Origin of the sequence: Secundilactobacillus mixtipabuli, from assembly GCF_002217925.1 — a bacterium.
Lineage (GTDB): Bacteria > Bacillota > Bacilli > Lactobacillales > Lactobacillaceae > Secundilactobacillus > Secundilactobacillus mixtipabuli.
Genome location: NZ_BCMF01000002.1, coordinates 1 through 115,343 on the forward strand (window position 1 = coordinate 1; position 115,343 = coordinate 115,343).

Sequence of the window (115,343 nt, forward strand, 5' to 3'; positions counted from 1 at the left end):
GTGGTTGATTTTAATGAATGGGCGGGAATGCCCGTTTTTTATTAAATAGTAGTGTAACAAAAAATCTGTTATCAGTAATAGATAAAATCTATTACCAACAACAGATATTGTAGAACCTTTTTTTCGTTCTATTTTAGCAATAGATCTCATAGATGATCGTTTATTTTTTTACTGATTAAATTACTATAATAACAATATATTGTATCATACAATTAATATTTTAAAGGCCATCTGCTATCCCCATCCAACTACCTGTACACCCAAACTTTTTGAACAAAAATGCTTGCAAATTCAATGTCACAAAACCATAATGTAGATGTAACGTAATTGAAATCTTATTTTATGGGGGGATTGCGATGATTTTCATCTCATTTATTATCGGCTTGTTCGTATTTGCAAGCGCATGGGAAATGTATCTCAGCGCAAGCCGTCAGCGTGCGCAGTCAAAGCACCTGCTTACCACACCGAAGCGCGCTTACGTGCAATTATTTTTCAAATTACTTCACATCTAGTTACTCGTTTTTGGACCAATAAAAGGAGCTACTCATCAAACTAAATTGATGGGTAGCTCTTTTTATGACTCACCTTGATTTAAATAAGCCGTTTGAATCTGATCATCCGTTAAACCTAAATCAACAAAACCCAATTTCAAAATCAAATGCCATGCATGTTGAAAGGCCATTTGCTGACGGTCAAAGTACGATTGATCGATGAAATGCAAAATTGACAAATACTGCTGGCTCAAACTTTTTGCTGGCCGTTTGTTTTTCAAGTTATCCAAATCACTCGGCTTCATCACGATTAAGTGAGACCAAGTCTGCTTAGCAGCAACCTGAAAAGCATGATCAAGAACGCCAATATAGGCCTTTAGCAGTTCCTCAGATCTGGCCGCTGGTTTGGCTTCGCCTAATTTGAACCAGCCCATTAAATCTGCTAACTGTGCCAGTGACACGTTCAGGCCGACGTAAGCAATTCGCAGCCCTTCTTCAGGTCTCACTGCTACTTGATGTTCATAATTAAACTGATTTCGCTTTTGGATCGACGTTTGTAATAAGTTTGCTAAGTCTAATGTCACTATGTCACCCCTAGAAGACTAAACTATCCGACCGGATTTGTAAGTCATCAATATTTTCCAGATACCACTTGCGCAGAAATGGATATTCCAGCAGAACCTTAAACCAGGAAACCGCCTGATCATGATCTGAAACATAGAGTCCCCAGGCTGCACCACCTGTCGCATTGTGACTGGCAATTTTGAGCTTTAAATCAGGTGCTAATTCCAAAACAGCACCATCCTGATCGTGCTCCAGCATATAATTCTCTTCAGCTGCGGTGACGAATAATTTATCAACGATCTCACCAGATAAGTTGCTCGTTTGAAAAGCGTAAAATTCATTGTTGTTTGTATCTAGCAAGTTGAAGTCGACATCGAAACCAAAGTCAGTTTTGAGAGCCTGCCCAAATGTAATCAGCAAATCAGTTGCTTTGAGTAATTGTTCTTTTTCTATTTTATCAACGTAGGTTTCAATAAATAATTTGGTAATGGCACTGCTATTAAATCGCATCGTACGACGTTGAAGATTCAAATAAAAGAGAATTTCTCCAGTTACACGATCCTGATAGTAGACACCACCAGTCGTATCATTTGCTGAAATAAACGCGAAGACACCAAGGTCATCCAACGCCGTAATTTGCTGTGTGAGATGCTGATTATCTTCATGGGATTCCAGCGTAATGGCCTCACCCTCATCATGTAATTCCAGTAACCGGCTCATAAAGATGAGGTAGTAATCCGTATTATTATACTGATGTGGGAAAGTTACGTAGTCGCTATCGAGTTCAAATACAGATAATTCTTGCGCGGCATCCACCAATTCTTTGGGATCCTTGGTGTTAATCAGCTGATCCATTAATGCCGTGAATTGCTGACCCGTTTTCAATCCTTCTTTAACTGCATTATTATAAGATAATAATCTGCCACTAGTACTCAGTGTCGATGGATCATTCTCATTAATCATCAGCGTTCACCTGCCCTTTACCGATCAAACTTGTCAGGTAATCCGTGTAAAGACTTTGGTTATGAGATTCAAAGTGTGAAAAGTCCTCAAATTTTTGTTGAATGCTTTGTTTCTCATAAGTCAAAATGGTATCTTCTTTTGACAGACTCAAAATCTTTTCGTCATTTGCTTTGATCTTCTTATTTGCATTAATTGCTTCCTCGTCGTCATCAGCTAACTTAGACAGCTGATCAACGATTCCCTGACGTTCTTCCTTAACTTTTCCAGAATCCCAAGGCAACGTGCTCTTTTGACTCACTTCTTTAAGCTGCTCACGAAGCGTTTCTTTTTCATGATCACGTTCGTCCTGACCATCGATCAACTTCTGTAATTCGGCACTATTGCTAGAAATTTCAGCAATATTCTCCGTGTTATAACGTTGATTAAGGGCATCCAGTTCGAAAGCCCGCTTCAGCTTGGCATACTCGGTTTCATCAAATTCAAAAGCCACGTTTAAAACGTCCAGCTTACCGAACTTACGCCGATCCCACCAGTTACCAAAGTAAATATCAAACTCACCATTTTGAACTTCGTCGTAGTAGAAAAATGGATACGTCTTTCCAAGATAGTCAATTAAGTTCTCACTTAGATAGTGGCTCAACTGTTCGTGGTCATCCGCCACTAAATCAGCTAGATTTTGTGTCTTGGTTGTAGAACGAGATTTTTTAACTTCGCGATCATAACGTGGTTTATCGATCAGTTCGTAAATTTGACGATCGTCATGATTCTGAAGTGCAGATTGTAAGGTCTGCAGATAGTTGATTTTTTGTGAAATAGACGAGTCAAGTTGAGCTTGACCCGGTGTTACTTCTTGATTTAGTTCTTCTTCATTATTCGGCATACGCTTATCCCTCGATTGTTATTTCTCACTGTGCATACTTTCATCTTAAATGAAAATTTATGATTAATAAAGCGGTTTTATTGAAAAATTGAGATTTAACGGTAAACTTTTCCTTTAGCAAAGGGGGAAAAAAACATTCAACGCAAAAAATAGCTGTTTATTAGCGCCAACACAGATTGTTGGGTTAATAAACAACTATTAATAACGCGAACTATAATTGATCACCATCAGCCGCACGTGCTAACAGCGCCAGGGCAACCTGTTCGTGTAGCTTAGCAGCGTATTTCAGCGCTTCTGGATTGGCAATAAAATCGGAATGATGTAAATTTGACTGACCATGACTGCCCATAAAAACATAGCAACCAGGAACCTGCTCCTCAAAGCTTGCAAAATCATCATCAGCATTAGTTAATTCGGGATCAATAACCGTCATGAACTGCTTTGCTTGGCGGGCAACCAACTTTGTCACGATTGGTTCATTGTTAACCGGTGACGGACCCTGATCCCACTCAATCGTAGCCGTTTGACCATAGGCCTGAGCAGTATGGGCGACCACCTCATTAAACCGCTGTTTGGCCAATGTTCGGCTCTCTTTAGAAAATGCCCGAATGGTCCCTCTAAAACAACAATTATCTGGGATAACATTATTAGCATGTCCGCCAGCAATTTGGCCAACCGTCACAACGACGCGATCAGCTGGATCAATATTGCGACTCACGATGGTTTGCAGATTTAAGACAATTGCTGAGGTGGCAACCAATGGGTCACGACCGGTGTGCGGCATGGCGGCATGCGAACCTGCGCCATTAATGGTGACCTGGAAATTATCATTTGACGCCATCAATTTACCTACCTTCACGCCAACCTGACCAACGGGGATCTGTGGCATATTGTGCATCCCAAAAATCGCAGCTACGCCATTTAAAACCCCCGCCTTTATCATGGCTTTGGCACCGGTATGCCGTTCTTCACCGGGTTCAAATAGCAGGCGAATCGTTCCAGGCAATTGATCTCGTTTGGCCTGCAATAACCTAGCTGCACCCAACAAGGCTGCCGTGTGAAAATCGTGACCGCAAGCATGGTCAACACCCTCAACTGTCGATTTGTAAGACAGCTTGGTTTCCTCTGATAAGGGTAACGCGTCAATATCGGCGCGTAATGCGATAATGGGGCCATCCGCCTTACCCGTTATTTCAGCGACTACACCGGTCTTCAACCCGTATTCTTTAATTGGAATGTTTAGGGCCGTCAATTCCCGTTTAATTTGTTCACTTGTCCACTGTTCATTGTTGGACAATTCAGGATGCTGATGCAGCGTGATAAAAATTCGCTGCATCGCTTCTTCAACGGCTGGTTCTAATTGTAACTGTGCGACCAAAGTCATCACCCTTTCTCATGCCCGATTAAATATTGATGTGAAACGAATTAAACCAATTATTGATGTTTTATTGAATAGTGCTGAATAAACACTATAATAGTTGGTAATAATTATTTTTTAATCTTGTTCTCATATTCTAATTGTTTTCATTTAATTGTCAACATTGTCTTCGTTGACAGCCATGCTTGATGAGCCCATACTCGGACCAAATTTGAACATTATTTCTTCAGTTTACCTAGAAACTTTTAAATCATTTAAGTGAAAGCTCGTGAAAAATATGGATCAAACAGCACACCGAGAGTTAGTATCGCAATTAATTAAATTAGACACTGTTGGCGGCCATGAAGAATCATTGGCCCGTTTTTTAAAAGCATATTTGAACAACTATCAAATTGATAGCCAGCTGATTGAAGTCGAACCTGACCGCTATAATTTAGTTGCGGAAATTGGGGACCCCCGTAAACCCGTTTTAGCTCTGGAAGGTCACCAGGATGTTGTGGCACTTGGTGACGTTTCTAAATGGCAGCATCAACCGCTGGGCGCCGAAATTGAAGGGACCCGGATGTACGGTCGTGGCACCAGCGATATGAAAGCTGGCCTGGCTGCTGAAATCATTGCAATGGTTGAATTGGCACATACAGATTATTTTCAAGGACATGTCCGCCTATTAGCGACCATTGGTGAAGAATCCAGCGAAGTTAACCACATGCAAGGCGCACAGTATTTTGCCCAACACGGCTATGTTAACAACGTTGCCGGTGTCATAGTCGCCGAACCAAGCGGCGTTCCAAATAACTGGTTACAGCAGGAACCGCCCACTAATCCGTTCCTGTTTTCAGAATCTCAAATCAAACAATTGCTAGCTAATAATCAAACAACTGAACAATTTGTCTTGGATTATGCACACAAAGGTTCCATTACCTATTCAATTGTTTCAAATGGGAAAACCGCCCATAGCTCAACACCAGAATTGGGTATTGATGCGATTGCGCCACTAATCAAGATGTACCAGCAACAAGCAACTTACTTTAACCACTTATCAGCAATCAACCCCGTATTAGGTAAATGTATTGCCGTCGTCACCAAATTCAGTGGTGGTGACCAGTTAAATTCCGTTCCCGCTCACGCCGAAATGTTCGTTAAGGTGCGAACCATTCCTGAAATTTCAAATGATGTGATTATTGCACACCTCAAAACGATGATTGGAAACCTAAACAATGCTGGTCAAGCCCAGCTGACCTTCAATTTATTAGGCAACAAATACCCTGTCCAAAGCAACCCTGACAACAAACTTATTTCGCTACTCCATCAAATTGGCGAAGAAGAACTCCATGAACAACTACCAGTCGGTGGCTCAAGCGCGGGTACGGACGCTTCAGAATTAATCCGGGCTAACCCCAATATGACAGTAGCGGTATTTGGTCCTGGCAACATGACTGCTCACCAAATCGACGAATACGTGGATCTAACCAATTTCGAACATTTTATTACGATTTACAAACGCGTGATTCAAGCGTATTTCAAGTAAGTTATTATCACTACCTTCACAATAAAAGAGTCTGCCTACTAATGTACACGACATTGGTAGGCAGACTCTTTGTTATTTGGATTTATCCTAAAAGGTCAATTTAGTAAAGTTCAAGGTATTGATCGCGTTCCCACTTTGAAACCTGAGTACGATAAGCATCGTATTCCAAATTCTTAGCTTCAATGAAGCTAGCGTACAAATGCGGACCCATGGCCTTGCGCATGACATCGTCAGCTGACAAGTCCTTAAGTGCGTTATGCAACGTATCAGGCAAGTTAGTGATGTGGCTTTCAGTACGTTCCTTATCATCCATCCGATAAATGTTACGATCAACACTCTTTTCGGGTACGATCTTGTTCTTCAAACCGTCTAACCCTGCCTCCAATACAGCAGCGATTGCTAAGTATGGGTTAGCAGTAGGATCAACGCTCCGAAGTTCAAGACGGGTTGACAAGCCACGTGAGCTTGGTACTCGAATCAAAGGTGAACGGTTAGAACCTGACCAAGCAACGTAAACCGGTGCTTCATAGCCTGGTACTAAACGCTTGTACGAGTTAACGGTTGGGTTGCAAATTGCAGTGAAGCTGCGTGCATGCTTCAACAAGCCGCCCAAGAAGTAGTAAGCATCCTGAGATAATTGAAGCTCACCCTTTTCATCGTAAAAGGCATTGCCCTTTTCGTGGAAAAGCGACATGTTCAAATGCATCCCAGAGCCGTTAATCCCAGCTAAAGGCTTTGGCATGAAGGTTGCGTATAAGCCAAACTTGCGGGCAACGGTTTTAACAACCAGTTTAAAGGTTTGGATGTTATCAGCGGCGTGTAAAGCATCAGCATACTTGAAATCAATTTCGTGTTGACCTGGTGCCACTTCATGGTGAGCTGCTTCGACATCAAAGCCCATGTCTTCAAGCGTTAACACAATTTCACGACGGCAGTTTTCACCGAGATCCATTGGTGCCATATCGAAGTATGACCCTTGATCGTTTAAGTCCATGGTTGGCTTACCATTATCATCCATCTTAAATAGGAAGAATTCTGGTTCTGGTCCAATATTAAAATCAGTAAAACCAGCTTTACGCATGTCGTCTAACACGCGAATCAAGTTGTTTCGAGGGTCGCCTTCAAATGGCTTCTTATCTGGCGTGTAAACTTCACAGATAACCCGCGCGATTTTACCACGATCACTACTCCAAGGAAAAATCATCCAAGTTGATAAGTCAGGGTACAAGTACATATCGCTTTCTTCAATGCGAACAAAACCATCGATTGAAGAACCATCAAACATTAACTTGTTATCAAGTAACTTTTCTAATTGGGAAATGGGTACTTCAACATTTTTAATTGTCCCAAACAAATCAGTGAACATTAACCGTAAAAATTGAACATCTTCGTCTTTGGCCATTTGACGAATATCGTCTTTGGTGTAATCGTGTTTTGGCATAAAATCGCTCCTTGATTGATAGATTGTGTTAACAGTCAGCAATTGTCATTTATTTCAGAGGTCGTTGTGAATGCAAGGGAGAACCAGAATTAGGTTCTAGACCGCTGATATTCAGAAATTCATCGTGTAAAATCCGACGCACATCATTATCAGTCAACGATTCATTTTGTAAATCTTCAGCTCGTTTCTTCTGCTGGGCATAGATTGCCTTGATACCTGCCATATTGATGCCCTCATTCAAATAATCCTTAATTTCGAGCAACTTATCAATATCGTTCAAAGAATACATCCGCCGATTTCCGTCCGTTCGCTGCGGAATCACTAATTGCTGTTCCTCATAATAACGAATTTGCCGGGCAGTCAAATCGGTTAACTTCATAACTGTACCAATTGGTAAAACTGACTTGGATCGCTGTAATTCTTTTTCTGCCATTGCACTCACCTCCCTCTAATATGATTAATCATACCACTATTCGTTTGCCTGTCAACACTTCATGTTATGTTTTATTACATCATTTTTCTAACCATTCAGAAACCGCTATGCCAATGTCGTTTTTCACACTAAAATCAGCAATAATATCATACCAATGTACCGGTAATTGGTGCCTAAACCAGGTCAATTGCCGCTTGGCGTAATGCCTGGTATCCTGTTTGATTTTTTCCACAGCAGTATTTTTAGAAATTTGGCCTTTAAAGAATGGAAACAGTTCTCGATAACCAATTCCTTTTCCAGACTGCCATTGATCACCACCAGCTTCATATAACCGACGAGCCTCGTCTACCAAACCCATCGATAACATTTGATCTACCCGTTGGTTGATGCGTTCGTAGACTTTTCCCCGATCAGTGTTGAGCCCGACAACAAAGGCATCATACCTTGGTTTAAGGGTGATTTGCTGTTGAGAAAATAAGGTTCCGGTCCGCTCATAGACCTCCAGAGCACGAACCACACGTCGTTCATTAGCTACCGGTATTTTTTGTGCAGCAGCCGGATCAATTGCATTCAGCTGGTTCCAGAGTGCTTGCTGTCCGTGGAACAAAGCATACTCATGCCACTTATTTCTGACCCGCTCAGACTGCTCAAAGTGGTCGCCGCCTAAATTCATATCATATAATAGTGCCTTGAGGTAAAAACCGGTACCCCCGACAATCATTGGTAACCCACGTTCGGAAATTTGATCGATCAACTGGCGGCTTTCTTTAACAAAGTCAGCTACTGAATAGCGCTCATCAATATTTCGAATATCAATAAGGTAATGGGGAATATTCTCCCGCTCTGCTGGCATGATTTTCGCGGTGCCGATATCTAAGCTACGATAAACTTGCATTGAATCGCCCGAAATAATTTCACCGTGGAATTTTTTTGCTAATTCCAACGATAAGGCGGTTTTACCGACCGCTGTTGGTCCAATAATGGCCAATACTTTTTTCAAACTGATCACTCCACTATAATTTTGTTAATTACTGGAAATTTAGCCATAAAACCTGCATAATATAGGTAACAAATCATATTTTAACCTGTTAAGGGGGCTTTAACAATGAAGCATTTTATCAAGGGATTCTTATTTGGTACTGTGGCCACCATTGGTGCAGTTGCCGGCGCCGCTTTATCTTTCAAGAAAAAAGTTGTTGAACCAATTGAAGATGAAGAAGAACGCTTCGAAGAAAACCGTAAGCGGGCTGCTCGTAAAAGCCGTTCAGCTCACCACTAAGCCGTTCATTAATCAAATTTTTATAACCAAAACAAAGTTCCCCCATGATTGGACGCTCGTTTAATCATGAGGGAACTTTTATTTTGTACTTCAGTTAGCCGTTACTTAATAATAATATCTCCAGGTTTAACTTCTTTACCGAAAAATGGTTTCAATTGAGAATTGTAGTCTTTTTCAAAGAAACCTTGACCATTTAACGATTTAATTTCTTTGTTGGTCCAGTTTAAAAGTGACTGATTACCTTTTTTGACGGCTGGCGCAATGTATTGCTTAGGGCCAATAGACTTGATGCCAACTGTGAACGTCGGCTGATTCTTAACCCAGGCATAGAGGTATGAATTATCATCAGCTAAAGCCACCCCACGATTATTCTTCAACGCATTAAATTGCTGTGTTTTTGAGTCGAACTTCAGTAATTTAACGTTTGGTTGCTTAGAGGTAAAGTAATTTTCTGCGGTAGTCCCCTTCGTGACAATGAGGTTTTTACCCTGCAGCTGGCTAACATTGGTAATTGGGTTCGTTTTTGGCGAAACAACCCCAACGGATACTTTCATATAAGGTGAAGCAAAATCAACGACTTGTTTCCGTTCAGGTGTCACCGTAAAGTTAGCTAAAACCAGATCCACCTTATTAGAATTTAATGCATCCACCCGGTTATTGGCATTAACCTGAATGAATTTGGGTTTTACTTTCAAATCTTTAGCAATCTGCCGAGCTAAGGTCAAATCATAACCCACTCGCTGACCCTGTTTATTGACCCAGCCATATGGCGGCAAGTCGCCAAAAACCGCAATCCGGATCGTGCCGCGTTTCTTAATTTGCTGAACGGTGCTTGTCCTGTTACTTGACGACGTACTTGACTGGCTGCTCTTACTGCCGCAAGCACTTAGAACCAACGTTAAACTGGCAGCAATCCCTAAAAACAACATCAGTTTCTTTAAGCTGTATTTCTTCATGTAGATGTCCTCCTAAAACAAAAAGTATTGGTTTTATAAAGTCTGGTTGATCAGTTAATGGTGGGTGATAATTGTTGACCGCAATTTGTGCGATGGCCCTCATTCGTTTAAAAGTCCATACTCTCCAAAAATTCTTTTGCGCGATCAGTTTGCGGATTAACGAAGAATTTCGTGCCGTCGGTCTGCTCCAAGATATGGCCATCTTCCAAAAATAACACCCGATCAGCAATTTGTTGAGCAAAATTCATTTCGTGCGTGACTACGATCATCGTCATGTTGGAATCCTGCGCAAGTTTTGAAATAATGTTGAGCACTCCTCGGACCATTTCTGGATCAAGTGATGCCGTTACTTCATCGAATAACATCAATTCTGGATTTAGCGCCAACGCCCGTACAATAGCAATGCGTTGTTTTTGACCACCTGATAATTGGCGGGGATACACGTTTTCATATTCTCGAAGGCCAACTTGGTCTAGCAACTTTTCGGCAGTAGCTTTCGCCGCCTCCCGAGATTGATGCTGCACTTTAACCGGGCCAAGTAAAATGTTGTCTAACACGGTCAAGTTCGGAAAGAGATCGTAACTCTGAAAAACCATCCCAATCTGTTGACGGAGTTTCTGCCAGTTTTTTTCAGTTGGAACAACTGGTTTACCGTTAAAAATCACATTGCCTTTTTGATAGGGTTCTAGACCGTTCAGGCAACGAATGAGCGTACTCTTTCCTGACCCCGAAGGTCCCAGCAATGCCACAACTTCACCTTCATCAATTGAAAAATTAATATCATGAAGAATATGATTTTCTCGATAGGATTTCTCCAAATGTTCAACCTTCAAAATTTGCTTAGCCATTTGCCCGCTCCAATCTCTTCTTGTCCATCCGCTTTGCCCACCAGGATAATGGATAATCGATCACAAAATACATGATGAAAATAATCCCATAAACCCAGAACACACCGGTTGGATATTTTTGATTATTGGCTTCAACTACCTGTTGGCCAACGTTGATCACATCCATGACGCTGATCAGCATCAATAGCGACGTCGTTTTGATCACCCGAGTGACTAAATTGATCGTCGCTGGCAGCTCTAATGAAACTGCTTGCGGAATCAGCACGTACCGATAAAGTTGCCAACGATTGAGTCCAATTGCTAAACCCGATTCACGTTGATGTTTCGGTACGGATATCAAGGCGCCACGAACGATATCACTCATTTCAGCCGCCGTCCATAACGCAAATACCAGTGTTGCCACTTCGTTAGCTGGCATATTAACACCTAGCTGGCGAGGTAAAATGTAGTAAAACAAAAACAGTAGGACAACAGTTGGCACAATTCGGAAAAATTCTAGATATAACCGTAGCAGCAACCGTAATAAGCGATTGGGAAACGTCCGCAAAACACCTAACACAATTCCTAAAATGAGCCCCAACACTAGTGCCACAGCTGCAATTTCAATCGTTGTCCCAAGCCCGCCGAATAGCCGAACGAGGTTTCGCCCTTCGAATAAAACATTAATTCCCGAATGTGCCATAGCGAACCCTCTTTTCTAAAATAGTCAGTATGATTGACAACGGAATCAAAATAATCGCATAACCGATCACTAGCATCAGCAGATATTCATTAGAACGATAGTACATCCCAATCAAATCCAAAGCAGTATTAGTCAACTCCGGAATTGCGATAACAGTAAAGATGGACGTTTCCTTAATCAAGAAAATCATGTTTGCCGCCAATGCAGGAACACTCAGAGTAAACCCCTGAGGAAACACAACGTAACGCGCTAATTGCAGCCTTGACAGGCCAATCGCTTTACCCGTTTCAACCTGGGTTTTACTGACGCCGTCGAAGCCCCCGTTAAATCCCTCGGCCATATAACTGCCACCCAGGAAAATCAGGCCAACGATTCCGCACAACTCCGCGTTTAACTTAAATCCAAAAACTGGGAAAGCGTAATATAAAAAGAATAACTGGACTAGCAACGGCGTATTCCTGGAAATTTCAATATAGATTGACGCTAACCTACTCAATACGGGGATTTGAAAATACTGTAACAGGCTACAGATCAGCCCGACAATAATTGAACCAATAATACCAACGAATGATAGCCAAAGCGTCAGTCCAAATCCCTTCTCAAAAAGTGGTAACCCTTGCTGGATAACTTGCCAGCTGCTCATGTAAATGTGCCCCCTTGTGTTCATCAGTCTTATCCTAAATAAATCTGTCTTGGGTAAATAAAAAGTCCCTATCAGTCTATTGCTAAACTGATAGGGACGATTGAATTCGCTATTCCACCCTGTACATCTTTTCTAACGGCTCGTTTTCAAGCCTGGGACGATAACGTGTCCTGACGATCTACGATTAAGCAGATAGGTACTTAGCAAGCGCACTTCGTTGGCTCGTTAGGATCCCTTCTCATCGACTGGGACTTGCTGTACCTAACAGGATCAATTACTCTTCTTGCTTATAACCTCTAGGATAAGATTAAAATATAATTAAAATCAGGCTTAGGGTATCTCAATCACCCGAAACAAATTACCTTAAGCCGGGTTCGAATTGAGTTAAGCCTTCAACAGAACCTATACTACCACAACATTTAAAAATGGCAAAGGGTTTGCTTACTAAAGTTTAGGGAAATTTCAATCTGAGAAAACAATTAGTATCCGATCGCGTACCACCTAAAAATGACTTAAGCACTGTAAACAACAGTGGTTAAGTCATTTTTATGAATGGTTCATTTTACCAAATTATTGCCAATAAAAATTAACACTTATTTTGATAAAAGGATTTATCAGTCAAATGGTTATGACTTTTTGGTTTTACCATCCCAACGTGCATAGCCGGTTTTCAGAATATAAATATCCTGATAGCCATGTTTCTTAAGTAAAACGGCTGCACGAGAGCTCATTGCTTTACCCTGATCATAAAGGTAAACGGGCAGGTCTTTACGAATCCCAGTGTAATAGGCTCGCATGGTTGAGTAGGGAATATTTCTAGAGCCCAGAATATGACCAGCGTCAAATTCCTTTTTTTCTCTGACATCAATAACCTGTGCTTTGCGCATACCTTCTTTAAAGGTTTCTTCATCAATCAAAGTTGCTGCCTGATTGCGTTGATAAACACCGTAAAGATGCCAAATCAAATAAGCGACCAGTAAAACCACCATGATGATGGTATAAAGTGTCGATGTTGTCATTGCTGCAATTGCCATGTATCTCGTCCTTCCAAACTAATTATGCGCCAGTATTACCAAATCGAAGTGCTAATGATGATGCACCGATTGCACCTGCATCATTACCAAGCTGAGCAAGTTTGATCCGCGTTGAATCACGCACAGCTGGGAATGTGTTTTCTTGGAAGTAACGTGTAGTTGGTTGTAACAAAGTGTTACCAGCTGCTGAAACGCCACCACCAATAATGATGTTTGCTGGGTTCAAAATATTAGCACAGTTTGCTAATGCTAAACCAAGATAAAATGAAACGCGGTCAACGATGCGACTTGCTAAAATATCGCCGTTGTCAGCCAAATAAACCACCATCTTGGAAGTGACTTCTTCGTTGTTATCGAAGAGTTCTTTCAATCGTGATTTACCGGTAAATTCAGCAGCCATATCCTTAGCAACATGGACAATCCCAGTTGCTGACGAGTACTGTTCAAGACAGCCGCGTTTGCCACAAGTACATAGGTAACCATTAGGCTGAACAGTAATGTGACCGATTTCACCAGCGCCACCATTGACACCATGGAGTAATTGGCCACCAGCGATAACACCGCCACCAACACCAGTACCCAAAGTGACAAAAATCACGTCAGAGTCCTTTTCACCAGCACCCTTCCAGAATTCACCAAGGGCTGCCACGTTAGCGTCGTTTTCCAAAACGAGTTGTAAACCAACGCCTTCTTGAATTTGGTCACGAACACGTTGTGTTGTTTTCCAGTTTAAATTGAAGGCACCAATGACGGTACCGTTTTCAATATCAACAGCGCCTGGAGTACCCATCCCGATACCCATGAACTGATCTTTAGTATAACCGGAATCGGTCATTGTTTTCTTCAGTGAAGTGATAATGTTTGGCACAATGTGCTTCCCGTTTTCACTCACATCAGTAGGGATGCTCCATTTTTGCATAATCTCGCCGTCTTGAGAGACGAACGCAATTTTAGTGGTTGTCCCACCTAAATCAATACCAATCAAACTCTTTGCCATGAACTTGTTTCCTCCAGACTTATTTCGTGTTCTCATGTGCTTCTTCGAGACGGTGCTCGTGCGTTAAAACTAATTTGGCGTGGGCAAATGTTTTATGGTCGATCACGTTAGCATCATGCAGATGATCTAACTCCAGTGCCATAACTTCAATATCCCATAATCGCTTACCGACGTAAACATATATACCAAACTGTTTTAGCAGCTGTTGTACATCATAGAGCGTTTTCATTTCGTCATCCTCCGAAATTCCACACGATTACTTTTTCTATTTTACAACGTTATGCCATAATAGTATAGCCCAATAATGATAAGAATGGTAACGATTACAGCTAATATTCTTTTAATTTGACTAATCTGTCCCAATTTTGGTACACCAACGATGTATCCGGTCAAAAAACCAACGACTAAACCGCCAATATGACCTTGAATATCGGTACCAACACTAAATAGACCAAAAACCAGGTTAAGCACAATAAACAATAGAAAAGTTTTTGTCATTTGACGAATATAAGGGTTCTCCCAGAAGGATTCCCCCAACATCAGAAAAGCGCCAAAGAGGCCAAAAATTGCGGTACTGGCACCCGCAGAAATCGCGTTTGGATTAAACGCAAAGCTAGCCAGATTACCGCCGATCCCTGACAACAAGAAAATGGTCAGGTAACGCCAGTGACCGAAAATAGCTTCAATTTGGATTCCAATAAAATAGAGTGTCACCATGTTAAATAAAATATGCTCGAATCCCATGTGCAGGAAAATGGGGGTAATCAAGCGCCACCATTGTCCTGCAAGAATCAGGGGATTATATTTGGCACCAAAATTTACGAGTACTTGAGCATTTTGACTGCCACCGGCTAAGGTCATCGCACCATACACGATAAACATCACAATGATCAATCCGATTGTGATATATGGGCCAGTTAACCAGCGCTTAAGTTGCTGCTGCATTCTTTGCCCCCTTAGTGGCTTGTAATAACGTGTTGGACAAGAATATCTGTATCAATGACTTTCCAAGTTGGTTCCTTAAACATTTGCGCTTCAAACGCCAACGTCACTGTCCGTCCTTGGTAATCAGCCAAAAAGCGATCGTAATACCCACCGCCAAAGCCGAGTCGGACACCTTTCTTAGTGAACCCAAGACCTGGAACAATCACCAAGTCGATTTGATCTTTTGTCACTGCAATACCGTTCTCTGGTTCCAAGATGCCAAATTCCGATTCCTTAAGAACCGTCTCTGGGGTCAATGGAATAAACTGCATACTGCGATCTGCATTATACGTTCGGGGAACGACAATCTGTTTTCGAGCTCTTTTAGCGGCATCAATGATTGGCTGTGTGTCCAACTCAAAGCCAGTTGATAACGTCACAGCTACCGTTTGACTTCGGTTCCACTCTTGTGACTCAAATAACCGTTCGTACAACGTCGTAGCTTGAAAATGCCGAATATCTGCCGGCATGGAAATCAAGGCTGAAATAATCTGTTCCCGGACTGCTTTTTTTGTTGCCATCATGTCGTTCCTCCTGTGATTTAAATAAAAAAGGCGCAGGCTCATCGCCTATGCCTTTATTTTGTTTCTTTGTGTAACGTCACCTTGTGTTGACGTGGGCAATACTTCTTAAGCTCTACCCGGTCAGGATTGTTACGACGGTTTTTACTTGATAAGTAGTTTTGTTCGTGACATTCGGTACATTCCAATGTAATGTGTACGCGCATGGCTTGTGACCTCCCTACGTTTTTATGATTTGGTAAATAGCCTTAACTCGTAGTATTTTATCATTTATTCAAACTAATTACCAGTCTAAATGTTAGATTTGTTAAGTAAATTTACTTTACAGCTAATATTCAACTGAAGTAGTTCAGCTAACGCATAGAAAACCAGTTAGTTACTGAACAACGTGAGTACTTGCGCTATTCGTACTTGATTTCAGTGTTGAAGTGGATTGAACCGTATCCCAATAGGCTTGATAGATTGACTTAGCCAGTTTCATGTTGTTATCTTCAGCATTGTAGTCCAAGTTAGGCATTGCTAAAGCAACCACCACTTGAGGGTGTGTTGAAGGCGCATAAGAAGCCAAACTTAAAGTAACGGTTTCAGTACCCTTATAAAAAGTTTGTGCAGTCCCAGTCTTAGCAGAGATTTCTGGTTTGATGGTGTCAAGCTCGCCACCAGTCTTCCAAGTATTGGTCCCATGAACAACATCGTAGAGGCCTTCAGTCACTAGCTTTCGCTGTGCAGGGGTCATATCAATATAATTAAGGACTTTCGGTGTAACCGTGGCTTTCACCGTGCCTAGGCCACCATTCTTGTTGGTGCCACGAATGGACGACAGAATGTGTGGCTGAATCCGATAACCGCCGTTAGCAATCGTTGACATGTACTGAGCGACTTGAATCGTCGTGTAGGCATCATAGTTCCCAAATGCTTCATCCAAGGCGTTACCTAAATGTTTTTTAGTCGTTGCACCTTGAAGCCCGGTGGTTTCACCAGGAAGATCAATACCCGTTTTAACGCCCAAACCAAATTGGTTAAAGTAACCACGCATAATATTGAAGATATTTGGATTCATCGTTAAAGCAGCACCTTCAGAATACTTAAAGCCAGCTTCTTTCATGGCGAGTTGCATCATGTATGAGTTAGAGGAAACTTCCAGCGCTGTAGACGCATTGACGGCCATGTTTTGACCACCGTTTTTGTTAAACCAAGAAGCTTTCTTAGTTCCGCCAACAGTGATCGGCATATCAGTCAGTGTATTATTGGATGGCGTAATCACCCCATCCATCAGTGCACCTGAAACCATGGCACCTTTTACAACTGACCCCATCGTGATGGAGTTATTAATGGCACCTAAAGCGTTATTTGTAATCTTTTGGTTACTTGGATTACGATCAACCCCGGCCATCCCAATGATGGCACCATTATTAGGATTCATCACAACCGCGTATGTCCCAGTTGAAACACCACCGGCACCGCCTTCAGCTTGACGAACTAAGGATTGCAATTTCTTTTGGAAGCCGGCATTGATGGTCAATTGCAGGTTATCACCCTTTTGACCACCGTAACGCTTCACTTCTTTCATGATCTTAGTCCCAGAAACTTCAACGTCCGTTTGTGATTTACTGCCTCGCAGCACGGGTTCATACTGCTCTTCAAGGTAACTTTGACCGACAGAATCATTGCGGGAATAACCCTGTGCCAGATACTGATTGACCTTATTGTCAGGCAAACCAATTTTCTCCGAAGAAACCGTTCCTAAGATACTCTTTAATGAGCTGCCGTATGGATAGTCACGCGTCCAACTCGTGCCGACTTTAACACCCGGCATTTCACCTAAGTGCTCACCAACTTCTGCTAATTCTCGGCTAGTGACACCCGTTTCCTTAATATAAGTCGTAGATAGTGAATAAGCACCACTCATTCTAGCGTAGATCATGGCATTATTCTTCTGCTGATGACTTAATTTAAACTCAGAAGGATGGGCATACAGGTATTGCAATTCCTTATCATAGGCGTCCGATTGGGCAACGTTGTTGATGCCCGGAATATTCGCCTTGACTTGTTTTGCCCTAGCCGCGGAAGCTAAGAAGTAATCGGCACGGTTACGGCGCGTTAACGAACCCGTTGGAACAGTCAGGTATTCACCCAACCGATTAGCCGTCCGGTACATATCCGGTGCCATTACGTTGACACCTTTCGTATAGCTGATAGCTTGATGGGTTTTGTTTCCAACCAAGACTCGGCCAGTAGAATCAAAAATCATGCCCCGTTGAACGTTGTTCGTTTCAACGGTACTATCAGTCCGGCTGACCTCGGCTTTAAGTTGCGTGCCATGAAGAATTTGTAAATATGCTAATTGTGCAATTAACGCCGCAAATAAAAGCCCCACAATAATGAACAAAAAATTCATTCTGAACGGAATTTGAGCCGTCGTTGAGGTCTTATTGCGAGACGTTTGGTGTTGAGTAACTCGACTAAAGAAATTTTTCACTGTCTTAAACGCTCCTTATCTAACTTCATTATTCTACCAGAATTTTAGTAATGAAACCATTAACACTGAACGGTTTTAACACTTTTTATGAACTTTTATGCTATGCTAAATATTTAGAATTAGACTCATCGTTCACTGCTGATTGATGAGTTCTCGGAGGTATTATTTTTGAAATCATTCATTCACCGGATTCGTCAACATGAAAAAATGTCACTGCTGATCTTAAGCTTTATCATCCCCGCTACTGTCATGGCAGCTTATTTTTGTTATCGAGGAATGGGACCCTTCGGCAGTTCGACTTTATTGACAGTTGATCTTGGGCAGCAGTACGTCGACTTCTTTGCCTACTTTCGGCACACTTTGCTGAGTCATCCCAGTGGCTTGTTCTACACGTTTCAAAAAGCTTTGGGCGGGGAAATGTTTGGTGTTTGGACTTACTACTTAATGAGCCCGTTTAACTTACTCTTGCTGCTCTTCCCTGACCGTGCGTTGCCAAGCGCCATTTTTTGGATCACGATTTTTAAGTATGGCGCTGCTGGTCTGAGTTTTGCCTGGTTATTAATGAAGACTAGAGTTCAAAATCATTTACCAGTCTTAGCATTTTCAACCAGCTACGCTTTAATGGGCTGGATGGTTGCCAATCAGCTTAACCTGATGTGGCTGGATGCCGTTATCATTTTGCCACTAATCATCTGGGGGATCATCCAGCTAGTTGATACGGGCAAAATGAGAACCTATGTTGGTTGGCTCGCAGCCTTGCTCATCATTAACTATTACATGGCCTACATGGTTTGTTTATTTGCCGGTTTGTTCTTCCTCTGGTACTGGCTGTCACAAACTCATTCAGGTCAAAGAATTTGGGCCACCCTGTACCGCTTTGTCGGCGGATCACTGCTAGCCGCTGGCCTTGCGGCGGTTACGTTGCTGCCAACCTGGTATTCGCTGGGCATCAGTAAAAATCAGTATACGCAAACAGATTGGTCCGCCAAGTTAGAGTACTTTCCACCGAAAATGCTGGCGAAATTTTTCATTGGTTCTTTCAATTTTAACCAGATGCCCAAGGGAACGCCCAATTTGTTTATTGGCAGCATCATGGTTTTGGGTGCCCTCTTTTACTTTTTACAACAAAATCATTCCCGTCGTAATAAGTGGTTAACCTTCCTGATTACCGCGTTTTTAGCCCTATCATTATGTTTCGAACCACTGGATTTATTGTGGCATGGCATGCAGTTTCCAATTTGGTATCCTTATCGGTTTTCATTTGTTGTGAGCTTTTGGCTAATCTGGCTTGCTGCTAACGCGCTTCAACCGGAATTTACTCCCACGTTAAAACAGCTTGTCATACCCGTTTTAATTTGTTTATCAACTGTCATCTATGTTTGGGTTAATGTCTCGCACTTTTCGTTTTTGAGCCAGAACCAGGTTTTAATCGGCAGTCTACTACTGATCGCGGCGTTCTGTTTGATTGCTTTACCGAATAAACAGCCGTGGTTTTATCAGGTGGCTTTTGTTTTATTTGCCGTGATTGAAATGTCAAGTAGCGCAGCCACCAGCCTAAATCGCATCAGTTACGTCACCAAACCCGAATTTCAAAATTATCAGCAGGTCCTATCAACACAAACAGCCAACGTGACCGATCATGATCACAGCTGGTACCGGATGACACCCACTTTTATGCGAACCAAAAACGATCCCTTATCAGGTCAATATAATGGTGGCTCGGTTTTTTCTTCCACTTTGGAAAAAGACATGCCAACCTTCATGGGTAATCTGGGTGAACCAGATGGGGACGGGTTTGTGACTTATACCAATGGCACCTTGCTGACCGATTCATTACTGAATATGAAGTATATCATTGATCGGCAAAGTAAATCCGGTACCATTCCCGCCAATATCGTTAACCCAGTTTCCACCCGTACTGACCTCCTTGATTACCAGAAAATTCGCAAAGATGGCCTGATCTCAACTTATCAAAATCCGTATGCGTTACCACTGGGATTTCTTTCCAGCAGCCACATTTTAAGCTTAGATAACCCTACGAAAGATCCCACACAATACCAGGCGAACCTGTGGGCTAGTTTAACCGGCAACCCTAAGGACACGCACCTATACAGTGCCCAAAACTTTGATCACGTCATTTTTCAAAATGTTAAACAGCAAACGAAATTGACTGGCGCTATTCTCCAAAAGGCAAATCTGTTTAAACCAGGCGAAATCACCTTTAATTTCACGCCTAAAACAGACAATGCCTACTACCTGACTTTAGGGTCAAATCTGAATGACGATAACGTCACAATTAAACTCAATAATCACCCGCTGGCGCAATATCCAACTTACCGGAACACAATCGTTGTCAATATTGCCGATCATCAAAAGAATAAACCCGTCAAACTGCAGCTTACTTTAAAGAAAAGTACCCTGTGGCTGCAAAACTTCACCCTTTATCAATTTAATAACCAGCAATTCTTAACCGGCCAGAAGAAGCTGGCCGCTCACCCATTAAAAGTAACGCAGCACAATCAAAGCAGTTTAGCCGGCACAGTTAGCGTTCAATCCAAAAAAGCAACGCTAATGACCACGATCCCATACAGTAAAGGCTGGCACGTGACAGTGGATGGCCACACAGTTAAACCCGTTAAAGTAGCGGGAATTTTTACGGCTGTGAAATTGCAACGAGGCCAGCACATCGTTCACTTTACCTATTGGCCACCGATGTTAAACGTGGGTATCATCATTACCTTAATCAGTTTAGTTATTTGTGCGTTCGTCAGTTATAAAAAGCGCAGGTCCCGTTTGTTTTAAATTTAAATCAAGATAGCCGAGTGATTGCAAAAATGTAATCACTCGGCTATTTTACTTTAACTTTCATACTGAAAATAAGTTTGAAACTAACGCTTATAGTTCACTATTCTCAACGTAGTTATACTTAGGCCCGTCCTGGCTTGGATCATAATCAACGATCAAGTCATAGCCCTTGAAGAACCAGCGGTCATCTTCGGGCACATAGTAGTTAACCCCATCCTTCTTAGTAATCGCATAGGGATTCTCAGGATGATCATCTGGTGTCATTGCAAGTGAGAAGCCTTCATGAACGGGGGTATTCCCATAAACCTTACCGTAGAACCTTAATCCTCGACCATCTGACAAACCCATTTCACTATGAAACCATTCACTCGCTTGATCGGTAATAATTATTTTCATAACGACGTGTCTCCTTCGTTTGCAAAAAATGTTTGCGCTTTCATTTACCTCATTTATACCCTAGAATTCACAAAAGTGCAAGCTTTCGGCTTTTAGCAGTGGCATCATCTTCACTCAAAATGGCCATAAACCGAACAAAAGGACCACTCTTATACAGAGTGATCCTTTTGATTAATCTGGTAAATGTTTGTGAAATCCCTAAGCCGTTTCAACGCTCAGAATTTTAACTTTCATATCGCCAGCTGGAATGGCAATCGTCACTTCTTCATTAACTTTGTGTCCTAATAAAGCTTGTGCAATTGGCGAATCGTTAGAGATCTTGCCTGCCATTGGATCCGCTTCGGCCGCACCAACAATGGTGTAAGCCTCTGGTTCTTCATCAGGCAATTCCTTAAAAGTCACTTTCTTGCCAACAGACACTTCATCTTTATCTGTATTATTGCTGTCGACAACGTCAGCATATTGCAACATGTGCTCAATCGTCGAAATTCGGCTTTCAAGCATACTTTGCTCGTCCTTGGCAGACTCGTATTCAGAGTTTTCTGAAAGATCCCCAAAACTACGAGCGATCTGAATGCGATTAATCACTTCTGGACGTTTGTTCATCTTTAAATCGTCTAATTCTTTTTCCAACTTGACCTTACCATCGGCGGTCATTGGATACGTTTTTTGTTCAGCCAAAATAGCACCTCATTACATTTTTTTGTTTTCCGTCGCTTACAATATCATGTGAAAGCCATTCATGCAAGCGCTAAGTCATCATTCGTAAATTCTATGACTGTTTAGGACGGCCATTTTTCTTTTGGTTCAAGATTGAGCGAATTTTTGTCGTTAACAGATCAATAGCGACTTGGTTCTCGCCACCTTCTGGCACGATCAGATCAGCATAACGCTTAGTCGGTTCAACAAATTGATGGTACATCGGTTTAACCGTGGTCAGATACTGTTTGATGATTCCGTCCAAATCACGTTGACGTTCTTTGATGTCCCGTTCAATTCGACGAATGATTCGAATATCGTCATCCGTATCCACAAAGACTTTGATATCCATCAAATCACGCAGCCGTTCATCGTCAAGAATCAAAATGCCTTCGAGAATAATGACATCTTTAGGTTCCTGATGAATCGTCTGGTCGCTTCGCGTATACTGTGTGTAATCATAGACTGGCTTTTCGATGGCGTGGTTATCACGCAACTGTTTGATGTGCTTGATCAGCAAATCGGTATCAAATGCCAACGGATGATCATAGTTGACAGCCTTACGTTCGGCCATTGTCATATTGGCTTGATCATTATAGTAAGCATCCTGCTGCAAAATCATGATTGATTCGTTTTGCAATTGGTCGTAAATTGCGCGGCTAACAGTGGTCTTCCCACTGCTAGAACCACCGGTAACACCGATGATTACTGGTCTTGACTGTTGTACTGGCATGAGTTAGTTGATCCCTTCAATATAAAATTACTAATTATTAACCTTTGATAACGACGCAACACGTTGATTATGTTCACTCAACGTCTTTGAAAAATAAATCTTGCCCGTTTTAGTATTAGCTACGAAGTAAAGGTAGCCCTTACTCCGATCAGACGGATTCAAAACCGCTTGAATGGCCGACATACTCGGGTTGTTGAATGGCCCAGGCCCGTACCCTGAGAACTTGTAAAGGTTGTACGGTGAATCGGACTGCAGGTCCTTTACGGAAAGGTGCTGCTTATGATGACCAATCGCATATTCAACAGCCACATCAGATTGAAGCGGCATACCCTGGTCGATTCGATTAAAGAAGACACCAGAAATTTGACGCCGGTATGATTGGCTAACACCTTCTCGTTCAACCAGTGACGCAAGTGTCATCACCTGCTGAACGGTCAGTTTTTGTTTCTTGATTTTTTTATAGTAAGGCGACAATTCTTCGTTGGTATGTGCCACCATTTGGTTAACTAACCCTTTAAGGGACATCTTTTTATTCACAGTGTAAGTCGCTGGATATAGATAGCCTTCCAGGTGATAACGGACACCCTTAGATGTCATTGAGGAGGATAACAGCTCTGGATACTGCTTAGCCAACGTCTTCATATACCCTTTATTCTTCATCAAACTCAAGAATTCTGATTGACTGAAGTCGGTTGTCGACGAGATTTTCTTCGCAATATCCGCAATCCCAGCGCCCTCTTGAACTAAAACTTTACCCTTAGTACTTTGAATCGGCTCACTCGTACCGCCTTGCTGCAAGCGTTTAGCTACCTGATTTAAGGTCATTGATGCTTTCAACTGGTAATAACCCGCTCTAAAATTAGTATAGTTATGCGATTTAACAAAATAGTTGAAAACGGAGCCGTTTTTCACGATTTTTTTATCCTGCAGAATCGAGCCAATCTGCTTACTTGAGGCTCCCATCGGGATATCCACCTGGACAACTTCCTGACTCTTAGGATTCAGCGGTTTAAGTGCTGAATGGAAGTAGTTGTAGAAAACGACACCACTAATAATCAGCAATAATGCTAACACGCTGACGACACCTGTAATGATTTTTTGTCCGGTCGACATTTTTTTCTTCCCCGGCTGAGTGGAAGTGGGCTGCTTGTCGTTATCCAAAGTATTTCCTCCGTTCCGTTCTTTCAATATCTGCACTATTATACAAGATTTTAAGTGTCAATGCAGTAAAAATCTGATGAACTTAACAATTTTGAAAGACATCGCAATTTGATTTCAAAGCAAAAAACGTTAGAACAGCTCTTATGGTACGTTCTAGCGTTTTTTGAATAGGCATTTATGGTACGGGATAATGTGGAAGGCCTCAATCAGTGGGTTGATACTCACCATCAAATGGCCTTAACTCATTATCTAATTTCTGCTCCCAATTCACTGGTAAGCGTTTTTTGAACCTTTTCGAAAGCTTGGTTAACTTCATCATCAGTCAACGTTGCATTCGGGTTTTGATAAGTTAAGGTATAGGCTAACGACTGTTTGCCATTTGGTAAATTCTTACCATCATAGATATCAAACAGCTCAACCGACTTCAAGTAGGCCCCACCCTTTTTCTGAATCTGGGCCAAAACCTGCGCGTTAGTCACTGTCTTGTCAATTAACAAAGCAACATCACGAGTAATAACCGGGTATTTAGAAATTGGTTCGAATTGATCCATATCCTTTGGCATTTCAATCAAAGCATCCAAATCTAATTCAAAGACATAGGTTTGGTTGATTTTGTATGCTTCAGCAATTGTTGGGTGAACTTGGCCGATAAAGCCAACGTAATGACCGTGAATCATGATATCGGCAGTCCGACCTGGGTGCATTTCAGGATAACGATCCGTAGCAACGAATGTCACATCACCCTTAATCGCTAAGTTCTCTAGGTACTTTTCAACGATTCCCTTCAGTTGATAGAAGTCAATACTGTTGTTCTTGGCATTCTTCAGCGGGTCAACAACCAGCTGACCACTGACCGCACCAGCAATGTGTTCATGCTCGCTTGGCCGAACTTGGTCGGCTGAATCTTTGTAGAAGACCCGACCTTGTTCATACAGTGCCACATCTTTGACCCGCCGTGCATTATTATAAGCGACATCATCCAGTAAACCGCTGATTAAATTCATCCGCAAAGTGGTGTGATCAGCCGTCATTGGCCAGCTCAAATGGGTCTCTGAACTTTCACGCATCATAAATTGATTGGCTTTATCTTCAGTCGTTAATGCATAGGAAATAGCTTGGTTCAGACCTAATGACTCAAGGACATGACGCGAGTCACGAATCAGCTTTTGCTTTTCTGTTAAGGCCCCTACCGTGGTTGGACCACTTGGTAAGGTTGAAGGAATCTCATCATAACCGTAAATGCGGGCAACTTCTTCAAGCAGGTCAGCGGTAATATGAATGTCCCAACGCGTTGAAGGGACGCTGACCGTATAAGTTTCACCAGCCAGTTTCACGCCAAAGCCTAACCGCTTGAAAATATCGGTGACTTGGTCAAGGCTTAAATCAGTGCCCAAGACGTGGTTAATGCGCGAAAGGGTGACGTTAACAATTTCATCTTTGACATCGTAACTAGCACCCGTAACAATACCCTTTAAAATATCACCACCCGCAAGTTCATGCATCATTTGTGCAGCTGCATCAACGGCTTCTTCAACACCGCCGCGATCCACACCACGTTCGAAATGTTGTGAGGCACTCGTATGCAAGTTGTGGCGTTGCGCCGTTTTCCGAATCAATGTTGGTGTGAAAACAGCTGATTCAATGGCAACTGTCGTCGTCTGATCATCAATTTCAGAATTGAGACCACCCATAACACCGGCTAAAGCAATCGGCTTTTGATCATCGGCAATCACAATGTCTTTTTCGTTTAATTCATGTTCTTCCTCATCCAAGGTGGTCAGCTTTTCGCCCTTTTGAGCGTAACGGGCATGAATCGTTGAACCAGATACCTTGCCATAATCAAAAGCATGTAAGGGTTGACCGTACTTCAATAAAATATAGTTGGTCACATCGACCACGTTGTTGATTGGTCGAACACCGGCGTTCCATAATTTAATTTGCAGCCAACGGGGACTTGGCTGAATTTTGACGTTTTCAACGATCCGCATTTTATAAATCGGTGCTAGGTCTTTATTAGCATCAATCGACACTTTGCCAGCTGCAGGTGTCGCAACTTCTTCGACCTTAGGATGATTTAGTTTTGGTGTTTGATCATAGATAGCACCCAAGTCGCGAGCAACACCGTAAATACTCAACATGTCACCACGGTTAGGCGTCACGTCAACGTCAATCAAGTAGTCATCCATACCTAGATATGGGAATACGGGTTCACCGACTTTCGCATCATCTGCTAAGAAGTAAATACCATCTGCCCATTCCTTAGGCACAACGTCTTTTTCAAAACCAATTTCGTCAAGGGCACAGATCATCCCATTAGAGGTGACGCCGCGCATTTTGGAGCGCTTGATCTTGACGTTGCCGCCAATTCGTGAACCTGGCAAAGCCACGATGACTTTCTTGCCGGACTGAACGTTAGGCGCACCGCAGACGATTTGTGAAAGTTCGTCTTCGCCAACATCGACTTGACAAACTTTTAAATGGTCTGAATCTGGATGAGGTGCCAGCGACTTGATTTCACCAACCACAATTTTTTTCATGCCATCGCTAGGTCGCGTGACGGAATCAACTTCGACTGATGAACGTTCGATTTTTTCTGCCAAATCTTTTGGTGAAACTTGAATGTCTAAATATTCTTGTAACCAACTGTAAGAAGTTTTCATTTTAGCTGATTATCCTTTCTTTGAGAATTGGGTGAGGAACCGAACATCGTTTAAGTAGAAGTTCCGAATATCATCCACACCATACTTCAACATCGCAAACCGATCAGGACCAAGTCCGAAGGCAAAACCACCGTAAACTTCAGAGTCTACGCCAGCCATTTCAAGCACGTTCGGGTGCACCATACCAGCACCTAAAACTTCGATCCAGCCAGTATATTTGCAGACGGCACAGCCTTTTCCACCACAGTTAAAGCAGGTAATATCTGCTTCAACAGAAGGTTCCGTGAACGGGAAATAACTTGGGCGTAAACGAATATTAAAACGGTTGCCGAAAAGTTCGTGGGCAATCAGCTCCAAAGTTCCCTTCAAATCTGCCATTGTAATGTGCTTGTCAATAACGATACCTTCCACTTGATGGAATTGGTGAGAGTGGGTTGGATCATCAGTATCACGCCGATAAACCACCCCGGGTGAAATCATCTTTAACGGACCCTTGCTAAAGTCGTGTTTTTCCAAGGTTCTGGCTTGCATTGGCGACGTTTGTGTCCGCATTAAAATCTCTTTAGTAATGTAGAACGTGTCCTGCATGTCCCGTGCCGGATGATCCTTTGGTAGATTCATCATCTCAAAGTTGTACTTATCTTCTTCAACCTCTGGCCCAGATAAGACCTGATAACCCATCCCAATGAACAGGTCTTCAATTTGGTCAACGATTTGTTGGATAACGTGTGGCTGTCCCTGTGCTACGGGCTTGCCTGGAAGTGTGACGTCAATCTTTTCGCTGGCCAACTGCTTATTAAGCATGGCCTTTTTCAACTCATCGCGACGTGTTTCAATGGCACTTTGCAGTTCGTCTCTGACGGTGTTAGCGAATTGACCAAAGGTTGGCCGCTCGTCGGCAGGTAAATCACGCATACCCCGAAGTGCCTGCGTAATTGGTCCCTTTTTACCTAATAGTTCTACCCGCAGTGAATCTAATTTTTTTAGATCAACAACGTCTTTGATGTCTTGTTTCCGTTCTTGCCGGATCTTCTCCAGCTGGTCTCTCAGTGTCATGTCTGACCCTCCTTAACAAAATAAAAAAACTCCGTCCCCAAAATAAAGGGACGAAGCTTTCGCGGTACCACCCTTGTTTACTTAAATAAAGTACACTCGGTAATTTAATAACGGTCAATTAACCGGAAGATTTTTTGTTACAACTGTAACGCCCAACCTCTGCTTAGAAAGTGAATTCATTCTTAACAAACCGCAAACTCCCACCAAACGTTTGCTTCTCTGTGATTGCTTCAGAATTACTAATCTTTCGTCATTGCATTTGTTCAATTTACACAATCACTAGTTTACAGCGGTTGGTGACATTGGTCAACCTTAGGTGCAGTTTGTTTATCACACCATTTTTCTGACCAGCCATGAACTGATCGCATCACATCTGCTAAATCTTGACCCTTTTCAGTCAGTGAATATTCAATCAGTGCTGAACTCTTGTAGGTCTTACGCATAACGATGCCATCATTTTCTAACTCTTTCAGGCGCTCAACTAACACCCGGTCAGAACACTTGCTGACCTTATTAGCGATGTCTTTAAAACGTTGAGGTCCGAGATTTAATAATACGTCAATTATAAGCCCATTCCATTTTTTTCCTAAAATTGAAAACGTCCACTCAAACTTCGGACAAAGTTCGAATTGAGTAGCGTCAATGGTCTTGTCAACGACTTGATCCATGTAAACACCCCTAATCTAGTCCAGCTTACTTGTCTAATAAATTTAATACGCGGTCAATATTACGTTTCCGCCAAGCCATCACGCGCTTTCTCATCGGTGATAAGAACTCGACAACGGCTTCCTTATCATCAACTAAGCTCACAATCACACTCTCGCGATACTTAGGTAGTGCGGCAGTCGCACCCCACATGTGCTTAAGGATGATATCCTTTTCCATGGGGCTAAGTTCAGTTAGTTTTTCTGCGTTTCGTAAAGCCACCCGTGGGTGAATGAAGGCGTGCGAGCCTAAGTTAAACTTAGTTGTCCGCCAGTCATAATAGAATAAATCGTGCAGCAATCCTGCCCGCGCCGTAGCACGAACGTTTAAATGGTGTTTTTTGGCAATTAAATAGCTATCATAAGAAACGGAGATTGAATGATCTAACCGATTGGAGTGATGGTGCTGGGTGTAGTTAGCCAGTTTTTGGACTTCTGGCTTAGCCAGCAGATCACCGACTAAAGCAACGTATTCTGTGTCTTGGCGCCAATCATTTCGTGTCATACAACGCTTCCTTTACTTTTTGTAAGTTACTCTGAATAAACTATACTTAATGTAACATCATATTGCAAGCAAAATACTCTAAAGTCAAGGCTTTTATGCCAATTTTTGATTCAGTTTAAACATCAGTATACCCGCGGCAACCGCAACGTTCAGTGATTCTGCTTGACCCTTAATCGGAATGTACAAATTAGTCGTGGTTTGACCCATCAGCTTTTCAGACATTCCCTGACCTTCATTGCCTAAAATCAGGCCGAACTCTGATTGAGGTGTCACCGTGTTATAATCTTCGGCGTTTTCATCCAATGCGGAACCATAAACCGGAATATTCCGCTCTTTCAAAGCTTTGACCCAATCCTCAAGGTTTGCTTCAACCAATTGAATATGGAACTGACTGCCCTGCATTGCTCGGACAACTTTGGGTGTAAAGCGGCTGGATGTCCCACTACCAAAAACAACGCCTCTGAAACCGGCTGCATCCGCTGTCCGAACCATTGTGCCAATATTGCCAGGATCTTGAATCCGGTCTAATAATAACCAAGCGCCGGTAGCTGTTTCAGGATCCACCTGTTCAGTGGCTAGGATATCTAATACGGCAAAAATCCCCTGCGGTGTCACCGTGTCAGACAGTTTTTTGGCAATTTCATCCGTAATCTCAAACGTCTCCACATTACTTGGCAGCTGGTGTTCATGGAGGTTTAATTGTTCAGCCGTTGCGATAATTTGAACAACAGGTTGTTCAGCGGTAATTGCATCGCCAACAATATGCCAGCCTTCTACCAAATACTGGTGAAATTTTTGGTGGCCTTTTTTAGTGGTTAAATGTTGCCATTTCTTGACTTTAGCGTTTTGTGTTGATGTAATTTCTTCGATCATGTACTGCCTCTTCTTTCGAATTTTTGATACCATGGTACATAATATCACGATTAGGGAGTGTAATGATGAAATCTGTCATAATTTCAATTCACGGGCGGGTGCAAGGTGTCGGCTTTCGCTGGACAACTGCCCGTTTAGCCAACCGGCTGCACGTGGTTGGCTGGGTCAGAAACGAGCGGGATGGTTCTGTCACCGTTCGAGCTCAAGCAGAAGATGCTAGCTTAAGCGCCTTTATACAGGCTTTAAAACAATCGCCAACACCGTATGCCAAAGTAAGCAAAGTTACGGTTGATAGTAAAAAAATTGAACACTTTGAAAAATTTGCTATTACTGATTGAAAAAGCCCTTCATATCAAGTAGTATTTATCATGTTGTCATCTTTAGAAAACTTCGCTACTATATTATAATTATGAATTTGTTTAGAAGGGAATTGAATTAAAGTAAATGAAATCAAAAAAACCTTTACAACTAGGACTTGCGGTAGCTGTTCTGCTGCCACTGCTAAGCGGCTGTGTTCAGCGTACCAAGAGCGGTAAACCTTACGGACTGGTGTATGATTACCTTGCCGTTCCAGGACAGCACGTTATGGAATGGTTAGCCAACATGCTGGGCCATTCTTACGGCTGGGCCATTATCGTCGTTACAGTGGTGGTTCGGATGGTCTTGCTACCTGTGATGGTGCGTCAATTACGTAACTCAACGGTGCAGCAAGAAAAAATTTCAGCTATCAAACCACAAATGACTGAAATTCAAAAACGGCAAAAAGCTGCCACAACAACTGAAGAAAAGAACGCGATTGGTCAAGAAATGATGCAGCTTTACAGTCAAAATGGGATTAGTATGACTGGTGGTATCGGCTGTTTACCATTGCTGATCCAAATGCCAATTTTCGCAGCCTTATACGCTGCCATTCAGTACTCACCAGAATTATCATCGTCCACCTTTATGGGCATACCACTGGGGAAATCTTCAATCCTACTAGCCGTTTTGTCATTCTTGGCGTATCTGCTTCAGGGATATCTTTCAATGATCGGCATGCCTGCTGACCAACGTAAAGCCATGCGTATGACGATGGTGGTTAGTCCCGTCATGATCCTGTTCTTCACGATCTCGACTTCCGCTGGTTTAGGACTGTACTTCTTCATTGGTGGGATTTTTGCTTGTGTCCAAACGCTGATTATTAATTTATACCGGCCACGGATTCGTCGTGAAATCGAAGCTGAAATGAAAAAGAACCCGCCTAAGATTGTGAAACCAAAACCAGTTGTTGCTGCTGAAACAGCACCAACATCATCACAATCACCCGTTCAACCAAGTACCGCGTCACAAGACAACCGTAACCGGAATCGTAATGCCGGTAAGCAGCGTCATCATTAAATTCAGAAATGATGATACAAACTTGGTAGATTCCAAAATTTAATACACAAAAACCGTATTCCGTTTTTTCGGAATACGGTTTTTTATGTTATTAATAAGAAACAAAATGCAGTTTATATCATGCTTTAAACCATTCTTTGCGGAGTGAAACTATTTTTGATAATCCCCAACGCATAGAAAATTGCTGCTAGCCACGGTAAAAATGGTATTACAACCGCTCCAATTGAACTAACCAACGAGCCAATTGTCGTTGCCGTGGTGGCATTTTGATACATGGTTATCGCAAATAGAATCGTTAATACAGCGGTCACAATCCCCCACCGCTTTAATTGATGACCACCAAATGCATGATGAGTTAATGCTTTTACGGTACCACCAAGGACCATTGCCGTGGCGATCCCGAGAACGCCTAAACAAATAAAATAGGCGTCCGCAGTGAATCCCAACCCAGTCTGATTAAAGATTTGACTGCTGTCAATTCCCCGTTTATTGAGCATTTGCTTGGTAATCAAATAGCCAAGTAAGCTGGGAATAATCAGGACACTCCCCACCTGGAATTCACCATTTGAGTGAAACCGAAAACGACGGGGCTTGGCGGAATCACTGTATTGAACCTGTGAAGTCGCCCGTTCAGCTTGTCTAGGTTCTGACTGACTAGCCGGTTGTTCCACCCTTTGCTGTCTTGAATTGAAAAATGACTGTTTGCCGCTAAGCAACGGGTAACAATAAGCAATCACGATAAAAACGCCGAAGATTTCCCAGCGCCACTCATTCAATATTAAAGTCGCTGCGTAAGCCACCAGAATCAACCAGCCATTGGCCAAGGTGAATCTGCCAACTTGTTTAAGGTGAGATAAACTCGGAATGAGCCGCTGTTGCCAACTGTTAGTCATTCTCTTGGACCGACGTAGTTGCGCGTCATCATTGTGAGCTAAACGGGACGCTGACTGGGTCATATTGTCGCCCAATTTAAACCCGCAGTCTGGGCAGAAAGCCGAATCTGCCGGAATGATATGACCGCACTGCGGACAAGTCATAGTTGCCATTAATCCCACTCCAATCTAAACTGTTAATCTACTCATACTATACAGACGTTGCGGCTCAGTAGATAGGAAATTGAGAAAAATTAAAGGAATTGAAAGAGTCGTCACTTAATCTGAATAACCTTGTGTGCCAATTAAAAAAGCAAAAACAGATTCTCAGTTCCAGAATCGGTTTTTGCCTAAACTACAGATTATAACTTGTTACTTTCCTGCTTCTTAATCAGTAGAGTGCCCTTCAAACGGGCCAGCTGCGCATTTATCAGCTCACCGCAATTAAAGTGTCTAAAGCCGACACCAATTAGGAGTGGCACCAACGTAGCGATGCCTACCTGTAACCAAAACGATTCGGTTAATTGCAATCGGCTAATAATATCCAGGATCAGTTTGTGCATATACATAATGATCAAAGTGTGTTTGCCCGTCACCTGCAAAATTCTGGCAACGAATCGAAGTGGCCAAAAAAGAACTGTCGCAGATGACAAACTCAATTTTAGCGGATAAGCAATCATTTTGCTGAGGCCAAAAACGGTAAAACAGCACAGAATTGGAATAATGCCCACCATCAACGCCAATTGAGAATGACTAACAATAACGTTGTGATAAATGCCTGAAAATTGGTGACTGCGCATGAAAAGACCGAAGGAAAAATTCAGTTCCTTCCGTTGAATAAATAGCCAGCCAACTGCAGCTGCTGATGGCAAAAAGATCACCCATTTGGTTAGATAATGCTGACCGAAGTAGAATAAATTGTAACCAATCAGCATATACGCCATGACTAAAACAGCGACGTCCATATCCCACGGAGCCGTCACAACACCAAAGAATTTAAAGGCTGTGATCTGAGTATAGCTTGTCGACCAATAGATAAAGTACGCGGCAATTAGTAACTGTAACGTCTTGAATTTAACCACACTAATAATGACCGTCGTGCCAATAATACCCAAAATGTAAGTTTCCGGGTACCAAAATATCGTTGTGTAATGTGCTAAGGTCTGACCCCCGTAGAAAAGATCCAAGAAGTAGATTGCACTATATGTAATGGATTTATTATGGATAAACTTATAGGCAATAATCAATAGAATTCCGGCCACAAAATAGCTCCGCAGTACGGGACTGACCCTTTTTTTGAAAAAAGCGATCACCTTTTGAATATCCCTTAAATCGATTGGCCGCACGAAAAAACCGGCAATCAAAAAGAATAGTGGCATGTGCCACCAGTAAAGAAAATCATACCAGTACCGATTCTCCCGAACATGCAAAATGTAGCCCGGCATGTTATGGCCGCAAACCACCGCAATCATGCCGATTCCCTTGGCAATATCTAACCAGGTCAGCCGTTTTCGTTTCGGCTGAGTAGCTGACTGATCACTCGCCTGATTAGCTGACAAATACTGATGTTCCTGTTTCGAAGATAATACCATAACGAAATCCACCACCATTTATATCGCTTACCAAAAATGGTTAAGCGCCACTATTTGATTACTACTTTAATAAAAATACTTTGATTAATTGGTTCACTTTTAAATTATTAAAATGTAACAGTGTGTGTTGTGCCTTCGGACCGGTAACCTGTTTTTCCTGATACTCGACTTTAACACCGCTAGTTTTGACTAAGTAGCCTAATGAACGCGCACTGGTCGTTGCCACCAGCCCATCGCTATCAGAGCCATCTTTCAAATTGCCGTAAATATTTAAAATCTCTAACCCCTTTGGTAAACGATGGCTGTATCGCAGCAAATGCTGATATTCAGGATGTTCAATTTGGGGACGGCCGTTTTTACCTAACGCATTAGCACCCGCCTCATCATCCCATAACTGGCCGACTTTAGAATCTGGGCTCGGTTGATCCGGTTTCTGTTTATTCATGATACCGTCAAACGGACCGGCAATCGTGACCACACGATGCGGCTGAATCTGGTCAGTGGGTTTGAGATGCGTTTCAAAATAATCGATCCAGGCGTATGAACCCATTGAGTGACCAATAGCATCGTAGCTTTTGATATGATATCGGCGATTAAGTTTGGGCATAATTTTAGCCAGCATCGCACTATAATAAATTTCACCCGCTCGATTATTGGCAATTTCGATGGGAATAATCATTTTATGAGTAGCAGTTGGCTGATACTTACCAATCAGATGCACGTGGCTCTTTTTATCCACGTAAACTATTAACTGCTGCTTTACCAAGTGTGTTTGGGTTAAGCTGGCAATCAGATATTTTTCTGATTTATAGGAACCGCCAAAACCATGAAGCAACAAAATTGGCCGTTTGGGATCCTTCACAGTAACATGAGATGAGCCATGGGCTTTTTGTTTGGTCCCAGATGCCCCTTTATTTTCGTGTTCCAAGCTACGAATGGCTTGAGCTAATTGGCGCTGGACGTTTACGCCCTTTAAATGCAGCTGGTACTGCTTATACCCATGGATCCCTAACCAAGTGAGTAAAGAGAGCAACAAAAGGATGAGTAAAACCTGTTTCTTCAGGAAACGGCCGGTTTTTCTGATGCGAGCCCGCCATCGTTGTCCACGTGCGTGTGACTCATTTTTAACCGGATTTGTTGCTGAGCTTTGCGCTTCAGCCAGCTGTAATTGATAACCGCAATTTGGGCAGGAACTAGAACTTGCCGGAATCAATTTGCCACAATTTGGGCAAGTAATCGTTGCCATTTATTTCACTCCGATCTATTCATTACATAATAGATATGCTACCACTATATAACGCCCTTGTGTAGGGCATTCACCGGGGTAAATTAAATCTGACTGCAAGCAAAAACGGATTCCCTTTAATTTCGGAAATCCGTTTTGGTATTCAGCTAAATAATCCCTTTAAATTTATGGTTCAGGTTTTTCGTCATCGGACTGATTCGACGTCGGCTGTTCTGAATCCGAGTGATCACTAGCCCGATAGACACCCGGTATACCGGTTGTTTTGCTTGATTCATCATTGGTTGGATTGGCACCAAGATTCGTAGCTAACGGATCAGTAACCGTCCGTTCTTCCTCGTCTTCTTCCTTAGCATGATCCAACTGAATCTTAATATCTTCTGAAATAAGTGGCAGTTCAATTTGGAAAACCGAGCCGTAGCCCAAAGCGCTCTCAATACTGATTCTACCGTGATAAGCCTCAATCAGCCGTTTAGCGATTGAAAGGCCTAAGCCGTTGCCTCCCTTATTGCGGCTACGAGCTTTATCCACCCGGTAAAAACGGTTAAAGACTCGCCGCCGGTTTTCTTCGGAAAGCCCTTCACCGAAGTCTTGAACGGCAATTTGAGCAACGTGTCCGCTAGACGACAAGGACAAGTGAACTTCCTTGCGGTTAACTGAGTATTTAACGGCGTTGTCCAGCAAAATAATGAGAACTTGTTCGAGATGATTTCGATAAATCTGAGAGTAAGCATGATGCTTAACATCATCATCCAAAATGAACGTAAAGTCTGGATGAATCATCTTGAAATCATTAAAGACCTGATTAACCACTTCTTTAATGTCAGAAGTTTCGTGATTCATCGTCACTTGAATCTGTTCAGCTCGGGTGAGGTCAAGCATTTCAGTGACTAAGCTCTGCATTCGTTTAGTTTCCTGCATGGCCGCCGAAAGCGATTCGTTCAAGACCTCAGGATCATCTTTCCCCCAACGCTGCAGCATTTCAATGTGGCCTTGAATAACCGCAACTGGTGTCCGTAATTCGTGAGAGACATCCCCCACGAATTGCTGCTGTTGATCAATATAGCGTTGCATCTGATCCAGCATGTCATTAAACAGTTCACTCAAGTCAGCTAGTTCGTCGTTACGACGAGTTAATGGCACCCGCTCATCAGACTTCGGATCTGATCGAACAGACCGCATTGTTTTATTCAAATCAATAATGGGCCGTAATAATAAGTCAGCCAGGCAATAACTAAAGATAGAAGCTACAAAAACGGCTGAGATCACGAGCACAATAAAGATCAATGAGAATCGGTTACGAGCAGCCTTATACTCCGTCATGGCATTGGCAACTTGGACGTAGCCGAGAAGCCGATGGCCATTTTGCGCATAGATTGGCGAACGCCCAACAAGGCCATCAAATTTACCCGTTTTTTCCATTTTCATTTCCCGTTTATTAGACAATTGACTATTATCAACTGGCGTATTACGAGAGGCAAAAATCTTTTTTCGCTGGGCATTATAAACGGTCACACCCGTACTATCACGAGATAGATCAGTAATAACCGAATTTTGATAGATGTTGGTCTTTTCGGAAACTGAACCATTAGGTTGATTCAAACTTGGCTGTAAGGCTTCGTATACGCTAGCAGCAGTAAAATGCCCCTGTAAATTGTCAACGCGACTAATCACGGTATCTAGCGTACTGCTAACATGATTTTTTTCCTGCTGAAGCAAAACACCTGACAAGCCTTGAAACATCAGCACCGAAAAAACGACAAAGATAAGAAAGACGCCGGTTGCACTACCCAGCGCCCACTTCCACTTCATCGAAAGACGATGCCGTTTTTTTAAGGTTGTTTCATTCCCGATGTTATCTGTTTCACTCATGAACGCATCACGTACCCAGTACCGCGAACTGTTTGAATATAACTCTTTTCACCTGGGCGATCGATCTTGTTACGTAAATAACGTACATAAACATCGACCACGTTGGTTTCAACTTCAGACTCGTAACCCCAAACCTTGTTTAACAAAACGTCACGAGCAAGCACAACGTTGACGTTTTCCATTAAGGTCAAAAGCAGTTCATATTCGCGCTTAGTCAGATTAATGACTTCATCGCCACGTCGAACGACCCGGTTCTCCTTTTCAATCGTAAGATCCTTATAGGTAACCGTTGTCTGCTTGAAGTCTTTTTGTTCACTCTCGATGTGAATCCGACGAAGCAATGCACGAACCCGAGCCAATAGTTCTTCAATTGCAAATGGCTTAACGATGTAATCATCGGCACCATGGTCAAAACCAGAAACGCGGTCGATAACTGAATCACGGGCTGTCATCATAATGATCGGTGTACTCTTCACTTCGCGAATACGGCGAGCCACGTCAATACCGTTAAGTTCAGGCAACATCAAGTCTAGCAGGATGACATCAAAATCTTCAGCTAAAGCAGCATCCAAGCCAGTACGGCCGTTAAATTGAACTTCAGTATCATAGCCTTCATGCTTCAGTTCTAGCTCCACAAAGCGGGCTAAATTCTTTTCATCTTCAATAATTAAAATTCGACTCATTTTTAACGAACTCCTCTTACTTATAATTTTCGTATTTTCGTTCAAATAACTTCTGATACACCGCTAATAGTGTACCATACTGTCAATCAAATTACTTTTCCATCTTACTATATAAATTAAAATTTGGCGAATCTTCTTAGATGGCCTGAAAATAATTATCATTTTCAATAATTAGTGAAAAAATATTTTTCAAATATTTTGCTGATATTTTATGACAAGTTCCTCGTTTGACTGTATTGTAAGCGATTTCAGGTTTTATTCAAATTTTGAAAAATGTCATCATTGCTCAAAAAATCACTTGAACTTTAAACAACCATGTGGTTAAATGACATTGTGAAATCATAAACGAAAGAGGTCATTTATAATGAAAGCTGCTGTTGTGCGCGACCCAGTTGATGGGTATGTAGATATTAAAGATGTTACACTTCGTTCACTGAACTATGGAGAAGCCTTAGTTGACGTCGAATACTGTGGGTTATGCCACACCGACCTTCACGTTGCCGCTGGCGATTTTGGTAAAGTTCCTGGCCGGATCATTGGTCACGAAGGTGTCGGAATCGTTTCTAAACTTGGCGAAGGCGTTGAAAACCTTAAAATTGGCGACCGTGTTTCTATCGCCTGGTTCTTCAAAGGCTGTGGTCACTGTGAATATTGCTTAACCGGTCGTGAAACACTTTGCCGTAACGTTCAAAACTCTGGTTTCACTGTTGATGGTGCGATGGCCCAACAAGTTATTGTTGATGCCAACTACGCTGTTAAGGTTCCAGAAGGCTTGGACCCTGTTGAAGCAACGAGTTTGACCTGTGCCGGTGTTACCATGTACAAAGCCCTCAAAGTCGGCGAAACTAAGCCAGGCCAATGGGTTGAAGTTGTTGGTGCCGGTGGTTTGGGGAACTTAGCCATCCAATACGCTAAACACGTCTTTGGCGCACACGTTGTTGCCGTTGACGGTAACCCTGATAAGTTAAAGGCTGCCAAAGAAATGGGCGCTGATATCTTAATTAACCGTAAGACCCAAAACGTCCCTGAAGAAATTCAAAAACAAGTCGGTGGTGTTCACAACGCTCAAGTAACTGCCGTTAACGATGCTGCATTCGATCAATCAGTTAATGCACTTCGTCCAGATGGTCGTTTAGTTGCCGTTGCCCTGCCACAAGGTGACATGAAGTTAAACATTGCTAAAACTGTTCTTGATGGTATCCAAGTGGCTGGTTCACTTGTTGGTACTCGTCAGGACTTAGCTGAAACTTTCCAATTCGGTGCTGAAGGCTTGGTACACCCAATCGTTCAGACCCGTCGCTTAAGCGAAATCAACGACATCATTGATGAAATGAAAGCTGGTAAGATCACTGGCCGGATGGTTGTTGACTTTACTAAAGAATAAACCGTTCAATCAGTTTTATCATGCAAACAAAAAGAAACCGGCATAAACATTGCCGGCTTCTTTTTGTTTGGGTTAAGAATGGCTGATGTCCCCCTCAAGAACCAGTGAAATACTGAACATAGTCCTTAAAAGGGTCATCGTCAAATCGTATTGGTGATGCCTTATAAGAACAGTCACATTTTGTGGCTGTTCTTTTTTCTATTTATGGATTAGTGAAATGCGGTTAAAGAAATTATTGAGATTACGGAAGCCATAACAGTTACGTTTTAACGTCTTAATCTTACGATTAATACCTTCTAAGGGACCATTAGAGTTTTTACATTGACAGGCATTTAAGATGGCCTGACGATTCTTTCTAAAAGTGTTCATGACAGTATCCATATTGGTTCGATTACGTTGATAATGGTCAATTAATGTAGCTAACTGGCCTACGTTACGCTGTTTAATCGCAGTTAAAATCGTTTGATAAATCGCATAAACGGCAGCGAAGCGTGGAAAAGCTGATAGAATTAAGTCGATGGCGTTCTGTTGCGTCATATATTCGTTAATACCACGTAAATAGACAGATTTAACATCGTTGATGGTGTCCTGATTTTGGTGGAATAAGCGCCAATGAGATTTCAATATGCGATAGAGGCGTGAGCGGTGATCGGGAATGGTCTGAAAAGCTTGAATACGAGCTTGATCAAGAGCTCGTCCAGCCAGTTGAATAATGTGAAATCGATCGATTACGATTTCAGCATTGGGAAAGATCCGCTTAATAAAGTGACAGTATTGAGCGTTTAAATCAACTACCACACTTTGAACTCGCTGACGCTCAGTTAAAGAATACCGGTTGATGAAGTAATCCATGATTTGAGTCGTTAACCTACCTGGCAACGTCGTTACCAGGTGGTGAGCCAGTGCAGCGCAACAGATAAATGACATGTGATGATTAGCTGAACGAAATTCGTCAAAACAGAGTTGAGTTGGCAACTCTTTAAGGCGATAAGGACGCTGGGCGTGTTCATTAATGATCCGACTTACACTCGCATCAGAGATCCCCAACAGTTTAGCTATTTCGGTGGCCGTTAATGAGTCTTTAGCCAGTTCCATCACTGCTTGGTGAACCGCCGGAGTCAATGTGTGATTAAAGAATAAATTGGATGATGTGGCACCGCAAGTGGTGCCACAAGTTTTACACAGATAACGCTGTTTATGAAGCTTTAACACGTACTTACCGCCGTTAACAGGTGCCAATCGGGCATTAACCTGATGAGTACCATTCTTAATTAAAGTTGGATACCCGCAATTAGGGCAATGACTCAAGGGATAAGTTAGTTCCGCCTCAATAACTTCAGTAATGCGAGTCAGTTGTTTAACCACCGACCTTTCTTCATAAATCTGGGTAATCTGGATATTAGGGTCTGTTATTTTGAAGAGCTTTAAGATAGAATCATTACTTAGGGACACGCTGTTTTCCTCACTTTCGGTTATCTTTGGCGATTTAATCGTAACATGTGAGGACCTCGTGTCCTTTTATAATTTCCTAAAACCAATCAAAAAAATGGCATTGGTTATTCACCAATACCAGAAATTGTAGACCCCCTTAAAACAGCCGCATTCCCCATTTCAATACCCATCTGGAACCTTTTACCACCTGCATTCAAACAGCCCTCTAAGGACTAATTTGAGGGTTCTACGACCAATTCTATATGGCACATTAAAAGCAAAAAAAAGAAGCATCCAGAGACCGCGGTTCTCATGGTTGCTTCTTTTTTTATTAACTAGTTGTTAGTCTTAACAACCTGACGACCATCATAGAAGCCGCAGTTAGGGCAAACAACGTGTGATTTACGTAATTCACCACAGTTTGGGCAAGCACTCAAATTAGGTACTTGCAACTTAATGTTTCCTCGACGCATACGTTTCTTCGTCTTAGAAGTTTTACGTGCTGGTACAGCCAATGGAAACACCTCCTTAAATTTAAAATTATCCACTAGTGAAAGATTTTTAAAGTCCTACTGTTCATCATCTTTCGATGAATCATCAAAAAAGTTTTTTAACTTAGCAAGACGTGGATCAACAGTTTTAGAATCTGACTCATCAGCTTCACCGTCACCTTCAATGGTTACCTGCCAGTCTTGGCCTTCTGGTAAATCATTTGCGGACTGTTCAGCTTTCGTCAGGACTTGCATCGGAATCTGCAACAGCAGATTGTCAGCAATTGCTTTATCGACATCAATCTCATCATCAGCTACCACTAAAACGACGTCGGTCTTTTCATACCGTGTTAACGCTGCTTGTGAGGCAACATAAAACTCGGTAACATCAAAGTCCGTTGGTAGTTCAACTGGCGCTAATGAGCGTGTCGACGGTACCGTTAAGGTTGCATTAACGTGCGCGTAAAACAACACGTCACCATTACCTTCAACACTTACCATCCCATTGATGTGAACTGGTGTTACGTCAAGCACATCCTCAGGATAACATTCCATCAGATCCGCTTTTAAATCCAGGACCTCATCGAATTTCAATGGTTCATGCCGGTACTCTTTTTGTAACTCGGATAACGACAACTTCAATTCAATATCCTCCTAACGCAACTTTATTATTATAACTATGGGCTGTAACGTTGTCAAGGGAATTTACATGACACGCTAAAAGAACTTTAAAGTTATCATTTTAAGCCCTTTTCATCAAATCATGACGATTCAATGACAGCATGCTGAAGGCGATCTTGATCGACCCCGCTAAGCATCTGACGCATTAAACCGGCTTGATAATCAAGTCGGAACGGTCCATTAATCCAATCATCCGTTACCCGCGAAATTAAGGGTAATTTAGACGCCTTCTTGACTCGATTCAAGTGTTGTTGCCCTGCCGAGTTAAAACCCAGCACACGTGCATATCTGAGCTCAGTTGGCAACGCCACTCGATTAACCTGGAGCAAGATATAAACGCAAAGCCGCTGTAACCGGGCATAAGTAAACCGCTTGGTCTTAGCAGCCCACAGAAAATCTTCAAAAGTGGCACTAACTAATGCCGCTTGTTTCAACCGGTATTCGATGCCCTCACTCATTTGATAGATGTCATGCAAATCTGCTAAGGAACTGACAAGTAATTGATACCTCAAGTACGGCCAGTAATCGGTCCAGCTGATCAGCTGCTCTTTTCGTAACGCTCGTGCGGTATCAGCCGGTACCATTTGGTTGATGACGGTCCATTCGCCAGCTTTAACTGCCTTGCGGATGGCAGCGCCACTCGCAATCGTTGTACCGCGCTCGATACCCGTGTCTTGGTGGGCACTCCCACGCCGCTGGATCGGTATCATTTTCAGTGGCTGCGCCAATCGCTGATTAGCTGCCACATAACTGAAGCCCAATATATCGTTTGAAGCTCTGAGATTAAGTCCCGTCTGTGCCTGCAGATAATCGTTAAACAAGGTGGGATACGTTTCGTCAAACCGTTTAAAATGACTGCTGGCATCCGTGGGCTGGTTAGCCACTAGCGCCTCAAAATCTAACTCGGGATGCTCTGCACCAAATGCTAAACGGTTACAGCCTAACATTGATAACAGCTGAACGGCACCCTGAGCAAACAAGTGAGCCGGCTCAACGGCAAATTGAAATGGCAGTTCAACTACCAGATCGGCACCACCTGACAATGCAAGTTTCGTTCGCTGCCACTTATCCAATAGTGCTGGTTCACCGCGTTGCACCCAATTACCGCTCATGACGATGATCGTTAAATCAGCCTTAGCTTGTTGCTTAGCCTGTTGCAATTGGTAGACATGACCGTTATGAAACGGATTATATTCAGCTACAATGCCTAATACATTACTGATAATGCCCACCTCCTTTTACAGACTAACGTGTTGACTTGGTACAGACGAAAAACCACCGCGTCGTATCAGGCTTAACAGCCGTTTTTCCGAAATCAGCGCTCACCTGGACATGATTAAACCCGGCAGCCTTTAATAAGCGCTGATACGTGGCCAACTCATAGGTCCGTTCATGATGCAATTCGGCTACTTCATCATAGGCGTCCTTTGCTTCATTATAAGTGAAGAAAGTTAAATCATGATCGACTGAGTGAGGTTCCTCTCCCGCTTCACTGGACCATAGAAATGCTCGGTCAGTATCACGGTAATTAAACATATACCCAGGGTAAACGGTATCCGTTTGGTATGGCGAAATCACATCAAACAAAAATTGCCCATCATCGTCTAGATGACGTGCAACTTGCTCAAATGCAGTAGTTAATGCATCCTCGTTTGGTAAATAACAAAATGAATCCGCAAAACAGGTCACCGTGTGATAGGTTTCCAAATCACTAAGATTCAGCATATTCCCTTCTATCAACGGTAAAGTCACATTTGCTTCACGCGCATGCTGGTCTGCGAGGCTCAACATTTCATCAGAAAGATCGAAACCCGTCACGTTGTAACCGTCTTTTGCTAGCAGTACGGCTAACCGACCTGCACCACACGCAAGTTCTAGCAAGGGCTGCTCTTTACTCATCACCTGCTGTTCAACAAACGATTGCCATTCCAGATACAAGTCGCTGTCAAACAGCTCATCGTAAAGTTTTGCAAAAGTCTGGTAGATCATGCTTCGACCCAATCATCGACGTCAACTAATGGTGCTTCCGACCATAATTTTTCCAAATTATAGTGTGCCCGTTCGTCCTTCTGGAAAACGTGAACCATGACGTCACCAAGATCAATTAAAACCCAACGAGCAGCATCGCGGCCTTCAATTCGCTTAACCGTAATATCAGACTTTTCACATGCTTCCTGAATATTATCAGTAATGGCTTGTACCTGACGGCCAGAAGTAGCGTCCGTAATCATGAAATAATCGGTAATCAAGCTTACATTTTGCATATCTAAGGCAACAATATCTTCTGCCCGTTTATCTGAAGCAGCTTTAACAGCCACTTCTAAAATTTCTTTACTAGTCATTAAAATCCTCCGTTAATCTGTCAATCCGCTTTGGGGAACCCAAGCATTATACGTTTCAATCGTTTTGGGATAAATCCGCTGATTGTTCTCTAGCAGATAAGCCAGCGTGTGTTTGGTCTGATAAGCCACAGCCAGTTCAAGACTTTGTGACGTCAACAGACGTGCTTTTTCAACACCATCAAAATCACGGCCAGGTTCAATATAATCAGCCATATAAATGATCTGTGCTAATTTAGTCATATAATGGTTGCCAGTCGTATGGTAACGCACCGCATTTAAAATATCTTCATCTTCAATGCCCAACTCAGCCTTGATCAGTTCCGCACCGACCACGCCATGCCAAATAGCGTTATTCCAGTTTACGAGTTCTGGATCTAACTGGTAGTGATGGATGGCTTCGATGAAGTCCTTATCGGGTCGCTGTTTGGCGTAATCATGTACCAACCCTGCAATTGACGCTTTTTCGACATCAACACCATATTGCTGTGCTAATTGAATGGCGGTCTGTTCCACACGTTGAACGTGTTCGAACCGAGCGGGCTTCAACTGCTTTGAAATTTTGGCCAGTAACTGATCACGGCTATCAGTGGTATACCGTCCCGTATACGTGACTTTTTCACTCATGATATAATTGTCGCTCCTTAATATACCTTGCAACAGCATCTTTCACAAAGTACCGAATAGATTGTCCCTGCCTGATTCGGCTTCGAATCATTGAGGAACTGATATCAATTCGTGGGATATCAACCCAGAGAACTGGGTACTTAGAGGTTACTGGATAGTCTTCACGCCGAACGCCAACAAATTGGACCAGTTTAACAAGCTCATCGATTCGGTGCCATTTTGGCAGATAATCAACCATGTCGCCACCAATAATAAAGTAATAGTCATTCTCTGGGTGCTTTCGCTTTAATTCCAGCATCGTATCATACGTATAACTGATACCGCCCCGCTGCACTTCCGCTAACTCGATCCCAAAATCAGGATTGCCCGCGATCGTGTCTGAAACCATCTTAACGCGGTCCGCGGCATCAATTGCGACTTTGCGATCCACGTGTGGCGGATTAGCATCTGGCATAAAGAGTACCCGATCAAGACCTAACTGAGTCATGACCTGATCAGCAACGATTAAATGCCCAATGTGGGGTGGATTAAACGTTCCACCAAGAATACCAATTCTTTTCTTACTGACAGTGGCTGCTAACTGTTCAACAACCTTAGTCGCTGTTTGCTCGACTACCTTAACCATCGTGATTTCCCCTTACTAAAGAAAATAAATTATGCTAATTTTTCAACTTGTAATGAAAGATCCTGATATTTTTCCTCAGATGCCGGTTGGAACAAGACTAATACCCGGCCAATGGTTTGAACAACTTGAATCGGTGAATTACCTTCAATATAGGCTTGAACTTCTTCAACCGTTTCGTCAGCGCTTTGCTGCAAGTTGATTTTAATCAGTTCACGTTTTTGAAGTGCACCGTCCAACTGTGCTAACCAAGTTTGGTTAAGTCCGTTTTTACCGACAGAAAAGATGGGACTTAAATGATGTGCTTGAGCACGTAAAAATCGTTTTTGTTTACCTTTTAAATTCAAATTAATTTCTCCTTATATCATTGCTCTACGAACAACCACACCGACACCTTCGGGCGCATAGCCCGCTACAACAACATCAGCTGGAACGGTGATCCAGCCTAAACCCTCGAATACTAAATCACTTTTTTCAGTGATTTTAAATTCATGTCTTACCAAAGGCGGCAAGTCGTTATCCGGACTCTCTGGTGGTGTCAGCAGATCACCAACATGCTTACTATAGAAGTTATCGGCGTTCTCCAGTTTAGTTCGGTGCAATGGCAAATTGTTTTCCACGTACACAGTGAAGCCGTGTTTAGGACCAGCAACATAATCAAACCGCGCAACACCGGCCAAGAAAACCGTCTGCTGATCGTTTAACTGATAAACTTTGGGCTTGATCTGTTTTTGCGGGGTCACAATCTTTAATTCTTTACCTGATAAATAATGCGCCATTTGTGATGGGTGAATAATCCCTGGGGTATCCACTAAAACATGGTCATCGCCCAATGGAATCTCAATTTTATCAAGGGTCGTTCCTGGAAAACGAGAAGTCGTAATAACGTCTTTGGCACCAGTACTACGACGAATAATTTGGTTGATCAACGTCGACTTACCAACGTTAGTCACACCAACGATATAAACATCGCGGCCCTCACGGTGCTTCTCAACTTTATCCAAGAATTGATCCACCGACTGGTTGGTTTTAGCCGACAGTAACGAAACATCAATTGGCCGAAGTCCTTGTTCATTAGCCCGTTGACGTAACCAGTCACGCAGCTTTGAACGGCGCAAAGAACTAGGGAGCAAATCTTCCTTATTTCCTACCAGCATCACGGGATTATCCCCAACAAAACGGTGCAGCCCCGGGATGATTGACCCGTTAAAGTCAAAAATATCCACCACATAAACGATCAGGGCGTTGGCATCCCGAATTTGTGTCAGCAAACGCAGAAAATCATCGTCGGTCAAGCCGACGGGGACAATTTCGTTGTAATGTCGCAATCTAAAACAGCGTTGACAGTAAAGTTCGCCCGTTTCCAACCCCTTATCAAGCGCAGACTGCGGCGTATAACCGGGCTTGTTCTTATCAGTGGTTTGAATTTGGGCGCCGCATCCAATACAAAAAACGGCTTCGCCATCAACTAATACTTCATCTTTATTTGTTTCGCTCATTGATTAAGTCCTTTCGAAACTTGAGTTCTGGGTGTTTTTTGCGGATTGCGTGCATCACAAATCGTTCGAAGAACCGATTGATTTTTGTATTCCACGCATCGCTTTCAATAATTGGCTTGACCAAAATACTTGGGATACCGCTGAAGTTTGCTGCAGCGACATCCGTCAGCAATTGATCACCAACCATCACAACCTCTTCTTTAGTGACATGATATTGACGCATCGCCCGCCGAATACCACCCGAAAATGGTTTTAGCGCGCGTGAAATAAAGGGAAGCTGTAACGAGGCCACCGCTTTTTTAACCCGACGATGGGAATTGTTTGACACAACCACCAACTGAATGTTTTCGCGCTCCAGTGATGTCATCCATTCTCGGAGCTCTTCGGTCCCATAAGGATTATTCCATGCAATTAGGGTGTTATCAAGATCTGTCAAAACGACTTTGATCCCTAAGCGTTTTAGTTCTTTAGGGTTAATATCATAGGTCGCGTTGATCATCCAAGTTGGTGTCAATCGTGCTAACATTTACAAACTCCTTTATTCTATACTGAAAGTTTATTATACGAGATTTTTACCGACATTACTACGATTATGGTACATCTCTCTCGAATAAAACAAAAACGAGGTTGGAAGTCTCCATCCAGCCTCGTTTAGGTTTAAATTATAATGCTTTTTTTGCTTCGTCAGCTAATGCCTTGAAAGCATCTGCATCGTTCACAGCTAAGTCAGCCAGCATCTTGCGGTTAACTTCAATGTTAGCTTGCTTCAAGCCAAACATCATCTTGCTGTAGCTTAAATCGTTTAAACGGGCTGCAGCGTTGATCCGGGCGATCCAAAGACGACGGAAGTTACGCTTGTTTGCCTTCCGGTCACGGTAGGCATATTGGCGACCCTTCATTACTTGGTCCTTAGCAACCTTAAACAAACGGTGCTTTGAACCACGGTAACCTTTAGCTAATTTAAGAATCTTTTTGTGACGTGCGCGTGTAACTGTTCCACCTTTTACTCGTGGCATATTGATTTCCTCCTAATACTTACGGTTATCATCGTTTGAAAAACGATTAGAGTGTTGAAACGACTTTCCGAATTACTTTTGCAGTAATTGACGATAAGTTTTCTTAATCGTGTTCGATTTCATCATTGAAGTCCCACGTAATTGACGACGTTGCTTCTTGGTCTTACCGTGGAAACGGTGACTCGTGTAAGCACTCGCACTCTTAATGCCGCCCTTAGCAGTTACTTTAAAACGCTTGGCACTGGCGCGGTTTGTCTTCATCTTTGGCATAATCGAAAATCCTCCTCAAATACTAAACAACTAGTTTTCGTTTTTTGGTGCAAGCATCAAAAACATGCTCCGTCCGTCCATCTTTGGACGTTGTTCAACGGTGGCAACATCGCTTGTTTCTTCAGCCATCCGGTTCAAAACTTCGCGGCCAATCTCTTTATGAGTAATGGCACGACCCTTAAATCGAATTGAGACACGAACTTTTTCACCCTTGCCCAGGAACTTCTTAGCGTTCTTAAGCTTAGTATTGAAATCGTTCGTATCAATAGATGGGCTTAAGCGAACTTCCTTAATGCTAACGACCTTTTGCTTCTTGCGAGCTTCACGCTGCTTCTTTTGCATATCGAAACGGTACTTCCCGTAATCCATAATCCGGGCAACCGGTGGCTTTGCTTTCGCTGCCACAATAACGAGATCCAAATCAGCATCTTCAGCCAGCTGAAGCGCATCCTGCTTACTCTTAATGCCCAGTTGTTCGCCATCATTACCGATCAACCGTACTTCGCGAGCGCGGATTCCTTCGTTAACCATCATATCGTTTGCTATGGTCATTCACCTCCGAGTGAGTTTAAAAACAATCAAAAGTAAGTCTTACCCAAACAAATAACGGGCACGCAATGCGCACCCGTTAAATACCCAAACCTTTCTCAGGCTTGGTTTATTTACGTATCGGCCAGGCAGCGTTAACCACGAGGCGAGAAGCGGGTGCTTCTACTTACATTTTTTCAACTCAACCAATATACCATGACATGATATATCTGTCAAATCACTTGGCTTTAAGCTCACGAATAATAAGTATAGCTTATTTATTTCGTGTGTCAAGCCGGTTTTAACATTTAGTTATTACTATAATTAGCAATATCCTTCAAAATTTCCTTTTCGAAGTCATCAGCACTCATTGATTCACTATTCTGCTCACCATATTTACGAACACTGACAGCTTTGTCGGCCATTTCTTGATCCCCAACAACTAAGGTGTATGGAATCTTGTGTGTTTGAGCATCACGAATCAAGTAGTTCATCTTTTCACCACGGTGATCAACTTCGGCACGGACACCAGCAGCCATTAATTGCTTGCTGAGACTTTCAGCATATTTACCATGCTTGTTGTCACTAACTGGGATGATCTTAACTTGCTTTGGTGCCAACCAAGTTGGGAAAGCACCCTTGTAAATTTCAGTTAAGTAAGCAATGAACCGTTCCATCGTACCAACGATCCCACGGTGAATCATAACTGGACGGTGATCTTCACCATCGGCACCAACGTACTTCAAATCGAAGCGGTCTGGCAGCATGAAGTCCAATTGAATGGTTGACATGGTTTCGTCGTTACCTAAAGCAGTCTTAGTTTGGATATCCAACTTAGGACCGTAAAAGGCAGCTTCACCTTCTGCTTCGTAGTAGTCAAGGCCAAGGTCATCCATGGCACCCTTCAGCATAGTTTGACTGCGGTTCCACATTTCGTCATCATCGAAGTACTTTTCAGTGTTCTCAGGGTCACGATATGAAAGACGGAAGCTGTAATCGTTGATGTTGAAGTCCTTGTAGACATCCATGATCAAAGTCAAAATCTTCTTGAATTCGTCTTGAACTTGATCCAAGGCAACGAAGGTGTGACCATCGTTCAAAGTCATTTCACGGACACGTTGCAAACCGGATAAGGCACCTGATTTTTCGTAACGGTGCATCATCCCAAGTTCAGCGATCCGTAATGGCAATTCACGGTATGAACGAATATGGTGGTTGTAAATTTGAATATGGCTTGGGCAGTTCATTGGTCGCAATTCAAGCATTTCACCATCACCCATGTCCATTGGTGGGAACATGTCTTCGCGATAGTGAGCCCAGTGACCTGAAGTCTTGTAAAGATCAAGGTTAGCTAGGACTGGGGTGTAGACGTGCTTGTAACCATCAGCAACTTCCTTATCGATGATGTAACGTTCGATAGTCCGTCGAATAGTAGCACCGTTTGGCATCCAGTAAGGTAAACCGGCACCAACTTTAGGATCAACGAAGAACAAGTCCAAATCGTTACCAATCACACGGTGGTCATGTTCACGGGCTTCTTGACGAGCTTGTAAGTCAGCATCAAGATCAGTTTGCTTGTAAAATGCGGTACCGTAGATCCGTTGCAGCATTGGGTTGGATGACTTACCTTCAAAGTAAGCACCGGCAACTGATAATAGACGGAAGAACTTGATATCGCCAGTGTTGGCAAAGCTAACACCGCTAGCCAAGACCTGAACACCGTCAATTTCGTAGAATGGAAATTCTGCTTCATCGCTGTCTTCAACAAGCTTAGCTTCGTATGAAGTACCTTCAAGCTTCTTCAAAGCATCTGCTTTGCTTAAACGCACGTGCTTGATAGCCAGCTTCTGGTTGATAAAGGCTTGAACCTTATCAGCAATGGCTGGTAGTGAATCAACACTGACTTGACCGTCTTCCTTATCGGTATCAACGTAAAAGCCGTTTTCGTCACCAACTTCTTCACCAAATTGAATTGATGGGAAGCTTTCCTTCAAAGCCACCTTAGTTAATAAGGCAACGGATTGACGTAATACTGCCAAACCGTCTTTACTGTCCTTGGTGACGATTTCGATCTTACCGTCATGCTTCAAAGGTGCGTTTAAATCAATCAGCTTGCCGTCTAACTTACCGGCAACAGCCTTTTTAGCTAAACTAATAGCGATTGATTGGGCAACATCTTTGGTTGTTGCTTCGGCATCAAACTGTTTCTTTTTGCCATCTGGGAATTCAATCGTAATATCTGCCATTCTACTCTTCTCCTCTATTTACATTTTTAAATATTGAAAACCACCAACCCGTGAAACTAAAAAATCCCGGCATGCACACTACTGTACATACCGGGACGTCTCTACGCGGTTCCACCCGAAATTCATCTGATTCATACTGCGAACCAAACCTTCATTCAGTGATAACGGGACAGCCGATGCGGTATTATCCACCGCACATTCGAGAAAGTGGTAACTTAGGATCACTCACAAAGCACTTCCAGAAGTGGTGCTTCTCTCTTGGAGAGTTCAACTAAATCTTGTCTTTCAAACATTTAAAATTCTTTGAATTTGATTACAATTCACATTAAACCACTTTCAAAAATAAGTGTCAATGCTATTTTTGCCGACGGTTTTCACCGATCATCTCAATTTCCTGGGCTAAAAAGCGGATTCGTTCCATTAACCGTTTCGCTTTTAACGGCTCTACGTCGCCCTTTTGCGTCTCTGCAAGGTGTTCGGTTTCCAACTGCTGCATCGAGAAATTCGACGAGAAGAAAGTCGGTAATTCGTTTTGCATCCGGTATTCCAAAATCACACCTAAAATATCATCACGGACCCACGCTGACATGGCATCAGCTCCAATATCATCGATCATCAGGATCTGGGCTTGTTTGACATCGTCTAACCGACCGGCAACCTGATTGCTGGCAATGGCATTCTTCATCTCCACGGCAAAACTGGGAAAATGAACCAAGGTCGTCTTCACACCCATGTCCGCCAACTGGTTGGCAATGGCACCGAGTAAATAAGTCTTGCCGACACCAAAACTGCCATACAAATAAAGGCCCTGATGGAAATGCTTGCGGTCCTTCGAATAGGCCTCGATGAAAGCTACGGCTGCCTGCAAAGCCTGGGTTCGGTCTGGATCATTGATAAAATGATCAAAAGTGGCATTTTGAATCAATTTTGGCATCATAATCGCGTTAACACGCCGTTTTAATGCCGCCTGTTTTAATTTGGCTTTTTGTTCATCCGTTGGCTGATATGAGACTTCAACCAAGTGGTCGCTTAAAACCAGCTGAGGTTCATAGCCGGGAGCAAAAGTCGTTTCGCCCTTGGCTAATTTATTGCGTTCGTTGACATATTCATAGAGTTTAGCTGACGAACGATCAATCTGTTCAGCATTTAACTGATCTTCATGTGCCTTCAAAAATGTCTGTACATCAGGATCTTGATACACGGTATTCATCAGCTTTTGGTAATTAGCATTGAGTTGGTGTTGGTCCATATACCGTTTCATAGACTCACTGATATTTTCCATACTAATCACCTCCATCCCGCAATTTTTTTAGTTTGTTCAATTGCTCATTGAATTGATCTTGATCAGACTGAGTCAGCGTTTTTTTAGCCTTGGGCTGATAGTCATTCTTAGCCCAGTCTGGCAAGGTTTCTTTAATATTCTTCGTACCGCCTCGGCGACGTGTCGTCTTCGGCTTTGACCGCTCCGTTTTAAATTTACGGATACTTGCTAGCGCGTCCTCTGGAGTCTTCACGCCGTCTTGCGCCCACCGATTGGCAATGGTATCCGTCAGCCGTTGAGTAATCGTCGAATTCCCTAGGTCAATCAGCAATTCGTAAATTAAAATATTGATCACTGCACTAGAAAAGATCTGTTTAGCAGCAATTTGTTCGACGATTCGCTGTTCACCGCTGGCCACATAGCCGCCTTGCTGTTGTCTGATCTGTGCCAGAAACGCCATTGGCTCATACTGCTTGGCCGCTGCAATTAAGGCAGCTTCTTCACGGCTCTCAGACTGCTTTTTGGTTGCAGTAGTCGGCGTTTTTTGTGACACAACCGGTGTCGTTTGATTCTGATAGGCAGCCGCGATGGCTCGTTTAAACTGATTTGCATCAAGCTTATTCGTTGCTAAATTAGTGGCATCACCTATGTAGCGTGCCATCTCCGTCTCATCGATGCCGTAAAGCAGGTGTTCATTGACAATTAACTGGCGATACTGACGAAGATCATTCAAATCAATGTATGACCGTTTGAGCAGTTCAGCTAACAGGCCAAAATCAAAATCTGGCGCGCTTGGCTGCTCCGGCGTAACTGAACTATCAGCCTGGTCAAATGCCGCCTTAGTGACTTCTATTAACTTGGGCGGCGTCGCAATCAGCCGGTTATCTAATGAAAAAACGTCTAAAAATGACTTTGAAATTTCATGCCACTTGTCGCGTTTCAGCTGACGCGGTAAAAAAGCCTGCCGCAGGCGATCAAACTGGCGTTCACCCACCACTTCTAACAGCAGTAAGCTAAGCAGATCATCCTTGAAAAACATTTCGCCGCTAACAGGTTGCTGCAGTTCGTAAATAAGCTCCGGTAGCCGATCAGGCTGATTTTCAAATGTCCGTAACAAACCGGCAGCTTCTAACCGCTGACGTGAAGTTTCCAAGATAGTTGTGCTGATATTTAACAGCGCCAGCAAATCAGTATGTGTGAGTTCAACCTTCAAATCTGACGTTAAAGACACTTGTTGCCACATGACCGTCGCAAAACTATAGGCTGAAACGCCGAGTATCGGCTGATACAAAAGGTCAAGTACACGCCGACGTTCTTCTTGAAGCCGCGTCGTCGAGACGATAGCGACTGCCGTCCTAGGCATCAGTGGTTGCATTGAATCCGCCATGATTAAGCCCCGTTTCATTTCTTTTTATCAGAAGAAGTCCCTTTTTTCTTATCCTTGTTCATGACGTCTTTGAGTTCTTCTAAGAAGACACTCATATCCTTGAATTGGCGGTAAACACTCGCAAAACGAATATACGAAATCTCATCAATATCTGCCAGGCGCTTCATGACATATTCACCAATCAATTGACTGGAGACTTCGTTTTCACCTAGCGAACGAACTTCGTTTTCGACTTCATCAACCAGTTTGGTCATCACATCCATGCCAACTGGCCGTTTTTCTGCAGAGCGAATAATCCCCCGCAAAATCTTTTCGCGGTTGAATTCTTCACGCGTACCGTTTTTCTTGATCACTAATAATGGCGTCGCTTCAATCCGTTCAAAGGTCGTGAATCGAAAACCGCAATTCTCACATTCACGGCGTCGTCTGATTACTCGGCCTTCATCTGTTGGCCGGCTGTCAACGACCCGTGAGCCATTGTGATGGCAGTGTGGACAGTGCATAATCTCACCTCTAATTCTTCTCTTACGATTTACTTTTTAACTTCATTAGTTTTAGTTGTGATTAAGGAGCCAAATCCGGCTTCATTCAGCCATCTTACCACTTGAGCTTTCGTTTTATCAACTGAATGGCTGTTATCGATGACGACATCTGCCCGTTTGACTTTTTCAGCTAACGGCAACTGGGCGTGAATTCGCTCTAAAGCTTCTTTTTCATTCAGGTGATCACGGGCCATCAATCGTTCTAATTGAACTTGAGGCGGTACCGTGACAACCATAATTTCATTCATGCCAGACGCACCGTGAGCTTCAAATAAAGTTGGCGCATCATAGACCACTAGTGGCACTTTTCGCCGGCGATAGCCCTGCAATTTGCGCACAACTGCCTGCTTGATCAGTGGTCCAGTAATCCCGTTGAGTTGAGTCAAAGCTTCAGGCTGACTAAACACTAGTGTGCCTAACGCATGCCGGTCTAGCGTACCATCCGGCTGAATCATTTGCCAGCCGAAAGCCGCTTGAATCTCTTTCAGGCCCTTAGTTCCAGGTTCAACGACTTTTCGGGCCACTTGATCGGCATCAATGATGGGCACATTAAATCCCTTAAAGATGTCGCTCACCGCTGATTTTCCCGTCGCAATACCACCCGTTAAGCCAAGCACCATGGTCACCCCAGGATTCTTTCTTAAAACCTGACATTCCGGGCAGAAATGAGTCCCCCGTTGTGCCACTTTGGTTTTCTCGATGGGTGTGTCACAGCGGAAACACGGTTCACCCTTCCGGCCATACACCATGAGATGATTCTGGAATTCCCCTGCTTCACCATAAGCAGTAGAAAAAGAGTGCACGGTGGTACCATGACCGTCAATTGCCCGCTTAATTTCCGCAATAATATTATCACGAAGCTGGCGAATTTGGAATTCTGGAATCGTATTGGCTGGCTGTTCAGGATGAATTCGGCTTAACCAGAGCGTTTCATCAACATAAATGTTCCCCAGTCCCGCAATGTTACTTTGGTCCAGCAAAAACGGCTTGATCGCCTTTTTACTCTTACTAAAAATTTGCTTCATGTAGGCCACGGTTAGTGTTGCTTCAGTGGGCTCTGGTCCCATTTTCTTCAAGCCCGAGACGAGTTTGGTCTCTTCGCCAGTCTTCAATAAATGCATCCGCCCAAATTTTCGGGTATCCGTGTATCGTAAATCACGGTTATCTGCTAGGTGGAACACGACGTGGGTGTGCTTAGTTATGGGGTTGCCGGCGGGCTGAACATCGTATTTACCTTCCATACGCAGATGTGACACCATGGTCAGATCGTCATTAAATCTGAACAAGAGATATTTTCCCCGCCGGTCGATACGTTCGATCGTCTTACCAGCCAGCATCTTTTTAAATTGACCAGCTTCAGGTGAAACCATTTTTTCATAATAAACGTCAACGGCCGTAATTTTAGCGTGGCCAACCAAGCGTGTTAACCCACGCCGAACCGTTTCAACTTCAGGTAATTCAGGCATCCAAAGTGCCTCCTCATATCCTTACTTTGCTTCATACCAAGTGTTGCCGTAATGGCTTTCCACTTTCAGCGGGATTTCCAGCTTAACAGCTGAGTCCATGACACTTGGCACTAATTTTTCCAACGTTGGGATCTCTTCAGCAGGTGCCTCAAAGATCAGTTCATCATGCACTTGAAGCAGCATAGTGGCCTTTAAATCTTTAATCGCGTCTTCCATTTTAATCATTGCAATTTTAATGATATCCGCAGCACTGCCTTGAATCGGCGTGTTCATGGCTGTCCGCTCAGCAAAGGAACGCTGATTAAAGTTCCGCGCGTTGATATCTGGCAAGTAACGGCGCCGATGAGCGATTGTTTCAACGTAGCCCTTATCCTTAGCGGAAGCCACAATATCAGTCATATACTGCTTAACACCAGGGTATTCCTCAAAGTAGGTGTCAATAAACTGACGGGCCTGCTTCCGGGTAATCCCGATATTTTGTGATAGGCCAAAGTCACTGATACCGTAAACGATACCAAAGTTAACCGCCTTAGCTTGACGCCGCATGTTAGGATCAACTTCGGCATCTGGCCCTAACCGGAAGATTCGACGGGCCGTTGAAGCATGGATATCTTCACCCTCTCTGAAGGCTTCCTGCAAGTTTTTATCGTGAGTAATATGTGCCAATACCCGCAATTCAATTTGTGAATAGTCAGATGAAAAAATCTGCCAGCCCTTGTGACTTGGGATGAACGCCTGTCGAATTCGGCGCCCTTCCTCAGTTCGAATAGGGATGTTTTGCAAGTTAGGATCGACTGAAGACAAACGTCCCGTTTGCGTTAGCGTTTGTAAGTAACGGGTGTGCACCTTTTGATCGCTACTGTGAACCACTTTCAGCAGCCCCTCAACGTAGGTTGACTGAATCTTTGAAATTTGGCGATACTTCAAAATGTTTTCGACAATTGGTGCTTCAGCTGCTAATTTTTCCAAAACATCTACTGAAGTTGAATAACCCGTTTTAGTTTTCTTGATGGGTGTTAACCCTAGTTTTTCAAATAAAATATGCTGTAATTGTTTAGGCGAACCAATGTTGAACTCTTCCCCAGCTTCTTGAAAGATCGTTTGCTGAGTCTGTGCCAATAATTCCGTGAATTCACTTTGCATGGCTGATAGCCGATCCGTATCAACGGTGATACCGGCAATTTCCATATGAGCTAAAACATAGGCCATTGGCAATTCCAAATCACGGTAAAGTTTAGTCTGTTCATTTTCATCTAACTTCTTAAACAATGACGCTTTCAGCGATTCAATGGTAATACCTTTGCGGGTTAAGTGCTCAAAGAAGAGCTGATCATCATCTGGAATGGCTCGCTTGGCACCCTTGCCATATACTTCTTCATCAGACTGAATCTGGTGATAGCCGTGTTGAAAAGCCAAGCGACCTAAATCATTACTATTTTCGTTAGTATCCAGCAAATAAGAAGCTAATAGTAAATCAAAATCCACGTTGGTCAAATGAATCCCCAACCGGTTAAGCCCAACATAGGTCCGTTTAACGTCAAAAACGTCTTTTTGAATCTGGTCGGAGGTTAGCAACCCTTTTAAGGGTTCCTGCTTTAACAGGTCGACATCGCGGCTCACAAACCATTGATCATCCTCACCGATCACAAAGCCAGCAAAGGTTGACGTATGATAGTTAGCTTCAGGCATTTCCAAATAAAACGACACGTGGTTCTTAAACTGTGTCACTTCATTTAAATTATCAGTGGTTAAAACCGTGAATTTAACTGGTTTCAGCCCTAAAACATCTTCGTCACCAGCATCCGTGTTCATCTTATTCAAATAAGACTGGAAGTTCATTTCCTGATAAAACTTAACCAGCTCATCTTGTTGATCGCCCTTGTAGGTCAAATCACTGAGTTTAATTTCAATCGGTGCATCCCGACGAATAGTCGCCAAGTCCCTTGACTGGAAGGCAGAATCCTTGTCTTCAATCAGGTGTTCTTTCATCTTCTTGGCCGTTATTTTATCAATGTTTTCGTAGACCCCGTCGATGGTGCCATACTTTTGAATCAACGAAACCGCTGTCTTCGGTCCGACACCGGTCACACCTGGATAGTTGTCTGAGTTATCACCTTGCAGCCCCTTGATTTCGATAATCTGGTCTGGCCGTACGCCTAACTTTTCTTCTACGTGTTCAGGGGTATACGTTTCAACTTCAGTAACCCCTTTTTTCGACACGGCGACACTGGTTTTATCAGAAGTTAACTGCGTCAAATCACGGTCTCCCGTAAAAATGGTGGTTTCATAGCCCGCTGCTTCGGCTTGTTTTGCCATGGTACCGATAATGTCATCCGCTTCATAATTCTTCAATTCATAGGATTTAATGCCACGTGCTTCCAGCAGTTGACGAATCACTGGCATCTGTTCGGAAAGTTCGGGTGGCGTCTTTGCCCGGCCGCCCTTATAATCAGCATATTTCTTTGTCCGAAAAGTCACTTTACCGGCATCAAAAGCCACTAATGCTTCGGTAGGCTTAACATCTTCTAACATAATGTCTAGCATCCGGTTAAAGCCAAAAATTGCATTGGTGTGCAAGCCATCTGCGTTTGTCATACTATTCAATGCCGTGTACAGCGCGAAGAAAGCCCGAAAGGCGACACTGTTGCCATCGATAAGTAATAATCTTTTTGATTCAGTCATTGATAAGCCTCCGCAATTTGTATTACCCCTAGTTTACCAGAGAAATTAGACAATTAAAAATCAAGTCCAAATTAAATTGTCACGCCACCTAACTAGTCAGTTTCTGACCATTAAAAAAGGCGCCTGCGACGATTAACGTTTTGCTTCGTCATCGTCGTTGCACCTTTTAATTTGATCTATTCTTATTGCTTATTTCGCTTAACAAAGTTAAAGTCCCGACCACCAAAATCTTCAATGTATTGATACAAAATTAATTCCATCAATGCGATGGTAGAGATTCGTGAACTAATATCGGTACCGTTGACCTTCACTGAATCCGAAAAGATGTACAAATTGATGTCACTCAAATTTTGAATCGTATTGTTATCAGGTTCGGTGATGGAAATCAAAAATGGTTTTTCTGGCTCACTCATAAGTTGATTCATCATCTCTAAGAATTCGCCGTCCATACCATCATAGGTCAAAATGAAAACCAAATCATTAACTTGAATTTGCTGACGCGCAATATCACGGTAGTCGTGCTCCCGTGGAAATTCAACATCAAAACCCGCCATAGTGAAAAGGTAATAAATATAATCGGTAGCGTGTTTACTGATCCCTTTGGCAAAGAAAAATATCTTCGGATGTGCCGATAATAACTTTGTGATCTGCTGGAGCTTACTTACAGGGATCACGCGAACGGATTCAGTAATGTTTTTCAGATACTCTTCACGGTAGTCAGTCTGTGAAACTGTAAAGGGCATCTCTTTTTCATCATGTGAATCGTCATTTAACAACGTATATTTGATGACGGTAGTAAACTCACTGAAACCAGCAAAACCAATTTTCTTCACGAATCGCAAAAAGGTGGCAGTAGAAACAAACGTTTCGGCAGCTACCTCACGGATACTTTGATTTTTGATTTGATTCATATTTTTAACGACAAAGTCAAAAAGCGATTGTTCATTGTTGGTCAATGAGCTTAAATGTGGATTAACGATCTCAAAGAAATTCATCTAAGCCCCCCTGTTTGTTTCCCTGGAACACTGAGTACAATCGTATGCAAACCACCACCGCCAGTTAAGACTTCTCGAGCAGGGAAGCCGACGATTTTGCGCTCAGGATAAAGACTTGCCAGCTGCTTACGGGCAATCTCATCCTGTGGGTCATTGAACTCTGGGATCACGATCATGTGATCCGTTGCAATGTAATTGACGTATGTCGCTGGCAACCGCTGCCCAGCAACCCGTGGCAGCATGCCATTAATGGGATCGACCCCATTAGCCTCTTCTTCGGAGAGTAATTGTTTGGCTGGCAGCTGCATGCGGTGAATGATAATTGAGCGCCCTCGCGCATCCGTTGTGGCTTTCAAAATTGTCTCCGCTCTTCGGCAAATAGCATACATGGGATCACTTTGATCATCCGTCCAAGATAAGACAACTTCTCCAGGCCGAATGATATTTAACATGTTATCAATATCGCCACCAACCTCATCTAAGAAGAAGCCCTCTTTTAACCACACTACTTTTTTAATCCCAAAGTAATCGTGAAAAACCTTTTCAGCTTCCTCTTTAGAAGGTGACGGATTGCGGCTTTCAGACAAAATAACGTCTTCTGTAGTGTACAGTGTTCCTTCGCCATCGGACATCACGGAACAGCTTTCCAGAACCCGTGAACAGCGATAATAATCCAGCCGGTCGAGGTCAGCCATTTTAATAGCAAGTTCGTTATCCTTGGCCCACGGGAAATACAGCCCATCAACTAAGCCGCCCCAAGCATTAAAATTAAAATCAACCACCCGGATATCACCCTGTTTATTCACGACGTAAAAGGGGCCAGTATCCTTTATAAAGGCATCATCACTACTCATCTCAATCACTTGAACCGATTCAGGCAACATTGATTTAGCGTTTTTGTACTGGCTTTCGTTTACCAGCATGGTGATGGGTTCTCGTTGCGCCAAGATCCCCGCTAATTGCGTAAAAACCCGTTGTGCTGGCTTGCCACCATTCCGCCAGTTATCCGGACGCTGCGGCCATATCATGTAACCCGCCTGATTTTCTGCAAAAGCCGCGGGTAACCAAAAATCATCATCAATCGGTTTTGTTTTTAATTCCATGTTATAGCCCCCTTTTTAAATTATTATACATATTATATTTAAAACATCTTCATATTCTAAGCTTCAAATATGGCTAAAGCAAGAGAGTATCCAGCCTGATTACACTGAATACTCCCAAAACCTATTTATTCATAATGTTTTCGGGTATTTGATTGATCACCGTACCCTCACCACGAGCAAGAAAATCACCAATGTTTTCGAGTGACGTGATCACCGTTTTCCCGTGCTTGGTATTTTCAACAAAGTCAATCGCAGCTTGTACCTTTGGCAGCATGCTGCCCTTAGCAAATTGGCCTTCCTGAATATACTGCTTTAACTCGGGAACGGTAACGTTTGTCAAAGATTTTTGCTGGGGGGTGTTGAAGTTCACGAAAACGTGATCAACAGCCGTCAAAATGATCAACATATCGGCATGGATTTGTTCAGCCAATTTTTCGGAAGCAAAGTCTTTATCAATCACCGCTTCTCGGCCTTCTAATCGATCATTCACCCGAACGACGGGCACACCGCCGCCACCAACTGAAACGGGAATCACGCCGCCATCAACTAGCTTTTCAACAACGTCGGCTTCGACAACATTAACCGGCTTAGGTGAAGGAACAACGCGACGATAACCACGCCCAGCATCTTCAACATACTTGTAGTTAGGATGTTCAACGTGCTGCTGCTCAGCAACTTCTTTTGAATAAAATGGTCCAATTGGTTTACTTGGATCGCTGAACGCGTGGTCGGTTTCACTCACTTCAACCTGGGTCACCACCGTTGCCACTGACTTATTGAGACCAGCTTTAGTCAGCTCTTCACGCATGGCATTTTGCAGCCAGTAGCCAATACTGCCTTGCGTCATGGCAACGGCAGTATCGATCGGCATTGCCGGGTTAGTATCCGTGCTGCCAGCAGCCTGCTGAAGCAGTAAGTTACCAACTTGCGGCCCGTTGCCGTGGGAAATGACTAACTCATCACCCTGCTTCACAAATTGAACCAAATACTTTGCCGTCTTTCGAAGCGCTTCTTGCTGTGCTTGCGCAGAGGCATCTTTAGATAAAATTGCGTTACCGCCTAAGGCAACGACAACTCGTCGTTTTGTCATGTGCTTTACCTCCGAGGTTTTCTTAGTTTTTGTTTTACTTTGATGAAACGCGTTCCACAAAACTGAGCCTTATGTGTAAGGGACTGCCGGCATAATCCCAAATTCGGGGATTACGCCGGCAGCCCCTTACACGCCAGTCTCAAACCGTTTTGTTACACGCTCTTAGTTTTCTGGCACTTGCTGCGTAATGCAGTGAATATTACCACCGCCGAGTAAGATTTCACGGGCTGGAACCCCTACGATCTTACGGTCTGGGTATAATTCTTGCAGCGTCTTTTCAGCTTTGGCATCGTTTGGATCACCGAAAGTTGGGAAGACAATACCACCATTTGCCGTGTAGTAGTTAACGTAGCTGGCAGCTAACCGTTCGCCTTCAGTACGTGGTAAGGTCCCGTCAACCGCGTCAACGCCTTCGCTTTCTTCTTTGGTGATCTTAACGGGACTTGGCACGTACAGCTTAACAACTTTAAGCTTACGACCCTTAGCATCCGTTGCGTTTTCCAAAATGTCTAGGTTTTCTTTTGAAATTTCGTATTGCGGATCGTTCTTGTCGTCAGTCCAAGCTAAAGCAACCACACCTGGTTTAACGAAATTGGCGATGTTGTCAACGTGACCATTGGTTTCATCAAGGTAAATGCCCTTCTTCAACCAAATAATCTTTTCGAGGTTCAAGTGTTCCTTCAAAACTTCTTCGATTTGTGCTTTAGATAATTGTGAGTTACGGCCCTTTGATAGCAGGCATTCTTCAGTCGTGATCAAAGTCCCTTCACCATCAACGTGAATGGAACCACCTTCAAGAATGAAGTCATCTAGGCGATAACGGTCAACCCGTTCGAGTTCAGCCATTTTTTGAGCAACCCGGTCGTCTTTATCCCAAGGGAAGTAAAGGCCATCTTCCAAGCCACCCCAAGCGTTGAAAGTCCAGTCAACTGCACGCAAGTCGCCCTTATCGTTCTTGACAAAAGTTGCACCGCAGTCACGCACCCAAGAATCATCGTTTGAGATCTCAACCACTTCAACATTGTCGGGTAACATCGTCCGAGCATTTTCGTATTGATCGTCGTTGACACCAACCGTAACGTGTTCGAATTCAGAAATCGCTTCAGCGACTTTAACAAACGTCTTTTGAGCAGGTTTCCCACCGTTACGCCAGTTATCTGGACGTTGTGGCCATAGAATGTAAACCCCTTTGTGAGGTTCAAATTCTGCAGGCATTCTAAAACCGTCTTTTTTCGGGGTACTATCTAATGTTTTAGTCATTATAATGAACTCTCCTTTTTGTTTGCGTGTTCGGACTGTACTTTATTCTTGTGTTCTGCATAACGGACAACGATTTCACCAATGATCAAAGTAATAATGGTCCCAATCAAGATTGGCATCTTGCTAGACATCTCTTCAGCACTGCCATTAAGTGGGAATGCCGTCATGATGACCGTCGCAATCAATAAGATTTCTGGCACCCAAGTCATTAACTGAATCATCACTGGACCGCCGGGTACTTTAAATGGCCGTTCACGATCTGGATCAGAATGACGTAGTTTCAAGAATGCTGGGAACATCATCATGTATGACATGAGTAAGGCAACAACGTTCAATGAGAAGAAGGCCCAGAAAATATCCTTGTTCGGAATGAACGGTGAAACGATGACGAGAATTGATGCGACAACGGCGTTCAAATAACCAGTACCAACAGGCATCTTATTCTTTTTATCTTCAATACCAAAGACGTTAGGTAAAACGTGATCTTTGGCAGCATAATCAGCAACATAGTTGACACCCAACGCCCATGAAACCATTTCAGAAGCCAAGATGTAAAGGAACATGATAGCAACTAGAACCACAAACCAGTTCATGTGACCAACCAAGAGCACGAAGCTATCGATCAAACCACTTGAAGCTGAAAGTTTATCAGTTGGCACAGCGACACTCATGCCAAAAGCTGCAATGACATAGAAGAAGGCAATCAGGATTCCGCCATAGACAATGGCTTGAGGAATCTGTTTCTTTGGATTGTCCATGTCGTCAGCCATCGTTGCCACAACTTCAAAACCAAGGAAATTAAAGATGATGACTGATAAGTTACTTAAACCATTAATATTCATTTGTGGCAATAAGTTCTTTGGTGCGAAACTGTTTGCAACACCCTTCGTGACAGCCACGTAAATCCCAAGAACAGCTAATGCCGCAATGGTAAAGATCTTCGCGAAAGCGGCCAGGTTCATGATCCATTTAGACTCTGAAACGGGTTTATTGCCTAGAATAACGACCACCCAAACAAAGAGCAGCTGAACAATCATTGATACCCAAAGATTCATATGAATGCCGAATATGGTGTCAGCGACTTGTGCAAATAACACGGCTAAACTGGCCATCCAAATGGGGTAGTTGATCCAATAAACCCAAGCAAGCCGGCCACCCCAACGTGAGCCAAAAGCTTGTTTGACCCAGTCATATAAGCCACCTTCACCCACATAGGTCGTCCCCAGTTCAGAAGAAATCAACCCATATGGAACGAAGAACAAAATCAGTAAGAAAATCCACCAAAAGAACTGTGAAGTCCCGATTGCGGCAGCCGGAGCGACTGACTCTACGACCATGATAACAACCACGGACATCAGCACGGCATCAAACAACCTAAATTTTTTCTTTGGTTTCCCGTTTTCCATGATGCTTATCTCCAATCTTTAGCGTCCATGCGCTAACCGAAACTAGTTGTTACGTTCGTCAACAGCGTTTCTGAGCATCACTTCAAATTCAGCATCATATTTATCACCAACAGCCTTTGAAGCGTACTTTAATTCTGGGTTTAATAAGTAAACGAAGATTGCACGCATAGCCGTCTTACGGTTCTCAGCCTCGTCCCAAACAATGGAATAATCTGAGTCAAGTACTTCATCAGTCACTTCTTCACCACGAGTAGCTGGTAAGCAGTGCATGAATTGAACATGGTCTGATGCTTTGGCAATCAAGGCATCGTTAACTTGGTACTTAGGGTAGAAGATCTTCATCCGTTCCTCTTTAGGCATCTCATCGTCGTAAAGTCCATACCAAACGTCGGTGTAAACAAAGTCGGCATCTTTCATTGCTTCGTCAGCATCTTCAGTGATTGTGACGCTACCACCGTACTTCTTGGCGTTTTCTTTACCGATCTTGACAACGTCATCCTTCATCTGGAAGCCCTTAGGTCCGTATTGAACGAAATCCATCCCCATCTTAGTGGTCATAAACATGGTTGAAACACAAACTTGAGTTGCATCACCAACAAAGACAATCTTGCAATCACTTAACTTCTTGCCCTTTGGTAAGTGTTCAGTCATGGTAATAATGTCGCCAAGTTCTTGAGTTGGGTGGTTGTAATCACTCATAAAGTTAACAACTGGCACCTTAGCGTACTTACCAACTTCAGCGACGGTGTGGTGACGATCAACACGGGCACCGATGATATCCAAGATCCGGCCCAATACCTGCGACGTATCTTCAATAGTTTCGTGACCCCCCAATTGAATTTGGCCTGGTGCTAAGTACTGTGCGTGACCACCAAGTTCAGTCATGGCTGCTTCAGCAGAAGTCCGTGTCCGGGTTGAACTTTGTTCGAAGATCATGCCTAGGGTCTTGTTCTTCAATAGTGGTGGATAGTAACCGTTTTTGATTGATTCTTTTAGTTTGATCCCTAAATCGATCATATATTGAATCTCGTTCTGTGTATAAGTATTAGTATCGATGAAATCACGTTTTGTCATGATAAGAACTCCTTTAAAAATAATTTATAATTTCTTTACACTTGAATCATACGAGAAATTGATAAATTAAAAAAGCGTTTTCACACCTTCTGATAGTGTCATACAGGGAGTGTGACGTGTTTCAAATCATGAAACATGTTTCATCTTCACAAAGTGACTATCAACCGCTGTCCACAGAACCTTACTTATTTCAAAAACAGCGTCGATAGTGGTTTCATTCAACCTGTTTACATTAGATTGTATAAAAATTAATGATGTGCGGTTATTTTTGCATGAATTCTATTAAGCAATCTCCTTATTATTGAAAAACAAACTTGCAAATACGTTAGTAATGGGCCTAAAGACAGCAAAAAAGCAGATACTAAACTTAGTATCTGCTTTTTATCACTTCTATATCGAATCTAAATCATAATTTAATCAAACATCTAACTTTAATCACGGTTACCCATACCACCGAAAATCTGTAGTAATAAAATAAACAGGTTAACGAAGTCGAGGTACAGCTGCATCGCACCGATAATTGCCAAGCCAGTCGTTGTAGTTGCACCACCATCACTTTGTAAGTAAAGGCGCTTCATCTTTTGACTGTCAGAGGCCGTTAGTGCCGTGAAAATCACAACACCAATAATTGAGAAGACAAACGCAATCAATGAACTTCTCAAAAAGATGTTAATCAGGAAGGCAACGATCAACGCAATTAAAGCGGAAGTTGCCTGAGCACCCACCCGTGATAAATCACGCTTAGTTGCGACACCGTAAACAGCCATGGCAATGAAGATCGATGCGCTGGATACGAAGGCACTAACCATGGTGGTACCGGTGTACACCAAAGCGTACATCGACATAATTCCACCGGTCAATAACCCATAAACCATTAACAGTACAAGACTAACCGATGGCCGCTTCATTGCCTGTCCACTGACTAAAAATGGGAAAGCAAACCAAACAATGATTGGAACCAATCGATAAGACCCCGTGAAGAGTGACAGCAAGGCTGGCGTCGTTGAAACGTAAAAGGCGGCAAATGCTGAAAGTAGTACGGCAACCGCCATCCAGCCATACATCTTGGTTAGAAATTTATTTAAGCCGACATCCGCATTAATGACTCGTCGCGGTTGTTCATCGTAATTGTTCATTAAGGTTCCTCCTTTTATATCCCTCATTAAGAATACATTTTAACAACCTCAGTGGAAAAAGCAATGAAAAGCGATTACCTCAAGCGTGAATGTCTCACCTTTTAGAAAATATTAATCTTTAGTTGTTTTTAAGTGATAAATGACTCAGTAGTTCTTCATAAGCCCGTTCGTACTTCTGAACATCACCGGCACCCATGAAGACAACAACGGCATCATGATAGTCGAGCAAAGGCGACATGTTGTCCAGCTTCAGAATCTCGCCACCCTTATTGATCTTCTTGGCAAGATCGGCACTGGAAACTTTACCACTAGATTCACGAGCAGAACTGAAAATATCAGTCAAATAAACCACGTCAGCGGTATTCAAAGCCTTAGCGAAATCATCCATCAAAGCAATCACACGCGAAAAAGTGTGGGGCTGGAAGACGGCGATCACTTTTTTGTCAGGATACTTTTGACGGGTTGCATCTAGCGTAGCGCGAATCTCTGATGGATGGTGCGCATAATCATCAATAATGGTCATATCAGCCACTTTACGTTCTGCAAACCGGCGTTTAACCCCTTTGAAGTTCGAAAGTTCCTTCTTAATGGCATCTAAGTCGACTTCTTCAAAGTAGGCTACAGCAATAACAGCCAAACTGTTCAGCACGTTATGTTCACCAAACAGATGAATGTGGTAGTTGCCTAAGAACTTATCATGATAGTAAACGTCAAATTGTGAACCCTGAGTTGTTCGTTTGATGTTACGAGCCTGGAAGTCATCCCGATCACTTGTACCATAATAATAAATCGGCACATCCGTCTTCAAACGACGTAAGTTTTCATCATCACCCCAAGCAAAGATGCCCTTAGTGACTTGGTTAGCATACGTCTGGAACGCATCAAACACGTCGTTGATATCCTTGTAGTAATCCGGATGATCAAAATCGATGTTAGTCATGATCGCATAATCCGGCTTAGTTGCTAAGAAATGACGACGGTATTCGTCGGCTTCATAAACAAAGAAACGTGCATTGGGTGTCCCTTTACCAGTCCCATCACCAATCAAGTAACTCGTTGGTGCGATTCCGGACAACACGTGTGACAGTAAGCCAGTCGTACTGGTCTTACCATGCGCACCGGCAACACCGATACTGGTATACCCTTCAATTAACTTACCTAAAAATTCATGGTAACGGTAAACGGGCAAGCCCATTTCCCGCGCTTTTTTAATTTCTGGATGATCATCTGTGAAGGAATTCCCAGCAATGACCGTTAAGCCTTCGCGAATATTCGCCTCATCAAATGGGTAAACGGGGATCTTGGCCTGTTCCAGTCCACGTTGCGTGAACGTGTACTGCGTAATGTCTGATCCTGCTACCTTATAACCTTTATCATGAAGAATGAGTGCAAGTGAACTCATCCCTGATCCTTTGATACCAACAAAATAATACGTGGTTGTGTTGTCCATCAAAATCCTCTTTTCATCGTTTCAATGATTTAATTTAGGCCGACTATTGCTGGTTAATCAGCCATCATTGGTCCATATCAATATTTTAGCAGAGCGAACACCTCTTGAACAGTGCATTTTGTGCACTGTAACATGAGTGGCTTTCACTTTTTAGTCCGTTCTGGGAGCCCGCATTTCAGCTAGCTGTTTCTCCGTCAGAAAAACATCGCGGGGTTTTGAACCGTTTTGACCAGAAATGTACTGCTTATTTTCAAGCGTATCGATCAAATTAGCTGCCCGATTGTAGCCAATCGAAAAGACCCGTTGCAGTTTAGACGTTGAAACCGTCTTTTCCTGCACGATGTAGTCGAGTACTTCCGGCATTAATTCATCTTGGCTTTCTTGAACCTGCTGCTTTTCCAGCAAACCGTCCGGATCAAAGGCATAATGTGGCTTGCCCTGTGTCCGAACAAAGTCAGTGACTCGGTCAACCTCTTTGTCGACAAAGGTCCCCTGCAGCCGAACGGGTTGCGAGGCACCATTGCCCAAGAAGAGCATATCACCCTTCCCTAGCAACCGTTCAGCACCCGAAGTATCGATAATCGTCCGTGAATCAACTTGCGAGGAGACCATGAAAGCTACCCGAGTTGGAATATTATTCTTGATCGTACCCGTGACAATATCGACACTCGGCCGTTGCGTTGCAATCAGTAAATGAATCCCAGCTGCCCGTGCTTTTTGCGTGATCCTGACAATGTAATCCTGCACTTCACTGGAAGCCATCATCATCAAATCAGCCAGCTCATCAATCACGATCACAATGTAAGGTAATTTCTGAGCGTAGTCCCTGGTTAATTCAGCCCGGTCATTGTACTGCTCAATATTTCGGACACCCGCTGCTGCCAGTCGATCATAACGATCGTCCATTTCTTTGACCGCCCACTTCAGGGCAGCCGCGGCAGCTTGCGGATCAGAGATAACAGGAGCGAGTAAATGCGGCAAGCCGTCATATGGTGCTAATTCAACCGCTTTAGGGTCAATCAGCAAGAGGCGTAACTGTGCTGGCGTCGCCTTGTACAGCAATGAAATCAGCAAACTATTAATGAAGACCGACTTACCGGAACCCGTCGCACCGGCAATTAGACCATGGGGCATCTTTCTTAAATCGGTCACTCTTGGTTGACCAAAAAGATCGACACCAAGGGCAACTGTCAATGGTGACGCACTCTCTTTAAAGGCTTTTGACTCCAGGACTTCGGACAGCATCACTGGCCGAGTTTTCGGGTTTGGAATTTCAATGCCGACGGTTGTTTTGCCGGGGATCGGTGCTTCGATTCGGATATCCTTAGCAGCTAAAGCAAGCTTTAAATCATCCGTTAAATTCGTAATTTTATTAACTTTAACACCCAGCGATAGATGAACTTGGAATTGCGTTACAGTTGGGCCAACTGTCCAGTCAACCACGTGTGCATCCACGTGGAAAGCCTGCAGGGTTTCATCCAGAACTTCTCCTTGATGTTCGATCCATTCGTCCAGCGCGTTTTCATCCGTTGCCACCGGTGGCGTTAACAAAGAGGTTACGGGAAAATGATAGCCACGGTCCGTCGGTGTTTCTTCAGTTGGCTTGGCCGCTGGTTTATCTTGAAACAGCGCCAATTTATTCATCTGTGAACTCGTGTTTTCCTGTTCAAGAATATCCCCTAAGGAGTGGCCTAAACCGTGTTCTGGTTCTGGCTTTTCAGTTACCGGTTCAACTTGCGCTTCCTCTTGGTGCTGCTGAGTTTCATGAACTGGCTGAGTGACCACAGCTGGCCGGATTGGTTTCGGATCGGCAACAACTTCTGTACCTGTGGCCTCGTCATGTTGGTGTTGACTCGCGGCTGGTTGCTCATCAGCAACTTGCGCTGATCCAGGGATTGTCTGATCATCAGTGTCCTCAGCTGGTGTCCGAACAGCCGGTTTATTTTTGGTTGACTCATCAGTTTGGTTAGCTGTCACTGATTTTTCAGCATGCTGTGCTTTTAGATTATCGATTCGTTTTTGAATAGCCGCAATCCGTTGCTCATTTTCAGACCGGCTGGTATCAGACTGCTCATCTGATACCGCTTGATGTGACTGTTGAGACGCGTTTTGAACCTCTTTTACCGGCTCATCAGCGTCAGTTTCACTACCGTTGTCAAAAGTGAGTTGTTGCTTTTCAATGACTGGCGTCGTTATGACCGTCGTCCCATCATCAAATAACAGCACATCGCTATCCCGTTTTAGAAAATAACGGTCAACAATGGCTGTGTAATTAACTTTTGGGTCTCTTTTCACCCGCGTGTGGAGTTGCTTAGGGACCTGAGTCGGTCGGAAAGGTGCTGCGGGCCGCCACTCATTCTTAATTTCTTTTTGAGGCTCTGGCGGCGTATCAGGCCGTTGCTCAGCGCGTCTTTTCGCCTCACGTTGAATAAGTTCTTTGCGTTGAATTTCGTCTCGCTGAAAAATCGCCGGTTCCTCGTCGGCGTGCTTTAATTGCCTGCCAGGGACTTTAAACGCCGGTGAAGCAGGTTCTTCAGCCAACTTTTTGGGTCTGCGGTACTTTCGGTAAAAAGCTGGTCCATCATAGTGATTCATATCTCGTCATCCATTCAGTATTCAAGTTAGTTTGATCATCTTTTAAACTGCTCAGGGCAAAATAAAAAGGAGCATCGGCTCCTCTTACATCGTTCATTTAACTGAATAAAGTCTGTGCCTTGTCAAAGTCAAATGGCGTTCCAACTTCATAATCATCAGGTAAAATCAACGCGCCCGGCCGATCGGGTGCCCCGGGAATCTTTAATTCTCTTCCTGATGAAATCATACCATCACTTTCAACGCCACGCAATTTACCTGGCCAAATAATCAGCCCATCTGGCATCATTGCGCCAACTTCGGCCACCACCACTTTAATATCCGCCTGCATATTAGGCGAACCCGAAACGATCTGCAGTGTTTTACCATCTTGAACCCGCGTCTTGGTCACCAATAAGTGATTAGAATCAGGATGCGGTTCAGCTGATTCAACGTAGCCCACGATAAATTTCGGTGACAAATCAGCCTTCAGTTCTGGCTCAAAACCTGCGGCAGCCATTGCTTCGTTTAACTTAGCAACCTGTTCTTCTGATAAGAAAACCTGACCATTCTGATCAATGGCCCCCAAAATAGTTGAGACGTGAGCCACGTTGTAACCTAACGTGGTATCAGTTTTCGGGTCGAAAATACGGGTGAAATCACCCTTAGTAACAACGGATTGTTCTTCAGCATCTGGTGCAAGATAGATGATCATCACGTCACCCAGTGCCTTTTGATTATAACTAGAAATTAACATGGAGCATCCTTTCGAAAGTAAAAGAAATTAAAGTGCATTAATAAAATCTTCTACTTGCTGTTTTGTTTTGCGGTCTTTATTTACGAAGCGACCGATTTCTTCACCATTATTATACGCAATAAAGCTAGGAATGCCTAACACGTTTAATTCAACAGCAAGATCAATGTTTTCGTCCCGGTCAACGCTGAGAAATTTGAAGTCGGGATACTCAGCTTCAATAGCTGGCATTGAAGGCTTAATAAACGCGCAGTCTGGGCACCATGTTGCTGAGAAAAACAGCATGTAACGGCCCTCTTTAATCTTTTCGAGCAACTGGTCTTTTGACATCTTAGGTAATTTTTCCATCGAAATTCTCCTCACTTACTTTTTTTCAGTAAATTGATTATACATCCTTTTTAGAAAAAGGTCATTAATCTGGTATCAAATCGAATTTTGAGCTACCATAATACTAAATAGCGCAGGAGGAATCGCGTATGGAACTCAACATAAAAGATTATCAACAGCTAAGTCTACTCTCTCTACTCAGTATTTTATTTGGCTTTTTCATGGGTAAATCAGCCTTTAACCGACAATATATGACACCCAATGCCATTTTGAACAGCGTTAAGCAGGCTTTTCGCAAAGAATCAACAATCGAAGGGTCTTGGATTGATGAACACCCACATAAACACGCACAATTCGCGATTCACACCATGGTGTACTCCGGTGGTCTTTCAAGAATGGAAGATCACAAACTTGTCTCCTATGAGTTTATTGCCGACGCTAAAACGGGCAGTATTCTAAAAATGAACCGCCTGTAATCAACGCCTCATAACTTACAAAACCTATCCTCACCGTAAAATTAATTGCGGTAGGGATATTTTTATTTTGCGACATTAAAAGTGAGCGACTAACTTGTAAATTGGGCCCTTTTGACTGAATTTTTCCTCATATTCCGTTTGAACGTTGCCTTCGTTGCCGTCACTATTATGCAGATCCAGCCAAACTTCATCGAAGGTCAGCCCAAAATTATTGAAACTGGTCAATGAGTATTCAAATAAACCGCGGTTATCCGTTTTGAATTGAATGCGGCCTTCTTTTTTGAGTACTTTCTTATAATGAACTAAAAAATTAGGTGACGTTAGCCGTCGCTTGGCATGCCGCGTTTTTGGCCAGGGATCTGAAAAGTTCAAGTACAACTTGTCAATTTCGCCCGCTGCAAATAAAGTGTCGACAAAAGCACCATCGGTTTCGACCAGTTGCACGTTTGGCAGCTCACTTGCCACTAATTTACGTAGTGCTGTGGCAATCACCGACTCTTGAATTTCAATTCCCAAAAAATTAATGCCAGGATTTTGCCGAGCCATTTCAATAATAAATTGGCCCTTACCGATCCCAATTTCAACTTGAATGGGTTGCTGACTTGGGAAACGTTCCTGCCAATGGCCCAACTGTGATTCAGGATCAGTCACGATTAGGTCTGAATGATCCTTAATGTATTTTGCAGCCCATGGCTTTTTACGTACGCGCATGTTGTTCCTCCGATTTCCATGATAAAACGACGAACTTAAATCAAGCCCGCCGTTTAAGATTACTGTTCATTTTAGGCAAACAGACCAATTGAGTCAACTGGTATTTGCTACTTTTTCTTTCTTAAGCGCAATGGCAAATAATATTGCACCATGACAAAGACTTCGACTAACTCAACGACCAGTGCAATGAGACCAACCTGAAAGCTTCGGTTGGCTAAGAAAACCATGACCAAGAAAAGAATGGCTGTAATACCGGTAAGTGAAAACATGAGTCGTCTAAAACTAGCCACCCGCTGTTTTTCCGCAATGGGATACAAGTGAGTGAAGACAATATCATCAAACTGCCAGTAAAACGGAATCAGCTGGAAGCCAATCAAATAGAGGAATAAAGCCGCCAACGCAATCGGCAGCCAGGTGCCACGAACGAAGTACAGTAAAATCATTCCCAGCAGCGTTAATCGAGAGTACAAACCGCTGAATTCGCCACTGCGGACGATACCGCGACTATAGAGGTAAAGATAGGTATTCTTAGAGGTCACCTTCACCATGTTGAGTAACCAGTCCAAATAACGGCGTCGTTTAGCTACACCTTTGAGCATGGGAACGTTGGTGAATAGGTTGAAGAAGCGATAAACGCCCATCATTCGGTTATTTTCCAGTGAGATGCTTTGCCACCAATCAAATGGCACTGCATCGTAGCGTTTATCCATTACGCGTAAGCTAATGGCTAAGATCAATCCCAGTAATGTACCGAGAACCGGCAGCGCATAAACACTGACGAGTAGGATCATTAACGGGACAATCCATTTGAACCAAAAGGCTTGCTTCAACCAGCCTGATTTAACCTGAAAGCGTCTGATAACAGCCAAACTAAATAAACTGTCTTTCAACAATAATTGGGTCACAGCAATCAAGGCCAGGTCAAAAATAGGCATCGCATCGGTTACTTGAATGAATGGCAGTAAAACAAACATGCCAAATAATTCATAAATGAAGGCAAGTCCTTCACTGTACAACCGTGCACCCTTGAGATACTGACGTACTTCCGCCTCTTTTGGCAGCAGGAAAACCACGTCAGCGTCCTGAAACAGCGTTGCGAGCCGGCCTAATTGCAGCACAAGTAATAAGACCACCACGATAACTGGTTTCGCCCACCACAAATGCGGCTGCAAAACTTTAAGACCATTAGAATAAGCCAGTCCCAGACCACCAATAAAAATCAGTAAAGCAAAGACAAAGTGATCATTAAAGACTAGCCGTAAGTATTTAAACATTTCTTTTAAATGACTGGACAATCGCTGTCGATATAAATTATTCATGCTGATCAGCCCTCGTCATCGACATATAGATATCATCTAGGGATTCCCCCGCATCCGGCAATGCCTTGCGTAGCTCTGGCAACGTTCCTTCTGTTTTAACCGTCCCATCGTGAAGTAAAACGAAGCGGTCGCAATACTTTTCAGCAGTATCCAAAACGTGGGTCGACATTAATACGCTAGCGCCCTTGGCTTTCTGCTCGTCGATCAAGTTCAGTAAGTCGTGGACCGCCAGTGGATCCAACCCGAGGAATGGTTCATCGATGATAAACAGTGGTGCATCCGTAATAAAGGCGCACACGATCATCACCTTTTGTTTCATCCCCTTAGAAAAGTTAGCCGGAAACCAGTCCAGCTTGTTATCTAACCGGAAAATGCTGAGTAAATGATTGGCTTTCTCCCAGGCTTGATCACGATCGAGGTCATAGGCCATCATCGTCATTTCCAGGTGCTCTTTTAGCGTCAGTTCCTGGTAGAGAATCGGCGTTTCCGGAATATAAGCAATTTGTTTTTTGTAGCCATTTTTATCTTGATTTAGAGTTAAACCGTTAATTTTGATTTCACCCTTAAAGGGCGTAAGTAGGCCGATGATGTGGTTGATCGTTGTTGATTTACCAGCACCATTTAACCCGATCAAACCGACTAGTTCACCATCTTGAACATCAAACGTGACTTCTTTCAATACCGGTATCTGTGAATAGCCACCGACGACTTTCGTCACCTGAAGCGTCATGAACATCCCTTCATTTCTCTATATTTTAGTCAATTGGTTTCATTATATCATACGCAGAGGTGTATGGAATTTAGGAATAATGCGGTATACTGAAACTAACTTTTATGATTTTTGAAGGAGGATTTAAAATGATTCATAACTACGATGATGATTGCATTTTCTGCAAAATTATTAAGGGAGAGATCCCCAGTTATACTGTCTATGAAGATGACGATGTAAAAGCCTTTTTGGACATTTCACAAGGCACACCGGGACACACATTGGTTGTTCCTAAGACCCACGTCCCTGACATCTATGCTTACGATGCTGATTTAGCCGCTGCGGTGTTCAGTAAGATTCCAATGATTGCGCGAGCCGTTAAGAATTCTAACCCTGAAATCAAGGGCCTCAACATTTTAAACAATAACGGTAAGGTTGCTTACCAGTCAGTCTTCCACTCACACATTCATCTAATTCCGCGCTACACGGATCACGATGACTTCGGTATGCGCTTTAAAGACAACTCCAGCAAGTATGACGAAAAAGCCTACACTGATATTCAAAATGCCATCAAATCGCAATTCTAAGGCGAGGTGAAAGTATGAAACGATTTTTAGTCAGTACCCTGCTCACCGCGGGGACGTCATTAGCCATTCATTTATACCGCAAGCAGCAGTCGCCCATTGACTTTATCCAAGAAACAGCCGACCGCTTTGAACAAAAGAAAGCTGCTTTAAGCGACGTTAAACGGCAAAGTGACGAAGTCAAAGCGCGTTTAGCTGCCTTTCAAGCCGAGCTTAAAAGGGCCCAGCCCGCTATCAACAGCATTGAATCAGCAGTCGATCAGTTTCAGTTTAAAATTCAACCGCACCTCGATGCCATTGATAAGCGGCTTGACGCTCTAGGAAAGCCCAAATCAGATCAATAGAAGTATTCAATTTTTATTAAGTTCCCTTTACAACTGAAAATTAATTTCAGTTTATGTTATATTAAGTAAGATGTCCCAACGGGATGAAACTAATCTAAAGAAATGGATGTGTTTTCGGATATGAAAAAATGGTTCGTTGCTCTTGCAGGTGTCATGTTAAGTTTGACCCTTGCAGCTTGCGGTAGCAAAACAGTTGCCACCACTTCAGGCGGTAAAATTACAGAAAGTCAATTTTATAGCAGCTTGAAAAATACGTCTAGTGGTAAGCAAGTCTTACAACAGATGATCTTGAACAAAGTGCTTGATAAGCAGTTTGGCAGCAAGGTCAAAGATTCAGATGTTACCAAAGAATACAATAACTATAAGAAACAATACGGTTCATCATTCAACAGTGTTCTGCAACAAAGCGGTATGACTGCTTCTCAATTGAAGACGCAGATCAAATCCAACTTACTTTTGAAGGAAGCTGTTAAGGCTAACACCAAAGTAACCGATGCACAACTTAAGCAGCAGTTCAAAGGTTACCAACCAAAGGTTACGGTTTCTCACATCTTAGTTTCTAAGAAATCAACTGCTGAAAATGTTATCAAGCAGTTGAAGGATGGGAAGAGCTTCGCTTCATTAGCTAAGAAGTATTCTACCGACTCTGCTACTAAGAACAAGGGTGGCAAGTTGGATCCATTCGACAACACCGACACTCAACTTGATTCAACCTTTAAGAAGGCTGCCTTCAAACTGAAGACTAACCAGTACACAACTACCCCGGTTAAGACTTCTTATGGCTACCACGTCATCAAGATGGACGACAACCCTGGTAAGGGTACTTACAAACAACATGAAACTGAACTTAAGAACCAAATCATTGATAAGCGCATGAACGACAGCGCAACATTGAAGAGCGTTGTTTCTAAAGTCCTTAAAAAGGGTAACGTTTCAATTAAGGATAGTCAATTACAAAACGTCCTTGCTGACTACTTGACTTCAAGCAGTTCATCAAAGAAGTAAGTTAACGTAACGGGTATCAAATAAAAAAGATCGGCCAAATATTGGTCGATCTTTTTTTGTCATTCCTGGTTATCTTGCTCACCAATCTGCGGTTCGTTTGGCCGGTAGAACGAACGGCCGTCCATCGCAAATAACCGTTCGCCAAATTCACCGGGAGCTGTATGTTCAATTGCATTCGTCATCATCATAATTGAAGCGTCTAATTCATCCAATTGATGCAGCACTTCGGCTTCTAATAAACGCGGCCGAACTGGCGACCCATATTCCAACAAACCGTGGTGCGCGAGAATCATGTGTCTCAGTAAAACAACATTTTCATTATTTAAATCAAATTTTAGTTCATTGCAGGCAGACACAATTTCGCCATCTACAATGCTGATATGCCCTAACAGGTTTCCTTCTACCGTGTACTGGGTAGAAACAGGACCAGACAGTTCAATCACTTTGCCTAAATCGTGCAGGATAGCACCCGCGTAAAGTAACGGTGCATCAAGGGTCGGATACTGTTTCACCACACTATGTGCCAAGCGCAGAATTGACAGCGTATGATAAGCTAATCCGCCTTGGAACGCGTGGTGATTACGTTTAGCCGCCGGATACGTGAAGAAGGCGTCCCGATGTTTGGCAATGAGGAAACGAACGATGCGGTTCCAAACTTGGTTGGTGATCTCGAAAACGACTTGATTGAGTTCATCTTCCATCTCACTGGCTTTCATTGGCGCGTGAACGACAAAATCACTTGGATCATGCGGTTCATCAGCATTGGCCAGCCGTAGTGAACCAATCTTAACTTGTGGGGATCCCTGATAATTTTCCCGTTTGCCAGCTAGTCGAACGACTCGGCCAGCTTGATAGCGTTCGATATCAGCAGTACTGGCATCCCAAAACTTGCCAGTAATTTCACCCGACTGGTCTTCAAAGGTCAAATCGAGATATTGCTTGCCATTTTTGGCCACCCGAACACTCACATTCTTTAAAAGTGCCATCAGATTCATCTGCTCACCAACTGCGTAAGCCATTAATTGTTTATCTGCCATGGTTAGTCCCCCTCGTTTAAACTAATTCTACATTTTTTCAAACTGACTTGCCAGCTAACTGGTAGATCTCGTTATCTGCCACAAGTGCTAGATTATCATGGTTAGCCGTCAGATAAATAACCTGACTCGTTTGCGCCAGCTGTTTCAGCATCGCCATTGCAGATTGTGTCCGCTGCCGGTCAAAGTTGACAAACGCATCGTCAATAATAATCGGCATGGCGATCACATCCGCCATCACCTTGGTAAAGGCAAACCGTAAGGCAACATAAAGCTGTTCTGCGGTCCCACTGGATAATTCACCAACGTCAAAGGTCAAATCGTCCGCGCGGGTCACTTGAACTGTTTGATCCGTAAAAATAATCTGCCGGTACCGATTCCCAGTAATTTGCTTGAAGAATCCTTCAGCCACTTTAATAATCTGCGGTTGGCGACCTTGAGAAGCATTGATCAGTGTTTGATCGATCCAGTTGATCAAGAGCTTCTTGGTCAGCCACTCATCCGTTAAAACAATGATCTCCGTTTGCAAATCCGCTTGCTGCTGCAACAGCGTTTGGTACTTATCACTAGAGGCCAGCCGTTGCAGCTGATACTGCTGCTGACTCGACTGATTCAGTAATTCAGACTGTTGCTGCTGTTTAGCCGACTGCTGCATTTGAATTTGTCGAATGGTCGCTTTAAGGTCCTCTTGTGATCCACTATTGTCTAATATCTGCCGCTCGTTTTCCGACAGCTGTGCATTCAGTATGGCTCGGCGCTGATTTTGCTGAGTAATGGCTTGATCTCGCTGGTACTGCTGTTCGAATTCAGTCAATGTGGTGACTCGATACTGAGTAAATAAAGCCGTTAGCTCACCTTGTTGACGTTGTAACTGCTTTTCAAGCTCGGTCTGCCGTTGCGTACTCGTCGTCAACGCTTCGTTTGCCCAATGCAGCTGCTGACCCTCATCCCGTCTTTCGGACAGAAATTGATCGATCTGCTGCAGCTGATAAGCGTAACTGCCGCTTAAACTGATCACTTCACCAGCAAATTGCCACTGGGTCAGAAAAGCGCGAACATTTTGACTGAGCTGGTTTTGCTGCTCCTGTAACCGAATCTGCTGGGCATTGGCCGCTTGAAATTGACCAATATCAGTCTGTAAATCAAGCCAACGTTCAGGCGCAAAACCTTGCAGCCCATGTTCAGCTCCAAATTGTGTGACCTGTGCGTCTGCATCAATCAATTGCTGATCAAGTATTGCCAGTTTCCGGCGGTCTTGATCCAATTGGGAGGACAATAAGGCCATTTGAGAATCAATCGCGGATTGCTGATTGCCGGTAATAATGGGCTTAAAGATGCCATAACCCGCGATCAGCATTCCCGTAATGCCACCAATGGTACGCAGAATGCCACTGAGCGTAAATAAGCAGACTAAGACCACCACGGCACCGAAAATAAGCCATTTCAAATCCATTCCGGAAGACGTATCACTCGCCGCTTTTTGGCGTAGTTGCTCAAATGCTCTTTGGCGTTCCTGTCGCTGGTCGGCTCTCGAATCCCGTTCAATACTTAAATGCTGCTGTTGATCAAATAAACCGGCAATTTGTTGTTGCTCGCCTGACGTTAACGCTTTTAAATCGCCTAAAGAGGAGCCATATTGCTGTGTCAGTTTATCTAATTGCTGACTAACGGTTGCCAGCTGCGCTTCATTTGACTGCTGGCGTTCTGCCAGCTGCTTCATAGCTGGCATTTGGGTTGCTAACTGGTCAATTTGCTGCTGATGCGCCGTATAAAATTGCTGTGCTTCACTAGAAGTATGCGCTGCTTGTTGCTGCTTGATCGTTTCTGCTTGAGCTGTTAAGTCCTGCTTTAGTTGTTTAATCGCCGTTGCTAGGCGAGTTGCTTTTTGCCAGTCAGCAGTGCTGATCAAGTTTTCTGAACGAACTGGTGCTGTCGTTTTAAGCTGTTGATACTGCGGATAAATTGAAATTAACCGCTGATACTGGTTAAATTCGCCGGTCATTTTTTTTAATTGCTGTTGGGTTTCAGTCAAGTTTGCTGTGGTTTGCTGAGCATCAGTCTGCAGGGTTTGATACTGTTGAAATTGCGCCTTAGTCGTACTGATTTTTGCTGATAATTCATCGTATTCTCGCAGCAGCCGTACAAGGGGCTGAACACGGCCTCTCGGTTTGTAAAGCTCGCCCGCTGAAGCCGTCAGCTCTTGCGTCAGGCTGATCCAGTTTTCACTGCCGATCGCGCCAATTCGCTGAATTCGCCGCACGAGGTCAAACCGGTTCAAATCAAAAATAGCTTGTAATTCCCGTTCACCAAAGCAAAAGATTTGGAAAAATAATTCCTTGTTTAGGGGTTGTAATAATTGCGCCAAATCATCTTTAGTTAGTGGCGTATCCGTCGTTAAATTGCGAAAAGTAACGTGGCCGCCGTGCGTACCGCCTATCCGTTTAAGCCAGTAATCGTTTTGAGCATGACTGAAGTAAAGCTCGCCACCATATTGTGACCCCTGTTTCGGCTGGTACATCGCATACCGGTGCTTGGCGGTCTCAAAGCCAAACAGCATACTAGTAATGAAGGCCACTAAAGTTGATTTACCAGCCTCGTTTTCGCCGTAGAGGAGTGAAAACTGATCAGACAGGTTGATTGTTTTATCATGAAATTTACCAAACCCGTATATTTTAATCGTCGTGATCTGCATCGTTTTCTTCCTCCAAACGTGATTGAGCCAATAAATCATTCTTGGCTTGATCCATTAACTTAGCCGTTGTTTTGGGGTCTCGTAAATGATTCGCAATAAACGCGTACTGCATTAATTTACCGGCTGTCATTTCGACGTTGTCCGGCGTAAAGACAGTCTCCTGCGCCCGTTGCCAGTAGGCCGCGTCCAGCTTAGCATACCGCACGGGTTGACTGCTGGGCTGAACCGTCACTTCGTAAACCCACGCTTGAGATTGACGGTAGGCTTTTTTCTGTGCCTGATCCAGGCGTTCAAGCCAGGTCCCGTCATTTAATCGGCTTAGCAAACTGGCAGATAGTTTTTCAATACCAGTTAATTTCAAATCGATAAGTTGAAAAACAGCTGTCTTCATTTCTAATAAAGCTGCTTGAACAGCCTGAATCAGACTGTCATCCGTAGTCTCTTCATCAACTGCCAGCGACAGTGAAGCCCAGCGCACCTGATCGACTGCCACAAATTGCCGCCTTAACTGCTGACCTTGGGAACTAACGAGTTGATAGCCGTGCTCACCTGATTCAAGTTTATGCCGCCCCTGAATCGTCCCCGAGTAAATAATGGGTGGCTGTTTGGCTAAGACGCCAGGTTTATGAATATGGCCCAAGGCCCAGTAATCATAGTTAGTCGCTGCCAGCTCCCCAACGGTAAACGGCGCGTAATGGTTAGACTCCCCCTGTTTCTGGGCACCATGCAGCATTCCAATCTGAAAATCAGCTGTGCTCCGTTTAGGAAACTTTTCAACGACGTCTTCTTCAAGCCAGCGATCAGCATAACTAAAACCACTGATGGCTACCCGGCTATGGTCAGCGGTGGTCAGTAATTCAGTCGTCACGTCACTGCCAAAAACGGTGACGCCCTCTGGTAGGGAAAGCGTCTGGTCAGCCGTTAAATAATCATGGTTGCCAAAACTCACAAAGACCGCGATTCCAGCATCGATCAGCCGCTGCAATTGTTCATTTAAGAACACTTGAGCCGAGACACTTTGAGTCTCACGGTCAAATAAGTCACCAACAAGTAAAACAAAGTCTACTTGCTCGTCGATAGCATCCGTGACCATTTTTTCAGTCGCCTTAAACGGTGCTTCGTGTATCTGCTGCCATAATGCTTTAGGCAGCCGTTGCAAGCCTTCAAACGGGCTGTCTAAATGTAAATCCGCAGCGTGAATAAATTTCACTGTTAGTCAACTCCTAAAAAACGCCGAAGAAAGTTCTTCGACGTTTTTAATCTATTTCACCCAGCCATCAAATACCTATCTAGTTTTGGTAGAGGCTTTGAATGGGTTTCGTAATTTCATTGTTTAATTTAGCCAGTAATTGGTTGACGTCTTTTTCTTTTTCCATCAATGCTTTGATGAGATCCGTATCACGAACCTTAGTGGCTAAGTCTTGAGCCTGTTTCATTTCATCTTCATCAGGTTGCTGTCCCTGCATCTGCTTTTGTTGCAGCTTCAGTTGTAATGCCTGAAATTTCTTAAATAAATCGTAGGCCTCTGAATCTGCCTTCATCGTGTTGTATGCGCTTTGTAATGCCGTAAACTCGTCAGAGCTTTCTAACTCGTCACGTAATTCGCCGGCGGTCTTTAAAATGTCTGCCATTAATAGCTTCCTCCTGTCTTCAATACCCTCATATTGTATCATGAAATGAGAACGTGCGAAAGCTGGGAATAGGGATTGGGCGGGAATTGGTAACCTTTACAAAAGGAACCGGTTTACTGGTCACCGAATTTGCTGAAATAAATTCTAGCCAATTCACCACTCATTAATTGCCGAAGGCACCTTGCCACCATTTCTTGACGGTATCGGCGGCGTTATTTGCACCCTGTTCAATCTGGTCACCCACATCGCCAGCGCCCTTTTGAACGCTGTCCCAGAAGTTATCATCTGATTGAGAGGCCTTCGCTAAAGTTGACGCATCCTGCGTATCAAATTGCGTTTGCTTGGTATACGGCAGGATTTCTTCCATTTCTGTCTTAAACAACGGACCAACTCCCGTGCCGCTTAAGTTTTCCAAATGGTGGTTCTTGTTGGTATTGTCAAAACCTTCCCAGGTGGTTAAAACCACGTCTGGGGTATAGCCCACGATCCATTTATCACGGGTAGCATCGCCGTCGCCAGTGTCATCAGCTTCAGTACTCCCTGTTTTACCAGCAACCGAATAACCATATGGTTTGGCTGTGGCACCAGTCCCATTATTGAAAACGCCCAGCATCATACTGGTCATCTGCTTGGCCACTTTAGGGGTCATGACATCATGAGTTGCAACTCTAGGGTTATCAACGATGACATTACCTGAAGCATCAACAATTTTACGAATATAGTGGGTATCCGTTCTGGTCCCATTATTCGCAAAAGCAGTGTAGGCCCCCGCTAATTCCTGCGGCGAGACCCCTTTGTTCAAACCACCTAACGCTAAGGCCAAGTTTTTATCTGATTTTGTAACCGGAATCCCAAACTTTTTAACAGACTCATAACCCTTATCAACACCAATTTTATTTAATAGCCAAACTGCTGGCGCGTTCACACTATTAGCCAGTGCTTCATACATCGGCATTTTGCCGGTATAAACGTTGTTATAATTTTTAGGTGTGTAATGATTACTACCGTATGAAGTCTTCTTGTTTTGCAGCTCTGAATCATAGAAGTAACCGTTCTCCAACGCTGGGGTATAAACGGCCAATGGCTTCATCGTGGATCCTGGCTGCCGCTTGACTTGAGTTGCGCGGTTATAGCCCCGGAAGACGTGTTTACCACGACCGCCGACAACGGCCATCACCCCACCATTATTTGGATTAACCGCAACAGAAGCTGCTTGGACTTTGGTGCCGTCAGTTGAATTTTGCGGGAACAAGTAATCATTCTTAAAGTTTTCCTGCAACCGCGCCTGATAGTTTTGATCCAAATACGTGTAAATCTTATAACCGTGATTCATAATATCCGATTCGGTTAAACCATACTTGGAGATTGCTTCATCAATAACCGCATCAAAATAGTACGGGTAACGATAAGAATCCTTATACTGATAAGTATCCTGAGTGGTTAGTGGCGTCTGCTGATAGCTCGTTGCCTGCGATTTGGTGATGGCACCCGTTTCCGCCATTAAGCCCAAGACCACATTACGTCGGTCTTTTGAGGCCTGAGGGTGGTCAATCGGATTAAAGCCGCTAGGTGACGTTAACATGCCCGCTAACACAGCTGATTCCGGTACCGTTAAATGCGCAGCGTCAGTACCAAAATACTTATGGGCAGCATCTTGGACACCCCAGACACCATTCCCAAAATAAGCATTGTTCAGATACATTGATAGAATATCCTGCTTAGAATAGACATTTTCAACTTCAATGGCTAAGAAGATTTCCTTTAATTTCCGAGTAAGCGTTTGTTCCTGAGTCAAAAAAGCATTCTTAACCAGCTGCTGAGTCAGCGTACTACCCCCGCCACTGATATAGTCGCGGTGAAGCAATTTATTCTTAGCCAGCAAAAAGAAGGCCCGCGCAATCCCCTTGACGGAGAATCCGTGTTCATGGTAAAAGTTGCGGTCTTCAGTTGAAATAACCGCTTTTTGAACGTTTGGTGAAATTCGGTTAAGTGAAACAAATGTCCCTTTTTGCTTGTAAAGAGACCCCGCTCTTTGATTACTTTTATCATAAATATAAGTTGTTTTTTCCAACTGTGCTTTTAAATCACCCACATTAGCCGTTTTAGCCTGAAAAGTCAGCGTAGCGCTGATCACAAAAATGAGCGTTAAAATGCCGACAATTAGCCAGCGAGTGAGCTGATACCGATGCCAAAATCTGCTAAAATGGCGTTTAAACCTTTGGTAATATGGCGACATCATGGCTTTAAATCCCTGTTTTGATTGATTTCCCCGATTGTTATTCATTCTTTTTCCTCAACAGTTAAAGATTTGCACTTTTAATTCTATCATAATTTATAAAGACGGCTTAAAAACACCCTAAATTTTAACGGAGCTTAATATAAAAAAACCACACCAGTGATGGCGTGGTTTAGACCCTGCAAGCTGTTAGTGAACAATGTCAGGATTCATGTTTTCAGCAATTTCATCGTTCAATTGCTGAGCAACTTCAGCATTTGGACTAATGACTAAGATCGTATCATGACCAGCTAACGTTCCCACAACTTCAGGTAATTTCAAGTCATCTAAAATTGCGGCTAACAGATTTCCGTTACTTGGTAAGGTCTTGATGACATTCATAAATTCAATTCGCGTTAAACCAATAACAACTTCGTTAATGGTTTCTCGTAGGTGTTCTTCTTCTGATTTATTTCCGGGCTTAAAAATTGTATAACGCAAGTGTCCATGGCCATCTTGGGCTTTGACAACCTGCATCTCGCGAATATCACGTGAGATCGTTGCTTGCGTCGCCTTAATCCCAATTTCATTTAGATGACGCATTAGGTCTTCTTGTGTCCCAATCGGATACTGATTGATCAATTGTTCAATCCGTGATTGCCGAATACTTTTTTTCATCCTAATGCAGCCCCCTTTAACTGTACTAATACAATGATTATTATAACAAAATGAAAAAAGAAAAGAAAGCTAGATTTTAAATATCTATTCAAAGTGAGTATAAATCGGAATATAAATTAATGGCCCAAAACCTAAAATTCAGTTATTAATGCCATTTTAACGTTATCGCAACTAATATAAATTCAGGAATACTTTGGATAATGTTAAAAATGATAGCTTGAACATTAATACATTTTTAATGTTGGCGAGATTTTGTCAGAAAATTTTGGGTAACAAAAAGGCAGCTGAGCACACAACTCAGCTACTTTTTAACTCAAATTCTGGCCATTTAACGTAAGATAGGCCCACCCCGTCAAAGTTCGCCGGGATGGGCCTATCTTACATTAAATTCTAAAATCTACCGAGTTTTGTCACACACTCAAATTACATTTCATCCGGTGCTTCAACACCCAATAGACGAAGTGATTCTTTCAAAACAGTTGAGACACTCTTAACAAGTGCCAAACGAGCTGGCTTTTCTGCATCGTCAGCTAAAATCTTTGAGTGAGCATAGTACTTATTGAATGCCTTAGCCAAACGGATCGCAAATTTGGCAATATCTGATGGTTCAAATTCCTTTAAAGCTTCAACGACTGTGGCAGGGAAATCAGCCAAAGTCTTAATGGTTTCCCAAGCTTCTGGATCAGAAATTTTTGCACCATCGGTTGGAATCGTCACGTCAGCAGCTTTACGTAAAATACTTTCTGCACGGGCATGTGCGTATTGAACGTAAGGACCAGTTTCACCCTCAAACTTCAGTTGTTCTTCAAGGTTAAAGTCAATGCTGTTCATCCGTTCGTTCTTCAAATCACCGAAAATAATTGCACCGACACCGACCTGCTTAGCAACTGCATCTTTGTTTGGTAAGTCAGGGTTCTTTTCAGCAATTTGCTTTTGGGCCATTGAAATAGCGTCATCCAACACTTCGTCCAGCAAAATAATCCGACCAGAACGCGTTGACAATTTCTTACCATTAACCGTAATCAGACCAAATGGAATGTGGTGTAAGTCTTTAGCAGATGGTAAGCCCATTTCCAATAAGACGGCCTTTAATTGCTTGAAGTAATACATTTGTTCAGAACCAACAACGTAAAGGTTCATTGCTGGGTGATAAGTGTTTTCCCGGTAAACCGCGGTAGCGATATCACGGGTGATGTAAAGTGATGCACCATCACTCTTCAAAATCAAAGCTGGGTTTAAATCATATTTTTCAAGGTTGACCACTTGGGCACCTTGAGACTCCTTCAGCAAGCCTTTTTCCTTAAGGGTATCAATGACACCCTGCATCTTATCGTTGTAAAAAGCTTCACCATTATAGGTATCAAACTTAACACCCAACTTGTCATAAATGGCGTTGAAGGCCTTCAATGATTCATCACGGAACCATGACCAGAGATGGTGTGCTTCTTGGTCGCCGTTTTCAAGCTTTCTGAACCATTCACGGGCTTCATCGTCCAATTCTGGGTGTTCAACGTCTTCTTTATGGAACTTCACGTAGTATTTAACTAAGTTAGTGATGGGATCTTTCTTAACGTCTGCTTCGTTGCCCCACTTCAAGTAAGCCGTGATCAGCTTACCGAATTGCGTGCCCCAGTCACCCAGGTGATTATCTTTGATTGGCTTGTAGCCGTTCTTTTTCAGGATTTCGGCGATTGAGTTACCAATAACGGTTGAACGCAAATGGCCCATTGAGATTGGCTTTGCAATGTTAGGAGATGACATGTCAATTGGCACGTTTCCGCCATTTCCATCTTGGTTTTGACCATAGTCAGCGCCTTGCGTCAAAACATCGCCTAAAATTTGAGCACTGAAAGTCGCTTTATCTAAGAAGAAGTTCAAGTAAGGGCCCGCAACTTCTACCTTTTCAAATTTACTGGTATCAATTTTTTTAACTAAGTCAGCAGCAATCTGCTGAGGTGCCTTTTTAAAAGTTTTAGCCAGCGTGAATGCTGGAAAAGCATAGTCACCCTTATTGGTGTCCTTAGGACGTTCAATTTTTTGGTAAATATCTTCTACTGAAAGAACGTCCGTTAATGCTGGTGCTAATGTATCAGCGACAAACTGTTTGTAATCCATAGTATTAACTCCTCACATATTAAATTCTGACTGCAGTGATCATCGACGTTGTGGCCTGAGAGCAACAAAAAAAGTCCCTCCCCTACAATTAAAAACTGTAAGAGACGAGACTACCCGCGGTACCACTCTTGTTGATATTGCTATCCACTCAACTTATGAAAATGTTATTCTAAAAAGCGCGCTTCGTCAGGTCGGCTGTCTGGCTTCCATCATGTCCAAACTCGCTGTAAACCAACTTTCTGACTACTATTCTTTTATCATCGAACTGGGTTACCGTGGTAACCTCACTCATAGCATTCTATAACATCTCTATATAAAGCACAAGCCAAACCGCCCTTTTTTAACTAGAATAGGTGAGTCTTCGAGCTTTATTAAGCTAATTCTCATATAAGCCCCCTATTTATTAAAGTTTGATGTATAATAGAATATTATATTCATCTTTCCATATTTTATTCATTTCATGAAAGGAGCTTGGAAATGAGTCAGAAAAAGAAGGCTTCCACGCTCTTCCTTCGTAAAGATATTAAAACCGATCTTTATAAGAAGACGGGGCTGGAAAAATCCTTAACAGCTTTTAGTCTTATCACTATGGGAGTTGGCGCAATTGTGGGTGCCGGAATCTTTATCACACCCGGTATCATTGCAGCCAAATATGCGGGGCCTGGTGCCTTCCTCTCATTCGTCGTGGCTGCCTTAGTTTGCTCCTTGGCGGCGTTATGCTATTCTGAATTTTCTTCAACCATTCCTCTGGCTGGTAGCGCATATACATACATATATGCTGTTTTCGGGGAATTTATCGCCTGGATTTTAGGTTGGGCGTTAGTATCAGAATATTTATTCTCCGTTTCAGCGGTTGCAGCAAGTTGGTCCTCTTATTTTCAAAATATTTTAGCTGGTTTTCACTGGTATCTGCCAGAAGCTTTCCGAGCAGCTTACGGGACGGCTGGAATGCCTCGCGCACTCTTTGATTTGCCAGCATTTATCATCATCATGCTGCTGTCATTCTTACTGATCGGCGGTGTCCGTGAATCAGCAAGAATCAACGCCATCATGGTTATTTTAAAAATTATCGTGATCATCTTGTTTATTGTGGTCGGTGTCTTTTATGTCCGGCCTGAAAATTATCATCCTTTCTTACCCTTTGGTGTAAAGGGGATTGTTTCTGGTGCGGCAGTTGCGTTCTATGCTTATATCGGGTTTGACGCGGTTTCAACAGCAGCGGAAGAAGTCAAAAATCCCCAAAAGAACGTGCCTTTGGGCATCATTGGTTCACTGCTCATCGCTACTATCCTCTACATTGCATTATCGTTAGTCTTAGTTGGCATGGTTAAATATACCAACTTAAACGTTGCGGATCCGGTAGCATATGCGCTCCATTTCATTCATCAAAACTGGGTGTCAGGGATCGTCTCACTTGGAGCTGTCATTGGGATGACAACGGTGTTGATGGTGTTCTTATATGGTGGTACCCGACTGGTCTTTGCGATTAGTCGTGACGGCTTGTTGCCAAGAGTTTTCAGTCGGCTAAGCACTAAAACACACGTTCCAGTGACTAACACTTGGTTATTTGGGATTTTAGGTAGTTTTTTTGCCTGCGTGATTCCCATTGATAAAATCACTGAACTCGTTAATATTGGGACATTATTCGCATTTGCAATGGTGTCTATTGGGATTGTCTTCTTACGTCGAAATCCAGAATTCAAAGAACTTGATTCAGCCTTTCGGGTTCCATTTTACCCCGTTTTACCCATTCTTTCGTTCATCCTCTGTGTCATCTTAATGTTGGAATTAAAATCCTTCACTTGGATTGCATTCTTCATTTGGCTGATCATCGGCTTGATATTCTACTTCGGCTATGGTTACCGTCACAGTGTGGTACGGAACCGTCACAATAACGAAAAATAACACTACCAAAAACGGCCTTGGAAATAATTCCAAGGCCGTTTTAATTTACAGTATTCGAATAATCATCACACCGATAATCATGATCAAAAGGCCACCGACCTGCAGCAGTGTCACCGGATTCTTATCTGAAGATAACCAGCCGAATTGATCAATCAACAGGCTGCCGATCATTAAACCGATCAACACGATAATGACAGCAAAACCAGTGCCAATAATCGGTACCAAATAAACGTTCCCTAAAACAAACAGTGCACCAAGCAGGCCACCGATCCACATCCACCAAGGCGTATGACCACTGTCCCGCTGAAATTGCAGTTTGGGTCGCAATACGAATACGATAACGATCAGGGTGATTGTTCCCACTAAAAAGGAAACGTAAGCTGCTTGAATTTTGGAACCCAAGACTTCACCCAAATGACCGTTCACGGCGGTTTGAGTAGCACTCAGCATCCCTGCTAAGACCCCAAACAGTCGCCATAACATCAAGTGGGCTGTTTGAGGTGATTGCTCTTCAACAGTCTCTAATCCTGCTTGGCCAGTAATTCGTTCAACCCAGCTATTACCGGCAACAGTAACCGTCACGCCAAGCAAGACTAAGAGGGCGCCTAGACCGCGCACCACCGTCAACCGACTCACGGGTGAGTAAAATAAACCTAAGTCATCGATCATAATACCGGCCAGAATTTGTCCCAGCACTGGGAAAATAACCGTTTGAACGCTCCCTAATTTGGGAAATAAAATAATGTTACCGGTTAAATAGATGACACCTAATAGGCCACCTAACCATAGCCAAAATGGCCGGTTGCTAATGAAAGAGCCACCTATCAGCAAACTACGATGATCCAGCAGGGTCATGACTGCTAGAAAGACCGTGCCGATGCCAAAGGATACCAGTGAGGCTAAAAACGGCGAGCCTACCGCGGCTCTTAATCTAGAATTAATACTGGTCTGCATGGGCAGACCAATGCCAATCACTAATCCAATCAAGATTGCTAGCATGCCAACACCCCCCTAATTAATGCGCGTAGTATGCCTGTTTAACTCATTAATGTCAACTATTTTTGCTTTATTGAACTTTCGGTGCCCTACTTTGTCATGAATCTGTCAAAGGGGAATACCCTGAAAATGACCGTAATCAAAACACTGTAGATAACAAACGAGATTAGTTCTTGCGGGATTCGGGTAGCAAATAACACGTTCCATGTCATCCCGTACATGATGTGCAGCCAGAGGCTATTTAATAGTAAATTCCAGCCCATGGTAACGATGAACGAAGCTAATATTATCCGCCACAAGGCCACTGGCTTTTGGTAAAACAACTTACCGAACGTGTAGCCGGTCAATCCAGCTGTAATAAGAAAGCCAAAAAAGAAACTGAATTTAGGAAACAGCAACATACCGATTAAACTGGACATCGTTGTGGCCACCGCCGTTAATCTCGGTGGAAATAATCGGGCCATAATAGCAGTCACAATAAACGAAAACGTAATTTTTGTGATCAAAAACTGAATTGATAAAAAGCTGCCTAAAACAACCTGCATCGCGATCAGCACACTCATACCGGCGACAACGTATGCTGAACTAAGTCTCATTTCTCTCAATCTGGATCAACCTCTTCTCTCAAATATGGTTATAACCGTATGCCAACAGTTATAACCATATTTAACACTATTTGAAAGCTTCTGCCAATCGATTCTGAAAATTGGGACAAAAAAAGCGGTTTGCACCGCTATTAGGCCGTTAACTGAATCACATACGGCCCATAATTTTCGATTGTGACAATTCTAATTGGTAATTCAAAGGCATCACTGAGTAACTGTTCATCTAAGATTGCTGCAGGTGAACCTGCCTTGATAAGCTGACCTGCCTTAATGAGCCAAAGCTGGTCACTCATTTTCAGTGCCTGATTGATATCATGTAGTACCATCACAACGGTCAGTTGCTGTTCAGCATTCAACTTCTGAATCAGCGCCATTAAGTCATGCTGATAACGGATATCCAGATAAGTTGTGGGTTCATCTAAAAATAAGTACTGCGGTTCTTGAGCCAATGCCGCAGCCAGCCAGACCCGTTGCTGCTGACCGCCAGATAGCGATGACAACGGCTGATCGGACGCATCCGCTAAATCCACGGTTTTTAAAAACGGCTGTACTTCATCATCTGGAATCGTGGCTAACAATGAATGAAACGGTAGCCGACCGGTTTTGACGACTTCTTTGACAGTCATTTCATCATAGACTTGGTGTTGCTGGCTGACCAGCGCTATTTTAGCTGCTCGTTTTCGATTGGACAGCGCAGCAATCGGCTGACCCGCGATTTCAACTGTGCCAGAGCTTGGTGAAATTGACCCCATCAGCAACTTTAACAAAGTCGACTTGCCCGCACCATTTTGACCAATGATTGACAGAATTTTACCAGTTGGCACTTCGGCGGTGAAATCCGTGATTAAGTTTTTTGAGCCGGGATACCCATAATTAACCTGTTTTAATTCCATGGAATCCTCCCCTTTGAACCAGCATAATCAGGAACGGTCCGCCGATAACGGCCATGATAGTTGCGGCTGATAGCTCACTCGGCAATACCACGATTCGACCAATTGTATCAATGGTCAATAATAGCCAAGCCCCACTTAACATTGAAAATGGCAGGATGGTTTGATAATCATGCCCGACAAAATACCGCGCGATGTTGGGAACAATGATCCCGATGAACGGAATTGTCCCCACGGCAGCTGTAACGTCGGCTGATAAATAAACGACCAACGCCAATAAACCCAACCGCATGGCCGTCACTGGCACACCAACCGCTGACAACTGTTCATCCGGTAATTTTAGGTCGTTGGCCCATGGCGCCATCAACAGCACTGCCACTAGTCCGATAAAACCCATTATCAGCAAACTGTCGACTGACGACCAGGTAATCCCGTTAAATCCCAGGGAGCTACTAACATTGATACCCTTCGTAAACAGCTGTGTCAGTGCCATGAATGTTAAGTTCAATGCCACCCCGACTATAATCAGTTGGTAGGGGTGACGTAAGGTCTGCCGGTTTGCCAGCAAAGCAAATGCGACCAGTCCACCAATGAGGGCCAGCAGCTGTTTTTCAAGCACAAAGGCCGGTAACACCATGCCACCTATAAGCATGAAAAGCTCACCGGCACTCGTAACTCCCAGAATAGTCGGATCAGCCAGCCGATTACGAAAAACCGATTGACTGATTGCACCGGCAGAAGCCAGCATGCCACCAGCAATCATAGCCGCAATAATTCGGGGTAGCCGAAAGGTTAGCACGGTTGAAAGTACTGCTGGCTGATTGCCCATCAAGGCCTGCCACAGCTGTGACACTGAATAAAACTGAGTGCCTAACATTAACGCCAAAATAGCAGTCAGAAAGAGTGCTATACAAATGACAATATATGCTGAACGTTCCTTTACCATGCTATTTACTCCCCGGATACAACCATTGCGACACTTCATCTAATGCCTTTGCTGCATGCATATTAGCCGTTGCATCGAAATCAGGTTCCTGAAGATCATAAACCCGCTTTGATTGCACGGCTGGTGTTTGACGCCAAAATGATTGAGACTTAAATTCACTGTTAAATTGATCGGCCACCATTTCAGGCATGGCGTGTTCCAAACGTAAAATAACCTGTGGCCGCGCTTTTTGAATGGCCTCATCACTGGGTTGAATGTACTCTTGGTCTTTCGAAGCAAACACATTTTGACCACCAGCTAGCTGAACGAGATTACCAACGTAGGAATGATTGGTTGCAATCATATAACCCGCACCTGGTAGCCCCATGAGTACCAGTACTCGTGGCCGTTGCCGACCGTTCGCCCTTTGCTTAGCATTGGCAACCGCTTGATTGATTTCATGGTTAGCGGCCTTCGCTTCCGACTGCCGATCATACTGAGCACCCATTTTAGTCACAACGTGCTGAAGGTCGCTCACACTTTGAAGATTCAAAAAGTAGGGCTTGATGTGTTGCTGTTTAAATGATTTGCCAAACTGATCTTTCAAAGTCGTGACGCTATATACTGCAGTCGGCTTAACGGAGGCAATCTTTTCTGCACTGGGGTTCATTGGGTTACCAATTTTGGTCACATTTTGATACCTTGCGGGTATTTTATTAGCGGTATTCGGGATGCCCACCAACGGTAATTTCAGCTTATCGGCAATCTGAACCACTGCATAGGTTGTGGCAACGATCCGCTCCTGATGTCGTTTTTGGGCGATCTGATGACTAGCAAATGAACCAGCAGCAATGCCAATAACGACTAAAATAATGATGACAATTAATGCAGTTCGTCTTGGTGATTTCAAAATTGGCGCCCCCCTATTTCTTCTTTCTCATCACAATCAAGCTGCCACCAATCACGACTGCGGCAATCACAACAACACCAGCAATTAAAAACGGTAATCGGGAAGCAGCGTTACTGTGATCTTTTTGGTCAGTCGCAGCAGTTTTAGTGTTATCAGACGGCTGATCAGCTGCACTTTCGCTTGAAGCTTTACTTGATTCGGACGCTGAAGCAGCATTCGGTTTTTGACTTTCGGCTTTCCGCTTATTTTCCGGTTTGACCTGGCTTAGCTGATTGGCCTGACTGTTCTCATGCTGGTTGTTCTTTGACTGCTTGTTATCATTGGCCGCAGTCCCACCAGTCACTTTTGCTGTGGCGGCAGTGGCAGCCGCCTCACCTTTTAAACTTGGTAAACCCCCGGTATCGAATTTAAATGAAATCAAGTGCGTTGCTTTATAAACTTTTGGTACGTTGATCGCCAACTTGGCGTTAATCCGTTTTTTTAAGTTAATGGTCGTAAATGAATAATACAGGTTAGAATTACCAGCACGATCCTTCATCCGGCGAACGTTCTTGGCGGCACCCCCATTAACTGATAACACTTTAACAGGGTAGGAAGTTAACTTTTTGGCCGTTCGAATGTGCATCGTCACCACGTATTTGTGATGGGAGACTTTAACGCTAGCAGGTTTGACAAAGTAACCACTTGCCATAGAAGTTTGATTGGTCTTATATTTTAAAGCCTGGTAGTTGATTGACTTTGCTTGGGCAGTTGTACCGCCAATTGTTAAGCCTAAGCCCAAGGCCGCACAGGCCAGCAATCCAAACAACCATTTCATTTTTTTCATGATTTCGCCCTACTTTCTCTAAAAATGAGTTTCTCTAAATAATCACAAAGACCACCTCAGATAGATATGTCTGAGTGGCCTTGGATTTTAATGATTAAGCTTGTTTTCGTCTGTAAATTGCTGTAGCAACAATCAGCATCAAACTGATTAACCCGGCAGCTGCAACGGCGATATCTTGAACTTCATTTGTTTGTGGTAATGCACTAGATGACTTTTGAGCAACAGTCTTAGTATTAGCAGCTGGTGTTGTAGCTGAAGCGCCATTTGCAGGCGTCTCAACCGCACCGGCAGTTGGTAATACGCCGCTATTCAAGCCGTTATTAGTATTGCCTGAAGTTGGCGCAGCACTCTGGTTGTTCGTTGTAGCAGATCCAGAGGTACTAGCAAATTTATAATAAACGTCGAAGTCGGAACTAATATTAACTAAACCAACGGTGACATGAACCGTACCTTTTACAGGCGCTTTAGTTAATGCATCTAGAGTCGGTGTAGTGAAAGTGAAACTGCATGTGTAATTATCAGCCGTTGAACCGTACGTGACATCAGCTACGTTCTGACCATTGACCGTCAATGGAACAAAACCCTTAGCTGTCATTCCCGAGTTCTTGCCATACTGAACATGCATTGTAATTTTGTAAGTGCCATCCGACTGCTTCTGGATGTCGGCCACGTGCGTATAGTATTGGTTGGCTGCAGAAGTTGATTTCTCGTCAGCTTGCAAAACGGTATAGTTAAGCTTAGTGGCGTTAGCATCGATGGTTGAGCCTTGGGCCTTATTTGAGGAGCCATTGTTGATAGTAATATTATTATGTGAGCCTGAAACATTGATAATTTGACCATCAGTTGATGTGTTGTTATTGTTAATCGTTTTATTGTCTCCTGTATTAGGAGTAACCTTAGGTACATTGTTCCAATCTCCAAGTACAAGATCACATTTTTGAGTCATTTTGGCTGACCCATAAAAAATGTCAAAAGTAGCTGTAACTTTGGAAGTTCCAACTGGCACGGAAAAGACTAACTCGTCTTTTTCAGCATTTAACGCCTGCGATTGATTAATTTCTACACCGTTTAAATTTGTTAGACCAAGGCCGCGCAGCTTCAATGAAATTGTGGCTACATCGTTTTTAACCACTGCAGTTGCAGGTGCCGGCCCGCCAGTTTTATCATCCGCTGTTCCAATAAAATTTTGAACAATAGAAGAATCATTCGTACCTTGTTTATTAGCTTTAACGGATAAATTATACGTTCCATCTTCATAAGTAGACGCCTTAACATTATTCCCACTAAAAACGGTTACACTTACCAGCGTCAAAATGAGAAGCAGTATTCCCCTAAATAACCCTTTTAAACCCTTTTTCTTCATAGAATAATTCCTCCAATAAATATAGTGTCTCATAGCTAAACCAAGTTAAAATCCCATGATCCAGTTAATCCGAAAAATAGCAAACCATCAATTAAATTAGAAAATATATAAAGTAACTCTATAAAGAAAATTATACCTCGAAATTGTTCATTAATAAAACAAAAAATCGCAAATTAGTGTATTTTTTCACTAATCTGTTGATAACCCAAAATCCATTTATCAGTTGATAACATCCTCTTTTCAAGCAATTTTTAGTACAATATGGGAGAAGTTGGTAAAACCTATTCACAAATAAATTTTATAAATAATATCTACCAAGTACTGAAAAAGCCTGTAAAATATGCTTATCACATAATGCTTATTATTCCATTTTTATATAAACAGGCTAAACAAAAAGCCCACCGAAGTGAGCTTATTAAGTATTATCCTAATTTAAACGGTGTTGAAATTGTAACGTTAATGGCCTGATGACCATTTGAAACACAGGATTGGGCAACGTGGCTCAACAAGTGATGCGATTGGACATAAGCTCTAAATTCAGTAAGTTTGGGAACCTGTAACTGTAACCGGTTTGCCGACTGATCAACTTCAATGCGCTCTAACTGGCAGTCTTGGTTTAACCGTAAAATAACGGTTTCAACGATTCCTAACACAAACTTACTGTTAGTCAGATAGTTAATATTCGCTGTTTCTAGGTTAAACTTCATCGATCCCGTCGTTAAATCTTTCTGCTCACCATGAATGGTCGCCCGATAAGTCACCACGATGTCTCGCGTGGTCACTTTATTTCGAATCTTCAACGTATATGCAATCATGATTTCATCTCCTGTCAACAGTAACTGACGGACTGTTATTAATCTAACCTTGGTTTGACTTGGCATCAGCCACCATCAAGAATCCGAACTACTCAATCCCCCAAATCATACACCTACTGCTGGCTTACATCTATTATGTTACTAATTTCACATCTAAATTTCAAGCTTTTATTATCGATACGATTCGCTATTTTGAATATATGTGATTTCGTCAAAAGAAATTCGCTGTTGTAGTTTTTCCGCTAAATCAGCTGAAATATCCCCTTTAGCAATCGCTCTCTGAATGAGTTCGTACTCCGCATGAAACGCACGCATGAAGAGTTGATAAACCATGTTCGGATCAACATCGCCCCCGCGAATTCGACGATGACGGGTACGGTAGAATCGCCGAACGAGATTAGTTTCCACACCGTTTTCACCACTGTTCTGTTTCAAGTACGCCATTACAGCTTCAAACCCGGCTTCTTCTATCGGTAAGATATTTTCACCGTGCTTTTCAAACTGCTCGCGCCAATAGACTTCTTCCAACGCAACTGGTGCAGTTAAAAAAGCCTCTTGAGCTCGGTGTAAATCTTTATAAAGCGTCCCAATATGCAGACTAAACCGAATTCTTAGCCAAACATTTTTCCAAACTTTTTCATCTGCAGAAAAGTGATTGAGTTCAAGAAACTTATTGTAGTAGGTCATTTCATCTTCGGTAATTTGACCAGACTCATACATTTCACGCACTTTATCACTTTCAACTTTATGCGTCTGCCGCATAATTTGCCGTTCAATTCGTAAATTAGGCGTTGAATCCAGAATCAACTGTTGTTGCAACGAATCAATGACGATTTGAGCTTCAGCTGAATATTTCTTTTCCGTAGCTAAATCACTGATTCCTGCCTGAATCATCCGCCGTAACCACTTAAACCGTGGCTGAGAAGAACCTTGTTCTGAAGGTAATAATAGCGGTACAAAAATGGTTGGCAAAAGTAAACTGGTTAAAATCACCACCGCGGCCAGAAAGATTAGCGGCCCACGTAACAGAAATGGGTGTCCATTAGCCATAGTTGGAATAGAAAATGCCAAAGACAGTGTAATGGTTCCATTGGCACCACTCAGTGCCATCACTAAACTGTCTCGCCAAACGTGATCAGTTTTCGTTCTGCGTTTCAGCAAAAAGCGGGTCCATACTAGCCGAATGGCACCCTTTAAAACATATAAAAACAGACCCAGTAACAGAAGTTTGGGAATTGTGATTTGTGGGTTAACATGTGCGTTCAAGGCACGAATCACGTCAGGAAGCGATAAACCTAAGAGAACAAACACCGTTCCGGACAGGACGCCACTGACAATTTCCCAAACATTACTGGTCACTAATTGCATTCTTGACGAGGTCAGTCGCAACTTGTCACGTTCTGAACCTTGTACCATCCCGGCCGCAACCACCGCCAAGATACCCGAAAGTTCTAACTTTTCTGCCAACAGATAAACCAAAAATGGCGTCAATAATTGAATCAGCACCATGATCAACGGCGTATCATCATTGTGCCGAATAAGAAACAGCCTGGCACTAACAACGATTACCCCAATAATGGCACCAAAAAGCAGGCCGCCTAAAAATTCCCAAGCAAACATCCCGATACCAGCTTCAATAGAGAACCGTCCCGACATGAAAGCGGCTAATGCAATATCGAAAATAACGATACCAGCGGCGTCATTAAACAGTGATTCGTGTTGAAGCGTTGCAGACTGTTCCTCGGCAATTGGATTAGCCTCGAAAATTGAGTTAACAGCCGATGCATCAGTCGGTGCCACAATGGCAATTAACGCAAAGCTTAAGCTCAGCGGCAAAACCGTAAATAAAGCGTGAATACTTGTCCCGACAACCAATACTGTCACAACGACCAACCCGACCGCTAATGACAAAATGTTTGTAATGGAACGTCCAATCCAAAACCGCGAACTATTCTGTGCTTCATTGAATAACATCGGTGCGATAATGGCGAAAGCAAACGTTGACGGATCCAAGTGGAAGCCGGAATACGCGGGTAATAGCGCTAGAACCAGCCCCAACAAAATCAGAAAGAACGGTAATGGAATAACTGTGAGGTGTCGCGATAAAATATTTGCGAGGACCACAACAGCTAAAATAATAATTAATAAAAGTACTTGATCCATGATTTTCTCCTCACCCTCTGCCTACAAAATTAGTATAACGGTGCAGATGAGATTTACCACAAATTTTGTTTACTGATACAAACGACTAAAGGTATTTAGCATCCCTTTTGGCATCTTGAGAAGTCAAAATCTTTGGCCCATCTTTGGTGATGACTAAGGTATGCTCAAATTGAGCTGAGGACTTCCCATCCGCCGTCACGTAGTATTCCCATGAATGATCGGCCGTTTCCATCGAACGAATCTCCCGGGTTCCTAAATTCACCATTGGTTCAATGGTAATCGTCATGCCCTCCCGGAGTCTCAATCCCTTGCCGGCTTCACCATAAGCCGGTACATCAGGCTGTTCATGCATGGTGGGCTGAATGCCATGCCCAATTAGTTCTCGAACATCCCCCATGTGATTTTCGGTTTCAACGTATTCTTGGATAGCGGCACCAACATCACCTAATCGATTACCAATAACGGCTTGGTCAATACCGCGGTACAAACCCTCTTTGGTCACATCCAGCAACCGTTGATTCTCTGCCGAAATTTCTCCGACCGCGAAGGTTCTGCAAGCATCACTCAAAAAGCCATTTAAATTCACGACTAAATCCACAGCCACGACATCGCCAGATTTCAGAATCAGTGATTTTCTAGGTGTCGCATGGGCGACCTCATCGTTCACGTTGACGCAGGTCGCGTATTTATAGCCCTCAAAGCCTTTTTCTTCAGCAGTCGCGCCATGGTCTTCAATATAAGTATTAGCAAATTTTTCAATTTCCCACGTTGAGATTCCGGGTTTAATCACGTCTTCAAGGCCGTTTAGTACGCCTGCCAAAACAGCGCCTGAAGCGCGCATTTGTGAAATTTCACGTGGTGATTTTAATGTAATCATTTTTTCCCCCTTATCCATATCTTCATTTTATTCAGCGAATTATTATACCCCAAATTATAACTCTAACGCTATTTAAAGCTTAATTGTCGCTACTTAGGGAACAACAATCGTAGCTGTGGACTTCCCTTGCCCCATTGGTTGAACTTGAATCTGGTATGGCACTGTCTCCTGCAGTAAGGTCACATGGCTAATAATACCGATCATCCGATTGCTGCTTTCAACGTTTTCCAGTGCTTGCATGGCCGTTGAGAGAGATTCCTGATCCAATGAACCAAAACCTTCGTCAATAAATAAGGCATCAATACTGATCCCTCCTGATTCATTCTGGATGGATTCACCCAGCGCCAGTGCTAAACTCAGCGCAGCAATGAAGCTCTCGCCACCAGAAAGTGTGTGGACACTTCGCGTTTGCCCAACATTGTCATCGTAAACGTCAATTTCCAACCCGGTGTTTTTCTGATAAGCCCCAGCTTCTAAATGCAGCTGCATCGAATAACGGCCTGAACTTAACTGTTTAAGATGCTGATTGGCGATACTCAAGATTTCAACTAATCTGGCTCTGAGAACATAACGTTCCAAGCTTAATTTATTTTCCCCGCCACCAGCGACTGTTTCAACTAATAATTGAAGTTCGTTTAGCTCATCCAGCTGGGCGGATACTTGTTGGGTCGCTGTCTTAATCTGGTTCAAGATATCACCATTAACCGTCACTTGCTTTTGTTTTTCAGCCGCATCTTGCTGAATAGTTTTTAATTGATCATTAAGGTCATTTAACCTTGCTTGACTGGGACCTATATCAACAATCGTCTTATCACCAACTAACTGCTGATAAGCCGCAACGGCTGCCTTTGCGGAAGTTAATGCCTGCTGATAATTCTGAACTGACTGCTTCAAGGAGGTGATTTCATCTAACTGACTGATCATCGTCACAAACTGTTCCATCTGATTTGGACCAAACTGCTGCGTCACCGCCTGCTCCAACGCTGTCGTTATCAACGTCAGCTTTTGTTGTGTCTCCGTCAATGATGCATCCGCATTCGTTAAATTAGCCTGAATCGTTGCAACGGCTTCCTTACTTTGTTGAAGCGCCAGATTGGTTTTTTGTACCTCTTGCTGGTAGTCAGAAACCTGAGCTTGTTGCTGTTGCAGGTAATGATCAAGAGCAGCTAAATCTTCAAATTGATCAGGCAACTGCTTTTTTGCTTCAGCCAACTTTGTTTGGGTGGTCTGCTGTACTAATTTTGCCGTTTGAACCTGTTCTTTACACGTTTGCAGCTGCCGTTGCAAGCCATTGATTTCAGCAGACTTGGTGTGCTGGTCAATAAGCGCTTGATCAATCCCCTTCAATTGCGCTGTCACCGTTTCAAGTTGCTGTGTTGTTGTCAATTCTTCGTCAGTGACTTGTGCCAATAAATCTTTAACGGGTAAATCGATTGGGACTTTCAACTGCTCTTTTAGCGTTTTCTCCCGTTCAGTCGTTTCTTGATTCAATTGATCAAAGGCCTTTTGGTCAGCTTCTAAAAAGGTCTGCGCTTTGGTTTCTTGATCCTTCAACTGCTGTAAAGAACGTTCCGCACGCTTAACGGTTTCATTGTCCACAATTTTGGTGTTGGTCGAAGCAAATGGTGCCGGATGGTCGGTACTACCACAAACTGGACACGGTGTGCCAGGTTTCAACTGTTTAGCTAAAACAGCAATTTGCCCTGCTAACCACTGGTTTCTCAATTCCTCAAAATCGGCGTTCGACCGTTTTACCTTATCGCTAAGAGCCGCCAGATTTAATTGATCATCCGTCAGCGTTTGTGCTTGCTTTGTGAGTTCCGATTGCTGTTCCAGTAGCTGACTAACCTGTTTTTTAACCGTGTTATGCGTACTTAACGCGGTGGTCAACCTTGCGCTGGCTTTAAGTAACTCAGGTTGTTTGCTGATTTGCTGGTTCAATTTTTCAAGTTGAGCCTGTTGCCTCTCACTATCCGACTGCACTTTTAAAAGCTCGGTCTCCGCTTTCGTACAATCTGCAATTTGCTGGGTTAATGTTTCATCCAGCTGACGGACCTGCTCATAAAGTGGCCGTTGTTTGGTTAGGATGACAAGGTCTGACTGAACTTTTTTAATGACGCTTTGTTGCTCCATCAATTGGTTCTGCTGGTTCTGGAGTTGTTGGGCGTTTTGGGTTTGGGTTTTTAAGTTTAAAGTTAAAGTAACTTTTTGCTGATTAACCTTTTGAAGCTGTTGCTGTAATTCTTGCTGTTTTTCATAATCATGGCGTTGTTCGCTCACCCAGTTCAGTTTCGCCAAGCGTTGCTGCGTGTTTTCAATTTCAGGCTGCTGTTCTTGGAGTCGCCTTTTTTCTTCTTGCTTGCTATTTAGTTTTGCAATATTTTGATTCATGTTCTGGTCAGTTTCAATTTGACGAGTCAGCTGATTCACCTGTTGCTGCGTGTCCGCTAACTTTGTTTTAACGTTCCCTAATGCCGTTAAATCAGCTTGATATTGTGTTTCAAGTTGCGCCAGATCATGGTTCTCACCTGGTTGGGTCCAGTGCACGCGCTTCAGCCCCGTATCAATAACTGACTGTGCCGTTTTGATTTTCTCACGTTGCTGTGCTAACTGCTGTTTTAGTGCAGCAGCCCAATGCTGAAATAATTGGGTGCCAAATACTTTTCTCAAAATGGTTTCTTTCGCACTACTATCTGACACCAAAAACCGCCGAAAGTCGCCCTGCGGTAACAGCACGATCTGAACAAACTGTTTTCGACTGATTTGTAAAATATCAGTTAAAGTCAAATTAATTTCCTGCAGCCGAGTTATTTCGTCAACCTTTTGACCTGCTTTAAAAATTTGAAGTTTGCCAGTACTCCCATATTCTCGCGTACCGGTCCCCCGCTTTTTGGCTAAAACCTGTTTAGGCTGCCGGGTCACTTCATATTCCACACCTTTATGTTCAAATCTTAACGTCACTTCAGTAGGCGCATCTGGTTCCGCAAAATCCGATCGTAAGGCTTGCGGATCACGATCATCGCTGGCACTTTCACCGTACAGTGCAAAAGTTATGGCATCAAAAAGCGTAGTCTTACCGCTCCCAGTTGGTCCAGCAATGAGAAAGATTGAGGCTTCATCGAGTTTCCTAAAATCAATGGTTTGATGCTCATAAGGACCAAAATTAGTCATTGTTAATGTTAAGGGCTTCATGCCTGCTCACCTTCTTCACGTGCTGTCTTCAGTGCCGCTGTTGCCCATTTTTCCTGTTGAGGACTCAACGGTTCTTTAGCGACCTCCTCATAAAAATCGCCTAGTAAGGTCATGGGTGATTTTTGCTGAATCTGTTGGCTAGACTCGCCTTGATAGCCAACCTGAGGTTCAAAGCCATCCGTTCGGCCCAAAGTCACGATTCTTGGAAAAACATCTCGTAACCTGGCCATAACGTTTGGTATCGGCTGCCTATCTGTCAGCGTCACGCCAACATAATCTTCATGATTCACGTTATCATCATCAGCTGTAGCCATGAGGTCAGCAAAACGGCCGGTGATCTGTTTAACATCATGAATCGGCGTGATGGCTTTAAAGGTCAACTGGACTGGTGTCTGATCCGTATCCACGAGCCAAACCCCTTTCTTTTGACTCGCTTCTGACAACGAAAACTTAACGGGGGAACCGCTGTATCGTGCCGTTGGTAATTGAAGGGCGTCTTTCACATGTAAATGCCCCAACGCGACGTAATCAAAATCAGCAAGCAGATCCGTTGGCACAGCTGCTAGTCCACCCACGGTTAAATTCGTTTCTGAGTCGGTGGTTGAACTGCCAGCCGCAAAGAAATGAGCCACTAAAACGTGTTTTTTTGCTGGGTCAAATTGTTGCTTCATCTCGGTGACCACCCGCGCAAAGGCTTGGTCCAAATGTTGCAAAGACTTATCATTGAAGTACTGTTGCGCATCAAAAGGCTCAAAGTAAGGACACAAAAACAGTTGCGTATCCCCGACCTCGACAGGTTTAAACGCCTGACTCAAATCCGTATGCAGGTACAGATTTGTAGCTTTGAACCAGGGTGTCCCTGTCGCCAGCCGAGTTGCACTATCATGATTACCCGAAATAGCGTAGATTGGCAGATGATCCGTTAAATTTAGTTTTTGCAGCATCTCATCAACCATTGCCACAGAGGTTTCTGCAGGCAAACGTCGATCATACAAGTCACCCGCAATGATGATCCCGTCAACCTGTTCTTGCTGCGCAATTTGTTCGATTTGGTCAAAAGCATTTTGTTGTTCGTCACTTAAATCAAAGCCATGAAGTCGCCGGCCAATATGCCAATCAGCTGTATGTAAAAATTTCACTGGTATCAATCCCCGTTCGTATAAGTTAAGTTATATTCTAGCAAAATAACGTCACCTGTGAAAGAGAACAGGCGAACATATTTTCGATTTAGCTTTTTTCATTCTTAAACTCATCATTTCACTTGCGAAATGACTTAAAATAACCTAATCTGCAAGTAATTCAAAAAGGAGCTCACAGTATGTTACAGACAACTTATGATTCACCACTTGGTCAATTGACGCTCTTAGCCAATGAAATCCATTTACTGGGTCTCTGGTACCAGAACCAAGCCCACTTTGGTGCCCACTATTCTCTAAAGACAATTGATCATGGAACATCACCGATTCTTCAGCAGACCATCCGATGGCTGGAGGACTACTTTAACGGCCATCATCCTGCCATTGCGCCGTTACCATTACACCCTCAGACAACCCCTTTTCGCCAGCAGGTTTATCAGATTCTCACCACGATTCCCTATGGTCAGACCATGTCTTACCAGCAAATTGCCGATCGCCTATCTGAGCTTAACAGCCCCAAAATGGGTTCTGCCAGAGCAGTTGGTGGTGCCGTTGGCCATAATCCAATTGGGATCATCATTCCTTGTCACCGCGTCATTGGTTCAAATGGCAGTCTAATTGGCTACGCTGGCGGCTTAAAACGAAAAAGACAGTTATTGGCTTTTGAACAGCGAAATTAATCAGGATTGTTATATACAATGGTTAATACATAAAGCAAAATAGCGCCATTTAGGAGGTATTATTAATGATTTCAAAAATAGCAGTTTACTGTGGTGCTGCAACTGGCAATCTACCCGTTTATCAAGAAGCAGCAACTCGTTTAGGCCATTACCTTGCTGATCACCAGCTAGAATTAGTTTATGGTGGCGGTCGGGTTGGCTTAATGCATGTTTTAGCGAATACTGTCATCAAGGCAGGTGGCAAAGTTCACGGTATCATGCCAAAGGAATTGGTAGCCCGTGGCGCCGCAGCCACGAACATTACTGATTTAACGGTGGTTGACAGCATGTCGCTCCGCAAGCAACAAATGCTTGAACTGGCAGATGGCTGCATCGCCCTTCCCGGTGGCCCTGGCACCCTTGAGGAAATCGTTGAAGCCTACTCTTGGGCCAGAATTGGTGACAATCCCAATCCTTGTGTCTTCTATAACGTGAACCATTACTATGACCCTTTAGCGGCTTTTTTTGATCAAATGGTGCAACAGGGATTCCTCACAACTGAACATCGGGAAAAATTATTATTTTCGAACAGCTTGAATGAAATATTTGACTTCATGAACAGTTATACCCCACCGACCATTCGAACCAATTATCAAAACTAGTGTCGGTGCCCATCAAAACAAGATTAGCGAGTCTTTTGAGTTAAAGTTTTATCATTTATTAGTTATAATAAAATTAAAGTTAAGCCTTCATTTTTAAAGGGGGGATTTGCCATGCTTTCTGATGTTCACTATGCCACCCAAGTGCAAACTGACGTTTCTCAAGTCCTTATTTCGTTAGATAAACAAGCTAAATGCCACTTAAGAGCCACGGGTTCGCAATTAGTTTGCCTAGTCATTTTATTGGCTTCTACAATCGGTCTAATGAGTATCCCGCCACTATCTTTGATGGGCTACACGACGGTAAGCCTGCATGACGTATTCGCAAATCCATTTGATCAATTTTTAGTCAGCTTGATTGTGATGTCCTTTTGCATTTCCTGGATTTTTTGGTTCCGCGATCTTAAATATCAGTCCCTTTCCGCAAAATATGAAACGCTTTGCAAACATCATTCAGAAATGATCAAAACTTCTGCACCGTTGACTGAATTGAGCGCTCATTATCAACATCTGATGTCAATGGCTACTCACTTTACCGTTACCAGCAACGTTGTTTTTCTGGCCTTTTTAACCGCCATTATTATTTATCACCTTCACCCCTAATTTCATTGGGGAAGTGTGCTGTTGGCACAAAGCCAAATGCTTGATTTTGTCTCACTTTTTTGCCATACTCACCGTGAATTGATCCTTTGGAGGTGGGTAAAATGCAAGTCAAACATGATATTTCTTATGATGAAAATCGTCATTTAACGCTTGATGCTTACCACGATGGTACTAAACCATTTTTAGGCCTCATCATCGATATCCACGGTGGTGGCTGGTTTCGTGGTGATAAAGTTAAGGATGAAGATTGGGCAACCCGTCTAGCTGAGTTGGGCTATATGGTCTTAGTTCCTAACTATCGTATGACCCCTGATGTTTACTACCCTGAACCCCTATCCGACATGGCATCGCTTATGGAATGGATTTCTCGTAGCGAATACAACCAAATGCCAATCGGAGTGGTGGGTTCCTCTGCCGGAGGCAATATGGCAGTAGAAATGGCAATTCGTTACGGTATTCCTGCCGTTTCACTTTCAGGTATTTTGGACATCGATGATTGGCTGTCAAAACATCAAGACGTTGTCGCAGTGGAAGGTGATACTAGCGGTTTTAACAACCAGGCTAGTGCAACCATCAATCAGGACGGTGCTAATGATTCGTTTTATAAATGGTTTGTGATGAACTACTTCAATCAGCGAACCGATGAGCTCACCGCGGCAACACCGGTTCATCGTGTCACCAGTCAGACGGGGCCAATGTACCTCGCCAATTCACTTAACGAATTTGTGCCAACCAGCGGCGTCCTAGCCATGGCCAACGCCTTAACCGCAGCAAATGTTCCCTTTGAATTAAACATGGTCACTGGCACTCGTCACGCCAAGGGTTATCTGGATGAGGTTTTCAATGAGACCGTCGACTTCTTAAAACGCCACGTTTTGGTTGAACATGTGGACATGTAGTTAAGAAAAAGTCTGAAGAAACTAGCTAAACTAGTCTTCAGACTTTTTTCTGCACTTATTTGGCCAATGCCTCAACGATGACAGGCTCTATCTTTTCCGGCTTGGTCACCGGTGCATAACGGTGAATCAGCTGACCATCCCGGCCAATTAAAAATTTAGTGAAGTTCCATTTGATTTTACCGTGCCCCGCTGTCGCTTTTAAATAAGTAAACAACGGGTCCTCGCTATCACCATTGACTTGAACCTTCTTAGTCATTGGGAACGTCACGCCATAATGCATCTGGCAATAGGCTTGCGTTTCTTCATCTGAATCGAGTTCCTGACGAAACTGATTCGACGGTAAGCCAAGCACCTCAAAACCTTGCCCATGGTACTGTTGATAAAGCCTTTCAATTTCTGCCAACTGTGGTGCTAGACCGCACTTGCTGGCCGTATTGACGATCAACAGAACTTTTCCCTGATAATCAGCAAAGTCAATGGGCTGCCCGCTCATTTCTGTTTCTTGAAAGCTGTAGATATGATTCATACACTGCCATCCTTTCTGTACTAGATTGTGTACAACCAATATACCGCTTTCAAGTCATTACTACAAGTTTCATGCCAATAAAAAGACCCGTTTAACCGTCAAATGATAACGGTTAAACCGGTCTTTTTTGAGTTCATTTTAATGTTCTGAAGCGCCGGTCGTTGCATCAGTATCCGATTCCGGTGCGGATTCTGGCTTCTGTGCAGGGGCTGAATTCTCAGCTGCTGTGTAGCCAGGTTGAGCTTCCTCAGATGCCCCAGTCAGTGAATCCATGTCAATTGGATCCTTTGCGGGTTCTGGTTTTGCCGAAGCCGTTGATGCCGAAGCGCCACTAGTAGCGTCCGTGGATGGCGTTGAGTGCGCTGAAGCACCGGTAACAGCATCCAATCCAGTGATTGGTGACATTGGCACAGCATCCGGATCCTTAACCAGTTTCTGGCCAGTAGCCGCTAAGTAATACTTCAAGATTGGCATGATATCGATAACGAGTTCGTTAACACCACGGTAGCGACGATTTTCATCGCGCATGGCACGATAATAGTGCATCACGTGCTGATTAGGACCTGTTTGTGCGGGCATTGAAACCACGTCACTTTGCCCTGTACGCAGTGCATAGAGCACTTGCTTAACGTGTTCGATCACTCGTCCGGGGTGAACCGCACTGAGTGGATCACCAGCCTGATCAGGGGTTCTGGCAGCTAGCATCTGTGATGCCTCTGCATTGTGGTTGTAGTAAATGAACTGGTTGTTATCGTCAGCAAACGTTAATTCACCGGCCATTGAGTTTAGGAAGTAATTCAGTTGGTCAACGGTTAAGAGACCCCGATCCAGCTTAACATAGTCACCACCGCTAGCAGCATGGGTCTTCTCAGCCGCTTTTTCAACCCACTCTGGATCGTTCATATCGACCCCTTCAACAGTTGTGTTAACGGGATGCTTTGAATCCATATCTTCTTCGTGAGCATTCTTTGGATCTGGTGCATCCATCATTTCAATCACCTTCATAAACGTCAAGAACTTCTTCATGACTGAGTCAAGGAAACCGACTGTCCGAGCATCTTTTAAACTGCCATCTGCATTAAAAGCTTCCTTAGCGTTACTCAAAAGAAATTCGTTACCCGGCATAACAAAGGCATTAACCCCTGGTGATTCCAAAATTTGCTTCAAATGCAGCTGTGCTCGAGAAGACCCTTGGGTATGATAAGATGCTCCAACGATCCAAACTGCTTTGCCATTTAATGGATGAACGTTGTTTGACAGCCATTCAATGACGTTTTTCATTGCCGCTGGAACAGTATGGTTATGTTCCGGTGTCGCTAAAATAACACCATTGGCACCCGAAATTTTCCGTGCAAGTTCATGGACCACCGGGTTGTCATTGTGGTCTTCATCTTCATTAAACATAGGTACGTCGTTAATGTCTAAGATTTCAATATCAACCGTTTTTTTAAAGTGGTCACGGATAAATTCCAATAACATCCGATTATATGATTGTTCACCGATTGAACCGGCGATTCCAACTAATTTAACCATTATTTATCATCTCCTGTTGTCCCGTTATCCCAAGAAAATGTTGATGAGGCTTCCTGTTCATGGATCTGCTTAGAATGACCAAGTTTTTCTGTGAGATCAACAAATTCCAAGAAGTCATCAAACAAGCCATCCAGTTTTTGTGATTCAGTCGCTGATTTCAGGTCGCCATTGTCATCAAAGGCTTGCAGTGAGTGTCCAAGCAGAAATTCTGAGCTTGGTAATACCGTTGCCTTTAATTCTGGGGAATCTAAAATTTGACGCAACTGGGCCTGTGCTCTAGAAGCACCTAACGTCCCATATGAAGTGCCAACGATCATCACTGGTTTGTCCATCAGTGGATGAATGCCATAAGAAAGCCAAGCTAGCGCGCTTGATAATAGTGCTGGAATCGAATGGTCATATTCCGGCGTACCAATGATCACACCATCAGAAGCATCGATTTTATCTGCAATATCACGTGCTTGTTGAGGAATATAAACCTCTTCACTCTTCTTGAAGATTGGCAAGCCCTTCAGCTCGACCACCTCAATTTCAGCATCATCCGCATACCGCTTTTTCATATACTGAAGTAGTTTCCGATTAGTCGATTTAGCGGTATTAGTACCAACAAGTGCCACAAACTTTTTCATCTGTACATTCACCCTTTCTAATGGTCTCCACAGGACTGATTATTGAAGACCTGCTTGGACTGCAACGAGTTTAAAAAACCATTGTGAAGATTCAAACAAGTTAATTTAGCTCTTTTCTTACCTTGTATAATACCACGAAATTTCCGAAATGTTGACTAAAAATTCCATTATTTTACGAATTTAATATAATTTTGGAATTATTTTGTATCATAATTTTAAGAGAACACTTTAGCTAAATTAAATTTTGCTTGCATGACCCGTCGAAACGACCTATACTCGATAAGTCGTTCTGACCTATGGAGGCTTTTATGTACGAGTTATTGATTCTTGGCATGCTCATGTCACGGGATATGTCCGGGTATAAATTAAGGGGTGTCTTAGGCAGTGCCTTGGTCCCGCAACGCAAAATTTCAAATGGCGTGATGTATCCGCTCCTAGCAAAACTAGAAGCAGCTGGCGAAATTGTCTTCATTGAAGACCCCAACAACCCGCGAAATAAGAAATTGGCTCACATCACCACGGTTGGTCAAGCACACTTTTATGATCTGATGCAGCAACCTGTCGCTGACGGTGCAAGACGTGAATCCATTTACCGTTTTAAATTTCGTGGCCTGTTTGCAGTGGACCTTAACCAGCGAAAGCAGATCTTACAGGATTATGCCAACGTCGTTCAGGAAGATTTTAATATTTATAAAGAAGTTCATCAGCACTTACTGACTTTACTAACGGACGATGCCCCGAACCCGGCTGCTTTAATGGCTGGTCTTCACTCCATCGAGCTTAGCTTGGCGATTTGTCAGACCAAACAAAACTGGGTCACGCAATATTTAGCCGAAATTCATAATAAGGAGTTACAAAATGAGTCAAAAAACGAGTATTAAACAGTGGATCGCATTGGGCGCTATGGGATTAGGTGTCTTCATGGGCCTTTTGGATGTCACTGTTGTTAACGTCGCGCTGCCCACCATGGTCCGCGATTTCAGCACGACTTTCACTGACTTACAGTGGGTCTTAAACGCCTATACCTTAGTGTATGCCGTCACATTAATGATTATGTCAAAACTGGGCGATATGTATGGTCGAAAGAAGATTTTTCTGGGCTCATTAATTTTATTCGTCCTTGCTTCAGCTGTTAACGGAATGGCTTCTAGCCTACTGATTTTAGACATTGGTCGTGGTGTGCAAGCTATCGGTGGCGCCGGTATGATGTCCCTGTCAATGGCGCTGGTTGCCTCAAACTTTAAAGGTAAGGACCGCGGTTTAGCGCTTGGTATTCTGGGATCTGTCATTGGGGTATCCTCAGCTTCAGGGCCATTGATCGGCGGTTACTTGGTCGAACACTTTAGTTGGCCAGCGATTTTCTATGTCAATGTGCCATTTGGGATCTTGGCAGTAATTTTAACTGTTATTTATGTGCAAGAAACACCTAGTTATGGTGAAAATCAAAAAGTTGATCTGTTGGGAATGCTCCTTTCGGCAGCTGGTTTGTTTGCCATCATCTATGGTTTGATCGTTAAGGAAGGGCATACTCACTGGGACTGGGCCGATCTAAGGGTCAGCGGCTGGTTGATTGGCGGCACAATTGTCTTGCTATTATTCATGGTTGTTGAAGCTAAGATCAAGGATCCAATGGTCAATCTAAAGCTGTTCAAGAAACCGCACTTTATCGGTGTCGTCATTGTCGCCTTCACGTTAGGCGCTGGTTTTTACGCCTACAACACGTTTTTAACTGCTCTGATGCAAAATTACATCGGCTATTCAGCAACTGAAACAGGATTACGTCAATTAACCATTAGTGTCTGGTCGCTAGTCCTTGGCCCCGTTGTCGGTATTCTTAGTGCCCGCTACTCTAAAAAATGGATGATCAGCATCAGCATGTTGATCGGCGCTCTGGGCTTTTGGCTGATGGCACGGGCAATCAGTCCAACCGTGAGCTTCGTTGACCTTTGGCCAGGAATGGTTGGTATGGGGATCGCTAACGGGATGGTCAATCCACTGCTGAACACCGCGGGCATGGAAGGCATCCAGGCAAATGAAATGGGCATGGCTTCCGGATTGCTAAACGTCTTCCGCCAACTGGGAACCACTGTTGGTGTCGTTGGGTTAGGTTTGATGCAGGACAATCAGTATGAAACTTATTTAAATGGCCATCTGGCTTCAATTAATATGCCGTCACCAGCCCTTAGTGGCCTGAAGAAGGCACTGATTGACGCCGGGCCCTTTTCCGGTCACAACATTGCTTTCTCCAACCGACTCAGTCACGCGCCATTTGCTCACGATTTTCAACAGATCGTCATCAAGGCATATGATAATGGCATGGTAACCGTTGCTGTCAGTGCAGCGATTATCGCTGTGATTGGCGGCGTCGCAGCTGCACTGTTATTGCAGCACAATCCTAAATCCGCTGATATTACCATTAAAGAAGAGAATTAAACAATAAGGGACCTGATGACCAGCTTCACGCTGATGATCAGGTCCCTTTTTTAAATTATCCTTGACTGATCGCTCGGACGATTTGATCCTCAATCAACTGCAAGTCAGCATTTTCATCCGCCTTAATTTCCGGCATTAAAACCTGTCGTTGAATGAAGTAACTGATGAGCTGACCAGCAAGGGTCCGTAACACGGCAGCCGGAGACAAGTCATCACGCAAACTGCCACTGTTCTTGAGGGTACCGTAAATGGTATTAATAAACATGGGAGCCGTTTCGCGCATGAACTGCTGAAACATCGTTCGGGTGTCAGCGTTAGTCATGACTTGTGTCAGAAAAATCATGATCACTTCCTGATTCTTGAGCAAGAATTGGTACCGGTCCCGTACCAAAAAGTGAACGGCTTCTCGTAACGTCTTTGTCGCAGGAATACCAGCTAAAAAGGCTTCCCGATATTCTGGCAACACGTTATTGATCATGGGTTTTAAAATGGCCTCTAACAAATCAGCCTTGGTCTTAAAATACTTAAAGATAGTGGCCTGACTGATACCAGCGTGATTGGCGATGGCCATGGTTGAAGTCCCGTCATAGCCCTGTTTGGAAAACAACTCAAGTGCTGATAACATCGCCGCCCGCTTACCTTTGGGCATCTTTTGGTCAGCCAGCCAATCGCGGTAGCTGGCAGAAATTTTGTCTTGCAACTAACTCCCCTCCTATACTTTACGGTAGCGTTTAAGCCCCTTGACGTTCAATACGGTGAGTACCACTAAGAAAATCAGTAACACACCAATATCAAGCCCAAATGATGACAGGTTTTTGCCCTGCATCATGATTCCCGTAACCGCGTCACCAGAGTATTTAATGGGAATAATGTACGAAATATCTTTAATCCAACTGGCCATGGAGTCCATTGGGATGATCCCTGAGAAGAAGATTTGTGGGATGATCACCACTGGAATAAACTGAACCATTTGAAACTCCGAGTTAGCAAAGGTCGACAACAAGATTCCGAAGGCCAAGGCCACTAGCGCCAAAATCAGATTGATGACGATAATATTGAACACGTTACCTACAACTTCAACCCCTAATAACCAGATGGTCGCCATAACGATCAGGATCGTTTGAAAGATCGCCAGGATTCCGTAACTCGCCATGTAACCAATGACGATTTCATACCGTTTGACCGGGGTTGCCAGCAACCGTGATAGTGTGCCGCTCGTCCGTTCCTTCAATAGTGCCATCCCGGAAATCAGGAAAACAAAGAAGAACACGAAGAAGCCCATGAGGATAGGTAACATTTTATCAAAGAACCCCGTGCTTGAATCCCCGTACACGTAATGGTTAGTGATCTGTGGGGTTGCCAGCTTTTTTTGTACTGGCATTTGGCTCTGTACTTGTTTGCGAACAGGAGCTGGCAAAGTCTGCTGCAGTTTGGCGATTGTTTTTTGGGTCATGCCTAACTGCGACTTCATTTGACTAATACTGGTTTGCGTTAGCGCGTTTCTGAACGCCATTTTAACCGCTGCAGTTTTGCTGGAGTCCGTATTCGCGTACGTCAGACTGTAATCGTTGCCGGTTTTATGAATAATGGCATCCACTTTGTCAGCCTTCATCGCTTTTTTGGCCTTAGCTTGGCTCGTGTAATGATGGACATTGACGTGTTTGACCTTATCCAAATTAGTCGAAACGCTAGCCGTCACACCCACCGTACCTACGTTCACACTGGTCGTTGAATTGGCCGTGAAAATCACGCTCATCAACCAAAGCACTAAAATTGGTGCTAAAAACATCAGGGCCAAGGAACGCTTATCCCGCAGCATTTCAGTCAGCACCCGTTTCATAATCGCAACTGTTCTCATTTAAATTCACCTTCTGCCTTCAAAAAGACGTTTTCAATCGAATCAACCTGATACTGAGACTTTAATGCAGCCGGTTCATCAAACGCGATCACTTCGCCACCAAGCAATAACGCCACTTTGTCAGTTAACTCAGCCTCATCCATGACGTGGGTGGTAATCAGAATACTGCGGCCTTCATCACGAATCGCATTAAGTTCCTGCCAAATTTGTCTGCGCAAAGCAGGGTCGATGCCCACTGTCGGTTCATCTAAAACCAGCAGTTCGGGATTCCCCAGCAACGCGATCGACAGGGATAAGCGCCGCATCATGCCACCAGAATAACCGCTCACCCGTTTATCTAGGTCATCCTGCAGGTCAACCACTTCGGAAACATGAGCGATTGATTCGGTCAGTTCAGCCTTCTTGATACCTTTCATCTGGGCAAAGAACTTTAAATTTTCTCTGCCGGTCAGTGACTCGTATAAGGCATCCGTTTGTGCCATATAGCCGATTCGGGCTAACAGCTGCCGCTTTGGCATCACCTGCCCAAAAACGGTGGCACTGCCGCCATCAGCGACTTCCATCCCCAGTGCCGTTTTGATGACTGTCGATTTCCCTGCACCAGAAGGGCCAATCAAGCCAACAATCTGCTGTGGCATAACCGTTAAATTAACATCCTTTAAAACCGTCTGTTTACCAAATTTCTTAACTAAATGCTCTAAATCAATAATCGCGTCTACCATATCAACGCCTCCATTTAAGGTAAGTAATTGATTACTCACCAGTAAGTGTATACTCACTTTTACAAAAAGGCAACTAAAAAAGGGCTTCAGTTAAAAGCCCCTCCCGGTTTTAATCTTTAGTCCGTGAATCATAAGCCCGTTTAGACTTATAACCCGCCTTAAACACGGTTTTCATCACCGCAATATGACGTTCTTTAGTGGCATCAGCTTTTGCACCAAAAATGAATCTTGCCCATTCCCGTTGATAACCGGGTGTTAGGTCATTAAAAAATTGCTGCATTTTCGGTTCTGCTGCCAATAACTCGGCAACAGCTGGAATGTCCTTTTCATAATCAGCTAATGATTTTTGTGTCATTTTAATTTCCCCTTACTTTAAAAACTGCGACCCGAATTCAGCTTAATCAATCTTGACAACCGCCTTGGAGATATTAGGGACTTTATCTTCCAAAACATCAGCCACTTGAGCAAGGTTAAGTTCATGACTGATTAATGGTTCAACATCAACCTTCCCGCTGGCTAGCAGTGCAATTGAATCTTCAAAAGCGTTAGGGTTGATAAATGAGCCTTGGATCGTTAATTGTTTTTGATAGACTTCATAAGTATTCATCTGGAAATGCTGGTCTGGCTTACCAACGCCAAACATTAGTACCTGAGCACCTTTGCGGGTTGCTTCAACTGCAGCTTCTTGCGTCTGTGGTAGCCCAACGGCTTCAATCACAACGTCATAGTCACTGGGAATTTCGTCGCGAGTGGTGTTAAAGATGTTCGTGACGCCGAAGTGTTCCTGATTAAACTTCAGTTTTGTATCGATGATCCCTGCGAGATCGACCTGGTGAATGCCATAGGCTTGTAAAGCTTGCACAAATAATTGACCCATAAAGCCGTCACCTATCACCAGTGCTTTTTGATACGGCGTTAAATTCAGGAGCTGCACCCCATGAACAGCGCAGGAAAGCGGTTCAATCGTTGCTCCCGCTTTTAATGAAACCGTCTCTGGCAGATGATAGACCACTTCTGAAGGTGCTGTGAAGTACTCCTCAAGCCCGCCATCACGGGTAACCCCAACCGCTGACAAATGATCGCATAATTCTGGCCGGGCAGTCCGGCAATAAAAACACTTGCCGCAATAAATATTGGGGTCAACGGTGACGCGATCACCGACTTTAAAGCCTTCAACCGCGCTACCAACGCCTGCCACAATCCCCGAGTTTTCGTGGCCTAACACGATAGGTGGTACCGCGTTAGCAGAGCCGGGAAGCCCGTTGTATAGCGCATGATCAGTACCACAAATACCAGCAAATTTCGTGTTAACCAAGATTTCGTCGGCTTTAGGCGTTGGTTGTTCATGGTCTTCAATTGTCATTTTTTTGGTTCCAGTAAGGACTAAACGCTCCATTAATAAACCTTCCATTCTATATTTAATTTAAAGTCCGGTACGCTAAGGCAAAGTTACCAACTGTGGCCGACCCATTATTTTGGGCAAGCGGCATGGTAATGTACTCTTCCAATGTACCCACTGCTTGATAATCATTCATCAACACAGCAAATTGCTGACGCACTTTTTTCAAAAACGCTTCACTGACAACACCGCCACCGAAAACAATCTTTTGTGGTCGAATATGCAGGGTCGTTTGTAACGCAGCTTGCGCAACATAATAGGCCATGATGTCCCAAACATGATCCGATAAAGGAATATCTTGTCCCCGTTTACCGGTCCGAGCTTCAAAGGTTGGCCC

Annotated in this window: 111 protein-coding genes, 1 pseudogene and 2 other annotated features (1 of these 114 running past the window's edge); of the genes and pseudogenes, 17 read left to right on the top strand and 95 right to left on the bottom strand. The window is 43.4% G+C overall.

What is annotated here, in order from left to right:
* Positions 1–574 precede the first annotated feature (574 nt).
* The 4 genes from IWT5_RS01380 to IWT5_RS01395 form a co-directional block, all read right to left on the bottom strand.
* A complete protein-coding gene (locus IWT5_RS01380) occupies positions 575–1,075 on the bottom strand; it encodes a dUTP diphosphatase (RefSeq protein ID WP_089108173.1) in 501 nt (166 codons plus the stop codon).
* Positions 1,076–1,085: 10 nt separating this feature from the next.
* Entirely contained in the window at positions 1,086–2,018 is a 933-nt protein-coding gene (locus IWT5_RS01385) for a hypothetical protein (RefSeq protein ID WP_089108174.1), read from the bottom strand.
* Entirely contained in the window at positions 2,011–2,898 is an 888-nt protein-coding gene (locus IWT5_RS01390; protein ID WP_089108175.1) for an exonuclease SbcC, read from the bottom strand. Before IWT5_RS01390 ends, IWT5_RS01385 begins: the two co-directional genes overlap by 8 nt.
* A 211-nt stretch (positions 2,899–3,109) precedes the next feature.
* Positions 3,110–4,282, bottom strand: a complete 1,173-nt coding sequence (locus tag IWT5_RS01395) for a M20 metallopeptidase family protein (RefSeq protein ID WP_225360180.1) — start codon at positions 4,280–4,282, stop codon at positions 3,110–3,112.
* A gap of 271 nt (positions 4,283–4,553) precedes the next feature.
* On the opposite strand from IWT5_RS01395, the gene IWT5_RS01400 reads away from it, so the two are divergent.
* Positions 4,554–5,804 carry a M20/M25/M40 family metallo-hydrolase gene (locus IWT5_RS01400; protein ID WP_089108176.1) on the top strand — a complete coding sequence of 417 codons (1,251 nt, stop codon included), beginning with the start codon at positions 4,554–4,556 and terminating at the stop codon, positions 5,802–5,804.
* 100 nt (positions 5,805–5,904) lie between these two features.
* Here the strand turns inward: IWT5_RS01400 and glnA are convergent, their stop codons facing one another.
* From glnA to miaA, 3 genes are all read right to left on the bottom strand, one after another.
* Positions 5,905–7,245 (bottom strand): type I glutamate--ammonia ligase, encoded by a 1,341-nt coding sequence (gene glnA / locus IWT5_RS01405; RefSeq protein WP_089108177.1) that lies wholly within the window; start codon positions 7,243–7,245, stop codon positions 5,905–5,907.
* Between the two features lie 49 nt (positions 7,246–7,294).
* Complete coding sequence (locus IWT5_RS01410) at positions 7,295–7,678, bottom strand: MerR family transcriptional regulator (RefSeq protein ID WP_089108178.1); 384 nt, start codon at positions 7,676–7,678, stop codon at positions 7,295–7,297.
* A 79-nt stretch (positions 7,679–7,757) separates the two neighbouring features.
* Positions 7,758–8,678, bottom strand: a complete 921-nt coding sequence (gene miaA, locus IWT5_RS01415) for a tRNA (adenosine(37)-N6)-dimethylallyltransferase MiaA (RefSeq protein WP_089108179.1) — start codon at positions 8,676–8,678, stop codon at positions 7,758–7,760.
* Between the two features lie 105 nt (positions 8,679–8,783).
* Here miaA and IWT5_RS01420 point away from each other — a divergent pair, with 105 nt between their 5' ends.
* Positions 8,784–8,957: a DUF3042 family protein gene (locus IWT5_RS01420; RefSeq protein ID WP_089108180.1), complete on the top strand. Its 174-nt coding sequence runs from the start codon at positions 8,784–8,786 to the stop codon at positions 8,955–8,957.
* 101 nt (positions 8,958–9,058) lie between these two features.
* Here the strand turns inward: IWT5_RS01420 and IWT5_RS01425 are convergent, their stop codons facing one another.
* The 11 genes from IWT5_RS01425 to IWT5_RS01475 form a co-directional block, all read right to left on the bottom strand.
* Positions 9,059–9,913 carry a transporter substrate-binding domain-containing protein gene (locus IWT5_RS01425; RefSeq protein WP_089108181.1) on the bottom strand — a complete coding sequence of 285 codons (855 nt, stop codon included), beginning with the start codon at positions 9,911–9,913 and terminating at the stop codon, positions 9,059–9,061.
* 107 nt (positions 9,914–10,020) lie between these two features.
* A complete protein-coding gene (locus tag IWT5_RS01430; RefSeq protein ID WP_089108182.1) occupies positions 10,021–10,761 on the bottom strand; it encodes an amino acid ABC transporter ATP-binding protein in 741 nt (246 codons plus the stop codon).
* On the bottom strand, positions 10,754–11,443 hold the full coding sequence (locus tag IWT5_RS01435; protein ID WP_089108183.1) for an amino acid ABC transporter permease: 690 nt from the start codon (positions 11,441–11,443) through the stop codon (positions 10,754–10,756). Before IWT5_RS01435 ends, IWT5_RS01430 begins: the two co-directional genes overlap by 8 nt.
* Entirely contained in the window at positions 11,424–12,086 is a 663-nt protein-coding gene (locus tag IWT5_RS01440; protein ID WP_089108184.1) for an amino acid ABC transporter permease, read from the bottom strand. The genes IWT5_RS01435 and IWT5_RS01440 overlap by 20 nt, the downstream gene beginning before the upstream one ends.
* A 626-nt stretch (positions 12,087–12,712) precedes the next feature.
* Positions 12,713–13,120 carry a rhodanese-like domain-containing protein gene (locus tag IWT5_RS01445; protein ID WP_089108185.1) on the bottom strand — a complete coding sequence of 136 codons (408 nt, stop codon included), beginning with the start codon at positions 13,118–13,120 and terminating at the stop codon, positions 12,713–12,715.
* A 22-nt stretch (positions 13,121–13,142) separates the two neighbouring features.
* Positions 13,143–14,117, bottom strand: a complete 975-nt coding sequence (locus IWT5_RS01450) for an ROK family glucokinase (RefSeq protein ID WP_089108186.1) — start codon at positions 14,115–14,117, stop codon at positions 13,143–13,145.
* Between the two features lie 19 nt (positions 14,118–14,136).
* Positions 14,137–14,346 carry a YqgQ family protein gene (locus IWT5_RS01455; protein WP_089108187.1) on the bottom strand — a complete coding sequence of 70 codons (210 nt, stop codon included), beginning with the start codon at positions 14,344–14,346 and terminating at the stop codon, positions 14,137–14,139.
* Between the two features lie 41 nt (positions 14,347–14,387).
* Positions 14,388–15,062 (bottom strand): rhomboid family intramembrane serine protease, encoded by a 675-nt coding sequence (locus IWT5_RS01460; RefSeq protein WP_089108188.1) that lies wholly within the window; start codon positions 15,060–15,062, stop codon positions 14,388–14,390.
* Positions 15,063–15,073: 11 nt separating this feature from the next.
* Entirely contained in the window at positions 15,074–15,622 is a 549-nt protein-coding gene (locus IWT5_RS01465; RefSeq protein WP_159459261.1) for a 5-formyltetrahydrofolate cyclo-ligase, read from the bottom strand.
* Positions 15,623–15,678: 56 nt separating this feature from the next.
* Entirely contained in the window at positions 15,679–15,828 is a 150-nt protein-coding gene (rpmG, locus tag IWT5_RS01470; protein WP_082593127.1) for a 50S ribosomal protein L33, read from the bottom strand.
* Positions 15,829–15,998: 170 nt separating this feature from the next.
* On the bottom strand, positions 15,999–18,020 hold the full coding sequence (locus IWT5_RS01475; protein WP_089108415.1) for a peptidoglycan D,D-transpeptidase FtsI family protein: 2,022 nt from the start codon (positions 18,018–18,020) through the stop codon (positions 15,999–16,001).
* Positions 18,021–18,269: 249 nt separating this feature from the next.
* Between IWT5_RS01475 and IWT5_RS01480 the strand changes: the two genes are divergently transcribed.
* Entirely contained in the window at positions 18,270–20,903 is a 2,634-nt protein-coding gene (locus tag IWT5_RS01480; RefSeq protein WP_225360182.1) for a YfhO family protein, read from the top strand.
* A gap of 93 nt (positions 20,904–20,996) precedes the next feature.
* Here the strand turns inward: IWT5_RS01480 and IWT5_RS01485 are convergent, their stop codons facing one another.
* The 9 genes from IWT5_RS01485 to IWT5_RS01525 form a co-directional block, all read right to left on the bottom strand.
* Entirely contained in the window at positions 20,997–21,302 is a 306-nt protein-coding gene (locus IWT5_RS01485) for a HesB/YadR/YfhF family protein (protein WP_089108190.1), read from the bottom strand.
* A 198-nt stretch (positions 21,303–21,500) separates the two neighbouring features.
* Complete coding sequence (greA, locus tag IWT5_RS01490; protein WP_089108191.1) at positions 21,501–21,983, bottom strand: transcription elongation factor GreA; 483 nt, start codon at positions 21,981–21,983, stop codon at positions 21,501–21,503.
* A gap of 91 nt (positions 21,984–22,074) precedes the next feature.
* Positions 22,075–22,734, bottom strand: a complete 660-nt coding sequence (udk, locus tag IWT5_RS01495; RefSeq protein ID WP_089108192.1) for a uridine kinase — start codon at positions 22,732–22,734, stop codon at positions 22,075–22,077.
* Positions 22,735–22,764: 30 nt separating this feature from the next.
* Positions 22,765–23,895 carry an endolytic transglycosylase MltG gene (gene mltG, locus IWT5_RS01500; protein WP_439959072.1) on the bottom strand — a complete coding sequence of 377 codons (1,131 nt, stop codon included), beginning with the start codon at positions 23,893–23,895 and terminating at the stop codon, positions 22,765–22,767.
* A gap of 245 nt (positions 23,896–24,140) precedes the next feature.
* Positions 24,141–26,555, bottom strand: a complete 2,415-nt coding sequence (gene pheT, locus IWT5_RS01505; RefSeq protein WP_089108193.1) for a phenylalanine--tRNA ligase subunit beta — start codon at positions 26,553–26,555, stop codon at positions 24,141–24,143.
* Positions 26,556–26,564: 9 nt separating this feature from the next.
* On the bottom strand, positions 26,565–27,611 hold the full coding sequence (gene pheS, locus IWT5_RS01510) for a phenylalanine--tRNA ligase subunit alpha (protein ID WP_089108194.1): 1,047 nt from the start codon (positions 27,609–27,611) through the stop codon (positions 26,565–26,567).
* 43 nt (positions 27,612–27,654) lie between these two features.
* Positions 27,655–27,874, bottom strand: a binding site (T-box leader).
* Positions 27,875–27,895: 21 nt separating this feature from the next.
* Positions 27,896–28,279 (bottom strand): winged helix-turn-helix transcriptional regulator, encoded by a 384-nt coding sequence (locus IWT5_RS01515; RefSeq protein ID WP_089108195.1) that lies wholly within the window; start codon positions 28,277–28,279, stop codon positions 27,896–27,898.
* Positions 28,280–28,304: 25 nt separating this feature from the next.
* A complete protein-coding gene (locus tag IWT5_RS01520; protein ID WP_089108196.1) occupies positions 28,305–28,820 on the bottom strand; it encodes an HD domain-containing protein in 516 nt (171 codons plus the stop codon).
* Positions 28,821–28,913: 93 nt separating this feature from the next.
* Positions 28,914–29,690: a TrmH family RNA methyltransferase gene (locus IWT5_RS01525; protein ID WP_089108418.1), complete on the bottom strand. Its 777-nt coding sequence runs from the start codon at positions 29,688–29,690 to the stop codon at positions 28,914–28,916.
* A 68-nt stretch (positions 29,691–29,758) separates the two neighbouring features.
* Here IWT5_RS01525 and IWT5_RS01530 point away from each other — a divergent pair, with 68 nt between their 5' ends.
* Complete coding sequence (locus IWT5_RS01530; RefSeq protein ID WP_089108197.1) at positions 29,759–30,031, top strand: acylphosphatase; 273 nt, start codon at positions 29,759–29,761, stop codon at positions 30,029–30,031.
* Between the two features lie 106 nt (positions 30,032–30,137).
* Entirely contained in the window at positions 30,138–31,070 is a 933-nt protein-coding gene (yidC, locus tag IWT5_RS01535; protein ID WP_089108198.1) for a membrane protein insertase YidC, read from the top strand.
* 125 nt (positions 31,071–31,195) lie between these two features.
* On the opposite strand, the gene IWT5_RS01540 is transcribed toward yidC, so the two are convergent.
* The 5 genes from IWT5_RS01540 to IWT5_RS01560 form a co-directional block, all read right to left on the bottom strand.
* Positions 31,196–32,116 carry a zinc ribbon domain-containing protein gene (locus tag IWT5_RS01540; RefSeq protein WP_089108199.1) on the bottom strand — a complete coding sequence of 307 codons (921 nt, stop codon included), beginning with the start codon at positions 32,114–32,116 and terminating at the stop codon, positions 31,196–31,198.
* Between the two features lie 188 nt (positions 32,117–32,304).
* The gene (locus IWT5_RS01545; protein WP_089108200.1) at positions 32,305–33,534 is read right to left on the bottom strand and encodes an acyltransferase family protein; all 1,230 of its coding nucleotides are present in this window, start codon (positions 33,532–33,534) and stop codon (positions 32,305–32,307) included.
* 61 nt (positions 33,535–33,595) lie between these two features.
* The gene (locus IWT5_RS01550; RefSeq protein ID WP_089108201.1) at positions 33,596–34,780 is read right to left on the bottom strand and encodes an alpha/beta hydrolase; all 1,185 of its coding nucleotides are present in this window, start codon (positions 34,778–34,780) and stop codon (positions 33,596–33,598) included.
* Positions 34,781–34,945: 165 nt separating this feature from the next.
* Positions 34,946–36,649 carry a HAMP domain-containing sensor histidine kinase gene (locus IWT5_RS01555; protein WP_089108202.1) on the bottom strand — a complete coding sequence of 568 codons (1,704 nt, stop codon included), beginning with the start codon at positions 36,647–36,649 and terminating at the stop codon, positions 34,946–34,948.
* Positions 36,646–37,332 carry a response regulator transcription factor gene (locus tag IWT5_RS01560; protein WP_054655009.1) on the bottom strand — a complete coding sequence of 229 codons (687 nt, stop codon included), beginning with the start codon at positions 37,330–37,332 and terminating at the stop codon, positions 36,646–36,648. The genes IWT5_RS01555 and IWT5_RS01560 overlap by 4 nt, the downstream gene beginning before the upstream one ends.
* 364 nt (positions 37,333–37,696) lie before the next feature.
* Here IWT5_RS01560 and adhP point away from each other — a divergent pair, with 364 nt between their 5' ends.
* Positions 37,697–38,716, top strand: coding sequence for an alcohol dehydrogenase AdhP (gene adhP, locus IWT5_RS01565; protein WP_089108203.1), 1,020 nt, complete (start codon positions 37,697–37,699; stop codon positions 38,714–38,716).
* 198 nt (positions 38,717–38,914) lie between these two features.
* Here adhP and IWT5_RS01570 read toward each other — a convergent pair whose 3' ends face one another.
* The 32 genes and pseudogenes from IWT5_RS01570 to IWT5_RS01720 all read right to left on the bottom strand — a co-directional run bounded on the left by IWT5_RS01570 (position 38,915) and on the right by IWT5_RS01720 (position 70,991).
* Positions 38,915–40,081 (bottom strand): ISL3 family transposase, encoded by a 1,167-nt coding sequence (locus tag IWT5_RS01570; RefSeq protein ID WP_225360183.1) that lies wholly within the window; start codon positions 40,079–40,081, stop codon positions 38,915–38,917.
* A 401-nt stretch (positions 40,082–40,482) separates the two neighbouring features.
* On the bottom strand, positions 40,483–40,662 hold the full coding sequence (gene rpmF / locus IWT5_RS01575) for a 50S ribosomal protein L32 (protein ID WP_054655005.1): 180 nt from the start codon (positions 40,660–40,662) through the stop codon (positions 40,483–40,485).
* Between the two features lie 54 nt (positions 40,663–40,716).
* Positions 40,717–41,280: a YceD family protein gene (locus IWT5_RS01580; RefSeq protein ID WP_089108205.1), complete on the bottom strand. Its 564-nt coding sequence runs from the start codon at positions 41,278–41,280 to the stop codon at positions 40,717–40,719.
* A 119-nt stretch (positions 41,281–41,399) separates the two neighbouring features.
* A complete protein-coding gene (locus IWT5_RS01585; RefSeq protein WP_225360184.1) occupies positions 41,400–42,551 on the bottom strand; it encodes a nucleotidyltransferase in 1,152 nt (383 codons plus the stop codon).
* 13 nt (positions 42,552–42,564) lie between these two features.
* Positions 42,565–43,308: a class I SAM-dependent DNA methyltransferase gene (locus IWT5_RS01590; protein ID WP_089108206.1), complete on the bottom strand. Its 744-nt coding sequence runs from the start codon at positions 43,306–43,308 to the stop codon at positions 42,565–42,567.
* A complete protein-coding gene (rsfS, locus tag IWT5_RS01595) occupies positions 43,305–43,661 on the bottom strand; it encodes a ribosome silencing factor (RefSeq protein WP_089108207.1) in 357 nt (118 codons plus the stop codon). Before rsfS ends, IWT5_RS01590 begins: the two co-directional genes overlap by 4 nt.
* Positions 43,662–43,673: 12 nt before the next feature.
* Positions 43,674–44,285 (bottom strand): bis(5'-nucleosyl)-tetraphosphatase (symmetrical) YqeK, encoded by a 612-nt coding sequence (gene yqeK / locus IWT5_RS01600; protein WP_089108208.1) that lies wholly within the window; start codon positions 44,283–44,285, stop codon positions 43,674–43,676.
* Complete coding sequence (locus tag IWT5_RS01605; protein WP_089108209.1) at positions 44,278–44,910, bottom strand: nicotinate-nucleotide adenylyltransferase; 633 nt, start codon at positions 44,908–44,910, stop codon at positions 44,278–44,280. Before IWT5_RS01605 ends, yqeK begins: the two co-directional genes overlap by 8 nt.
* A gap of 29 nt (positions 44,911–44,939) precedes the next feature.
* The gene (gene yhbY, locus IWT5_RS01610; protein WP_089108210.1) at positions 44,940–45,254 is read right to left on the bottom strand and encodes a ribosome assembly RNA-binding protein YhbY; all 315 of its coding nucleotides are present in this window, start codon (positions 45,252–45,254) and stop codon (positions 44,940–44,942) included.
* Positions 45,255–45,266: 12 nt separating this feature from the next.
* Complete coding sequence (gene yqeH, locus IWT5_RS01615) at positions 45,267–46,406, bottom strand: ribosome biogenesis GTPase YqeH (protein WP_089108211.1); 1,140 nt, start codon at positions 46,404–46,406, stop codon at positions 45,267–45,269.
* The gene (locus tag IWT5_RS01620; protein ID WP_089108212.1) at positions 46,390–46,932 is read right to left on the bottom strand and encodes a YqeG family HAD IIIA-type phosphatase; all 543 of its coding nucleotides are present in this window, start codon (positions 46,930–46,932) and stop codon (positions 46,390–46,392) included. The genes yqeH and IWT5_RS01620 overlap by 17 nt, the downstream gene beginning before the upstream one ends.
* Positions 46,933–47,068: 136 nt before the next feature.
* Positions 47,069–47,422 (bottom strand): 50S ribosomal protein L20, encoded by a 354-nt coding sequence (rplT, locus tag IWT5_RS01625; RefSeq protein WP_089108213.1) that lies wholly within the window; start codon positions 47,420–47,422, stop codon positions 47,069–47,071.
* Positions 47,423–47,494: 72 nt separating this feature from the next.
* Entirely contained in the window at positions 47,495–47,692 is a 198-nt protein-coding gene (gene rpmI / locus IWT5_RS01630; RefSeq protein ID WP_089108214.1) for a 50S ribosomal protein L35, read from the bottom strand.
* Between the two features lie 30 nt (positions 47,693–47,722).
* Positions 47,723–48,244, bottom strand: a complete 522-nt coding sequence (gene infC, locus IWT5_RS01635; RefSeq protein ID WP_089108215.1) for a translation initiation factor IF-3 — start codon at positions 48,242–48,244, stop codon at positions 47,723–47,725.
* Between the two features lie 40 nt (positions 48,245–48,284).
* Positions 48,285–48,415, bottom strand: a sequence feature (ribosomal protein L20 leader region).
* 113 nt (positions 48,416–48,528) lie between these two features.
* Entirely contained in the window at positions 48,529–50,466 is a 1,938-nt protein-coding gene (thrS, locus tag IWT5_RS01640) for a threonine--tRNA ligase (protein WP_089108216.1), read from the bottom strand.
* Between the two features lie 355 nt (positions 50,467–50,821).
* Positions 50,822–51,748: a primosomal protein DnaI gene (gene dnaI / locus IWT5_RS01645; protein WP_089108217.1), complete on the bottom strand. Its 927-nt coding sequence runs from the start codon at positions 51,746–51,748 to the stop codon at positions 50,822–50,824.
* A gap of 1 nt (position 51,749) precedes the next feature.
* Positions 51,750–53,114, bottom strand: a complete 1,365-nt coding sequence (locus IWT5_RS01650; protein ID WP_159459262.1) for a DnaD domain protein — start codon at positions 53,112–53,114, stop codon at positions 51,750–51,752.
* A gap of 14 nt (positions 53,115–53,128) precedes the next feature.
* A complete protein-coding gene (nrdR, locus tag IWT5_RS01655; protein WP_089108219.1) occupies positions 53,129–53,617 on the bottom strand; it encodes a transcriptional regulator NrdR in 489 nt (162 codons plus the stop codon).
* A 29-nt stretch (positions 53,618–53,646) separates the two neighbouring features.
* On the bottom strand, positions 53,647–54,276 hold the full coding sequence (gene coaE, locus IWT5_RS12350; protein WP_225360192.1) for a dephospho-CoA kinase: 630 nt from the start codon (positions 54,274–54,276) through the stop codon (positions 53,647–53,649).
* A 36-nt stretch (positions 54,277–54,312) separates the two neighbouring features.
* Positions 54,313–55,122, bottom strand: a pseudogene (mutM, locus tag IWT5_RS12355) (bifunctional DNA-formamidopyrimidine glycosylase/DNA-(apurinic or apyrimidinic site) lyase); the annotation flags it as partial.
* 21 nt (positions 55,123–55,143) lie between these two features.
* Positions 55,144–57,804 carry a DNA polymerase I gene (gene polA / locus IWT5_RS01665; protein ID WP_089108221.1) on the bottom strand — a complete coding sequence of 887 codons (2,661 nt, stop codon included), beginning with the start codon at positions 57,802–57,804 and terminating at the stop codon, positions 55,144–55,146.
* Positions 57,805–57,986: 182 nt separating this feature from the next.
* Entirely contained in the window at positions 57,987–58,799 is an 813-nt protein-coding gene (locus tag IWT5_RS01670; RefSeq protein ID WP_089108222.1) for a MurR/RpiR family transcriptional regulator, read from the bottom strand.
* Positions 58,796–59,902 (bottom strand): agmatine deiminase, encoded by a 1,107-nt coding sequence (gene aguA, locus IWT5_RS01675; RefSeq protein ID WP_089108223.1) that lies wholly within the window; start codon positions 59,900–59,902, stop codon positions 58,796–58,798. Before aguA (IWT5_RS01675) ends, IWT5_RS01670 begins: the two co-directional genes overlap by 4 nt.
* Before the next feature lie 121 nt (positions 59,903–60,023).
* Positions 60,024–60,992 (bottom strand): carbamate kinase, encoded by a 969-nt coding sequence (gene arcC, locus IWT5_RS01680; RefSeq protein ID WP_089108224.1) that lies wholly within the window; start codon positions 60,990–60,992, stop codon positions 60,024–60,026.
* Between the two features lie 162 nt (positions 60,993–61,154).
* Positions 61,155–62,252: an agmatine deiminase gene (gene aguA / locus IWT5_RS01685; RefSeq protein WP_089108225.1), complete on the bottom strand. Its 1,098-nt coding sequence runs from the start codon at positions 62,250–62,252 to the stop codon at positions 61,155–61,157.
* A complete protein-coding gene (locus IWT5_RS01690) occupies positions 62,252–63,658 on the bottom strand; it encodes an APC family permease (protein WP_089108226.1) in 1,407 nt (468 codons plus the stop codon). The genes aguA (IWT5_RS01685) and IWT5_RS01690 overlap by 1 nt, the downstream gene beginning before the upstream one ends.
* 42 nt (positions 63,659–63,700) lie before the next feature.
* A complete protein-coding gene (ptcA, locus tag IWT5_RS01695) occupies positions 63,701–64,732 on the bottom strand; it encodes a putrescine carbamoyltransferase (protein ID WP_089108227.1) in 1,032 nt (343 codons plus the stop codon).
* Between the two features lie 431 nt (positions 64,733–65,163).
* Positions 65,164–65,868: a Bax inhibitor-1/YccA family protein gene (locus tag IWT5_RS01700; protein ID WP_089108228.1), complete on the bottom strand. Its 705-nt coding sequence runs from the start codon at positions 65,866–65,868 to the stop codon at positions 65,164–65,166.
* Between the two features lie 118 nt (positions 65,869–65,986).
* Positions 65,987–67,318: a UDP-N-acetylmuramate--L-alanine ligase gene (gene murC / locus IWT5_RS01705; protein WP_089108229.1), complete on the bottom strand. Its 1,332-nt coding sequence runs from the start codon at positions 67,316–67,318 to the stop codon at positions 65,987–65,989.
* Positions 67,319–67,468: 150 nt separating this feature from the next.
* Positions 67,469–69,913 carry a DNA translocase FtsK gene (locus IWT5_RS01710; RefSeq protein WP_089108230.1) on the bottom strand — a complete coding sequence of 815 codons (2,445 nt, stop codon included), beginning with the start codon at positions 69,911–69,913 and terminating at the stop codon, positions 67,469–67,471.
* A gap of 97 nt (positions 69,914–70,010) precedes the next feature.
* Positions 70,011–70,646: a YtpR family tRNA-binding protein gene (gene ytpR, locus IWT5_RS01715; protein ID WP_089108231.1), complete on the bottom strand. Its 636-nt coding sequence runs from the start codon at positions 70,644–70,646 to the stop codon at positions 70,011–70,013.
* A 27-nt stretch (positions 70,647–70,673) separates the two neighbouring features.
* Positions 70,674–70,991: a thioredoxin family protein gene (locus tag IWT5_RS01720; protein ID WP_089108232.1), complete on the bottom strand. Its 318-nt coding sequence runs from the start codon at positions 70,989–70,991 to the stop codon at positions 70,674–70,676.
* Between the two features lie 128 nt (positions 70,992–71,119).
* On the opposite strand from IWT5_RS01720, the gene IWT5_RS01725 reads away from it, so the two are divergent.
* Positions 71,120–71,446, top strand: a complete 327-nt coding sequence (locus tag IWT5_RS01725) for a hypothetical protein (RefSeq protein ID WP_089108233.1) — start codon at positions 71,120–71,122, stop codon at positions 71,444–71,446.
* A gap of 75 nt (positions 71,447–71,521) precedes the next feature.
* Here the strand turns inward: IWT5_RS01725 and trmB are convergent, their stop codons facing one another.
* The 3 genes from trmB to IWT5_RS01740 form a co-directional block, all read right to left on the bottom strand.
* Positions 71,522–72,157, bottom strand: coding sequence for a tRNA (guanosine(46)-N7)-methyltransferase TrmB (gene trmB, locus IWT5_RS01730; RefSeq protein WP_089108234.1), 636 nt, complete (start codon positions 72,155–72,157; stop codon positions 71,522–71,524).
* Positions 72,158–72,264: 107 nt separating this feature from the next.
* On the bottom strand, positions 72,265–73,476 hold the full coding sequence (locus tag IWT5_RS01735; protein WP_089108235.1) for an ABC transporter permease: 1,212 nt from the start codon (positions 73,474–73,476) through the stop codon (positions 72,265–72,267).
* The gene (locus IWT5_RS01740; RefSeq protein WP_089108236.1) at positions 73,469–74,206 is read right to left on the bottom strand and encodes an ABC transporter ATP-binding protein; all 738 of its coding nucleotides are present in this window, start codon (positions 74,204–74,206) and stop codon (positions 73,469–73,471) included. Before IWT5_RS01740 ends, IWT5_RS01735 begins: the two co-directional genes overlap by 8 nt.
* Before the next feature lie 128 nt (positions 74,207–74,334).
* Here IWT5_RS01740 and IWT5_RS01745 point away from each other — a divergent pair, with 128 nt between their 5' ends.
* The 3 genes from IWT5_RS01745 (at position 74,335) to IWT5_RS01755 (ending at position 76,118) form a co-directional block, all read left to right on the top strand.
* Entirely contained in the window at positions 74,335–74,772 is a 438-nt protein-coding gene (locus tag IWT5_RS01745) for an HIT family protein (protein ID WP_089108237.1), read from the top strand.
* A 14-nt stretch (positions 74,773–74,786) separates the two neighbouring features.
* Positions 74,787–75,113: a hypothetical protein gene (locus IWT5_RS01750; protein WP_089108238.1), complete on the top strand. Its 327-nt coding sequence runs from the start codon at positions 74,787–74,789 to the stop codon at positions 75,111–75,113.
* A gap of 120 nt (positions 75,114–75,233) precedes the next feature.
* Positions 75,234–76,118: a peptidylprolyl isomerase PrsA gene (locus IWT5_RS01755; RefSeq protein ID WP_089108239.1), complete on the top strand. Its 885-nt coding sequence runs from the start codon at positions 75,234–75,236 to the stop codon at positions 76,116–76,118.
* A 59-nt stretch (positions 76,119–76,177) separates the two neighbouring features.
* On the opposite strand, the gene IWT5_RS01760 is transcribed toward IWT5_RS01755, so the two are convergent.
* The 7 genes from IWT5_RS01760 to argS form a co-directional block, all read right to left on the bottom strand.
* Positions 76,178–77,155 carry a 3'-5' exoribonuclease YhaM family protein gene (locus tag IWT5_RS01760; RefSeq protein ID WP_089108240.1) on the bottom strand — a complete coding sequence of 326 codons (978 nt, stop codon included), beginning with the start codon at positions 77,153–77,155 and terminating at the stop codon, positions 76,178–76,180.
* 37 nt (positions 77,156–77,192) lie between these two features.
* The gene (locus IWT5_RS01765) at positions 77,193–79,844 is read right to left on the bottom strand and encodes an ATP-binding protein (protein WP_159459263.1); all 2,652 of its coding nucleotides are present in this window, start codon (positions 79,842–79,844) and stop codon (positions 77,193–77,195) included.
* Positions 79,825–81,054 (bottom strand): metallophosphoesterase family protein, encoded by a 1,230-nt coding sequence (locus IWT5_RS01770; protein WP_089108242.1) that lies wholly within the window; start codon positions 81,052–81,054, stop codon positions 79,825–79,827. Before IWT5_RS01770 ends, IWT5_RS01765 begins: the two co-directional genes overlap by 20 nt.
* A 79-nt stretch (positions 81,055–81,133) precedes the next feature.
* Positions 81,134–81,475: a YlbF family regulator gene (locus IWT5_RS01775; RefSeq protein WP_089108243.1), complete on the bottom strand. Its 342-nt coding sequence runs from the start codon at positions 81,473–81,475 to the stop codon at positions 81,134–81,136.
* Between the two features lie 163 nt (positions 81,476–81,638).
* Entirely contained in the window at positions 81,639–83,759 is a 2,121-nt protein-coding gene (locus IWT5_RS01780) for a transglycosylase domain-containing protein (protein ID WP_089108244.1), read from the bottom strand.
* A gap of 141 nt (positions 83,760–83,900) precedes the next feature.
* Positions 83,901–84,368: an arginine repressor gene (gene argR, locus IWT5_RS01785; RefSeq protein ID WP_089108245.1), complete on the bottom strand. Its 468-nt coding sequence runs from the start codon at positions 84,366–84,368 to the stop codon at positions 83,901–83,903.
* Between the two features lie 423 nt (positions 84,369–84,791).
* The gene (gene argS, locus IWT5_RS01790) at positions 84,792–86,483 is read right to left on the bottom strand and encodes an arginine--tRNA ligase (RefSeq protein WP_089108246.1); all 1,692 of its coding nucleotides are present in this window, start codon (positions 86,481–86,483) and stop codon (positions 84,792–84,794) included.
* Between the two features lie 477 nt (positions 86,484–86,960).
* Between argS and IWT5_RS01795 the strand changes: the two genes are divergently transcribed.
* On the top strand, positions 86,961–88,388 hold the full coding sequence (locus tag IWT5_RS01795) for an APC family permease (protein WP_089108247.1): 1,428 nt from the start codon (positions 86,961–86,963) through the stop codon (positions 88,386–88,388).
* Positions 88,389–88,433: 45 nt separating this feature from the next.
* On the opposite strand, the gene IWT5_RS01800 is transcribed toward IWT5_RS01795, so the two are convergent.
* The 12 genes from IWT5_RS01800 to IWT5_RS01855 form a co-directional block, all read right to left on the bottom strand.
* A complete protein-coding gene (locus IWT5_RS01800) occupies positions 88,434–89,387 on the bottom strand; it encodes a DMT family transporter (protein WP_089108248.1) in 954 nt (317 codons plus the stop codon).
* An 86-nt stretch (positions 89,388–89,473) separates the two neighbouring features.
* Positions 89,474–89,980, bottom strand: coding sequence for a folate family ECF transporter S component (locus IWT5_RS01805; RefSeq protein WP_089108249.1), 507 nt, complete (start codon positions 89,978–89,980; stop codon positions 89,474–89,476).
* A gap of 140 nt (positions 89,981–90,120) precedes the next feature.
* Positions 90,121–90,882, bottom strand: a complete 762-nt coding sequence (locus IWT5_RS01810) for an ABC transporter ATP-binding protein (protein WP_089108250.1) — start codon at positions 90,880–90,882, stop codon at positions 90,121–90,123.
* Positions 90,863–91,825, bottom strand: coding sequence for a FecCD family ABC transporter permease (locus IWT5_RS01815; RefSeq protein WP_089108251.1), 963 nt, complete (start codon positions 91,823–91,825; stop codon positions 90,863–90,865). Before IWT5_RS01815 ends, IWT5_RS01810 begins: the two co-directional genes overlap by 20 nt.
* A 1-nt stretch (position 91,826) precedes the next feature.
* Entirely contained in the window at positions 91,827–92,714 is an 888-nt protein-coding gene (gene isdE / locus IWT5_RS01820; protein ID WP_089108252.1) for a heme ABC transporter substrate-binding protein IsdE, read from the bottom strand.
* Between the two features lie 13 nt (positions 92,715–92,727).
* Positions 92,728–93,540: an NEAT domain-containing protein gene (locus IWT5_RS01825; RefSeq protein ID WP_225360185.1), complete on the bottom strand. Its 813-nt coding sequence runs from the start codon at positions 93,538–93,540 to the stop codon at positions 92,728–92,730.
* Positions 93,541–93,634: 94 nt separating this feature from the next.
* On the bottom strand, positions 93,635–94,903 hold the full coding sequence (locus IWT5_RS01830; RefSeq protein ID WP_089108253.1) for an LPXTG cell wall anchor domain-containing protein: 1,269 nt from the start codon (positions 94,901–94,903) through the stop codon (positions 93,635–93,637).
* Positions 94,904–95,325: 422 nt separating this feature from the next.
* Positions 95,326–95,718 (bottom strand): hypothetical protein, encoded by a 393-nt coding sequence (locus IWT5_RS01835; RefSeq protein ID WP_089108254.1) that lies wholly within the window; start codon positions 95,716–95,718, stop codon positions 95,326–95,328.
* Positions 95,719–95,889: 171 nt separating this feature from the next.
* Positions 95,890–97,881, bottom strand: a complete 1,992-nt coding sequence (locus IWT5_RS01840) for a cation:proton antiporter (protein ID WP_089108255.1) — start codon at positions 97,879–97,881, stop codon at positions 95,890–95,892.
* Positions 97,882–97,966: 85 nt separating this feature from the next.
* On the bottom strand, positions 97,967–98,758 hold the full coding sequence (gene map, locus IWT5_RS01845) for a type I methionyl aminopeptidase (protein ID WP_089108256.1): 792 nt from the start codon (positions 98,756–98,758) through the stop codon (positions 97,967–97,969).
* A 93-nt stretch (positions 98,759–98,851) separates the two neighbouring features.
* Entirely contained in the window at positions 98,852–101,950 is a 3,099-nt protein-coding gene (locus IWT5_RS01850) for an AAA family ATPase (RefSeq protein ID WP_089108257.1), read from the bottom strand.
* A complete protein-coding gene (locus tag IWT5_RS01855; protein ID WP_089108258.1) occupies positions 101,947–103,089 on the bottom strand; it encodes an exonuclease SbcCD subunit D in 1,143 nt (380 codons plus the stop codon). The genes IWT5_RS01850 and IWT5_RS01855 overlap by 4 nt, the downstream gene beginning before the upstream one ends.
* A 179-nt stretch (positions 103,090–103,268) precedes the next feature.
* On the opposite strand from IWT5_RS01855, the gene IWT5_RS01860 reads away from it, so the two are divergent.
* From IWT5_RS01860 to IWT5_RS01875, 4 genes are all read left to right on the top strand, one after another.
* The gene (locus IWT5_RS01860) at positions 103,269–103,766 is read left to right on the top strand and encodes a methylated-DNA--[protein]-cysteine S-methyltransferase (RefSeq protein WP_089108259.1); all 498 of its coding nucleotides are present in this window, start codon (positions 103,269–103,271) and stop codon (positions 103,764–103,766) included.
* 68 nt (positions 103,767–103,834) lie between these two features.
* Positions 103,835–104,407, top strand: coding sequence for an LOG family protein (locus IWT5_RS01865; RefSeq protein ID WP_089108421.1), 573 nt, complete (start codon positions 103,835–103,837; stop codon positions 104,405–104,407).
* Positions 104,408–104,518: 111 nt separating this feature from the next.
* The gene (locus tag IWT5_RS01870; RefSeq protein ID WP_089108260.1) at positions 104,519–105,007 is read left to right on the top strand and encodes a hypothetical protein; all 489 of its coding nucleotides are present in this window, start codon (positions 104,519–104,521) and stop codon (positions 105,005–105,007) included.
* Positions 105,008–105,108: 101 nt separating this feature from the next.
* Positions 105,109–105,906 carry an alpha/beta hydrolase gene (locus IWT5_RS01875; RefSeq protein WP_089108261.1) on the top strand — a complete coding sequence of 266 codons (798 nt, stop codon included), beginning with the start codon at positions 105,109–105,111 and terminating at the stop codon, positions 105,904–105,906.
* A gap of 55 nt (positions 105,907–105,961) precedes the next feature.
* Here IWT5_RS01875 and IWT5_RS01880 read toward each other — a convergent pair whose 3' ends face one another.
* From IWT5_RS01880 to IWT5_RS01890, 3 genes are all read right to left on the bottom strand, one after another.
* Positions 105,962–106,432, bottom strand: coding sequence for a glutathione peroxidase (locus tag IWT5_RS01880; protein WP_089108262.1), 471 nt, complete (start codon positions 106,430–106,432; stop codon positions 105,962–105,964).
* A gap of 138 nt (positions 106,433–106,570) precedes the next feature.
* Positions 106,571–107,965 (bottom strand): NADPH-dependent oxidoreductase, encoded by a 1,395-nt coding sequence (locus IWT5_RS01885; RefSeq protein ID WP_089108263.1) that lies wholly within the window; start codon positions 107,963–107,965, stop codon positions 106,571–106,573.
* On the bottom strand, positions 107,965–108,594 hold the full coding sequence (locus IWT5_RS01890; protein WP_089108264.1) for an NADPH-dependent FMN reductase: 630 nt from the start codon (positions 108,592–108,594) through the stop codon (positions 107,965–107,967). Before IWT5_RS01890 ends, IWT5_RS01885 begins: the two co-directional genes overlap by 1 nt.
* 308 nt (positions 108,595–108,902) lie before the next feature.
* Between IWT5_RS01890 and IWT5_RS01895 the strand changes: the two genes are divergently transcribed.
* Positions 108,903–109,475, top strand: coding sequence for a PadR family transcriptional regulator (locus IWT5_RS01895; RefSeq protein WP_089108265.1), 573 nt, complete (start codon positions 108,903–108,905; stop codon positions 109,473–109,475).
* On the top strand, positions 109,453–111,027 hold the full coding sequence (locus tag IWT5_RS01900; protein WP_089108266.1) for an MFS transporter: 1,575 nt from the start codon (positions 109,453–109,455) through the stop codon (positions 111,025–111,027). The genes IWT5_RS01895 and IWT5_RS01900 overlap by 23 nt, the downstream gene beginning before the upstream one ends.
* Positions 111,028–111,082: 55 nt before the next feature.
* Here the strand turns inward: IWT5_RS01900 and IWT5_RS01905 are convergent, their stop codons facing one another.
* The 6 genes from IWT5_RS01905 to scrK all read right to left on the bottom strand — a co-directional run.
* On the bottom strand, positions 111,083–111,727 hold the full coding sequence (locus IWT5_RS01905; RefSeq protein WP_225360186.1) for a TetR/AcrR family transcriptional regulator: 645 nt from the start codon (positions 111,725–111,727) through the stop codon (positions 111,083–111,085).
* Positions 111,728–111,739: 12 nt separating this feature from the next.
* Entirely contained in the window at positions 111,740–112,885 is a 1,146-nt protein-coding gene (locus IWT5_RS01910) for an ABC transporter permease (RefSeq protein WP_089108267.1), read from the bottom strand.
* Positions 112,882–113,607: an ABC transporter ATP-binding protein gene (locus IWT5_RS01915; RefSeq protein WP_089108268.1), complete on the bottom strand. Its 726-nt coding sequence runs from the start codon at positions 113,605–113,607 to the stop codon at positions 112,882–112,884. Before IWT5_RS01915 ends, IWT5_RS01910 begins: the two co-directional genes overlap by 4 nt.
* Before the next feature lie 109 nt (positions 113,608–113,716).
* Complete coding sequence (locus IWT5_RS01920) at positions 113,717–113,962, bottom strand: YdeI/OmpD-associated family protein (RefSeq protein WP_089108269.1); 246 nt, start codon at positions 113,960–113,962, stop codon at positions 113,717–113,719.
* A gap of 42 nt (positions 113,963–114,004) precedes the next feature.
* Complete coding sequence (locus IWT5_RS01925; RefSeq protein WP_089108270.1) at positions 114,005–115,003, bottom strand: zinc-dependent alcohol dehydrogenase family protein; 999 nt, start codon at positions 115,001–115,003, stop codon at positions 114,005–114,007.
* A gap of 22 nt (positions 115,004–115,025) precedes the next feature.
* Positions 115,026–115,343, bottom strand: partial view of a fructokinase ScrK gene (gene scrK / locus IWT5_RS01930; RefSeq protein ID WP_089108271.1) — the 3' end only. The gene runs 555 nt beyond the window's last position; the window shows 318 of its 873 coding nt (coding positions 556–873); its start codon lies off the right edge, out of view; its stop codon occupies positions 115,026–115,028.

Bases quoted from the DNA above. Each gene is read 5' to 3' on its own strand.
- yqeK (WP_089108208.1), bottom strand. From the start codon at position 44,285: ATGAGTGAAAAAGTCACGTATACGGGACGGTATACCACTGATAGCCGT.
- IWT5_RS01860 (WP_089108259.1), top strand. From the start codon at position 103,269: ATGTTACAGACAACTTATGATTCACCACTTGGTCAATTGACGCTCTTA.
- IWT5_RS01795 (WP_089108247.1), top strand. From the start codon at position 86,961: ATGAGTCAGAAAAAGAAGGCTTCCACGCTCTTCCTTCGTAAAGATATT.
- IWT5_RS01455 (WP_089108187.1), bottom strand. From the start codon at position 14,346: ATGAAAACGCTCTATGATGTACAACAGCTGCTAAAACAGTTTGGTATA.
- IWT5_RS01925 (WP_089108270.1), bottom strand. From the start codon at position 115,003: ATGGAGCGTTTAGTCCTTACTGGAACCAAAAAAATGACAATTGAAGAC.
- IWT5_RS01805 (WP_089108249.1), bottom strand. From the start codon at position 89,980: ATGAGACTTAGTTCAGCATACGTTGTCGCCGGTATGAGTGTGCTGATC.
- IWT5_RS01390 (WP_089108175.1), bottom strand. From the start codon at position 2,898: ATGCCGAATAATGAAGAAGAACTAAATCAAGAAGTAACACCGGGTCAA.
- IWT5_RS01800 (WP_089108248.1), bottom strand. From the start codon at position 89,387: ATGCTAGCAATCTTGATTGGATTAGTGATTGGCATTGGTCTGCCCATG.
- IWT5_RS01815 (WP_089108251.1), bottom strand. From the start codon at position 91,825: ATGGTAAAGGAACGTTCAGCATATATTGTCATTTGTATAGCACTCTTT.
- ytpR (WP_089108231.1), bottom strand. From the start codon at position 70,646: ATGTTAATTTCTAGTTATAATCAAAAGGCACTGGGTGACGTGATGATC.
- IWT5_RS01450 (WP_089108186.1), bottom strand. From the start codon at position 14,117: ATGGCAAAGAGTTTGATTGGTATTGATTTAGGTGGGACAACCACTAAA.
- IWT5_RS01920 (WP_089108269.1), bottom strand. From the start codon at position 113,962: ATGACACAAAAATCATTAGCTGATTATGAAAAGGACATTCCAGCTGTT.
- IWT5_RS01475 (WP_089108415.1), bottom strand. From the start codon at position 18,020: ATGAATTTTTTGTTCATTATTGTGGGGCTTTTATTTGCGGCGTTAATT.
- aguA (WP_089108225.1), bottom strand. From the start codon at position 62,252: ATGACTAAAACATTAGATAGTACCCCGAAAAAAGACGGTTTTAGAATG.
- IWT5_RS01870 (WP_089108260.1), top strand. From the start codon at position 104,519: ATGCTTTCTGATGTTCACTATGCCACCCAAGTGCAAACTGACGTTTCT.
- IWT5_RS01745 (WP_089108237.1), top strand. From the start codon at position 74,335: ATGATTCATAACTACGATGATGATTGCATTTTCTGCAAAATTATTAAG.
- IWT5_RS01485 (WP_089108190.1), bottom strand. From the start codon at position 21,302: ATGAAAATAATTATTACCGATCAAGCGAGTGAATGGTTTCATAGTGAA.
- arcC (WP_089108224.1), bottom strand. From the start codon at position 60,992: ATGACAAAACGACGAGTTGTCGTTGCCTTAGGCGGTAACGCAATTTTA.
- aguA (WP_089108223.1), bottom strand. From the start codon at position 59,902: ATGGAATTAAAAACAAAACCGATTGATGATGATTTTTGGTTACCCGCG.
- IWT5_RS01780 (WP_089108244.1), bottom strand. From the start codon at position 83,759: ATGAATAACAATCGGGGAAATCAATCAAAACAGGGATTTAAAGCCATG.
- IWT5_RS01835 (WP_089108254.1), bottom strand. From the start codon at position 95,718: ATGATTGCATATACGTTGAAGATTCGAAATAAAGTGACCACGCGAGAC.
- infC (WP_089108215.1), bottom strand. From the start codon at position 48,244: ATGACCATAGCAAACGATATGATGGTTAACGAAGGAATCCGCGCTCGC.
- IWT5_RS01700 (WP_089108228.1), bottom strand. From the start codon at position 65,868: ATGAACAATTACGATGAACAACCGCGACGAGTCATTAATGCGGATGTC.
- IWT5_RS01765 (WP_159459263.1), bottom strand. From the start codon at position 79,844: ATGCAGATCACGACGATTAAAATATACGGGTTTGGTAAATTTCATGAT.
- IWT5_RS01720 (WP_089108232.1), bottom strand. From the start codon at position 70,991: ATGGAAAAATTACCTAAGATGTCAAAAGACCAGTTGCTCGAAAAGATT.
- IWT5_RS01850 (WP_089108257.1), bottom strand. From the start codon at position 101,950: ATGAAGCCCTTAACATTAACAATGACTAATTTTGGTCCTTATGAGCAT.
- IWT5_RS01620 (WP_089108212.1), bottom strand. From the start codon at position 46,932: ATGTTAGCACGATTGACACCAACTTGGATGATCAACGCGACCTATGAT.
- IWT5_RS01670 (WP_089108222.1), bottom strand. From the start codon at position 58,799: ATGAATTTCTTTGAGATCGTTAATCCACATTTAAGCTCATTGACCAAC.
- IWT5_RS01690 (WP_089108226.1), bottom strand. From the start codon at position 63,658: ATGGAAAACGGGAAACCAAAGAAAAAATTTAGGTTGTTTGATGCCGTG.
- yidC (WP_089108198.1), top strand. From the start codon at position 30,138: ATGAAATCAAAAAAACCTTTACAACTAGGACTTGCGGTAGCTGTTCTG.
- IWT5_RS01465 (WP_159459261.1), bottom strand. From the start codon at position 15,622: ATGGCAACAAAAAAAGCAGTCCGGGAACAGATTATTTCAGCCTTGATT.
- yqeH (WP_089108211.1), bottom strand. From the start codon at position 46,406: ATGAGCGAAACAAATAAAGATGAAGTATTAGTTGATGGCGAAGCCGTT.
- murC (WP_089108229.1), bottom strand. From the start codon at position 67,318: ATGGACAACACAACCACGTATTATTTTGTTGGTATCAAAGGATCAGGG.
- udk (WP_089108192.1), bottom strand. From the start codon at position 22,734: ATGCCAGTACAACAGTCAAGACCAGTAATCATCGGTGTTACCGGTGGT.
- coaE (WP_225360192.1), bottom strand. From the start codon at position 54,276: ATGGTGCTTGGCTTAACGGGTGGTATTGCGACGGGAAAATCAGCGGTG.
- dnaI (WP_089108217.1), bottom strand. From the start codon at position 51,748: ATGGAAAATATCAGTGAGTCTATGAAACGGTATATGGACCAACACCAA.
- IWT5_RS01825 (WP_225360185.1), bottom strand. From the start codon at position 93,540: ATGAAAAAAATGAAATGGTTGTTTGGATTGCTGGCCTGTGCGGCCTTG.
- IWT5_RS01760 (WP_089108240.1), bottom strand. From the start codon at position 77,155: ATGGCAGATAAACAATTAATGGCTTACGCAGTTGGTGAGCAGATGAAT.
- rpmI (WP_089108214.1), bottom strand. From the start codon at position 47,692: ATGCCAAAGATGAAGACAAACCGCGCCAGTGCCAAGCGTTTTAAAGTA.
- IWT5_RS01590 (WP_089108206.1), bottom strand. From the start codon at position 43,308: ATGATCTACCAGACTTTTGCAAAACTTTACGATGAGCTGTTTGACAGC.
- adhP (WP_089108203.1), top strand. From the start codon at position 37,697: ATGAAAGCTGCTGTTGTGCGCGACCCAGTTGATGGGTATGTAGATATT.
- IWT5_RS01460 (WP_089108188.1), bottom strand. From the start codon at position 15,062: ATGCAGCAGCAACTTAAGCGCTGGTTAACTGGCCCATATATCACAATC.
- IWT5_RS01605 (WP_089108209.1), bottom strand. From the start codon at position 44,910: ATGGTTAAGGTAGTCGAGCAAACAGCGACTAAGGTTGTTGAACAGTTA.
- IWT5_RS01435 (WP_089108183.1), bottom strand. From the start codon at position 11,443: ATGGCACATTCGGGAATTAATGTTTTATTCGAAGGGCGAAACCTCGTT.
- IWT5_RS01430 (WP_089108182.1), bottom strand. From the start codon at position 10,761: ATGGCTAAGCAAATTTTGAAGGTTGAACATTTGGAGAAATCCTATCGA.
- rpmG (WP_082593127.1), bottom strand. From the start codon at position 15,828: ATGCGCGTACACATTACATTGGAATGTACCGAATGTCACGAACAAAAC.
- IWT5_RS01735 (WP_089108235.1), bottom strand. From the start codon at position 73,476: ATGAATAATTTATATCGACAGCGATTGTCCAGTCATTTAAAAGAAATG.
- ptcA (WP_089108227.1), bottom strand. From the start codon at position 64,732: ATGACAAAACGTGATTTCATCGATACTAATACTTATACACAGAACGAG.
- trmB (WP_089108234.1), bottom strand. From the start codon at position 72,157: ATGCGCGTACGTAAAAAGCCATGGGCTGCAAAATACATTAAGGATCAT.
- thrS (WP_089108216.1), bottom strand. From the start codon at position 50,466: ATGGCAGATATTACGATTGAATTCCCAGATGGCAAAAAGAAACAGTTT.
- map (WP_089108256.1), bottom strand. From the start codon at position 98,758: ATGATTACATTAAAATCACCACGTGAAATTTCACAAATGCGCGCTTCA.
- IWT5_RS01775 (WP_089108243.1), bottom strand. From the start codon at position 81,475: ATGGCAGACATTTTAAAGACCGCCGGCGAATTACGTGACGAGTTAGAA.
- IWT5_RS01555 (WP_089108202.1), bottom strand. From the start codon at position 36,649: ATGAGTGAAACAGATAACATCGGGAATGAAACAACCTTAAAAAAACGG.
- IWT5_RS01875 (WP_089108261.1), top strand. From the start codon at position 105,109: ATGCAAGTCAAACATGATATTTCTTATGATGAAAATCGTCATTTAACG.
- IWT5_RS01750 (WP_089108238.1), top strand. From the start codon at position 74,787: ATGAAACGATTTTTAGTCAGTACCCTGCTCACCGCGGGGACGTCATTA.
- IWT5_RS01385 (WP_089108174.1), bottom strand. From the start codon at position 2,018: ATGATTAATGAGAATGATCCATCGACACTGAGTACTAGTGGCAGATTA.
- pheT (WP_089108193.1), bottom strand. From the start codon at position 26,555: ATGAAAACTTCTTACAGTTGGTTACAAGAATATTTAGACATTCAAGTT.
- IWT5_RS01740 (WP_089108236.1), bottom strand. From the start codon at position 74,206: ATGACGCTTCAGGTGACGAAAGTCGTCGGTGGCTATTCACAGATACCG.
- IWT5_RS01755 (WP_089108239.1), top strand. From the start codon at position 75,234: ATGAAAAAATGGTTCGTTGCTCTTGCAGGTGTCATGTTAAGTTTGACC.
- argS (WP_089108246.1), bottom strand. From the start codon at position 86,483: ATGGATTACAAACAGTTTGTCGCTGATACATTAGCACCAGCATTAACG.
- IWT5_RS01530 (WP_089108197.1), top strand. From the start codon at position 29,759: ATGAAATCTGTCATAATTTCAATTCACGGGCGGGTGCAAGGTGTCGGC.
- IWT5_RS01425 (WP_089108181.1), bottom strand. From the start codon at position 9,913: ATGAAGAAATACAGCTTAAAGAAACTGATGTTGTTTTTAGGGATTGCT.
- IWT5_RS01560 (WP_054655009.1), bottom strand. From the start codon at position 37,332: ATGAGTCGAATTTTAATTATTGAAGATGAAAAGAATTTAGCCCGCTTT.
- IWT5_RS01515 (WP_089108195.1), bottom strand. From the start codon at position 28,279: ATGGATCAAGTCGTTGACAAGACCATTGACGCTACTCAATTCGAACTT.
- rplT (WP_089108213.1), bottom strand. From the start codon at position 47,422: ATGCCACGAGTAAAAGGTGGAACAGTTACACGCGCACGTCACAAAAAG.
- polA (WP_089108221.1), bottom strand. From the start codon at position 57,804: ATGACTGAATCAAAAAGATTATTACTTATCGATGGCAACAGTGTCGCC.
- IWT5_RS01440 (WP_089108184.1), bottom strand. From the start codon at position 12,086: ATGAGCAGCTGGCAAGTTATCCAGCAAGGGTTACCACTTTTTGAGAAG.
- IWT5_RS01550 (WP_089108201.1), bottom strand. From the start codon at position 34,780: ATGGCAACGATTACTTGCCCAAATTGTGGCAAATTGATTCCGGCAAGT.
- IWT5_RS01725 (WP_089108233.1), top strand. From the start codon at position 71,120: ATGGAACTCAACATAAAAGATTATCAACAGCTAAGTCTACTCTCTCTA.
- IWT5_RS01880 (WP_089108262.1), bottom strand. From the start codon at position 106,432: ATGAATCATATCTACAGCTTTCAAGAAACAGAAATGAGCGGGCAGCCC.
- rsfS (WP_089108207.1), bottom strand. From the start codon at position 43,661: ATGACTAGTAAAGAAATTTTAGAAGTGGCTGTTAAAGCTGCTTCAGAT.
- IWT5_RS01520 (WP_089108196.1), bottom strand. From the start codon at position 28,820: ATGACACGAAATGATTGGCGCCAAGACACAGAATACGTTGCTTTAGTC.
- IWT5_RS01915 (WP_089108268.1), bottom strand. From the start codon at position 113,607: ATGGTAGACGCGATTATTGATTTAGAGCATTTAGTTAAGAAATTTGGT.
- IWT5_RS01900 (WP_089108266.1), top strand. From the start codon at position 109,453: ATGAGTCAAAAAACGAGTATTAAACAGTGGATCGCATTGGGCGCTATG.
- IWT5_RS01410 (WP_089108178.1), bottom strand. From the start codon at position 7,678: ATGGCAGAAAAAGAATTACAGCGATCCAAGTCAGTTTTACCAATTGGT.
- pheS (WP_089108194.1), bottom strand. From the start codon at position 27,611: ATGACACTGAGAGACCAGCTGGAGAAGATCCGGCAAGAACGGAAACAA.
- IWT5_RS01545 (WP_089108200.1), bottom strand. From the start codon at position 33,534: ATGGTATTATCTTCGAAACAGGAACATCAGTATTTGTCAGCTAATCAG.
- IWT5_RS01540 (WP_089108199.1), bottom strand. From the start codon at position 32,116: ATGGCAACTATGACTTGTCCGCAGTGCGGTCATATCATTCCGGCAGAT.
- IWT5_RS01840 (WP_089108255.1), bottom strand. From the start codon at position 97,881: ATGGATCAAGTACTTTTATTAATTATTATTTTAGCTGTTGTGGTCCTC.
- glnA (WP_089108177.1), bottom strand. From the start codon at position 7,245: ATGCCAAAACACGATTACACCAAAGACGATATTCGTCAAATGGCCAAA.
- IWT5_RS01710 (WP_089108230.1), bottom strand. From the start codon at position 69,913: ATGAATCACTATGATGGACCAGCTTTTTACCGAAAGTACCGCAGACCC.
- IWT5_RS01650 (WP_159459262.1), bottom strand. From the start codon at position 53,114: ATGGCGGATTCAATGCAACCACTGATGCCTAGGACGGCAGTCGCTATC.
- IWT5_RS01890 (WP_089108264.1), bottom strand. From the start codon at position 108,594: ATGAAAAAGTTTGTGGCACTTGTTGGTACTAATACCGCTAAATCGACT.
- nrdR (WP_089108219.1), bottom strand. From the start codon at position 53,617: ATGCACTGTCCACACTGCCATCACAATGGCTCACGGGTCGTTGACAGC.
- IWT5_RS01445 (WP_089108185.1), bottom strand. From the start codon at position 13,120: ATGGCAATTGCAGCAATGACAACATCGACACTTTATACCATCATCATG.
- IWT5_RS01885 (WP_089108263.1), bottom strand. From the start codon at position 107,965: ATGGTTAAATTAGTTGGAATCGCCGGTTCAATCGGTGAACAATCATAT.
- IWT5_RS01895 (WP_089108265.1), top strand. From the start codon at position 108,903: ATGTACGAGTTATTGATTCTTGGCATGCTCATGTCACGGGATATGTCC.
- IWT5_RS01810 (WP_089108250.1), bottom strand. From the start codon at position 90,882: ATGGAATTAAAACAGGTTAATTATGGGTATCCCGGCTCAAAAAACTTA.
- IWT5_RS01400 (WP_089108176.1), top strand. From the start codon at position 4,554: ATGGATCAAACAGCACACCGAGAGTTAGTATCGCAATTAATTAAATTA.
- IWT5_RS01830 (WP_089108253.1), bottom strand. From the start codon at position 94,903: ATGAAGAAAAAGGGTTTAAAAGGGTTATTTAGGGGAATACTGCTTCTC.
- argR (WP_089108245.1), bottom strand. From the start codon at position 84,368: ATGAAAAAAAGTATTCGGCAATCACGGATTGAACAATTGATCAATCAG.
- IWT5_RS01420 (WP_089108180.1), top strand. From the start codon at position 8,784: ATGAAGCATTTTATCAAGGGATTCTTATTTGGTACTGTGGCCACCATT.
- IWT5_RS01910 (WP_089108267.1), bottom strand. From the start codon at position 112,885: ATGAGAACAGTTGCGATTATGAAACGGGTGCTGACTGAAATGCTGCGG.
- IWT5_RS01395 (WP_225360180.1), bottom strand. From the start codon at position 4,282: ATGACTTTGGTCGCACAGTTACAATTAGAACCAGCCGTTGAAGAAGCG.